This is a genomic window from Streptomyces sp. 3211.6, from assembly GCF_003634815.1.
GTDB lineage: Bacteria > Actinomycetota > Actinomycetes > Streptomycetales > Streptomycetaceae > Streptomyces > Streptomyces katrae_A.
Window position 1 is genome coordinate 1,178,402 of record NZ_RBXC01000001.1, and the last position, 111,018, is coordinate 1,289,419.

Here is a 111,018-nt window from a genome sequence, read left to right on the forward strand (position 1 = left end):
GATGCGGCGCTCGCCGCCGATCCCGTACATGATCTGGAGGTCGGCCGGGTCGCCGGCGACGGCGCGCAGCAGCCAGCCGCGCCAGGCGCGGGCCTCGTCGCGGAATCCGGTGGTCAGGAGCGCGCCGAGGGTGAGGGTGGCGTCGCGCAGCCAGCAGTAACGGTAGTCCCAGTTGCGGACGCCGCCGAGCTCCTCCGGGAGGGAGGTGGTGGCGGCCGCGGCGATCCCGCCGGTGGGGGCGTACGTCAGGGCCTTGAGGGTGATCAGGGAGCGGGTGACGGCCTCCTCGTAGGGGCCCTGGTAGCGGCACTGGGCGGACCAGTCGCGCCAGTCGGCGAGGCTCTGTGCCAGGGCCTCGTACGGGTCGACGCGGGCGGGGCGGGGCTCGTGCGAGGGGTGCCAGGTCAGCACGAAGGCGACCTTCTCGCCGGGGCCGACGGTGAACTCGGAGCGGGTGCTGTTGGCCTCGCCCCAGGTGCGGACGGGTGGCTCGCTGCGGAACCAGACCGAGTCCGGTCCTGCGACGGCGACCCGGTCGCCCTCGCTGCGCCGGACCCAGGGGACGACGTGGCCGTAGTCGAAGCGCAGGCGCAGGGTGCTGCGGACGGTGACCCGGCCGGAGACGCCCTCGACGATGCGCATGACGTCGGGGGCGGTGTCGCGCTGCGGCATGAAGTCGGTGACCTTGACGGTGCCGTCGTCGGTCTCCCAGAGGGATTCGAGGACCAGCGATCCGTCGGCGTAGGCCCGCCGGGAGCACCGCTCGCCGTCGGCGGCGCCGGCCGGGGCGATCGTCCAGTGGCCGTTCTCCTCGTCGCCGAGGAGGGCGGCGAAGCAGGCGGCGGAGTCGAAGCGGGGCAGGCACAGCCAGTCGATGGACCCGTCGCGGCCGACCAGTGCGCTGGTCATGAGGTCGCCGATGAGTGCGTAGTCTTCGATGGGTTGTGTCATTTCTCCGCTGTTCCCCCGATGGCCCCGGGTCAATCAGCCCACCGGAACACGGGGCGGGGCGGGCCGCCCCCGCGGGAGCGGCGGGGACGGCCGGGTGGTCAGCTCCGCACGAGGAGGGTGACCGCGGCGAGGGCCACGCCGAGGGCGAGGGCCGCCGCGCCGAGCGCCGGGCGGGGGGTGCGCAGCGCCGGGAGCGGCAGGAGGCGGTCCAGGGCGAGGCGGCCGGGGCCGGTGAGGGTGAGGGCGGCCGCGGCGGCCGCGAGGAGCAGCTCGTACTCCATGCCCTTGGGGGCGAAGAAGGCGCCGGCGCCGTGGACGGCGAGGGCGTTGATCATCGTGCCGGTGACGGCGGCCCCGGCGAGCGGGGTGAGCAGGCCGGCGGCGAGGCCGAGGCCGCCCAGGGTCTCGGTCAGGCCGGCGACCGCGGCCATGGCCTCGCCGGCCGGGTAGCCGACGGAGGTGAAGAACCCGCCGGTGCCGCTGATGCCGCCGCCGCCGAACCAGCCGAAGAGCTTCTGGGCGCCGTGGGCGGCGACGGCCAGGCCGAGGACCACGCGCAGGAGCAGCAGTCCGGCGTCCAGGCCGGCGGTGGAGGTGGTGGGCGCGGGGGTGGGGGTGGGGGCGGATACGGCCGGTGCCGTGGCCGGGGCCTTCGTCGCGGTGGCGGAGGCGCTGGTCATGGGGGGGGGTTCCTTCCGGTCGGGGCGGTCCGAGGTGTGGTTCGCGAGCAGCTTGTTCAAATTCGAACCGCCGACCCGACACTAGCCACTGATTCAAATTCGAACAACTCGTGTACCCTGGCGCCATGGACGGAACGAGATGGCTGGACGAGCGCGAGATGCGGGCCTGGAGGAGCTTCCTGGCCGCTTCCGCCCTGGTGAACCGGCACCTCGACCAGCAGCTCAAGGACGATTCAGGACTCTCCCACCCCCAGTACGAGATCCTCGTGCGGCTCGCCGCGGCACCCGGCGGCGAGCTGCGCATGACGGAACTCGCCAACGGGCTGATCAACTCCAAGAGCGGGCTGACCTACCAGGTCACCCAGATGGAGAAGGCCGGACTCGTCCGGCGCCGCAGCTGCCCCTCCGACGTGCGCGGTGTCTTCGCCGTCCTCACCGACGCCGGCCGGGCCCGGCTGGAGGCGGCGGCGCCCGGCCATGTGACGGCCGTACGGCAGGTCCTCGTCGACGTGCTCACCCCCGCTCAGCTCGACGCGCTCGCCGACGGCCTCGGCGAGGTCGGCCGGCGGCTGCGCGAGCTGGGCGGCTGACCCGCCGTCCGCTCGGCCGTTCCTCCCCTGATCCGGCGCCCGGCCGTGGTTGACTTCGAAACCCCGGCCGCGAACGGGGCCGGGGCGCCGCGCCATCTGGGAGGCAGCTTTGAGGATGCTCATCAACTCCGCGGACACCGTAGTCGCCGACGCGCTGCACGGGATGGCGGCCGCACATCCCGAACTCGACGTGGACGCGGAGCGGCGGGTGGTGCTGCGGCGCGACGCCAAGACCGGCGGCCGGGTGGGCCTGGTCTCCGGCGGCGGCTCCGGGCACGAGCCGCTGCACGGCGGGTTCGTGGGGTACGGGATGCTCTCCGCGGCCTGCCCCGGCGAGGTGTTCACCTCCCCGGTGCCCAACCAGATGCTGCACGCGGCGGGCAGCGTGGACGCCGGACAGGGCGTCCTGTTCATCGTCAAGAACTACACCGGCGACGTCCTCAACTTCCAGATGGCGGCCGAGCTCGCCGAAGAGGACGGCTTGCAGGTGGAGAGCGTCCTCGTCAACGACGACGTCGCCGTCACGGACAGCCTGTACACGGCCGGGCGCCGCGGTACGGGCGCCACCCTGTTCGTGGAGAAGATCGCCGGCGCGGCCGCCGAGGAGGGGGCGCCCCTGGACCGGGTCGCGGCCCTCGCCCGGCAGGTCAACGAGAGCTCGCGCAGCTTCGGCGTCGCCCTCAGCGCCTGCACCACCCCCGCCAAGGGCAGCCCCACGTTCCAGCTCCCCGAGGGCGAGCTGGAACTGGGCATCGGCATCCACGGCGAGCCCGGCCGGGAACGGCGGGCCATGATGAGCGCGCGGGAGATCGCGGACGTGGCCGTGGGCGCCGTACTGGACGGCCTCGCCGAGACCGGCGGCCCCGCCGACGGCCCCGTGCTGGCCCTGGTCAACGGCATGGGCGCGACCCCGCTGCTGGAGCTGTACGGGTTCCATGCGGAGGTGGCCCGGGTCCTGGGGGCCCGCGGTGTCCCCGTGGCCCGCGCCCTGGTCGGCAACTACGTCACCTCCCTCGACATGGCGGGCTGTTCGGTGACGCTCTGCCGGGCCGACGAGGAGCTGCTGCGGCTCTGGGACGCCCCGGTGCAGACTCCGGCGCTGCGCTGGGGGCGCTGAGGAGGCAGGACGGAATATGGCGGCCGGAGCACGACCGACGGACCATGACGGACGAAAGGATTCCGGTGCGTGACGCAGAGTTCTTCCGGGGCTGGCTGGAGGCCGCCGCCGCGGCGGTGGAACGGGAGGCGGACCGGCTGACCGAGCTCGACTCCCCCATCGGCGACGCCGACCACGGCACCAACCTGCTGCGGGGCTTCACGGCCGTCCGCGCCGCGCTGGCCGACGCGGACCCCTCGACGGCGCCCGGCGCACTCCTCCAACTGGCCGGCCGTACGCTGATCTCCACGGTCGGCGGCGCCTCCGGCCCCCTGTACGGCACGCTGCTGCGCCGCACGGGCAAGGAGCTCGGGGAGGACGCGGAGGTCTCCGACGCCGCACTGCAGCGGGCCCTGGAGGCCGGGGTGGCCGCGGTGGCCCAGCTGGGCGGGGCGGCGCCGGGCGACAAGACGATGCTGGACGCCCTGACCCCGGCGGTCACGGCACTGGGCACGTCCTACCGGGCGGCCCGGGACGCGGCGGAGGCCGGCGCCCTGGCGACGGTGCCGATACTGGCCCGCAAGGGCCGGGCGAGCTACCTCGGCGAACGCAGCGTCGGCCACCAGGACCCGGGCGCCACCTCCTCCGCCCTGCTCCTGACCGCGCTGGCGGACACGGCGGAGGGGGCGCGGTGACCCCGGTCGGCATCGTCCTGGTCTCGCACAGCGCCCGGGTCGCGGAGTCGGTGGCGCAACTGGCCCAGGGCCTGGCGGCGGGCGGCGCGGTCGCTCCGGTGGCCCCGGCGGGCGGCAGCCCCGACGGCGGCCTCGGCACGAGCGCGGAACTGGTCCTCGCGGCGGCGGCAGCGGTGGACCAGGGGGCCGGGGTGGCGCTGCTGGCGGACCTGGGCAGCTCGGTCCTGACGGTGAAGGCCCTCCTGGAGGACGGGGAACTCCCCCCGAACTCCCGCCTGGTGGACGCGCCGTTCCTGGAGGGCGCGGTGGCGGCGGTCGTGGCGGCGTCGGCGGGCGCCCCGCTGGAGGCGGTGGTGGCGGCCGCCACGGAGGCGTACGGCTACCGCAAGACGTGACGGGGCGCGGGGGTGTGCGACCGGAGCCGGCACGGCCGGAGCCCACACCCCCGCCCCGGCCGGCTACCGCCCCCGGAGGCTGTCGAACTCCCGCCGCTCCCGCTTGGTGGGCCGCCCGGCGCCCCGGTCCCGGATGCCCACCACGGCGGCCTCCACCGGCGTCGGCACCGGCGGGCTGTTGTCTACGAAGCACTCGGCCGCCACCGGCGCGCCCACCCTCTTGGTCACGGGCCTGCGCACCACGACCACCCGCTCCCGCCCGGCGTGGAAGAGCCGTACCTCGTCGCCCGCCCGCACCTGCTGCGCCGGCTTGGCCCGTTCTCCGTTGACCTTCACGTGCCCCGCCCGGCAGGCGGTCGCCGCGACGGACCGGGTCTTGGTGAGCCGGACCGACCAGATCCAGGCGTCCACCCGCGCGGTACCCGCCTCCAGCGGACCCGGGCCGGCCGCTGCGGCCGTGCTGCTCTTCGTATCAGCCATGCGCCGAGCCTATCGATCCGTGGGCCCGGAACCGGAACGCATTTTGGCGGATACCACAAGGGTCATCGCATCTGCGATAGAGAACGCGCCAAACGAATTGCACATGCGGCCTCAATGCCCCTACCTTGTCGCGCATGCAGTCCTACACCATCGGACAGGCGGCGCGTCTGCTGGGCGTCAGCCCGGACACCGCGCGGCGCTGGGCCGACGCCGGCCGGGTCGCGACCCATCGCGACGAAGCGGGGCGTCGCCTGATCAACGGCCGTGACCTCGCGGCCTTCTCCGTCGAGGTGGGGCAGGGCGCCCACACCGAGGACGGGGAGCCGTACACCTCGGCGCGCAACGCCTTCCCCGGCATCGTCACGGCCGTCACGCTCGGCGACGTGGCCGCCCAGGTCGAGATCCAGGCAGGTCCCCACCGTCTGGTCTCCCTGCTGACCCGCGAGGCCGTCGAGGAGCTCGGACTGGAGGTCGGCATGCAGGCCACCGCCCGCGTGAAGTCGACCAGCGTGCACATCGACCGCACCTGACCCCGGCGCGGCGCGGCCCGCGGCCGCCCCGCCCCCCCTGATCCGCCCGCCCGCGCGATCCACGCGATCCACGCACCATCGTTCGTCCCCACCCGCTCCGCCCGTCACGGCGCGGGTCATACCGCGCGGCCCGGCACCCGGCCGGCCGCCGACCCGACCGAGGAGCCCCCTCCCATGCACGCGATCCTGAGCGGCCGCCGTGCGGCCGCCGCCGCGCTGACCGCCGCCCTGCTCGTCCCGCTGTCCGCCTGCGGCGGCAACGGCGACAACGGCGACAAGAAGGACGACGCGGCCGCCGGCCCGTCCGCCTCGGCCCCCGCCCCCGCCGCGGCCAAGCCCGCGAACCTCACCGTGCTCGCCGCCTCCTCCCTCACCGACGTCTTCAAAACGGCCGGCGAGGCGTACGAGAAGTCCCACCCGGGCACCAAGGTGACCTTCTCCTTCGCCGGCTCGCAGGAGCTCGCCGCGCAGGTCAAGCAGGGTTCCCCGGCCGACGCGCTGGTGACCGCCGACACCAAGACGATGGACGGCCTCAAGGCCGACACCAACGGCGCCACGATCATCGCGAAGAACCGCCTGGTCATCGCGGCCGGCAAGGGCAACCCCTTCAAGATCGACGAGCTCAAGGACCTCGCCGACTCCAAGATCAAGGTCGTCCTCGCGGCGCCCGAGGTCCCGGTCGGCCGCTACAGCAAGCAGATCCTCGACGCCCAGAAGATCGAGGTGAAGCCGGTCTCCCAGGAGCCCAACGTCCGCGCCGTCCTGAGCAAGGTCGAGCTCGGTGAGGCCGATGCCGGCCTCGTCTACAAGACCGACTCCGCCAAGTCCGGCGACAAGGTCGTCAGCGTCGACATCCCGGACGACCAGAACGCCGTCGCCTCCTACCCGGCCGCCACGCTCAAGCAGTCGAAGAACGCCGAGGCCGCGGCCGCGTTCGTGGCCTGGCTGAGCACCCCGGAGGCGCAGAAGATCCTCCAGGACGCCGGCTTCCAGAAGCCGTAGGGCTCCGGAGGGGCTGCCCGGTCCGGGGGGACGGGCAGCCCCTCCGGCATACCCCCCGCCAGCCAGCCGCAGCGGCCCGGCCGCCCCGACCAGGAACTCCATGAGCAGACTCCGCACCCGCACCCGGCCCCCCGTGACGCTGGCGCTCCCCGCGCTGGTCGCCGTCGCGTTCCTGCTGCTGCCGCTGATCGGCATCCTCACCCGCACCCAGTGGAGCGAGCTCGCCGGCCATCTGACCAGCCCCGGGGTGACCGAGGCGCTGCGGCTCTCCCTGCTGGTCTCCGCCTGGGCGCTCAGCCTGTCCCTGCTGCTCGGGGTGCCGCTGGCCTGGCTGCTGGCCCGGGTCGAGTTCAAGGGCAAGGCCTTCGTGCGCTCGCTGGTGCTGCTGCCGATGGTGCTGCCGCCGACCGTCGGCGGTGTCGCGCTACTGCTGGGCTTCGGGCGCCGCGGTCTGCTGGGGCCCTGGCTGGAGAGCACCTTCGGCATCACCCTGCCCTTCCACACCTCCGGCGCCGTCGTCGCCGCCACCTTCGTCGCCATGCCCTTCCTGGTGATCAGCCTGGAGGGGGCGCTCGGCGGGCTCAAGCACAGCTACGAGGAGACCGCCGCCTCCCTCGGCGCCCGGCCGGTCCGGGTGTTCTTCACCGTGACCCTGCCCATGGTGGCCCCCGGCCTGATCGCGGGCGCGGCCCTGACCTGGGCCCGGGCGCTGGGCGAGTTCGGCGCGACCATCACCTTCGCCGGGAACCTGCCCGGCACCACCCAGACCCTGCCCCTCCAGGTCTACCTGCTGCTCCAGGACCGCCCCGAGGCGGCCACCTCGGTGTCGCTGCTGCTGCTCGCCATCGCCATGGCCGTCCTCATCGCCCTGCGCGGCCGCTGGACCGGCACCCCGGCCGCCCGCAAGACGGCCGCGGCCGCCCCGGCCTCCGAGGAGCCCCCGGCCGGACCGCCGGGCGCCCCGCCGAAGGGCACCGGGCCGGCCGCCGCGGACGGCGGGCGCTGGCCCCTGCACGCCGAGGTCACCGGCTTCAACCGGCTGACCCTGGACGCCGGACCGGGCACGACCATCGCCGTGGTCGGCGAGAACGGCGCGGGCAAGACCACCCTGCTGCGCGCCCTCCTCGGCCTGACCCCGCGCGCCCACGCCGAACTCCGGCTCGGCGACACCGATGTCACCGCCCTGCCCCCGCACCGCCGTCAGGTCGCCTGGGTCCCGCAGGACGGGGCGTTGTTCCCGCACCTGAGCGCCCTCGCGAACACCGCGTACGGGCTGCGGGCCCGCCGGGTGCCGCGCGCCGAGGCCCGCCGGGAGGCGCAGGCCTGGCTGGACCGGCTGGGCGTCGGGCACCTCGCCCAGCGCAAGCCCGCCCAGCTGTCCGGCGGGCAGGCGCAGCGGGTGGCCCTGGCCCGGGCGCTGGCCGCCCGCCCCAGGCTGCTGCTGCTCGACGAACCGCTCGCCGCCCTCGACCAGACCACCCGGGCGCACGTGCGGCACACCCTGCGCACGCACCTGGCCGCCTTCGGCGGAGTGTGCCTGATCGTCACGCACGACCCGGTCGAGGCGGTGTCGCTGGCCGACCGGGTGCTCGTGCTGGCCGACGGGCGGACCCTCCAGGACGCCCCGCCCTCGGAGGTCACCCGGCATCCGCGCTCGCCGTGGGTGGCCCGGATGCTGGGCCGCAACGCCTGGCCGGGCACCGCCTCCGCCGACGGGCTCGCGCTGGCGGGCGGCGGGCGGCTGGTGGTGGCCGAGCCGCTGCCGGAGGGGGCCGAGGCCCTGGCGATCATCGCCCCGGAGGCGGTGTCCGTGCACCGGGCCCGCCCCGACGGCAGCCCGCGCAACGTCTGGCCGGGCACGATCCGGGAGGTCACCGCGGTCGGCAGCCGGCTGCGCGTGCTCGTGGGCTCAGAGGAGGCCCCCGACCTGGTGGCGGAGATCACCCCGGAGGCGGCGGCCGAACTGGGCGTGGCCGACGGCGCCGCGGTCTGGACGAGCGTGAAGGCCACCGAGGTCACGCTCGTCCGGCTCTAGGCCGGCCGACGGCCCGCGGCTCAGGGCTGCGGCGGGGCCACCGACAGCCAGTCCCGGCCGGGCGCTGCGAAGGCGTCGGCGCCGAAGAGGGTCCGGCCGGTGCGGGGTGCCGCGACGGTCAGCACGCCCTCGGCGCGTCCGGCGGTGAAGCGGGGTGCTCCGAGGGTGATGACGGCCGCGTTCTTCCCGGTGGTGCGGCGGAACTCGGCGAGGCGCTGCGCCAGCAGGGCGGCCTCCTTGCGGTCCAGGGTGTCCGGCGCGTACGGCAGCACGACGGCCAGCGCGGCCGTCCCCGGCTCCCGGGCGGCGGCGTCCAGGGCCTGGCGCAGGGCCCGCATCCGGGCGAGTCCGGCGCCCCGGTCGAGGGTGCGGCGGCCGGTGTCGAGCGGGAGGAAGCGCACCCCGCGGTGGAGGAAGGGGGCCCGCTCGGTGCCGGTCAGCACCAGCTCGGTACCGCCCCCGGCCGCGGCCGGGCCGGCCGCGAACCGCCAGGGCCGGGCCGCGGCCTGTGCGGCGGTGCCCACCACGGGGTCGGGCCGGGCGGCGGCGGGGGCGGCGGGGCCGGTGGGCGGGGTGGTGGCGGTGAGGGTGTCCAGCAGCAGCCGGCCGGGGCGGCTGCCGGGGGCGGCCGAGAGGCGGGTGACGCGCAGGGGCTGTTCGGCGCCGGCCGGGACGGGCAGGCGTACCTCGCGCCAGCCGGTCCAGTCGGCGGCGGGCCCGCGCAGGGTCAGGGGCACCCCGTCGGCCCCGGCCAGCTCCACGGCCGGCCGGGCCCCCGAGCCGTCGCCGCCGACCCACAGGGACAGGGCACGGGTCAACTCCGGTACGGGCAGCGGGCGGGGCGGGGTCGCGGCCGCGCCGGAGCGCGCTTCCAGGGCGAGCCCGGCGCCGGGGTGGCCCTCGGCGGGGGCGGCGCCCGGCCCGGTCCAGCCGGCGGCGTCCTCGAAGCCCGCCAGGGGCGCGGCCACCGAGCCGACGCCGAGGGCCAGTTCGGTGGTGGCGCCGGTGGCCTTGACGGTGGCGGTCAGCTTCCCGGCGGCCTGCGGGACGAGGGCCGTGACGGTGAAGCCGCCCCGGCCGTCCTCGGCGACCCGCCAGCGGGTGCGGTCGTAGCTCAGGGTCAGGTCCCGGGGCTCGACGGGTGCGGCGGCGCCCTGGGCGTCGTAGCCGGTCAGGGCGAAGCCGGCGCCCTCCTCCCGCCGCTCGAGCCCGATCCGCCCGGGCACGGCCCGGAGCCCGGCGAGCGGCCCGAGCACGTCGAGCCGCAGGACCCCCTCGGGAGTCCCGCCGGCTCCGGCCGCGGTCTGCGCGGGCGGGCCCCCGAGGGGGGCGGAGGCCGCTCCCGGCACGGTTGCCCCGGCGGGGCCCCTGCCGGTCCCGTCCCCGGCCGCCGGTGCCCCGCGCGAGGCGCCCGCGGTGGTCGCGGTGGCGGCCCCCGGCCCGGCCGAGACCCGGACCGTGGCCGGGCCCGGGCGGGCGGCGCGGTACACGCCGTCCGGGCCGATCCGGCCCCGGTCGGTGCTCCAGCGCGGGGTCGCGGTGGCCGGGGCGAGCGTGGTGTCGTACGCGGTGGCGGTCAGGGTGCGCGTCAGGCCGGGGAAGAGCCGGGTGGCACCGCCGGCGGGCTCGACGCGGAACCCGGCGAGCGGGCCGGGGCCGGCCGGGGCGGTCAGGACGAGGCCGTTGGGCACGGGGCGCTGGTGGCCGTCGGACGGGGAGTTCTCCAGGGTGAGGGCGGCCGCCCCGGGGTGGGCGGCGAGGAGGGTGGTGGAGCCGCCCCCGTCGAGGTTGAGGGCCTCGTGGGCACCGATCCGGTGCATCAGCGCGCCCAGCGCGGTGAGCGTGAGGCCGCCGCTGTCGCGCTGGCGGCCGTCGACGGTGACCAGGCTCAGGCGCCGGCCGTCGCGCGAGAGCCCGACGGCGGTCCGCGGGGCGGACGCGTCGTTGGCCTCGCCGTCGTGGTTCAGCGGGGTCCCGGCGGCGACCAGGGTCCCGCGCCCGCCGAGCGCCGTCACCGGGGGCGGGCCCGGCGCGGGCAGCGGCCGGGCGGTGACGGCCACCTCGTCCCCCGGGCGCAGGGCGGCGAGCGCGGCCGCCTGGGCGGCCCCCCGGGCCGTCAGCACGGTGGTGCCGGGGGCGGGCCGCGCCGCGCGGGCGGGGCCGGTGGAGACCACCTTGCCGTCGCGCAGCTCGACGGCCTGCCCGGACCCCAGGGCCGGGAGCCGTGTGCCGCCCCAGTCGGCGGTGTAGACGGCGTAGCCCTGCGCGGGCGGCTTGGCGGCGTTGTACCCGGCCAGGGGGTACGCCCGCCCGCCGGGCAGGGTCACCGTCCCGTCGAGGCCGAGGCGCAGCAGGCGGCCGGTCCCGTCCGGGCCGAAGCCGACGGCCGCGCCTCCGCCCGGCCCGGGCGAGGCGGAGTGCAGGAGCCGTCCGGAGCCGATGCCAGGGCCGAGGGGGGCTCCGGTGGCCCGGATGTCGAAGAAGTCGCCGTTGACGGCGGCGACCACGCGCCGCCCGGGTCCGGGGCGGTAACGGGCGGCGGCTTCGGCGAGGGTGACGGGCCCGGTGGCGCCGCCGGTGCCCAGGTACTCGGCGCGTACGCCGCCGCGCGGATCGAGGTCGGCGACCAGCTCGTCGATCCGCAGCCAGCGGTCGGTCTCCAGCCGGTCGTAGGACTCCAGGCGGATGCCGGGGGCGAGCTGCCGGGTGGTGCGTGCGGTCTCGATGCCGTCGCCGGGGCCGCCGGCCGCGGCGGCGTACGCGGGGACGGGGGCCAGCAGAGCGGTGCTCAGCAGGGCGGGCAGCAGCGGACGGAGGCTCATCACCCCGGCAGGATCGCCATACTGTATGACCGTCAGAACGGGGGCGCACCGCGTGGCCCGGCGGGTTCACCTGTTCGCACCCCCTTATGCCGCCGTGTGGAACGGCGGATCCGGGGCCGGTACAGGTTCCTGGCGCTCGGCTCCGTCCGCCGGCCGACCGCGCCGCGGCACGCCAGGGCCCTCGGCCGTACGCCACCGGCTGACGGCGGCCCTCAGCCCGCGGCGGGCCCCGCGGCGGAGGCGGCGTGCGGGACGGCGAACTCGCACCACACGCACTTCCCGCTCCCCCGGGGCTCCACCCCCCAGCCGTCCGCGAGCCGGTCCACCAGCATCAGGCCCCGCCCCGAGACCGCCCAGTCGTCGGCCTCCCGGCGGCGCGGCAGGGCGCTGCTGGAATCCTCGACCTCGACCCGGATCCGGCCCTCGGCGGTCAGCCGCATGCCGACCTGGCCGCCGCCGTCGGTGTGCACGAGGGCGTTGGTCATCAGCTCGTCGGCGGCCAGCTCGATCTCGTCGGCCCGCTCCCGGGCGCCCCAGGCGGCCGCGGCCGCCCGGATCAGGTGCCGGGCCAGGGCCGGGCCCTCCGTGTCGCCCGGGGTCAGGCGCTGGCGCAGCGGGCCGCCGCCGCGCGGGGCGGGGGTGCCGCGGCGGCGCAGCACGAGCAGGGCCATGTCGTCCCCGCCGCCGGCGTCCCCGACGAGGTCGCAGAGCACGTCGGCGAGTTCCTCGACGTCGGCCGGGCCCGCGCGGGCCGCGTCCATGAACTCCCGCATACCGGTCTCGGGGTCCCCGCCGGGCCGTTCGACCAGGCCGTCGGTGCAGAGCAGCAGGGTGTCCCCGGGGTGCAGCTCCATGCTGGTGACGGGGTAGCCGCAGCCGGTGCCGGGCGGCTCGCGCGGGGGCAGCCCCAGGGGGAGGCCGCCCGCCACCTGGACGCGGTGGCAGCTGCCGTCGCCGCGCCGGACCACCGGGTCGAGGTGCCCGGCCCGGACCAGGCGGAGCATGCCGGTGTTCAGGTCCGCCTCGGCGTAGGTGCAGGTGGCGAAGCGCTCGGTGGCCAGGTCGCGCAGGAAGGCGGAGGCCCGGGCCATGGCCGTCCCCGGGGTGTGGCCCTCCAGGACGTAGGCGCGGAGGACGATGCGCAGCTGGCCCATGACGGCCGCCGCGTCGGTGTCGTGGCCCTCGACGTCGCCGATCACGACGCCGACCCGGCCCTCGCCGAGGGGGATGACGTCGTACCAGTCGCCGCCGATGTCCCGCCCGATCCGGGCCGCCCGGTACCGTACGGCGATCCGGGCGCCCGCCACCTCCGGGATGTGGCGGGGCAGCATGGCCCGCTGGAGCCCCTCGGCGAGGTCGTGCTCCTGTTCGAAGAGGATCGCCCGCTGGAGGCTCTGGGCGATGCCGCTGGCGAGGGCCACCAGCAGGTTGCGCTCCTCGGCGGTGAAGTCCCCGTCACGGGTGTAGAGCAGCCCGAGGGCCCCGATGGGGCGGCCCTGGGCGATGAGGGGCAGGTAGACGCCGCTGCGCACGGACAGCGGCTCGATGTACGGCCACAGGTCCGGGTAGCGCTGCCGGAACTCCTCCCGGGAGGAGAGGTAGACGGGCTGGAGGGTGCGGACGGCCTCGCTCATCGGGAGGCGGGCGTCGATGCGGGTGTACTCGATCTCGGGCACGTAGGCGCCGAGCTGGCCCTCCGCGACGAGGTGGACCCGGCCGCCGTCGACGACGCCGAGCATGACGCTGACGGCGCCGAGGTGGCCGAGGCCCGCGGGGTCCTTGAGGATGTCGGTGACGTCGTTGACGGTGCGTGCGTGCGCGAGGATCGCGGCGGTCCGCTCGACGACGCCGGTCATCCGGCGCCGGCCCTCGTCGCGCTCCCCCGCCGCGCCGGGCTCTCCCGGGTCCTCGGCTGCGTCGCGGACGATCCCGATGATCCTGTACGGCCGGCCGGCCGGGTCGCGCAGGACGTGGCCCTGGATGTGGGTCCAGGCGGTGCCGCCGTCCTGGCGGAGGGTGCGGAAGTAGGCCCCGTAGTGGCTGCGGCCGTCGTGCAGCGCCTGCCGGACGCGGTGGTCCAGGCGGGCCCCGTCGGCCGGGAGGATCCGGGCGCGCAGCCCGTCGGGGGTGCCGTCGAACTGCTCCGGGGGCAGGTCGAGGACCTCGAGGGCGGTGGCGTCCAGGTGCATGCGGCCGCTGTCGAGGTCCCAGTCGAAGGTGCCCATGCGGTTGAGCGCGAGGCTCAGGTCGGGCCCCGCGGGCCAGTCGACCGCCGGGGCCGGTCCCCGCGGGTCCATGCAGCCAGGGTCTCACTCTTCCCCGTCCCCGGCAGCGCGCCCGTCCGGTCCCGGGCAGGGGCGGGCCGGCGATTTGCCGGGGCGGGGGCCCGGGCAGACGATCGGATCGTCCCCCTGTCTGCGAAGGGAAACTCCCATGAGGCGCCTGAGCTGGAAGTACCGGGCCGCGGTCGGGACGGTGCTGGCCTGCGGACTGGCGGCGGGGCTCGCGACGCCGTCCTCGGCCGCTTCGAAGCTGCTGAGCCTGAAGCTGAACGCCCCGGACGTGACGGTCTCGTTCCTCGACACCGAACCCCATGACAAGAGCAATGTGCTCGTCCTGCGCCCGGAGGGCGGCGGGCAGACCCTGCGGGTGATCCTGTCCGGCGAGGTGCCCGGGGTGGGCAAGACCGTCGTCAAGAAGCTGGACGCCGGCATCCGCCCGGACACCCGCTACTGCGCGGCGGTCGAAGTCGCCGTACTCAACGCGGAGGAACCGACCGGACTGCCCACGGAGTTCCCGACGGCGCTGCCCGAACCGGACGACGTGGGCACCATCTACGAGACGGGCACGGTCTGCGCCGACCCGGCCTGACCCGGGCGCGCCCAGCGCGTCCGGCCGGGGCCGGGCGGCCCCCGGCCCCGCTCCGCGGCGCGGAGGGGGGCCGGGGGCCGTGCCTCTAGTAGGGGTTCACCGGGGGGTTGGCGGGCGGGGGCGTGGGGGCCGGGGGCGTGGGGGCCGGCGGGGTCGTGGCCGGGGGTGTGGCCGACGCGGGCGGGTACGGCTCCTCCGTGGCGGTCGCGGAGGGGGGTTCGGCGGTCTCCGTCGGGGTGCCGTGCGGGGTCTCGGTGGCCGGTGCGGTCTCCGTGGCGGGCGGGGTCTTCGTCGCCGGGCCGGTGGGCTTGGGCGTCGGCGGGCCGGTGGGCTTGGGCGTCGGCGGGGCGGAGGAGGTGGCCGGCGGGGTGGGCGTGGCGGGTGCGGCCGTCGTGCTGACGGTGGGCACCGGGGTGGTCACCGGCGGGGGCGGGACCGGCTTGTCGGGCTTCGGGCTGGCGCCGCGCCCGCGTTCGAGCCAGCGGCGGTCCTGGTGGTCGTAGATGACGAAGGCGTTCACGGTGGTCTCCGACGGCGCGATGACCACCACCTTCGAAGGCTGGTACGCGGCCCACGGCTCCCCGTACCGCTTCGGGTTGGCCTTCAGCGCCACCGGCGGACCCAGCGGGTTCCCGCAGGCGCACCGCACCCTCGGCACCCCGCGGTCGTCGACCAGCACGGGCGTCCCGGCCTGGAGCACGGCCTGGTAGGCGGTGGGGGCGCCGTCGCGGTAGCCGTGGTTGGTGACCCGGGTGTCCAGGCGCAGCTGTACGGGGGTCAGCCCGCGCAGGTAGCCGGGTACGGCCGCCGGTTCGACGCCGAGGGCGGAGGCGAAGGCGCTGTTCTTGGCGGGCTGCCCGGACAGCGCCCCGATCTGCTTCTCCACGTCGCAGCTGGCGACGTCCCTCGTGCCGCCGTAGAGGCCGGGCGCGGAACCGCTGACGCTGCGGGTGGCCGTCGTACCGGAGGCCGTGGCGGCGGCCGTGCCGGCGCTCTGGCTGGGCGCGGGGCTCTGGGGCGGCGGGGTGGCCTGCCGCGCGGCGGTGGACTCGGTGAAGGGGTCCGGCCCGGAGGCGGCGGCCGACTGGAGGAACACCTCGCCCCCGGCCTGTCCGGAGGATCCGCCGCCGGGCCGGGTCAGCACCACGGCCAGGGCGGCGACGGCGGCCACCGCGACGGCCGCCGTGACCAGCCGGGGCACGGACCGCCACCAGGGACGGCCGGGCGGTTCCCCGCCACCGCCGCCGGACGGCTCTCCGGGGGGTGCGGGCGGTGGGGGCGTGGACCCCCGGTCCCCGCCCGAGAGGGGGCCGGAAGGGGGACCCGTGGGACGCTCCGAGGCCGGCGGCTGCGAAGAGGACGGGGGCGGCTGCCCACCGGATGGCTGAGTGGTCACGGGCCCTTCTTCCCGAGCACCGAACGAAAGAATTCCGGACATCTGCCGGATTTCAGGCACTCCTTCCGTCATTGTGTGCGTGGGCCGAGTGGTGGCCGCAAGCCGGGAGTGCCACGGTTGCAGGGTGAGCAGCACCTCCGTGAGGGCAGGACGCGAGGCCCTCGGCGCCGTCGTGGCGGGCTTCGCGGTGATGACCGCGGTGGCCGCCGCCGGGCTCGCCTGCGCGGGAGCGGCCGACCTGCCGGGCGGCGCGTTCCCCCATGTGGTCGCCGCCGTCGTCGTGATGGCGGCGGGCGGCGAGGTCGGCGTGACGGGCGGCGCCGGGGCGCTGGGCGGCGCCGACGCGAGCCTGTCCGTGCTGCCGCTGTCGGTGAGCCTGGCCGGCGCGCTGACCACCGGGTACCTGTTCCTGCGCCCGCTGCGCCACCGTGCGGTGGCCCGGCCGCGCGAACTGCTCGCCCGGGGCGCCCTGCCGGCCGTGCTGTGGCTGGTCCTGCTCACCCTGTTCGCGCTCTTCGCCAACCACACCTTCCGGCTGCTGAACGGCGACTCCCCGCTGGAGGACCTCGGCGAACTCCTCGACTCCACCCCGACGGTGGGCTTCCGGGCGGACCTGCCCGCCACCCTGGGGTTCGGGCTGCTGTGGATCCTGGGCCTGTTGCTGATCGCCCTGCTGGTCTCCCGCCGCGCGCCGCTGCCGGCCGGCCTGCTGCGCTTCCACACGGCGGTGCGCCCGGCCGCGTTCGCCACCGCCGTGCTGCTCGTCGGGTACGTGGCCCTCGCCCTGGTGATCGGCCTGGTGGTGGCCGCCACCCAGGGGCACGTCACACGGACCTTCGCCGTGCTGCTGCTCGGCCTGCCGAACCTGGCCTGGCTCGGCCTGACCCTGGGCTTCGGCGGCGCCTGGCAGGGCCGGGCCGAGGGCCCGTTCGGGCTGCCGGTACCGCAGTTGCTGGACCGGGTGCTGCGCGGGCCGGACCTGTCCACCCTCGACGTGTCCTCCCTCGCCCGGCACGACGGGCGGGCGTGGTGGCTGGTCGCGGTGGCCGCCCTCACGCTGCTCGGCGCCGGCGTGCTGGCCGCCGTACGCTCCCCGGCGGGGGTGCGGGCGTGGCAGCACGCGCTGCACCTGGGGGTGGCGCTCGCGCTGGCCACGCTGACGGTCTGTCTGCTGGGGCGCATCCAGGCCCAGTTCGGGCTGTCCTTGCTGGGCATCGGGGACGACTCGGGGCTCGGCGGCAGGATCGAGCTCGCCCCGTCGCTGTGGCGGACGACCGGCCTCGGCCTGCTCTGGGGCGCGGTGGCCGGCTTCCTGGGCGCCCTCCTGGCCCGCCCGCTGCACCACCCCGGGCGCGTGGACGAGCCCTCGCCCGCCCGCCAGGAGCGGTGAGCCCCCTCTCGGCGAGGCAACAGGCCTGACGCCTCAGGCCCGTCTCCCGGACCTGACGTCCTCTCTCCCCCCGAGGCCTCGGGGGGACGGCCTCAGGCCCGTCCCCGGAACACCGGCAGCGCCCACCGGGGCGGCGGAGGCGGGGGCGGCGGCCCCGCGGCCTGCGCGAGGGCGCCCGCCTCCGAGGCGGCTCCGGCGACGGCACCGGCCACCGGTGGGGCGGCCGGGGCCGAACCCGCCCGGCGCAGGGCCCCGGTGAACTCCAGGCAGCTCGCCCAGCGGTCCTCCGGCGCCTTCGCCAGGGCCTTGGCCAGTACCTCGTCCACCGCCGCCGTGAGCTGCGGCCGCCGCGAGGAGGGCGCGGGCGGCGGGTCGAACTGGTGGGCCCACAGCAGGGCCATGTCGTCGTCCCGCTGGAACGGCGGCCCGCCGGTGAGCATCTCGTAGACCACGCACCCCAGGCTGTACACGTCGCAGCGCCCGTCCACGGGCTTCCCGGCGATCTGCTCCGGAGCCACGTAGTCCAGGGTCCCGACGAACTGCCCGACGCTGGTGAACCCGGTCAGCGACAGGGACTTCTTCGTCAGTCCGAAGTCCGTCAGGTAGACGTGTTCGGGATGTTCGCTGTCCGTGCCGTCCGCGACGAGGATGTTGCCGGGCTTGACGTCCCGGTGGACGAGGTCGTGGTCGTGGGCGGCGTCGAGCGCGGAGGCGACCTGGCCGGCGATCCGGGCGGCCGTCTCCACGGGCAGCGGACCGGTCCGGTCCAGCAGCGCCCGCAGGTCCTGCCCGGCGACGAACCGCATGGCGATGTACAGCAGCCCGTCCGTCTCCCCCGCCTCGAAGACGGGCACGATGTGCGGGTGGTCGATGGCCGCGGCCACCTTCGACTCGTGGGCGAAGCGCTTGCGGAAGGTGTCGTTGCGGGCGAGTTCGGGGGCCAGCAGCTTCAGCGCCACCGTCCGGTCCAGCCTCAGGTCGCGGGCCCGGTAGACGACCGCCATCCCGCCGCGTCCGATCTCGCTCTCCACCAGGTATCCGGCGATCTTCTTGCCCAGCAGGCCGGAGGGCCGGCCGCCCAGCGAGTCGGCGGCGCCCATCAGCGCCCTCCGGCCTCGGGCGTGTCCACGATGCGGGTCGGCTCGTGCCCCGTCTCAGCCGGTGCGGCCGGGGGGGCCTGCGGGGTTGGCGGGACCTGTGGGGCCGGTGTGGCCGGCACAACCGGTACGGGGGCGCCCGCCGCGGTCTCGGCCTCCGGCGGCGCCACCCGCCCGGGCCCGGGCGCCGGCTCCGGCTCGGGGGCCTGGGCGCCCGGCCCCGAGACGACCGCGTAGGTCGCCATGCGGCTGCCGTCGGCGTACATCCACCGCCGCGAGGTCTCGTCGTAGAGCCACGCGGACTCCCCGTCGATCACGATGCCGACCCTCAGTCCCCGTACGGCCCGTCCGAAGTCCTCGCCGCCCGCCGCGCCGTCGGCGTGGTCCCGGACGGCCCGGCGGTAGCGTTCCAGGGCCTCGGCGGCCCGGCCCAGCAGCGGTCCGGGGTCCTCGGTCCGGGCGAGGGGCCGGCCGGAGGTGGGCGGCGGCTGCGGCACCGCCACCAGCAGCCGTCCGTCGACCCACGCGGACCAGCCGTTGGCGCAGAGGATCTCCGTCCACTCCCCGCGCCGGGAGAGCAGCTGCACGGGCAGGAACGGGTCCAGCGGCGCGGTCGGCCGGGCCACGTCCGGCGCCTCCCAGGCGGGCAGCCCCTCCTGCGGCACGACATGGGTGGGGTGGAACTCCGGGATGGGGTCGGGGAAGGTCATCGCCGTGGCTGCTTCCGCATGACGGCCGGCTCCTGCCGGCGCAGCAGCCGGGCCACCGCCAGGCCGAAGAGCACCGACAGCACGAGCAGCGCGGCGATGCACACCAGCCAGCCGCTCGACTCGTGGTGGAAGATCGGGTCCTGGGTGAGCTTCCCGGGGACGATCTTGGCCAGCTCGATGGTGGCGCCCATCGCGCCCATCGCCCACCGGGAGGGCGCCAGCCACGCCACCTGTTCGAGGACGGGGACCCCGTAGAGCTTCAGCAGGGTTCCGCAGAAGACGACCTGGACGATGGCGAGGAGGACCAGCAGCGGCATGGTGACCTCCTCCTTCTTGACCAGGGCGGAGATCATCAGGCCGAGCATCATCGCGGTGAAGGACAGCAGGGCGACGGCGAGGGTGATCTCGATCAGCGGCGGCATGAGGACGCCCTTGCCGCCCGGGGCGTTCAGGTCCACTCCGGCGAGGGCGATGAGGGTCAGGACCACGGCCTGGGCGACGGTGATCGCGCCCAGCACCACCACCTTCGACATCAGGTAGGCGGAGCGCGACAGCCCGACGGCGCGCTCGCGCTGGTAGATCACGCGTTCCTTGACCAGTTCGCGGACGGCGTTGGCGGCGCCCGTGAGCACTCCGCCGATGGTGAGGATGAGCAGGGCGTTGAGTGCCGTCTCGACGTCGAGGGTGCTCCCGGCGAGCGCGCGGGCCATGGCGCCCATCATGAACGGCAGCGCCACCATGATGACGAGGAAGGTCCGGTCGGCGCTGAGCACGGCGGCGTACCGGCGGACCAGGGTGGACAGCTGGGAGCCCCAGCTCTGCGCCTTGGGCGGGGGCGCGGGCGGCGCAGCCGCGGCCGCCTGGGCGGCGAGCGGTGCGGGCACCGGCCCGCGGGCGGTGAGCTCGACGTAGCGCCGGTGGACCGGCGAGCCGCGGAAGGCGCCCGCCCAGTCCCGTTCCCGGTCGTTCTCGAAGGCCTCGAAGGCCTCCGGCCACTCGGCGAAGCCGAAGAAGTCGAGGGCTTCCTGGGGCGGGCCGAAGTAGGCGACGCGCCCTCCGGGGGCGAGGAACAGCAGCCGGTCGCAGACGTCGAGGCTGAGCACGCTGTGCGTGACGACGATGACGGTCCGGCCGTCGTCGGCGAGGCCGCGCAGCATGTTCATCACCGAGCGGTCCATGCCGGGGTCGAGGCCGGAGGTGGGCTCGTCGAGGAAGAGCAGCGAGGGCTTGGTGAGGAGTTCGAGGGCGACCGAGACCCGTTTGCGCTGGCCGCCGGAGAGGCTGTGGATGGGCTGGTCGGCCCGCTGGACGAGGCCGAGCTCGCGGATCACCTCGTCGACCCGGGCCTCGCGTTCGGCCCGGCTGGTGTCCTGCGGGAAGCGCAGCTCGGCCGCGTACACGAGGGCCCGGCGGACGGTGAGCTGGGCGTGCAGGATGTCGTCCTGGGGGACGAGGCCGATGCGGCTGCGCAGTTCGGCGTAGTCGTGGTAGAGGTCGCGGCCGTCGTAGAGGACGGTTCCGGTGTCGGCGGGGCGCAGGCCCGTGAGCGCGCCGAGCAGGGTGGACTTCCCGGCGCCGCTGGGGCCCACGACGGCCAGGAGGCATTTGGCCCCGACGGGGAAGGTGACCCCGTCCATCAGGGTCTTGCGGCCGTGGTCGACGGTCACGGACAGGTTCTGGACGTCGAGGGAGACCTCGCCGGTGTCGGTGTACTCCAGGAGCCGGTCGCCGACGAGGCAGAACGCCGAGTGGCCGATGCCGACGATGTCGCCCTCGGCGATCCTGGCCCGGCTGACGGGGGCGCCGTTGAGGTAGGTGCCGTTGTGGCTGCCGAGGTCGACGATCTCGTGGGTGCCGTCGGCGAGGGCGCGCAGTTCGGCGTGCCGGCGGGAGACGACGAGGTTGTCGATCACGAGGTCGTTGGCGGGGTCCCGGCCGATCCGCAGGGCGGTCAGCGCGGGCAGTGCCCGGACGCTGGTGGGCTGGCGGAAGGTGCTGGTCATGGCCGGGTTGGTGACCGAGGAGGGGCGCGCCGCGGGGGCGGGGGCCGGCGTACGGCCCACGAGGACGGCGCGGGGGCCGTCGACGGCGTTGCCGAAGCGCAGCTCGCTGCCGGGGCCGACGCTCTCCACGCTGATGCGGTGGCCGTCGGCGGCCCAGGTTCCGTTGGTGCTGTTCTCGTCCTCGACGGTCCAGTGGTCTCCGTCGGGACGCAGGACGGCGTGGTGCCACGAGACGCGGGCGTCTTCGAAGCAGATCTCGCAGAGGGGGTCGCGTCCGACGTGGTAAGTCCTGCCGGGGCTCATTTCCGTCGAGCCTCGGGCGGTTTCCAGGACGAGTTCGGGCGCGGTCGGCACTCCGGGGCGCTGGACCATGAACAGATTTTCCCACGATCCGTCCGCCCCGGCATAAGCGCAGGTCAAGCGGGTCTTATGGGTAATGACAACGGTCCCCGTTGCAGCCTTTGCCGTATGCGCCGGGGTGCGCTTCACTTCACGCGTCGGAACCGAACAGACGGACAGACGAGGGACGCGATGACCGGGCACGACAGCCACGACCACGAGCACGGGCCCGCGCACGCCTCGGCACCGGGCCACGACCACAGCCACGGCCACGCGGGGCACAGCCACGGTGTGGACCCCGACGCCGACCGCCGCTGGCTGGCGATCGCGCTCGCCCTGATCGGCGGCTTCATGGCCGTCGAGGTGGTCATCGGCGTGCTGGCCCACTCGCTGGCCCTGATCTCCGACGCGGCGCACATGCTGACCGACGCCGTCTCGATCGTCCTCGCGCTGGTCGCGATGCGGCTGGCGGCGCGGCCGGCCCGCGGCGGGTTCACGTTCGGGCTCAAGCGCGCGGAGATACTCTCCGCCCAGGCCAACGGCCTGACCCTGCTGCTGCTGGCGGTCTGGCTGGCGTACGAGGCGGTGCGCCGGCTGATGGATCCGCCGCCGGTGGAGGGCGGGCTGGTGCTGGTGACGGCGCTGGCCGGGATCGTGGTGAACGTGGCCGCGGCCTGGTGCATCTCGCGGGCGAACCGCTCCTCGCTGGCGGTGGAGGGCGCCTACCAGCACATCCTCAACGACCTGTTCGCCTTCATCGGGACGGCCGTGGCCGGTCTGATCGTGCTCACCACCGGTTTCGTGCAGGCCGACGCGATCGCCTCGCTCGTGGTGGTGGTGCTGATGGTCAAGGCGGGCTACGGGCTGGTGCGGGAGTCGGGACGGATCTTCCTGGAGGCCGCTCCGGCGCACCTGGACCCGGACGCGGTGGGCGACCGGCTGGTCGGGCACCCGCCGGTGACGGAGGTGCACGACCTGCACATCTGGGCGATCACCTCGGGTCAGGCCGCCCTGTCGGCGCACGTGCTGGTGGAGCCGGCGGGCGACTGCCACGCGGTGCGGCGCGATCTGGAGGCGCTGCTGTCGAAGGAGTACGGGATCACCCACACCACCCTCCAGGTGGACCACGTCCAGGACGAGCTGCTGACGGTGGGCCGGGCGGGCGAGGGCCCCGACGTCCCGGACCCGCACTGCGCGGACGCGCACGGTCCGGTCCACCGCGAGGGCCCGCACGAGCACTGAGGCGGCCGCGGCGCTCCCCCGCCCCGGCTCCGGTCACTGACCGGGGCCGGGGCGGGGCATGTATGGGACCGTGACGCAGCCGAAGAGGTACAAACAGAGCGCGGGCCTGCTGCTGTTCCGCCGCCGCGGAGCCGGTGACGGAGCCGGTGACGGCATCGGCGGGATCGAGGTGCTGCTCGGCCATATGGGCGGCCCCCTGTGGGCGGGCCGGGACGCCGGGGGCTGGGCGATCCCCAAGGGGGAGTACGGGCCGGACGAGACCCCGCGCGACGCCGCCCGCCGGGAGTTCACCGAGGAGCTGGGGCTGCCCCCGCCGGAGGGCGCGTACCTGCCGCTGGGCGAGGTGCGGCTGTCCAGCGGGAAGCTGGTGACCGTCTGGGCGGTGGAGGGCGACCTCGACCCGGCGCTGGTGGTGCCGGGGACCTTCACGATGGAGTGGCCGCCGCACTCCGGGACCGAGCGCGAGTTCCCCGAGCTGGACCGGGTGGCCTGGTTCGCTCCCCCACTGGCCAGGAACAAGCTGATCGCCTCTCAAATCCCCTTCCTGGAGCGGTTGTTGGCCCTCCTGGCGGATTGACCTGACCTTTACTTGCCAACAAACCTCACCTGCATGGACATTGCACATATGACGAGCGTCGTGCTGGTGGGAACCCTGGACACCAAGGGTGTCGAGTACGGCTGGCTGCGCGAGAGGCTGCTGCGCGCCGGCGTCGAGGTGGTACTGGTCGACACGGGGATCATGGGAGAACCACGGGTGCCCGCGGACGTGCCCCGCGAAGAGGTGGCGCGGGCCGCGGGCACCGAACTCTCCCGGCTGCGCACCGCGGCCGACCGGGGCGCGGCCGTGACCACGATGGCCCGGGGGGCGGAGGCGGCCCTCTTACGGCTGCACGCCGAGGGCCGGCTGCACGGGGTGCTCGCGATCGGGGGCAGCGGGGGCACCTCCATCGCCACCCGGGCGATGCGGGCCCTGCCGCTGGGCATGCCGAAGGTGATGGTCTCGTCGATGGCCTCGGGGGACGTCTCCCCGTACGTGGGCTCCTCGGACATCACGATGATGTACAGCGTGGTGGACATCGCCGGGATCAACAGCGTCTCGGCTCCGGTGCTGGCCAACGCGGCGGAGGCGGTCGCCGCCATGGCCAAGGGCTTCGCCCGCTCGGCGCTGGACCGCACCCGCCCGGTCCGGCTCGGTTCGGGAGCGCGGCCGCTGGTGGCGGCGAGCATGGCGGGGGTGACCACGCCCGGGGTGGACGCCGCCCGGGAGCGGCTGACCGAGCTCGGCTACGAGGTGCTGGTCTTCCACGCCACCGGGTCGGGCGGGCGCACCCTGGAGAAGCTGGCCGCGCAGCGGATCTTCGCGGGCGTGCTGGACCTGACCCTCAGCGAGCTCGCCGACGACCTGTGCGGCGGCGTCCTCACCGCGGGCCCCGACCGGCTGAGCGCGGCCGGGCGGGCCGGGATCCCTCAGGTGGTGAGCCCGGGGGCGCTGGACATGGTGAAGTTCGGGCCGCTGGAGACCCTGCCGGAACGGGTCCGCTACCGGCGGGTGCGGATCCACAACCCCTCGATCACGGTGATCCGCACGACGGAGTCCGAGTGCGCGGAGCTGGGCCGCCGGGTGGCCGCCAAGCTGCGCGCGGCGACGGGGCCGACGGCGGTCTGCGTGCCGCTGCGCGGGCTGTCCACGCTGGGCGCGCCGGGGGGCCCGTACCACGATCCGGAGGCGGACGGGGCCCTGTTCGCGGCGCTGCGCGAGGGCCTGCGGGGCAGCGCCGCCCGGCTCCACGACTACGACACCCACATCAACGACCCGGCCTTCGGGCGGGCGGCGGCGGACCGGCTGCACGCGATGATCGGCGCGGTGTCGGCCGCGGCGTGACCGCCCCTACCCACCTCCGCCCGGCACTGACCGCCGCTGACCGCCACTGGCCCTTTCCGGCCGTTCCCGACCGTCCGGCCCGTCCGGCCGGTCCGAGGACCGGACGGGCCGGACGGTCGGGAACCAGCCGTGGCTCAATGGTGTCCATGGGTGTGGCCGGTCGGAACCGACCGGTCCGGCTCTGGGAGGAGCCGGTGACGCCACGGAGGGGGGCGGGGATGAACGACGGCTGGACGGTACCCGGGTACACCGGGGTCCGGGAGCTGGGTTCGGGCGGCAGCGGCCGGGTCGTGCTCGCGGTCCACGACGCCACCGGCACGGCGGTCGCCGTGAAGTACCTCAGCGACCGGATGCGCGAGGACCCGGCCTTCGTACGGGAGTTCCGGGCCGAGGCCCGGCTGCTGGGCGGGCTGGTCTCCCCGTACGTGACCGGCTTCTACGAGTACGTGGAGGCCCCGGACGGGGCCGCGATCGTCATGGAGCTCATCGACGGGGTCTCCCTGCGCTCGGTGCTGCGCGAGTCGGGGCGGACGGAACCCGAGGCCGCGCTGGTGGTCCTCAAGGGCTCCCTGCTCGGGCTGGCGGCCGCCCACCGGGCCGGGGTGGTCCACCGTGACTACAAGCCGGAGAACGTGCTGGTCGCGGCCGACGGCTCGTCCAAGCTGGTGGACTTCGGGATCGCCGCGGGCCGCGGCAGCACCCCCGGGGTCGCCGGGACCCCCGCCTACATGGCCCCCGAGCAGTGGCAGGGGCAGCCGGCCTCGCCGACGGCCGACGTCTACGCGGCCACCGCGACCTTCTTCGAGTGCCTGACCGGCCGCAAGCCCTACGACGGCGGGAACTTCGCCGAGCTCGCCGTCCAGCACATCGAGGCTCCCGTACCGGAGACCGAGGCCCCCGAGGCCGTACGACCGCTGATCCGGCGGGGTCTGGCCAAACTGCCCGAGCAGCGGCCGGAGAACGCCGAGGCCTTCGTCGCGGAGCTGGAAGCCCTGGCGGTGGCCGCGTACGGGCCGCAGTGGGAGGAGCGCGGACAGCGCAAGCTGGCCGCGCTGGCGGCCCTGCTGCCGCTGCTGTTCCCCTCGGCGGGCGGCGCGGCCGCGGGGACCACGGCCGTGGCCACCACCTCGATCGGCTCGGGCTGGGCCCCGGGGCGCGGCGGCTGGCTGGCCACGGGCCTGGCGCTGGTGCTGGGCGCGGCACTGGTGTTCACGACCGACGCGGCCGGCACACCGCCGTCGCCGTCGGCGCTCAGCGACTTCGCCACCACCAGCCCCTCCGCGCCCGGGTTCGCTCCGACCGCCGCCCCGCCGGCACCGGGGCCGTCCCCCTCGCCGTCGCCGTCGGCCTCGGGCAGCCCGACGCCCACGCCCTCGGCGTCGCTCCCCTCCCCGACGCCCACCCCGACGTCCTGGCCCTCCGCCGGCACCACCCTGTCCTGGAGCCCGACGCCGACGCCGACGGTCAGCTGGTCGCCCACGCCGACGCCCTCGCCCACCCTGCGGGTGACCAAGCTGGGCGTCACCCTCAAGCCCGGCGCGTACCGGGGTGACGCCTCCGTCTCCCTGACGACGCAGGGCAGCGGTCCGGTCACCGTCCTCGTCCAGTGGTACCTGGGTGACAGCCAGGGCGCCTACTCCGTGCCCGACGGCACCGACACGGTCGTGGTCCAGGCCGGCGCACCGGCCACGGTGGTCCGGTCCCACACCTTCACGCGCGGCCGCGGCTGCTACGCCGGCGTCCGGGTCACCACCCAGCCCGCCGCGGCCAACGCCTCGGTCTCCGACTCCCAGCGACTGCTGCGCTGCACGGACCTGGAGCCCCCGCGATGAGCGATCCGCACCCCCCGCAGGACGACGGCTACAGCGCCACCGTCCTCGGCAGCCACTGGTTCAGCGGCCCCCCGCCGCCGGCCGACGCGGCCCCCGACCGGGTCGAGGGCGCCGTGCTGCGCTTCGGCCCGGGGGTGACGGCGGCCCTGCCCGCACCCTTCCCCGTCACGTCCGCTCCCGCGCCCGCGCCGCCCCGGCGGCGGAGCGGCTGGCGCCGGTACACCCTGGCCGCCGTGGTCCTCGCGGGGGTGCTCGCGTACCTGGGCTGGCAGCGGTTCGGGCCGGCCGTCGAGGTCCGCGAGGTGGCGGTGAGCACCGACCCGCGGGGCCCGGCCTGCGACGCGGCGGCCGACGTGGTGGCCACCGTACGCACCGACGGCCGCCCCGGAACCCTGACGTACCGCTGGGTCCGCAGCGACGGCACCCGCTCGGAGGAACTCACCGAACGCGTCCCCGGCGGCCGCACCGAGGCGACCCTCCACCTGATGTGGACCTTCAGGGGCACGGGCACCTACCCGGCCCGTGCGGAACTCCAGCTGCTCTCCCCCACCGAACGGACCGCGGCGACGGAGTTCACCTACACCTGCCCGCGCTAGGGCCTGTCTGACACGGGATCCGGATCACCGCGTGGCCGGCGCAGCCCGGGGGTGCCGGCGGGGTCGTTCTTGTGGGCGGGGTGGGTATGGCCGTCCGGCCGAGGCGCGGGAGGCGGGGACGGTGGTTGACTCGGGGGTGCCGACCGGGGCGTGCAGGACGCCCCAGGGCACCCTGGCGTGCCGTGTTCCCTCCGGCGACACCCCCTGGGAGCACGGCCGTTTCCGCTCGGATGCCGGGTTCGCGCGGAAGGCCCGCGGCCGCTTTGGGGAGCGGCCGCGGGCCGTTTCGCGTTCCCGTCCCCCGCCGCAACCGGGGGAGGGAGTCTTCAGAACCGCGCGTGGGCGGTGATGTCGGCCTGGAACTCCCCGGTCATCGCGGGGGTCACCGTGGGCCGGCACTGGGCGACGGCCGCCAGGTAGTCGGCCGTGGTCGCGCCGGGCTGGGCCGCCGCGCCGCGGGCGCCGACCGCCTCCAGGTCCCGTTCGAAGGACACCTGCGCCGCGGTCCGCGCCGCGTGCTCGATGTCGGCCGGGGTGAACAGCTCGGTGGCCGCCACCAGGGCGGTCACGTCCACGTCGGCGCGTCCGGCCGTGTAGCGGGACCAGATCGCGGCGCGGGCCCCGGCGTCGGGGGTGCCGATCGGGATCAGGTAGTCGAAGCGGCCGGGACGCAGGAAGGCCGGGTCGAGGGAGCGGATGGAGTTGGTGGCGCAGACCAGCAGCCGCTCGTCGCCCTCCCGGAAGCCGGGTATCAGCTTGAGCAGCTCGTTGGTGACGCCGTGGGCGCCGCCGGGCTGGGCGGGCTCGCTGCGTACGGGGGCGATCTCCTCGACCTCGTCGATGAAGACCAGCACCCGTTCCAGCTCGGCGATCCGGGCGAAGGCCTGGCGCAGGGCGGCGGCCAGGTTGCCGCCGTCGGCGAGGCGGGAGGGCAGCAGTTCCACGAAGGGCCACCCGAGCCGGGAGGCGATGGCCCGGGCGAAGGTGGTCTTGCCGGTGCCCGGCGGCCCGAAGAGGGTGATGGCGCGCGGCGGGCGCACCCCGTGCGCGGCGGCCCGCTCGGGTTCGGCGAGGGGCAGCACCACGCGGCGTTCGATGAGCTCCTTCTCCTTCTCCATGCCGGCGACCTTGGCCCACAGGTCGTTCGGCAGGAACCGGCCGCCGAGGTCGTCGAGGAGGCCCGCGGCCGGTCCGTGCAGCGGTTCGGTCTTCTCGAAGTAGGCGACGGCGGGCTGGCGGGTGTACCCGGCGTTGAGCAGGCCCTCGCCGAGCAGGTCCTCTTCGGGCAGCACGTACGCGATCCGCCCCACGCGGGCGGCGATCAGACGGCGCTCCAGTTCGACGAGCAGGGCGCTGGCGAGGCCGCGGCCGCGCCATCCGGCGGCGATGGCGATACGCATCACCCAGGCCCGTTCGCCGGTCACGCAGGCGAGGGCGGCGCCGATGGGGACGCCCTGGTGGACGGCGACCACGCAGGGCTGCCGGTCGGTCAGCGCGCTGATGCACTCGGCGAGCGAGAAGACCGACTCCTGGCCGAGTTCGGCCGTCGTGTCGATCAGATGGACCACCGCCGCGAGATCGCCCTCGCGGTAGTCGTGGATGAGCCAGTTCACCGGGTACCGCCCCTCGTTCGTGCTCTTGCGGCGAGGCTAGGGGCGGGCGGGCCCGTCGATCACGCACCGCCGTGCACAACAGCGGGCCGGGAAACCGTCCGCCGCGTCCATAGACCGGTGGCTTCCGCCGAAGTCGCGGGCCGGGGAGCGGAGTCCGTTCATGCCTTCCGACAGGATCCGGCGGGATGGCGGCGGGAGTGCGGCGGCCCCGCATTCACAGCTGATTCATACGGAAATCCGTGCCGGGGCCACAGTTTTCCCGGGGAGGCTCGGATGCATGATCCAACGCATCCTCCCCCGCAAGGCCGCCGGCCGTCCCAGCGCCCGTGCCCGGCGGGCGTCACGGATCCTGCTCGCGGTGACCGCCATGGGCGCCCTGCTCAGCCTGGACCTGCCCGAGGCCGGGGCCGCCACCCCGCTGGGGGTGACCGAGGAGGCCCCCGCCGACGCGGAGGGCGGGCGGGTCGGGGCGCTGTTCGCCGGCGGGGTCGACGGGGGGCACTTCTGCACCGCGTCCGTGGTGCGCAGCCTGGGCCACGACGTGATCGCCACCGCCGCGCACTGCCTCGACCACCCCGACACCACCGTGTTCGCCCCCGGCTACCGGGACGGCGAGACCCCGTACGGGCTGTGGCGGCTGACCCGGGTGTGGGTGGCCCCGGGCTGGACGGAAGGCCGGGACCCGGACGCGGACATCGCCTTCGCGACGGTCGCTCCGGCCGCTGCCGGGGAGAGCAGGGCGGTGGAGGACGTGGTCGGGGGCTTCCCGGTGGCCGCCGCGCAGCCCGCTGACGTGACGGTGACCGTGCTCGGCTACCCGAGCGTGCAGGACACCCCGCTGCGCTGCTCCAACGCGACGAGCCTGTTCTCGCCGGCCCAGCGCCGGATCGACTGCCCGGACCTGAGCGGCGGTACCAGCGGCAGCCCCTGGCTGGCGGGCGGTGCGCTGGCCGGGGTCCTCGGCGGGTACCAGGGCGGCGGGGACGTTCCCGAGGTGTCGTACAGCGCGGTGATGGGTGACACGGCGATGGCCCTGTACTGCGAGGCGGCGGGGGTCGCGCGCCCGTAGGCGCCCAGGGGGTGCCTAGTGCTGTGACCGGAAAGGTTCACCGCCTCACGGCGCCCGGCACGGCACCTCGCTGCGTTGTCGGACCGCGCAAGTACGTCCAGTACGAGCCGCGGCCCTCCGCCTTGCGATGCACCGCACCAGACACCGCGAACCGGCAAACCTTTCCGGCCACAGCACTAGGCCGGGTCCGGAACCTCGAACCAGGTCGGCTCCTCGGCGAGGGAACGGTGGATCCGGCGCAGGGCAAAGGGCTCCAGCGGCGGCAGGCCGTCCGGGGCGAACCAGGCCACCTCCAGCAGCTCGCCGTCCGCGGCGCGGGCCTGTCCGCCGGTGGCCCGGCAGCGGAAGGTGATGTCCTGGTACTGGCAGACGTCGCCGTTGGCGTAGGTGACCGGTTCGAGCATCTGGACGAGGACGACCCGCTCGGGAACGCACCGGACGGCCGTCTCCTCGTAGACCTCGCGCACGGCCGTCTCGGCGGGCTGCTCTCCGGGCTCGGCGATCCCGCCGACGACCGACCAGCGGCCGGTGTCGGCCCGGCGCCCGAGCAGCACCCGGCCCTCGTCGTCGAAGACGACGGCGGTGACCCCGGGCAGCAGGAGCAGCCGGCGGCCGGCGCCGGAGGCCCGGATCTCGCGGATGAACTCGGGTGTGCTCATGCGCCGCCCCTACGGGTTCGCGCGGCGGGCGCGGATCCGGCGGGCCAGGACCGTGCCGAGGCCGGCGGCGGCGACCAGGACCAGCGCGTACTCGGGCAGCGGGCCCAGGCGGGTGGCCGGGGTCTCGGTGGAGCGCAGCGGGATCTCGTCGACGAGCGCGTCGGCGGTGAACATCTTCGTCTGCTTGACCACCGTGCCGTCGGGGCGGATGACCGCGCTGACGCCGCTGGTGACGGGGACGAGGACGCTGCGGCTGTGCTCGACCGCGCGGATGCGGTCCATGGCCAGCTGCTGGTAGGTCATCTCGGTCCGGCCGAAGGTGGCGTTGTTGCTGGGGACGGCGATGACCTGGGCGCCGGCCTGGACCGTCGAGCGCACGGCGTCGTCGAAGGCGGCCTCGTAGCAGGTGACCATGCCGACGCCGGTGCCCGCCATGTCGAAGACGCCGGGCTCCTTGCCGGGGCCGAAGTCGCGGCGGACCCGGTCCACGTCGGAGCTGAACAGCCGGACGAAGGAGCGCATCGGGATGCGCTCGCCGAAGGGCTGGATCTTGCGCTTGTCGTAGGTGTCCACGGGGCCCTTGGCCGGGTCCCACAGGATCATCGTGTTGCGCAGCGGGCCGGTCTCGGGGGCGAGGACGGAGCCGATGGCGGTGGGCACGCCGACGGCCCGGACCGCGTTGTCGATGACGGCGTGGGCGTCGGGCTGGGTGAACGGGTCGATGTCGGAGGAGTTCTCCGGCCACAGCACGAAGTCGGGCCTGGGGACCCGGCCGGCCTTGACGTCCTCGGCGAGCTGGATGGTGCGGTTCGCGTGGTTGTCGAGGACCTGGCGGCGCTGGGCGTTGAAGTCGAAGCCCGCGCGGGGCACGTTGCCCTGGATGACGGCGGCGACGGCGGTGCCGTCCTCGGCGGCATCGGAGACCAGCGGGCGGGCGGCGAGGGCCGCGCCGACGGGGGCGGCGACGGTGAGGGCGGCGAGGGCAGCGGCGGTGCGGGTGGGCTGGCGTCGGGCGATGCGGGCGGCCCCGTACAGGCCGAACCCGCAGAGGGCGACGGCGAAGGAGAGCAGCGGGGTCCCGCCGACGGCGGCGAGCGGTACGAAGATCCCGTCGGCCTGCCCGTAGGCGAGGCGGCCCCAGGAGAACCCGCCGAACGGGGCCCGGGCGCGCAGGGCCTCGACGGCGACCCAGACGGCGGCCGACCACACCGGTGCGGCGGGCAGCCGGCTGACCAGGGCGATACCCAGGCCGGCCAGGCCGATGAGGAGGGATTCCAGGGTGACGAGGGCCAGCCACGGCACGGGGCCGACGCCCTCGCTGGTCCAGACGAGCAGCGGCAGCAGGTAGCCGAGCCCGAAGAGGAAGCCGAGCCCGAAGCCGGCCCGGGCCCGGCGGCCGTGCAGGCAGCCGGCCAGCAGGGCCAGGGCGAAGGGGGCGAGCCACCACAGGGGGCGGGGCGGGAAGCTGAGGTAGAGCAGCACGCCGGCGAAGGCGGCCGAGGCGGGGCGCACCAGGGCGGCGGCCCGGCGCTTCCCCGTGCCGGGGGAGGTCGCGGCGGCGGCCGCGCTCGGGCTGTCCGCTACGGCTGGTCCGGCGGGCTGCGAGGGCTCGCTCTCGGCGGCCCGGGTGACACTGCTGCTCATCTGGCGGAGTGTACGTGCCCGTACCCCAAGGACTGGTAAGGCCACGGGCCCCCCTGCGGGGGCCGGGGCCGGGTTCAGCGGGCGAGGGCGCGCAGGTGGGTGCGGATGACGCGGACGGCGTTCTCGGCATCGTCGACGGTGACGGTGAACAGCTTGCCGTCGCCGAGCCGCAGCTCCACGCCCTCCCCGCGCCGGACGATCACCGCGGTGCCCTTCTCCGGCCGCCACCGGTACCCCCAGCCGCCCCACTGCTGCGGGGTGACCCGGGGAAGGAACTCGGCGGCGGTGACCTCCGCGAGGCGGATCTTGCGGCGCGGCAGCCCGATGTGGCCGCAGCGCACCTCCATGGCCTCGGCGTCGACGGTGACGGCCACGTACACGAAGGCGAGGGTGCCGTAGAGGATCAGCAGCCCGGCGGCGAGGCAGCCGATCACGGACATCAGCAGCGGAACGTATCCGGAGGCCCAGGAGTTGTCGACGGCCAGCTCGACGCCGAGCGCGAGGCAGGCCGCCCCGGCGGCGGCCAGCAGCCACTGCGCCCGGTTGGAGGCACGGCCCGTCCAGAGGGGGCCCGGAGGGTGACCCGTCATGAGCAGCAGCGTACCCACGTTCCGCATGTCCGCCACCGCCTCTGCGCCACTCGGCGCATCCCGCTCCCGGAGCCCGGGGTCCCGTCCGGTCCGCGCCTGCCCGCGCTTGACCTCGACCAAACTCGAGGTCCTGCGTTCGCCGTCATGACACAACAGACGCAGACGCAGACGCAGCCCCAGCCCCACGACGAAACGGTCCGGATCGTTCCCGAGCGCTACCGGACGGCGGTGCGGGGCGGGCTACCCGCCCACGGTGGCGTTTTGGTCCTGGCCGGCCAGGAGGCGGCCTTCGGCGTAGGCGAGGGCCGCGTCGGGCAGGGTGGACGGGCGGCCGCTGTGCAGGACCGTCAGGCCGCCGGTCCGCGGCAGCTCGGGCGCGGGCTCGGCGCCGATCCGGCGCAGGGCCTGGACGGCGACGGCCTCGGCGGAGCCGTAGTACCGCAGCCGCGCCCCGCCGGTGCGCGCGGCCAGGGCGGCGCGGATGGACTCCTCGACGAGCTCGTAGTGCGTGCAGCCGAGGACCACGTCCGTGACGTCGGCCGGGGTCAGCTCGGCGGCGGCGGCGACGGTGCGGGCGATGGCCTCCTCGTCGGCGTACTCGACGGCGTCGGCGAGGCCCGGGCAGGGCACCTCGGTGACCTGGACGCCCGCGGCGAAGTCGCGGATCAGCCCGCGCTGGTAGGGGCTGCCGGTGGTGGCGGGGGTGGCCCAGATCGCCACCCGCCCGCCCGCCGCCGCGGCGGGCTTGATGGCGGGGACGGTGCCGATGACGGGGATCCCGGGCTCCAGCTCGGCCCGCAGGGTGGCCAGGGAGTGCACGGAAGCGGTGTTGCAGGCCACGATCAGCGCGTCGGGCCGCAGCTCGGCGGCGGCCCGGGCGACGGCGCGGGCGCGCTCGGTGAGGTCGGCAGGGGTACGCGGCCCCCAGGGCATCCCGTCGGGGTCGGAGGACAGCAGCAGATCGGCGTCGGGCCGCAGCCGACGCGTCGCGGCGGCCGCAGCGAGGAGGCCGATTCCCGAGTCCATGAGCGCGATCTTCACCGGGTCACCTTAGTCGACGCCCCCGCCCACCCCTCGAATCCCGGCCCGTCATACCGCAGCAAACCATCCCATTACTCCTATACATTTACGAGACCCCGCCCGCGGCTGCGGCGATGCCGGAGGTGATCGGCCCGGACGCGGGACACGCCCCGCCCGGTTCGGCGAGACTGCCGCCATGGGCCTCCTCATCGCCGCCTACGCCTCCCTCGCCGCCTGGCTCTGGCTGACCCTCGCCCAGGGCATGTTCTGGCGCACCGACACCCGCCTGCCCCCGCGCACCGCCCCCGCCCGCTGGCCCTCCGTCGTCATCGTCGTCCCGGCCCGGGACGAGGCCGCGGTGCTGCCGCTGAGCCTGCCGTCGCTCCTCGCCCAGGACTATCCCGGCGAGGCGGGCATCGTCCTGGTCGACGACGGCAGCACCGACGGCACCGCGGACCTGGCCCGCCGCCTGGCCGCCGAGCAGCCCGGCCTCCCCCTCACGGTGCTCAGCCCCTCCGACCCCCCGCCCGGCTGGACCGGCAAGCTCTGGGCCCTGCGCCACGGCATCACCCACGCGACCGCGAGCGCACCCGACGCCCCCGAGTACCTGCTGCTCACCGACGCCGACATCGCGCACGAGCCCGACAGCCTCCGGGAACTGGTCGCCGCCGCGACCACCTCCGGACTCGACCTGGTCTCCCAGATGGCCCGGCTGCGCGTCGTCAGCGTCTGGGAGCGGCTCGTCGTGCCCGCCTTCGTGTACTTCTTCGCCCAGCTGTACCCCTTCCGGCGCATCAACCGCCCCGGCGCGCGCACCGCCGCGGCCGCCGGGGGGTGCGTCCTGCTGCGCACGGAGGCGGCCGTCCGCGCCGGGATCCCGGACTCCATCCGCCAGGCCGTCATCGACGACGTCGCCCTCGCGCGGGCGGTCCAGCGCTCGGGCGGGCGGATCTGGCTCGGCCTGGCGGAGCGGGTGGACAGCGTCCGCCCGTACCCGGCCCTGGCCGACCTGTGGCGGATGGTCTCGCGCAGCGCGTACGCCCAACTCCGCCACCAGCCGCTGCTGCTGGCCGGGACGGCGGCCGGGCTGGTGCTGGTCTACCTGGTCCCCCCGGCGGCGCTGTTCGCCGGGCTCGCGGCCGGCCGGCCCGCCGTCGCCGCCGCCGGCGGGCTGGCCTGGCTGCTGATGGCCGGCACCTACCTGCCGATGCTGCGCTACTACCGCCAGCCGGCGGCGCTCGCGCCGCTGCTGCCGTTCACCGCGCTGCTGTACCTGCTCATGACCGTCGACTCGGCCGTGCAGCACTACCGGGGGCGCGGGGCCGCATGGAAGGGCCGTACCTATGCCCGGCCGAGCGATGCCTGAAACCACCCGGGCGGCACCGGCCGGACCTGACGGGAGGTCACCCCGGCATCGCGCCCGCGTCCGGCGATGTCATCCGAGGTCACCGCGTTGTGACCGTGCGTCAGTTCCGGATGCGTGCACGGGCCAACCGGCGAGTACGAGTGCGAACAAGGCGGGGTGCATGTGGCGAATCGTGCACGTGAACGTCAAGTGAAAGCTGTGGCTCTGACCTGGGAATATGCAGGTCAGAGCGGTGTTGCCGCCACCTGGCTATGGACCCGGTGAAGCCGTGGGCTTAACTTGTCTCCCATGACCTCCCCCCGCTCCACTTATGGCGGCGGTTACTACTCCGCGCCCTCTTTCCCGGACACCCCCATCTACGACTCCCTCGTCGCAGAACGCGGGACTCCGCAGATCGCCCCGATCCGCGTTCCGGCCGCCTACGACACCCCTGGTGCCGGTTACTCGAGCGGTGGATACCTTCCGGCCCTCGCCTCCTCCATGCCTGCCCTGCCGCCCGCGTCGCCACAGCCGATGCCGGCCCCCGCGTACGGCTACGGGTACCAGCAGCAGCCGGCCGCGCCGGCCCCGATGCCGGTTCCGCTTCAGCACGCGCCCGCCCCGTACGTCCCGCAGCAGCAGCTCCCGCCCCGGGGCGGGTTCGTGCCGCAGCAGCAGCCGCAGCAGCAGCCCCGGCCGCTCGCGGCGGGCACGGGGTACGAGGCCATGCGCCCGGCGGCCCCGCGCCCGATGGCGGCCCCGGTGCAGATGGTCGCGCCCGTGCCCACGGCCGTGCCGGCCGCCGCGGCGGTCCCCTCGTACCCCTCGTACCAGGACCCCTACGGAGGCCAGTACCAGAGCCGCGGCTACTGACCGGCCGCGCCACGCCCCGGCGCGCCCCGGCCGTGACCGCGCCGGGGTCCGCGGCCGGAACCCGCGCCCTGTGCGAAACGCGGTGGGGCGCAGGCACGGGCGGCTGGCAAAATGCCCCCATGTCGAACTTGTACGTCCAGTCCCTCCATGTCCATCCCGTCAAATCGGTAGCGGGGACCGCTCCCGACGAGATGGCCGTGGAGCCCTGGGGCCCGGCCGGTGACCGCCGGTGGGCCGTCGTCGACGAGACCGGCGCGATCATCACCCAACGCCAGCAGGCGCGGCTGGCCTTGGCCTCGTCCCGTCCGCTGGCCGGCGGGCGGGTCGGCCTGTCGGCGCCCGGCATGCCGGACCTGACCGTGGACGTGCCGGAACCGGGCCCGCTGGAGCCGGTGGTCCTGTTCGGGAAGAAGGTCGACACGGTGGTCGCCTCGGCGGCCGCCGCCGAGTGGTTCAGCGCCTACCTCGGGCAGCCCGCGCGGCTGGTCCACCTCGACGACCCGGCCGTCCGCCGGCCCGTCGACCCCGACCACGCCCTGCCCGGCGAGACGGTCAGCCTCGCCGACGGCTACCCGGTGCTGCTGGCCACCGCCGCCTCGCTGGACGCCCTCAACGCCCTGATCGCCGAGGGGGACCACCCCGAGGAGGGCCCCCTGCCGATGAACCGCTTCCGCCCGAACGTGGTGGTCGGCGGACCCCTCGATGCCTGGGCCGAGGACGGCTGGCGGCGCATCGCGATCGGCGACGCCGTCTTCCGCGGGGTGCGCGAGTGCGGGCGGTGCATCGTCACCACCACCGACCAGGCCACGGCCGAGCGCGGCCGGGAGCCCCTGAAGACCCTGGCCCGCCACCGCCGCATCGGCAAGTCGCTCGCCTTCGGGCGCCAGCTGGTGCCGGTCGTCCCGGGGACGGTGCGCGTCGGTGACGAGGTACGCGTCCTGGAGTGACCCTCCGCCCCCTTCACACCCCGCACTCCGCACCCGGCCCGCCCCTGACCACGGCGGCCGGGCGGACAAGCCGGGGGGCCTCCGGGCGGACACGCCGGGGGACCCCCGGGCGGAGAAGCGGGGGGGGAAGCGGGGGGGAATGACACCTTCGAGGGGCTCCCGGGGCCTGCCGGAACCAACCGGCGGCGCGGGGCCGTTGGAGCATGCGGGACGGCCGGACCCCCGCCGGGGCAGGAGCACCGGATCGGGTGAAGGACGTCCCGCGCGTCCCGGAATGCGCGTCCTGCGGGTATGCGCGAGGCTTGGACGCGCGGACCGACGCGGACCCGCCGACAGACGCGGACCCGCGGACAGACGCAGACTGGCATGGGCAGGGGGAGCCGGACCGTGCGGACAGCAATGGGTGTGTGGCGCTGGCGGCGCAATCCGCTGCGCAGGCCGACCGACCTGGTCGAGGCGTGGGTGGCCTGTGTCGCGCTGGTGTGCGTGCTGCTGGTGGCTCCGGCCGTCGGCTGGGCCGCCGGCCTCCGGGTGGACGGGGTCCTGCAGCGGGCCGCGCGCGAGCAGCGGCAGGAGCGGTACCTGGTCCCGGCCGTGGTGGTGCGGCCCACGGCCGCGGCCGGCGCGGTGGCCGGCGGGCGCGCGGAGCCCTCGGCCCAGCGGACGGCGCCGGCGCGGACCACCATCGTGGCCTCGTGGACCGCGCCCGACGGCAGCAGTCACGAGGGGGCGGTCCCGGCGGCGGAGGAACCGCCGCGTCCGGGCGACCGGTTCCGGATATGGACCGACATCCGGGGCCGGCTCGTGGGGCAGCCGCTCGACCCCGGCGCCGCCTCCTTCCACGCCGCGATGGCCGGGCTGGCCGCCGCGCTCACCGCGGCCGCGCTCGCGGAGACCCTGCGCCGGCTCGTCGTACGAAGGCTCATGCATCGGCGGTACATGCGTCTGGACCGGGCGTGGGCGGCGGCCGGGCCCGACTGGGGCCGGGCGGGTGCGGGCAGCTGACCTGGCAACTCCCGGGCCCCGCGCGCGCTACGGTGGAGCCGCAGGCCCGCCGGCCGCTTCGGCGCCCGGGTGGGGCCGCGGCCGCTTCAGCCGCTCCGGCCGGTCCGGCAGCGCGAGTACGAGGGTGGGGGCACGGCAGCACGATGGCTCAGGGCACGGTCCAGGTGACGCACGGCGGGGCCTCGCGGTGGCGGCGGCGCTCAGGTGAGTATCCGACGCTGGGGGCCGCCCTCGCGGTCGCGGGCGACGGCGACGTACTGTCCGTCTCCCCCGGTACCTACCGGGAGAACCTGGTGCTGCGTCATGCCGTCACCCTGCGCGGGCCCGAGGGTGCAGCGGCGGGTTCGGTGCGGATCGCCCCGCTCGACGGGGTCGCGCTGACCGTGCGCGCCTCCGCGGTGGTCCAGGACCTCTACCTGGAGGGGGCGGACCGGGCGGCGCCCGCGCTGCTCGTCGAGGAGGGTTCCCCCGAGCTCAGCGACCTGCGGGTGCACACCCGTTCGGCTTCCGGCATCGAGGTGCGCGGCGGGGCCCGCCCCCTGGTCCGCCGGTGCACGGTGGAGAACCCGGCCGGGGTGGGGATCGCCGTACTGGACGGTGGCGGCGGGGTGTTCGAGGAGTGCGAGGTGGTCGCGGCCGGGCAGGCCGGGTTCTCGGTGCGCGGCGGGCATCCCCGGCTGGAGCGGTGCCGGATCCACCACGCCATCGGCGCGGGCATCGCCGTCACCGGCGAGGGTTCCGGGCTGGAGGCGCTGGGCTGCGAGGTGTACGAGATCAAGGGCAGCGGGGTGCAGGTGGCGGGGCGGGCCGCCGCCCGGCTCACGGACTGCTCGGTGCACCGCACCTCCGGCGACGGGGTCACCCTCGACACCGACGCGGTCCTGGCGCTCGCCGGGTGCGACATCCACGACATCCCGGAGAACGCCGTCGACCTGCGCTCCCGTTCCGTGCTCACCCTCAGCCGGACCACGGTCCGCCGGTTCGGGCGCAACGGCCTGTCGGTGTGGGACCCGGGGACCAGGGTGGAGGCGGAGTCCTGCGAGATCCACGACAGTACGGGCGACTACCCGGCGGTGTGGATCAGCGACGGGGCCACCGCCTCCCTGAAGTCCTGCCGGCTGCATGACGTGCCGGACGCGCTGTTCGTCCTGGACCGGGGTTCGCGCGCCGACGTGGCCGACAGCGACCTGACGCAGGTGCGCAACACCGCCGTCTCCGTGAGCGACGGCGCGACCGCCCGGCTGGAGGACTGCCGGATCCGCGAGGCGGGCACCGGGGCGTGGTTCCGCGATCACGGCAGCGGCGGCACCCTGACCGACTGCACCGTCGACGGCGTGCAGACGGGGGTGATCGTCACCAAGGGCGCCGACCCCGTCCTGGATCGGGTCACGGTGACCACCGCGGCCGAGGCCGGGTTCTACGTGTCGGCGGCCGGCCGGGGCACCTTCACGGACTGCCGGGTGACGGGCAGTTCCGGCTTCGGGTTCCACGTGATCGACGGCTGCCGCAGTACGCTCACCGGCTGCCACACCGAGCGCTGCGCGCGCGGCGGGTACGAGTTCGCGGAGGACGGCCCGTTCGCCGAGGGGTGCACGGGCGACGAGCCGGGGACCCGGGTCGCCGCGGAGGCGGTCTCCGGCGCCGGGGCGCGGCCGGGGGTGCGTACGGCGACGGCCGTGCAGGACGTCGGGGAGCGGCCGGCCGGGGCGGACGGGCCGGCGCCGCTGCCGGAGCCCCGGGCCGGGGCCCGGGAGGCGGCGGGCACGGCCGGCCGGGGCTCGGGCGAGGTGCTGGGCCAGCTCGACGCGCTGGTGGGGCTGGAGAGCGTCAAGCGCGAGGTACGGGCCCTGACGGACATGATCGAGGTGGGGCGCAAGCGGCAGCAGGCGGGCCTCAAGGCGGCTTCGGTCCGTCGGCACCTGGTCTTCACCGGCTCCCCGGGCACGGGCAAGACCACGGTCGCCCGGCTGTACGGGGAGATCCTCGCCTCCCTGGGGGTTCTGGAGCGCGGCCACCTGGTCGAGGTGTCCCGGGTGGACCTGGTGGGCGAGCACATCGGGTCCACGGCCATCCGTACCCAGGAGGCCTTCGAACGGGCGCGGGGCGGGGTGCTGTTCATCGACGAGGCGTACGCGCTGGCGCCGGAGGATTCGGGCCGGGACTTCGGGCGCGAGGCGATCGACACGCTGGTGAAGCTGATGGAGGACCACCGGGACGCGGTGGTGGTGATCGTCGCCGGGTACACGGAGGAGATGGAACGGTTCCTGACGGTCAACCCGGGCGTGGCGTCCCGGTTCTCACGGACCATCACCTTCGGCGACTACGGGCCGCACGAGCTGCTGCGGATCGTCGAGCAGCAGGCGGAGGAGCACGAGTACCGGCTGGGCGAGGGCACCGCCAAGGCGCTGCTGGAGTATTTCACGGAGCTGCCCAAGGGCCCGGCCTTCGGCAACGGGCGGACCGCGCGGCAGACCTTCGAGTCGATGGTGGAGCGGCACGCGGGCCGGGTGGCGCAGCTGGCCGAGGCGGGCACGGACGAGCTCACCCTGCTGTTCCCGGAGGATCTGCCGGCTCTGCCCACGCCTTGCTGAGCCGCTGGGCGGGCAGGGCCGCGCCGTCCGGTGCACCGGGCCGTACGAGGCCGGCCAGTCGGGCGAGGAGCGCGTCGCGTTCGGCGGTGAAGGCCGGGTCGGCCTGGTAGTCGGCGTGCCGCAGGATCGGCGCGGGCAGCGGGTGCAGGGGGTCGCGGCCGTAGGCCACCGGGTCGGCGAGGGGGCCCCGGTCCACGGATCCTTCCGCGTCGGCACCGGCCCGCCCGGGCCCGCCGGTGCCGGCGGACCCACCGGCGCCGACGGGCCCGCCGATGGGGTCGGTGGCCCGCCACAGGTTGCGCCAGCAGTCCAGGTCGCGGTGGAGGGCGGCGAGCGGGCCGGGGCCGAAGTAGGCGGGGAACCAGCGGCCGTAGAGCCGCGCCAGCGGGGATCCGTACGTGAGGAGGCCGACGCGGCGGCGGGTCTCGGCCGGCAGCTGCCAGACGGCTGCCGCCGCCAGCACGCTGCCCTGGGAGTGTCCGGAGATGACGAGCCGTCCTCCGGTCCGGGCGGTCCAGCCCGTCATCCGCCAGGTCAGGTCGGGCACGGCCCGCTCGGCGTAGCAGGGCGGGGCGAAGGGGTGGGCGGCGCGCGGCCAGAAGGTGCCGACGTCCCACAGGATGCCGATGGTGCGGCGGGAGGCGGGGTCGCGGTAGGCGCGGCGGCCCAGGGCGACGAAGGCGGCCATGCCGAACCCGATCAGCCAGGATCCGCTGTCCTGGGCGGCCCGGGCGGCGGCCGCGAGCAGCGGGTGGGCGTCCCGGGCCGCCTCGGCCGGGACCCGTCCGCTCACCCAGGCCCCGGTGAGGGCACCCGCGCCGAGGAGCAGGGTGACCAGGCAGACGGCGCCGACGAACCAGGGCGCGGTGTCGGTCAGCGCGGCGGCGGCCCGCGCCCCGGCGATGCGCCGGCTGCGGTCGGGGTCGGGCACGGCCCCGGGGTACTCGGCGGCGATGCCGGCGGCGGCCCTGCGCCGGGCGGCGGCGGCCCGGACCCCGGCCGCGGCGGCGACCAGCGCCAGCGCGAGCAGCAGCGGCGGCAGGACGGAGGCCTGCCAGGACAGCAGCACGGGCGGCCCGGGCAGCGGGTCCCCGGGCGTGCCGGGGGTCGCGGCCCCGTCGAGCCAGTCGGCCACGCGCTGGGCGACCCCGCCGGACATGACCCCGCCGAGGGCGCAGCCGAGCAGCGCGGCGGCCGGGCCGCCGAGCCCTGCGAGGGCGGCTCCCGGGGTCGGCGCGCGGCGGTGGAGGCGGCGGGCGACGAGGGCCAGGGCCAGGACGCAGCCGCCCTGGCCGAGCATCAGCACCCCGAAGGCGAAGTCGCCCGGGAGCCGCCCCGAGGAGGTCCAGCCGGGGCGGGACCAGCCGGAGTGGAGGAGGACCGCGGCCAGCAGCGCGAGGGCGCCGGAGGGCAGCAGGGTGACGGCGGCCCGGTCGAGCCGGTGGTCGGGCCGGGCCTCGGTACGGCCGCGCCGGCAGACCACCCACAGCACGGTCGCCGCCCCGGCCGCGAGCAGCGCCTGCACCGCCCAGCCGGCGGCGAGCAGCCCGGCGGGGGTGGTGGCGGAGCGGCGGTCCTCCCGGACGGTGGGGGCTGCGACGGCGACGGCCACGGTGAGGAGACCGGCGGCGGTGTGGGCGGCGCGCAGCCGGGCCACGATCCGGCGCCCGTACCAGAATCCGGGCCGGCCGAGCGGGGCGTCGCCGTGGCCGGCGGGGCCCGGGGTCCCGGCGGAGCCCGGGGTCCCGGCGGGCGGGGGCTGGGACTCGTAGGCGCTCCAGGTGCGGGCCGACAGGAACCAGAGCAGTCCGGTGAGCGCGGCCGGGACGAGGGCGCCGAGCGCGAGGCGCCGCCCCGGCTGCGCCCACCAGCCGCCGGGCCGCAGGAAGGAGAGCGGTCCCCGGGACCCCAGACAGGTGCGGGAGCCCGCGCACTGCCAGGCGAGGAGGTCCAGGGCGACCTCGCAGGCGGCCGCCACGAGCAGCACGGTGAGGGCGAGGGCGAGGAGCCGCACGAGGAGCCCGTACGCACGCACCGCGCGGGGCTGCGGCCCGGCGGGCGCGGTGGCGGGCCGGGCCCAGTGGGCGAGGTTGGCCACCATGAACGGCAGGAGCAGCAGCCACAGGGCGCGGGCGCCGTTGCCGGAGGTGAGCCGGGACCAGCAGTAGGCCTCGGGGACGGGCCGCCCGGCGTAACGCCCGGGGTGGGCCTCGGCGTCGGCGTCCTCGGCGCGGCGGAAGACTGCGGCGGTGGAGTCGCCCGTCACCCGGACGGGGTGCGGATCACGGAGCAGCTCGCCGGGGGCGGCTCCGGCCACTCCGTGCACGAACAGTTCGAGGGCGAGCGGTGACGCCGTCGGCGGCGCGGGCGCCCGGCCGGTCTGCGGCGCCCCTTCGAGCGGGACGGTCTGCGGCGCCGCGTCGGAGGGGACGGTCTGCGGCGCCGCGTCCGGCGGGACGGCGTCGGGGGCGGCGGGCTGCGGCATGAGGGGCCTCCGCGGGGAGGGCGGCGGATCGGGGCCCGGAGCGGCGGGCGGGTTCGGGCCGCTTCCAGCATCCCGCGCCAAGAGGCCGCTGCCCAGGCCCCGTTCGCGTGACGGTATCGAGGACATCTGACGGCCAGCCAGATATCGTGGGCGCCACCGTGCCCGCCGTCGCCACACCACAGGGGGAAACGCCATGACCCGCCGACTCCGCCCCGTGGGGCTGGACTTCCTCGACCGGGCTCCGGCCCGTCTCGTGTTCACGGCCAGGGCGGCGGCCCCGCCGCAGGCCCTGTACCGGGCGCTCGCCGAGGACGTGACCGGCTGGCCGGCCTGGTTCCGGGCGGTGTCGCTGGCCCGGCCCACCGGGGGCGGTGCCGGGCGGGAGGTCAGGCTGGTGGGCGGGGTGCGCTTCCAGGAGACGGTCGTGGCCGCGGAGGCTTCGCGGCGCTACGCCTACCGGGTCGACGAGACCAACGTCCCCGGGCTGCAAGCCCTATTGGAGGAGTGGCTGCTGGCCCCGGCCGCCGGGCCCCGCTCCCCCGGCGACCGCTCCCCCGGCACCCTCGTGCGCTGGACCTTCGCGGCCGACGGCCCGGCCCCCCTGCGCCTCGCGCTGGCGGCCGCCCGCCCGGGGCTCGGCCACTCCTTCCGTACGGCGGTGCGCACCCTCGACGCCCGCCTGACGGCCGCCCCGAGCCGCGGCTGAGCCCCTTGGCGCACCGTGCGCGGCCTCAGGCCCGGGGCTCTGCCCAGGTGCCGGTCTCCAGCAGCGTCTCGATCGTCTTCGCGTACGGGGCGATGTCGAGGCCCTGCGCCGCCAGCCACTCGTCCGAGTAGTACTTGTCGAGGTAGCGGTCGCCCGGGTCGCACAGCAGGGTCACGACGCTGCCCGTGCGCCCCTCCGCCACCATCTCGGAGACGATCTTCAGGGCGCTCCACAGCCCGGTGCCCGTGGAGCCACCGGCCTTGCGCCCTATGGCCTGTTCGAGGGCGCGGCAGGCGGCGACGCTCGCCGCGTCCGGGACCTTCATCATGCGGTCGATGGCGCCGGGCACGAAGCTCGGCTCCATCCGGGGCCGGCCGATGCCCTCGATGCGGGAGCCGCAGTCGCTGCTCGCGTGCGGGTCGTGGTTCGTCCAGCCCTCGAAGAAACAGGAGTTCTCCGGGTCCGGGACGCAGATGCGGGTGTCGTGCTGCATGTAGTGGACGTAGCGGGCGATGGTGGCGGAGGTGCCGCCGGTGCCGGCGGTCGCCACGATCCAGGCGGGCTCGGGGTAGCGCTCCAGGCGCAGCTGCTGGTACATCGACTCGGCGATGTTGTTGTTGCCGCGCCAGTCGGTGGCCCGCTCCGCGTACGTGAACTGGTCCATGTAGTGGCCGCCGGTGCGGGCGGCGAGGTCGGCGGACTCCTCGTACATCTTCATGGAGTCGTCGACGAAGTGGCATTCGCCGCCGTGGAATTCGATGAGGCGGCACTTCTCCGGGCTGGTCGTGCGCGGCATGACGGCGATGAAGGGCACGCCGATCAGCTTGGCGAAGTAGGCCTCGGAAACGGCGGTGGAGCCGCTGGAGGCCTCGATGACCGGGCGGCCGGGGCGGATCCAGCCGTTGCACAGCGCGTACAGGAACAGCGAGCGGGCGAGGCGGTGCTTCAGGGAGCCCGTCGGGTGCGTGGACTCGTCCTTGAGGTAGAGGTCGATGCCCCAGGCCTCGGGCAGCGGGAAGCGCAGCAGGTGCGTGTCGGCGCTGCGGTTGGCGTCCGCCTGGACCTTGCGCACGGCCTCCTTGAGCCAGGCGCGGTATTCGGCGTCGCTGCGGTCGACGTCGACGGTGGTCGTCGTCACCGCGGCCGTGTTCGAGGCCGGCGTAGCGGTGGTGCCGGTGGTGCTCATGCGCCCTGCTCCTTTGTCGGTTCCAGTGCCCCCTCCTTTCGAAATGTACCCCCCTCACCTGCGCAAACGGTCACTTTGGGTTTCTATGCGGATCGCTTTCGGTCGCGTTCGGTTGCACGCGGCGCGACGGTGGGTGACCCTTGAGATTGCGTCACCGAGGGTGCAGCACCCGTAACACTGATGTCGGGGAGTCGCAGCCGTGATCACACATTCCCGCAGGCACTGCGTCGTGGAACTGCAGGCCCTGCCCGCGCGGATCGGCCAGGTCCGCAGGATCGTCTCCGCCCAACTGCGCCACTGGCAGCTCGATCCGCTCATAGACCGGGCTGCGCTCGGCGTGACGGAGCTGCTCAGCAACGTCCACCGCCACGCGCAGCCCGACAAGGTCTGCACGGTCGAGATCGAACTCCGCCTCGGACGGCTGACCGTCTCCGTCCACGACAGCGATCCGCGGCTGCCCGTGCTGCGCGAGGCCGGTGGCCTGGAGACCTGCGGCCGCGGGCTGGCGCTCGTGGAAGCGGTCAGCGAGGCGTGGGGGGCCCGCCACCGGCCGGACGGACCCGGCAAGGTGGTCTGGTTCTCGATGCGGGCCGCCCCCGCCCCGGCGGCGCCGCCGCACACGGTCCGTATCGGCGCGAAGAAGCCCGTACGGGAGCCCGCCCGGGCGGTGATCGGCGCCGTGGACGCACATCCCGTCGTGACGGGCGTGCCGGCGTCGGTGTCGGTCGGTACCCGGCCCGGGTGACGCACCCCCGGCCCGCCCGCCGGCCCGGCCCGCAGCGGCTCAGGCCGCGGTGCCCAGCGTTCCCAGCGGATCGTCGAGCACCGGCTGCCAGGCCAGCTCCGCCGCCCCGACGAGGCTGTTGTGGTCGAGGGTGCACGGCAGGATCGGCACGCCCCCGCTGCGCCCCCACAGGCTCCGGTCCGCTACCACGGCGCGCAGCCGCTCCGGGTCGGCGTACAGCAGCTCGCGGTGGAGCCCGCCGAGGATGATCCGGTCCGGGTTCAGGATGTTCACCAGCCCGGCCAGGCCCAGCCCGAGCCGGTCGATGAGCTCTTCGGCGGCCGCCCGTACCGAGGGCTGCGCGTACTCGGCGCGCAGCAGGTCGCGGGCCTGCTGGAGCAGGGACACCTCGGGACCCGGCGTGCGGCCCGCCGCGGTGAGGAAGGCCAGCGGGTCGGCCTCCACGTCCAGGCAGCCCCGGCTGCCGCAGTGACAGGGCCGGCCCTCGGGGTTGACCGTCAGGTGGCCGACCTCCAGGGCCAGGCCGGAGCTGCCGCTGTGCAGCCGGCCGTCCAGCACCAGCGCGCCGCCGACCCCGCGGTGGCCGGTGGCCACGCAGAGCAGGTGCTGCGCGCTGCGGCCCGCCCCGTGGCGGTGCTCGGCGAGCGCGGCGAGGTTCACGTCGTTGCCGGTCAGGGCCGGTCCGTCGATCCCGGCCGCCTTCACGCACTCGGCGAAGATGGCCCGGACGGGTGACCCGGCCGGCCAGGCCAGGTGCAGCGGGTTGAGGGCCGTGCCGTCGGGCTCGGCGACCGCCGAAGGCACGGCGAGGCCCGCGCCGATGCAGCGCCGGCCCGACGCGGCGAGCAGCTCCGCCCCCGCCCCGACGACGGCGCCGAGCACCTGCGCCGGGTCGGCGGAGACGGTGACCTTGCCGGGGGCGGTGGCCACGATCCGTCCGCCGAGGCCGACGAGCGCGGCCCGGAACCCGTCCGAGTGCACCTGAGCGGCCAGCGCCACGGGCCCGTTCTCGTCGACGGCGAGCCGGTGCGAGGGGCGGCCCTGGGCGCCGCCCGCGCCACCGGGGCGGGAGTCGACGCGGATCAGGCCGAGGGCTTCCAGCTCGGCGGCCACGGCCCCGGCGGTGGCCCGGGTGACGCCCAGCTCGGCCGTCAGCACCGCGCGCGTCGGGGCCCGGCCCGTGTGGACGAGTTCCAGCGCGGGGCCCAGGGCGCTGCGGCCCCGTTCGAGCTTGCTCTTCGTGGAGACCGAGGAGGACGTGGAGGACGGGGAGGCCGGGGAGGCCGTGGGAGCCGTGCTCTCGTCCCCCACCCCCGGCGGGGCGCCGTTGCCGTTCATGCAGCGATCCTCGCATGATCGGGGAGGTGCCCGGCGCCCCGGCCTACGCTCCCGGGCCGCCGACCCGCAGGGTGACGTTCAGCCGCCCGGTCAGCCCCAGTGCGGGCGGGGCGGTGCCGGGCAGGACCTTGGGCACCCCGTGGTAGGCGAGCCGGCTCGGGCCGCCGAAGACGAACAGGTCCCCGCTGCGCAGCTCGACGTCCCGGTAGGGGCGGCCGCGCGAGGCGGTGTTGCCGAAGCGGAAGAGGCAGGCGTCGCCGAGGCTGAGCGAGACGACGGGGGCGGGCGAGCGTTCCTCGGCGTCCCGGTGCATGCCCATGCGGGAGTCGGCGCCGTAGAAGTTGACCAGGGCGATGTCGTACGCCTCGGCGGCCGGCGGAGGCGTGCCGTAGGCGTCGGTGACGGCCCGCCGCCCCAGCTCGGCGAGCCAGGCGGGCATCGGCTTGACGGGGGCGCCGTCGCCGTCCACGGCGGTGGGGGCGTAGCCGTACGGGTACCAGTGCCGCCCGAGGCACACCTGCCGGGCGGTCATCGTCCCGCCGCCGGGGGTGTGGACGGTACGCAGCCCGGCCGGCGGGCGGGCCCAGGCGCGGCAGGCCTCCAGGAGCTCGCGCTGGCGCCGCGGCCCGAGCCAGTCGGGCAGGTGCACGGCGCCGGGTGCGACCTCGGTCCGCTCGCGCGCGAAGAGTTCACCGTCCATCCCTCCATTGTCAGGGGCTGCTGGCACACTCGGGGCATGAAGATCAACGAGTACGTGGAAGCGCTGGCGCGGGAAGGCGAGCTGCTGGCGGACGAGGCCGAACGGGCGGGCACGGACGCCCTGGTGCCCACCTGTCCCGAGTGGCGGGTGACCGACCTGCTGCGGCACACGGGGGCGGTGCACCGCTGGGCGGCGGGGTACGTGACGGACGGGCTGGTGGAACCGGTGCCCTTCCCGGCGGCGCCCGAGCTGGTGGGGGCCGAGCTGCTGGCCTGGTTCCGGGAGGGGCACGCGGGGATAGTGCGGGCCCTGAGCGAGGCGCCGGCGGAGCTGGTGTGCTGGACCTTCCTGCCGACGGCGCCGCCCTCGCCGCTGGCGTTCTGGGCGCGGCGGCAGGCGCACGAGACGGCCGTCCACCGCTTCGACGCCCAGGCGGCGCGGGGCGTGGCCTTCGGCGAGGTCACCCCGGAGTTCGCGGAGGACGGGGTGGACGAGCTGCTGACCGGCTTCCACGCCCGGCCGCGCAGCCGGGTGCGGACCGAGGAGCCGAAGGTGGTGCGGGTCCGGGCGGCGGACACGGGCGCGGTGTGGACGGTCCACCTGTCGAAGGAACCGGCCCGGACGGTCCGGGGGGACACGGGCGAGCCGGCGGACTGCGAGCTGACCGGCCAGGCGTCCTGGCTGTACGCGGCCCTGTGGAACCGCCTCCCCCTGGCGGGGCCGGGGGTGACCGGCGACGTGACGCTGGCCCGGCTGTGGCAGGAGACGGCGGGCATCTGAGGGCGGAGACCGGCGGGAGCACGGCGCCCCGCCGGTCGCCCCGGTCACGCCGGTCGCCCCGGTCCGCCGGTCACGCCGGTCCGCCGGTCCGCCGGTCCGCCGGTCACAGTCTGAACAGCACCCCGCGCCAGGTCCATCCAGCGCCGAGGACGGCCTTCTGCAGCGGGACGCGCATGTCCCGGGTGCCGAAGCGGAACGTCTCGACCTTCTGCCGGCTGCCGTCCGCCGCCTTCCTGACCTCCCACTGCCGGTACACCATGTCCGCGGGCCCGCGCCCGTACTGCCGGTTCGCGCCCTCGGAGGTCGGCGCCCACCGCTCTTCGAGGACCCGGACGGCGTGCGCCCCGGCGTCCAGGCGCATCCGGGTCCTGAGGGTGACGTCCAGCGCCGCGATGACGCACTCCGCGACCAGATCCGCGCCGCCGTCCCCCGGGGTGGCCTCGCGCACGGTGAACCGCGCGTCCGGTCCGGCGGCCGCGAGCAGCGCGGCACGGACCTCCTCGGCGGGCTTGCGTGCGACACCGGCGCGCGGGTGGGCCGTGCCGGTCAGCTTGTCCCTGAGCCGCCCCATCGCTAGGCCTCGTTCCCGGTGCCCGGGCGGACCGAACTCACGAAGTCCTGGAAGTCGCCGAGGACTTCGTCGTGCTGGCCCGCTGTGGCGGTGAGGACCAGCCGGACGACCGCACGCCTGCGCGGCTCCGCGACGTCCGCCATGGACAGGTACACCTGGGACTGGACGAGGGCGCGGCGCACGCCGCCGGCGACCGCCTGGAAGGCCAGCCGCTGGATCAGCGCGGGTGCGGTGTCGCCGTAGCGGGTCGCGGCCTTCTCCAGTTCGGCCGGCATCGCCTCCCACTTCCCGGCGGCCGTCGTCAGCAGGCTCAGGTCCGTGGTCATGACTTCGTGGTAGTTCAGCACCGCGGGCTCCTCACAGGTCGTTCAGCTTCGACTGCGAGGCACGGAACTGGTTGTGGATGCCCGTGTCGTTGCGCGCGAAGAGGCCGGAGGCGCCGCGCAGGGCGCTCTTCTCCGCCGAGAGGCGGCACATCAGGACCTTCACCTGCTTGTCCACAGGTCTCCGCCACGGCCTTCAGGCCCGCCGCCGTCTCCCAGCCGTCGAAGCCCTTCTGGGCCGTGCTGGTGGCGTCGTCCGCGACTTCGGCGGCCTTCTTGGTGTTCGGCTCCAGCTCGGTCTCGATCGTGCCGGCCGCATCCTGCTTCTGCTTCGGCGTCGAGGCGAAGTCCCCGGGCCCGGAGCCGAGTCCGGGCACCGGCCCGGGCGCGGGACCGCCGGAGGGCTCCGCCGGCAGGTGGTCCAACCGCATGCCGGTCTGCTCGTCCGTGCCAGCCGCCTGCCCGTCGGCCGCCTGTGCGTGGCCGGAATCATTCGACATGTTCACGCCTCCCCCGCCGGAAGGCACTGATCATATGCATGGCCGCTGTCCACGGCGCAAAGAGCCTGGCGCCGGGGGGCGGCCGGATCTAGCCGAGGGCGGCGGCGTAGCCGGTCTGGGCCTGGTATCCCCAAGCGGGCGCCGTGTCCCAGGGGTTGGGCATCGCCGCGCTGGTCGCGTAGACGTAGCCGGCGCCGCGCGCGAAGGCGGTGGCGAGGATGGTGCGCATGGCAGCGGGATCCGGGACGTCGTGGACCAGGTGCCAGAACGCCGTTCCGCTCGGGTCGAGTTCGGCTCCCGGGCGGTAGGCCCCTGCCGCGTCGAAGACGTTGCCGCCGGGCCAGTCGCCGGAGGTGTAGTCCGCGTACGCGCCCTCGTAGGTGACGAAGACGTCGGCGGTGCGGTGGCCGGGTTCGAGGTAGCAGTCGGCCGTGGCGGTGCCGGGGTTGTCGACGACCAGCTCGGGGACGTCCGGGGCCACGGAGTGCATGGTGTCCTGGACGTAGCGGCGCAGGGCCGCGTAGTGGTCGCGGGTGGCGTTGCCGGGGCCGCACTCGCGGCTGACGACGTCGAAGAAGATGCCGTCGACGTGGAGCCCGCCGTCGGAGGTCCTGAGGTAGTTGTCCACGGAGGCTCGGACGGCGGCGGGGTCGCGGTCGCCGCGGTCGGTGTGGACGTAGCCGAGGACCTTCGGCCGCTCGCCGGTGGCGGTGGTACCGCTGCGCAGGGCGTCGGCGCGGGCACGCCAGGAGGAGTCGAACGGGGCGTCGCCGTTCCCGGGGTTCAGGACGACGACGGAGGCGGCGGGGGCGGTGGCCGTGAGCTCGGCCAGCACCGGGTCGTCGGCCCACACGTAGGCGGGGACGGCGATCTCCAGGCCGCGCACACCGGGGGTCCGGGGCGGGCGGGCCGCCACGGGCGCGGCCGGCCCGGATCCGGCGGAGGGTCTGGAGGGCGGCGGCGGTTCGGCCGAGGCCGTCACCGCCGGGGCGGGCGCGGCGAGCAATCCGGTCAGCAGGACGGCGCAGAGGGCCTTCAGAGCGCGGGCGGGGGCCAGGGCCATGACTGTTCCTCCGACGGCGGCAGGGGCGACCCGAGGAACAGTAGGCGCGCGGTCTGGCCGTGAGCGCCGAACCGCCGTCATCCGTATGAGGAACAGACAACCGAATCGTCACCTCATCCCGTGAATCCGGCCGTCGGCCGCCGGCGGCCACGCGGGCGCCGCACGGCCGGCGGACACCGCGAGACCACGCGGGCATCGCGAGGGCACGCGGGAATCGCGAGGGCACGCGGGCATCGCGAGGGCACGCGGGCATCGCGAGGGCACGCGGCACGGCACGGCCGGCGGCGGGACGCCGTCAGAGTGCGGGCAGGCCTACCGCGTGCGCCAGTTGGCCGGCGGCGTGCGCGAAGAAGGCCTCGCGCTCTTCGACCACGTTCTCGAACTGGCCGAACAGCTCGAAGGAGACCAGTCCGGCGAGCTGCGCCCAGGCGGCGACGAGGGCGGCCGTGACCTCGGGGGGCAGGCCCTCGGCGAAGTCGGCCGTCATCCGGCCGGCCTCCGCGCGCAGGGCGGCGGGCAGTGGGGGCAGGGCGAGTCCACGGCCCTCGTGGGCGGAGCGGAGGATGGCGACGAGGACGTTGGCGACGCGGGAGGCGGGGACGATCGTGTCCTGGGGGGCGCTGTAGCCGGGGACGGGGGAGCCGTAGATGAGGGCGTACTCGTGCGGGTGCGCGAGCGCCCAGGCGCGGAAAGCCTCACAGACGGCCGTCCAGCGGGCACGGGGCGCGGCGCCGGCGGCGAGGGCTGCCGCTCCGGCCGCCTCGGCAGCGGCGCCCACGCTGTCGTACGCGTCGATGATCAGCGCGGTGAGCAGCTCGTCGCGGCTCGGGAAGTAGCGGTAGAGGGCGGAGGAGACCATGCCCAGCTCGCGGGCGACGGCGCGCAGCGAGAGCTTGGCGGCCCCCTCTTCCGCGAGCCGGCGGCGCGCCTCGTCCTTGATGGCGGCGGTGACCTCGATACGGGCCCGTTCCCTGGCCCCTCGCACGGTGCTCATGCGGATCAGTGTGACATACACGTGGAGCAGTGCACAAAAATCGGAGCACCGCACTCTTGAGAGAGCACTGCTCTTGCTTTGGTGCACCGATCCGTGCACACTGATCTCAAGAGAGAGCAGTGCTCTCGCAATCACAGTCCGACATCGCCCCGGAGGCCACCGTGAACGCGTCCACCCCGCACTACATCAAGGCCGGCCCGCTGGAGACCCGCCTCAACTCGCTCTTCGGCAAGCTCGCCCGTCTCGGCATCAGCCTGGCCGGCACCGCGGAACTGTCGGTGCGCGGCCGTACCTCCGGCAAGATGCAGCGCATCCCGGTCAACCCCCACACGTTCGAGGGCGCCCAGTACCTGGTCTCGGCCCGCGGCCACTCCCAGTGGGTCCGCAACATGCGCGTGGCGGGCGGCGGCGAGCTCCGCCTGGGCCGCAAGGTCCGCCCGTTCACCGTCACCGAGCTCACCGACCCGGTGGAGAAGGCGGCCGTGCTGCGCGCCTACCTGGAGAAGTGGGGCTGGGAGGTCAACCGGTTCTTCCAGGGCGTCACGGCCGAGTCCACGGACGCCGAACTGCAGGCGGCCGCCGGGGACCACCCGGTCTTCCGCATCGCGGTGACCGGCTGATCCCCGCAGCCCTGCCTCGCGGCCCCGCAGCCCTGCCTCGCGGCCCCGCAGCCCTGCCTCGCGGCCCCGCGGCCCGGACTCGCGGCCCCGGCCCCCCGGCCCGGCGGCGCGCTGCTCGCCGTCGCGCCCCCGCCGCCAGCCCCTCCGGCCCCCAGCCCCGCTGGCGTCAGCTCCGGCCGCTCCGCGCCAGACGGGCGTCCAGCAGGTGCAGCGCCTTGCGCGCCATCGGATGCGTGCGGACCAGGTCGGCCAGGTTCGTGGACCCGCGCGTGATCCCGGCGAAGGCCTTCCAGGCGGGCCGCAGCCCCGTCAGCGCACCGTGCATCAGCCCCGGACGGGACTCGAAGACGGTCAGCATCCGCTTGCCGACGCTCATCTCCACGCCCAGCCCGGCCTTGACCGCGAAGGCGTAGTTCAGCGCCTGGCGCCGCGCGTCCACGGCGTCCTGCGCCTCGGCGATCTTCGCGGCCCACTCCCCCGCGAGCCGTCCCGAACGCAGCGCGAAGGAGATCCCCTCGCGGGTCCACGGCTCCAGCAGACCGGCCGCGTCACCCGCCACCAGCACCCGGCCGCGCGACAACGGGGACCCGGGCTTGCGGCAGCGCGTCAGGTGCCCGGAGGAGACGGCCGGCTCGAAACCGGCCAGACCCAGCCGCGCGACGAAGTCGTCCAGGTACCGCTTGGTCGCGGCCCCCTCGCCCTTCGCCGAGATGACGCCGACGGTGAGCGTGTCGCCCTTGGGGAAGACCCACCCGTAACTGCCCGGCAGCGGACCCCAGTCGATCAGGACGCGGCCCTTCCAGTCCTCGGCCACGGTCGCCGGGACCGGGATCTCCGCCTCCAGCCCGAGGTCGACCTGGTCCATCTCCACCCCGACGTGGGCGCCGATGCGGCTCGCGCTGCCGTCCGCGCCGACCACCGCCCGGGCCAGCACGGTCTCCCCGTCCGCGAGAACCACCGCGACCGTGCGCCGGTCGGGCACCGACGCGCCGTGCTGCTCGACCCGGCTCACCGCCGTCCCCGTGCGCAGCACCGCGCCGGCCTTCTCGGCCTCCGCGACCAGCGCCGCGTCGAACTCGGGCCGGTTGATCAGCCCGAACAGCATGCGCTTCGAACGCCGGGTCCGGGTCAGCTTCCCGTCCAGGGAGAAGGTCACCGCATGGATCCGGTCCTTGAACGGCAGGACGAAGCCCGGCGGCAGGGCGTCGCGCGAGGGACCGATGATGCCGCCGCCGCAGGTCTTGTAGCGGGGCAGTACGGCCTTCTCCAGCAGCAGGACGCGCCGCCCCGCGCTCGCCGCCGCGTACGCGGCCATCGCCCCGGCCGGGCCGGCGCCGACCACGACGACGTCCCACACCTCGCCGGTGCCGTCGGCCGGGCCGTCGCCCGCCTGCCCGTCCCGGTCCTGGGCGGCCCCGGCCGCCTGCTCCGCTTCCGTTGCGGATCCGCCGTCAATGCTGTCGTCGCTGGTCACGATGGGCTGCTGCTCCTGATCACACGTTGCTCCGATGCCGGGAAGATCCTACGGCGCGCATCCCGCTCGTCCTGCTGTGCGAGGATCGAGCGGACCCCGCCGTACCCGGCGTACACACCGCACAACGTCGCACCCACGAGGAGCGTGCCCATGTCGCAGAATCCGATCGCCGAGACCGTCGCCTCGCTGATGCCCCGCGCCAAGGCGGAGCTGACCGAGCTGGTGGCGTTCCAGTCGGTCGCGGACTGGGCGCAGTTCCCCAAGAGCGAGAGCGAGGGCGCCGCGAACTGGGTGGCCGACGCCCTGCGCGCCGAGGGCTTCCAGGACGTGGCCCTCCTCGACACCCCCGACGGCACGCAGTCGGTGTACGGCTTCCTGCCCGGCCCCGAGGGCGCCCCGACCGTCCTGCTGTACGCGCACTACGACGTGCAGCCGCCGCTCGACGACGCCGCCTGGATCTCCCCGGCCTTCGAGCTGACCGAGCGCGACGGCCGCTGGTACGGGCGCGGCGCGGCCGACTGCAAGGGCGGCTTCATCATGCACCTGCTGGCCCTGCGCGCGCTGAAGGCGAACGGCGGCGTACCGGTCTCCGTGAAGGTGATCGTGGAGGGCTCGGAGGAGCAGGGCACCGGCGGCCTCCAGCAGTACGCCGAGGCCCACCCCGAGCTGCTGACCGCCGACACGATCGTGATCGGCGACGCGGGCAACTTCCGCCTGGGCCTGCCGACGGTGACGGCCACCCTGCGCGGCATGACGCTGATCAAGGTCAAGATCGACACCCTGGGCGGGAACCTGCACTCCGGGATGTTCGGCGGCGTCGCCCCCGACGCCCTGGCCGCCCTGATCCGCCTGCTGGACTCGCTGCGCTCCGAGGACGGCTCGACGACGGTGGACGGCCTGGCCTCCGACGCGGTGTGGGAGGGCCTGCAGTACCCCGAGGCGGACTTCCGCGCCGACGCGAAGGTGCTGGACGGGGTCGAGCTGATCGGTGAGGGCACCATCGCGGACCGGCTGTGGGCCCGTCCGGCCGTCACCGTGCTCGGCATCGACTGCCCGCCGGTGGTCGGCGCGACCCCCTCGGTCCACGCGAGCGCCGGCGCGCTGATCAGCCTGCGCGTGCCGCCGGGCGTGGACACCGCCGAGGCCATCAAGCTGCTGGAGGCGCACCTGATCGCGCACACCCCGTGGAAGGCGAAGCTGGAGCTGGAGGTCGTCGGCCAGGGCCAGCCGTTCCAGGCGGACACCTCCAGCCCGGCGTACGCGTCGATGGCCGCCGCCCTGCGCGAGGCCTACGACGGCCAGGAGATGCAGATCAGCGGCATGGGCGGATCGATCCCGCTGTGCAACACCCTCACCTCCCTCTACCCGCGGGCCGAGATGCTGCTGATCGGCCTGAGCGAGCCGGAGGCGCAGATCCACGCGGTCAACGAGAGCGTCTCCCCGCAGGAGCTGGAGCGGCTGTCGGTGGCCGAGGCGCTGTTCCTCGTCAACTACGCGGAGTCCAAGCGCGCCTGACGCCAAGCCCGTTGACGGACGCCCGGGGCGCGCTGCGCCCTGGGCGTACTCTGCTACCGGCGAAGTCACGTGCGCAGGACCGGTCATGGCGCATACGTTCGCCCCATGGACAACTTGGATCTTGTCGAAGTACTCCCCGGCCGGCTGCACATGCTGCGTTTCCCCATCGGGCAGGCCTACCTCTGGCAGGACCGGGGCGGGGAGGCCCTGACCCTCATCGACTCCGGCCCGGCCGGGGCGGCCGACGCGATCGAGGGGGCGATACGTTCCCTCGGGCTCGCGCCGGAGCGGCTGGAGCGGATCGTGCTGACCCACTGCCACCGCGATCACGTCGGCTCCGCCGGTGAACTCGCCGCCCGCCGGGGCGCGGAGGTGCTGGCGCACCGGCTGGACGCGCCGGTGGTACGGGGCGAACTGCCGGTGCCGGAGCCGGTGCTGCTGGACTGGGAGATCCCGTTCTACGAGCACGGCATGACGGTCCCGGAGGCCCGGCCGACCCGGGTCGACCGGGAGCTGGAGGACGGCGAGGTACTGCCCTTCGGCGGCGGCGCGGTGGTGGTCCACTCCCCCGGGCACACCCCGGGCAGCATCGGCGTCCACCTCCCGGAACACGGGGTGCTGTTCACCGGGGACTGCGTGGCGGGCGTGGGCCAGGTGATGCTGGGCGTCTTCAACACCGACCGCGCCGAGGCCATCGCCTCCTTCCGCCGCCTGGCCGCCCTGTCCCCGTCGGTGGCCTGCTTCGGGCACGGCGACCCGCGTACGCAGGACACGGCGCGGGAACTGAAGGAGGCGGCGGAGGCCGCCTGACCCCGGCCCCGCCGCCCGCAGCGGCCCCCTGCCCGCCCTCCCCCGTTCCCGGGGGCTCCGCCCCGGCCCCCGGCACCGGACGCTCCGCGCGCGGTGCGCCCGGACTCCCCTGGCTGCCGCCGGGGGCGGAGCGGGGACGGTGCGGGAAGACGGCCCCAGCGGCAGCCGGCCCGGCCCGCCCGGCATGGCCAAGAGCCGCCCCCGCCCGGCCCTCCCGGCAGGCCTACGGCGTGGGCCGCCCCGCCCCGCAGGGCTACAGCGTGGGCCAGCCCGGCCCGCCCCGCAGGACTACGGCGTGGGCCGCCCCGCCCGGCAGGGCTAAGGCCCGGCCCGCCCCGCAGGGCTACGGCGTGGGCCGGCCCGCCTCCAGGTACAGGGCCCGCCCCCGCTCACGTGCCCGCAGCGCCCACCGCAGCCGCTCGTACCGCTGCACCGGCAGCATGTCCGCGGCCTCCGCCTCCGTGACGAACCGCCAGGCCCTCAGCTCCGGCCCCGGCAGCCGCAGCCGCCCGGCCTCCGCCTCCGACAGCCGGCCCCCGTCGAACAGCAGCCGCAGCCCCCCGTAGGCCGGGGACCGGGGCGCCTCCCAGTCGACCACCAGCAGCTCCGGCACCCGGTCCAGCGCCAGGGACAGCTCCTCCGCGACCTCCCGTACGCCCGCCCGCGCCGGCGCCTCCCCCGGCTCGACGACCCCGCCCGGGAACTCCCAGCCCGGCTTGTACGTCGGATCCACCAGGAGCACCCGGTCCCGGTCGTCGAAGAGCAGGACCCCCGCCGCCACCGTCTCCCGCGTCGGCTCCGGGGTCTGCACGATGTCGCAGACCGCCGCCGTGTCCGTGGTCACGGCCTCGGCGATCCGCTGCGCCGTCTCCCGCGCGGTCAGGCGCCCGTTGTCGATGACGTGCGCGTCGGCGGAAAGCCAGCCCAGCGCCTGCCGGTACTCGGGAAGCCGGTCGCAGGCCCCCTGCCGGGCCCGCTCCTGCCCCTCCCCCGCTCCCTTCCCGCGCCGGGCGATCCGCTCACGCAGGATCGTTTCCGCCGGGGCCAGCAGCACGTGCCGCACGGGGATCCGGCGGGCCGCGAGCGCGCCGAAGATCTCGTCCCGGTACTCCTGCCGCAGCAGCGTCATCGGCACGACCAGCACCCCGCCCACCTCCGCCAGCAACGCCGCCGCCGCGTCGACGACGAGCCGCCGCCAGCTCGGCAGGTCCTGGTGGTCGTCGACCTCCGCGAGGCGTTTTCCCGGCAGGAGGCGGCACAGCGCCTCCCCGATGAGCTCCGGGTCGTACAGGGTGCTGTCCGGCAGCAGTGCGACCAGTTCGCGGGCCGTACTGGTCTTCCCGGCGCCGACAGCACCGTTGATCCAGACAATCACGTCTACCCCTCTCCCATTGGCTCGCCTCCGAAGCCCCCAGTGGCTTGCCCTCCTCACCCTGCCACGGAAACCCGCTCTCCGGCCGAGTGCATATCCTCGGGGTCAGAGCGCCCCGCCGCCCCGCCTCCGGAGGTCTTCCCGCCGTGCCGCAGAACCGCCCCCCGTCCGAACCCCGTTACGGCACCCGGCCGACCATGAAGGACGTGGCGGCCCGGGCGGGCGTCGGCCTGAAGACGGTGTCCCGGGTCGTCAACGGCGAGCCGGGGGTGACCCCGGACACCGAACGGCGGGTCCAGGACGCCATCGACGCCCTCGGCTTCCGGCGCAACGACAGCGCCCGCGTCCTGCGCAAGGGCCGGACCGCCACCGTCGGCCTGGTCCTGGAGGACCTGGCCGATCCCTTCTACGGTCCCCTCAACCGGGCCGTCGAGGAGGTGGCGCGCACCCACGGCGCCCTGCTGATCAACGGCTCCAGTGCCGAAGATCCGGACCGGGAACGGGAGTTGGCGCTCGCACTGTGCGCCCGCCGGGTGGACGGCCTGATCGTGATCCCGGCCGGCGACGACCACCGCTACCTGGAGCCGGAGATCCGGGCCGGGGTGGCCACGGTGTTCGTGGACCGCCCGGCGGGCGGGATCGAGGCGGACGTGGTGATGTCGGACAGCTTCGGCGGCGCCCGGGACGGGGTGGCCCACCTGATCGCCGCCGGGCACCGGCGGATCGGCTTCATCGGGGACCACCCCCGCATCCACACCGCCACGGAACGCCTGCGCGGCTACCGCGAGGCGATGGCGGGTGCGGGCCTGCCGGTGTCCGGATCCTGGGTCTCCCTCGGCTCGACGGCCCCGGAACGGGTGGCGGCGGCGGCCGGGGCGATGCTGGCGGGCCCGGAGCCGGTGACGGCCGTCTTCGCCGGCAACAACCGGGTCACCGTCACCGTCGTACGGGTCCTCGCGGCCCTCCCCCGGCCCGTGGCGCTGGTCGGCTTCGACGACTTCGAACTGGCCGACCTGCTGCGCCCCGGGGTCACGGTGATCGCCCAGGACCCGGCGGCCCTGGGCCGGGTGGCCACGGACCGCCTCTTCCAACGCCTGTCGGGCACGGCCCTCCCCCCGACCCGCACCGTCCTGCCGACCCGCCTGATCCCCCGCGGCTCGGGCGAACTCCCCCCGTTCACCGGATGACCCCCCGCAACCCGGGCACGGCCCCGCAGGCGGCGGTGAGCCCGGCGAGAACGGCCAGAGCGGGCGGCATCCCGCCCAGGTAGCTCAGCCCGCCGGTGACGAGCCCGGCGAACAGGGCGCAGAGGAGCACGACGGCGGCGTGCAGGGTCAGGAAGGGCGGATCTGTGTCCGGGGGTGTGGTCATGCCCCGATTCCACCGCCCCGCACGCCGGCACGCCGCCCCCACCGGACGATCCCGGACCGCCTCCGGACACCGCCGGACACCGGTGCTGACCGGCACTGTCCGGGATCGTCCGGCGACGCGCGCAGCCCGGCCGTAACCTGTGCGGTGATGGACAGCGTGCGTGCATTCAGCGAAGAACTGGAGTCGTTCGCGGCGGACTTGCGGCGGCTGCGGCTCGACCGGGGCAACCGGTCGTACCGCGAACTCACCGCCCGTGCGGCGAAGTCCAAGACCGGGATCCGGCTTCCGGTGTCCACCCAGAGCGACGCTTTCCGCGGGGACGGCCTTCCGAGGCTGGACAGCCTGATGGGCCTGGTCCGGATCCTCCTCTCCTACGACGAGTTCGGCCAGGAGCGGCCCGTCCCGCCCCACAACTCCCCCGAGTTGGAGCACTGGCGCCGCCGCTGGCGCGACCTGGCCGCCCTGGCACCGCTGCGGCGCTCACCGGCACCCGCAGCGGTCGTGACGCAGGAGCGCGCACCCGTCCCCGCCTACAGGAGCAGGTTCACGCTGGCGCACGTGCTCACCACGCGGGCGGACAACAACTGGTGCGCGGCCTTCTCTCCCGACGGCCGGCTCCTCGCCGTGTCCGGATCACACGAGGACGAGGCAGTGGTCCAACTGTGGGATCCCGTCCGGGGAGTGGCCGTCGGTGAGCTCGCGGACAGACCCCTTGCCTTCTCGCTGGCGTTCTCCCCCGGCGGCCACCTCCTGGCCGTTGGAGACTGCGAGGGCGCGGTGACCTTGTGGGACACCGCGACCTTCGCACGGGTAGGAGCGCCCCTGCTCGGCCACGGCCGCTCCGTCGACGTGGTCGTCTTCGCGGCGGACGGCCGGACCCTGGTCACTGCCGACGACGAGATCGTCCACCGATGGGACATCACGACCGGAGAGCCTGCCGAATCACCTCTGTTCGGCGAGATCGAGGCGATGTTCTGCCGCCCCGATGGCAGCATCCTGGCCGCGCTCAGGACCAAGCACACACTGCGTCTGTGGGATCTCGCGAGCGCTGCGAGTGCCGGCAGACCTCTCATCGACAACATCGACGGACCCGTCGAGGCCACGTTCTCCCCTGACGGCGCCCTGTTGGCCACGACCTACGACCACGAGACCCTGCTGTGGTCCACCTCGACCAGCACCCTCGCGCGCAGGCTGCCCGAGGCAGCCGACAGTGGGGCCACCATGGCGTTCTCCCGGGACAGCCGCCTACTGGCCACCACGAGCGACCACGGCACCGTACGGCTCTGGGACCCTTCGACCGGGGCGCTCCTGGGCCCGCCCCTGGCGGAGTACAAGGGTCCGTTCGACCGGTTGGCCATGTCCCCCGACGGCCGCATGCTCGCTCTCTGCGGCGAGGCCGACACCCTCGTGGTGTACCGCGCGAAACCGGACGAGGAACCCCCGACTCCCCTGCCGCTGGCGGCACGGGCCCTCGACAGCGCCCTGCGCAAGCACCGGGCCGTGGCCCTGCCTCCCCTGGCGTCGGAAACCGGGGTTGCCCTGCGCCGGCTGGCCTTCTCGCCCGACGGCAGCCGTCTCCGGGTCCGCACCGAGGACGGCCTGATCCTCACCTGGGACCCGGCGGCGCGCGTCCGGCTGCCCGAAACCCTGGCCTCGCCATCGGGGCCGGACCTCTCCGCAGACGGCGTCCCGGCCAGGAGCGGGCTGGCCGCCGCGATCGGCGAGCGGGCGGCGCGGTGGGATCCGGCGGCCCCGGAAAGCGGCGGCCTGGAGCTGGAGGCCCACCTCAGCAGCGCCGGCGCCGTGGCCTTCTCCCCGGACGGCCGGCTGCTGGCGACCGGCGACGCCGGCGGACACATCGTGCTGTGGGACATGAGCACCCCCGAGGGCCCCGGCCGCCACCTATCCGGGCACACCGGAGCAGTGTGCGACCTGGCGTTCTCCCCGCAGGGGCACCGGCTCGCCAGTGCGGGCTCGGACGGCACCGTGCAGCTCTGGGACACCGCCACGGGTGAGGCCGCCACCGACCTGCCGCTGACCGGACACACGGGTGCGGTCCGGGGTGTCGCCTTCGCCCCCGACGCGAGCCTGCTGGCCTCCGCCGGGGACGACGGCACCCTGCGCTGCTGGCTCCTGCCGGCCCCGCACACGCCGACGGCCCGCCCCCGGTGATCCGGGGGCGGGCCGTCGGCACGGGTGGGTCAGGCGGTTGCCGTCAGGGTGGCCGAGCGGCGGGGGATGGCGAAGGCGTCCAGTTCGGAGCGGGTCAGGCCGGTCAGGGCGGTGACCTCCTCGGGGCCCACCGCGCCGCAGTCGAGGCCGCGGACCAGGTAGCCGGCCAGGGCCTTGGCGGTGGCGGGTTCGTCCATCACGTCGCCCTCGATCTTCGCCACGTACGCCTTCAGGCGCGCCGCCGCGGCCTCGAGGCCCTCGCGGTAGAAGGTGAAGACCGCCGCGTAGCGGGTCGGCAGGTGGGCCGGGTGCATGTCCCAGCCCTGGTAGTAGGCGCGGGCCAGGGCGCGGCGGGTCAGGCCGTAGTGGAGCCGCCAGGCCTCGTGGACCTGCTCGGTGGTGCCGACGGGCTTGACGTTCGTCGAGCCGTCGGAGACGCGTACGCCGGTGCCGGCGGCCGCGACCTGCATGATCGCCTTCGCGTGGTCGGCGGCGGGGTGGTCGCTGGCCTGGTAGGCGGCGGAGACGCCGACGCAGGCGCTGTAGTCGAAGGTGCCGTAGTGCAGGCCGGTGGCGCGGCCCTTGGCGGCCTCGATCATCCGGGCGACGGTGGCGGTGCCGTCGGAGGCCAGGATGGACTGGCTGGTCTCGATCTGGATCTCGAAGCCGATCCGGCCGGGGCGCAGGCCGCGGGTGGTCTCGAAGGCCTCCAGCAGCTTGACGAAGGCGCTGACCTGCTCGGCGTAGGTGACCTTGGGCAGGGTCAGGACAAGACCCTCGGGCAGGCCGCCGTGCTCAAGCAGGCCGGAGAGGAAGACGTCGGTGGTGCGGATGCCGCGGTCGCGGACGTTGGACTCCATGCACTTCATGCGGATGCCCATGTAGGGGGCGTTCGTGCCGTTGGCGAAGGCCTCCGAGACGAGGCGGGCGGCGCGGGCCGCGGCCTGGTCCTCCTCCTCGTCGGAGCGGACGCCGAAGCCGTCCTCGAAGTCCACGCGGAGGTCCTCGATGGGCTCGGAGGCGAGCTTGGCGCGGACGCGGTCGTAGACCGGGACGGCCAGTTCGTCGGAGATGCCGAGCACCTTCGCGAAGGTGGCCGCGTCGGGGGCGTGCTCGTCCAGGGCCGCGAGGGCCTGGTCGCCCCAGGAGCGGATGGTGTCGGCGGCGAAGACGTCGCCGGGTACGTAGACCGTGTGGATCGGCTGGCGGGTGCCGGGGTCGCCCGGGTAGTGGCGCGCGAGTTCCGCGTCCACCGGCGCGAGGGAGGCGCTGATGCCCTCGCTGACCGCGCCTGCGAGGCTCGTCGCCACCTTCTCCTGCTGACCCATCGTGCACTCTCCTCTTTTCCGCTTCACGGAAGCCTAGATCCGCATAGCAGAATTTAGTCACGGGGTTCCGCTCAGTCAATGGTCCCTCCGCCGCCTGGGACGAACGACTCGGGGCCGTGCGGTGACAATCACCACACGGCCCCGGAGGCAGCGGAAACGGCAGGTCGGGATTAGCCCTTGCGCGCCTTGATCTCGCCCGTCAGCTGCGGGACGACCTCGAAGAGGTCGCCGACCACGCCGTAGTCGACCAGGTCGAAGATCGGGGCCTCGGCGTCCTTGTTGACGGCCACGATGGTCTTCGACGTCTGCATGCCGGCCCGGTGCTGGATCGCGCCGGAGATGCCGGCGGCGATGTACAGCTGCGGGGAGACCGACTTGCCGGTCTGGCCGACCTGGTTGGTGTGCGGGTACCAGCCGGCGTCGACGGCGGCGCGGGAGGCGCCGACCGCCGCACCGAGGGAGTCCGCCAGCTCCTCGATGAGGTGGAAGTTCTCCGCGCCGTTGACGCCGCGGCCGCCGGAGACGACGATCGCGGCCTCGGTCAGCTCCGGGCGGCCCGTGGACTCGCGCGGGGTGCGGGAGACGACCTTGGTACCGGTGGCCAGGGCGCCGAAGGTGACGGCGAGCGCCTCGACGGCACCGGCGGCCGGGGCGGCCTCGACCGGGGCCGAGTTCGGCTTCACGGTGATGACCGGGGTGCCCTTGGACACGCGGGACTTGGTGGTGAACGACGCGGCGAAGGCGGCCTGCGTCGCGACCGGACCCTCGTCACCGGCCTCCAGGTCGATGGCGTCGGTGATGATGCCGGAGCCGATGCGCACGGCGAGGCGCGCGGCGATCTCCTTGCCCTCGGCGGAGGACGGGACGAGCACGGCGGCCAGGGAGCCCCCGGCGGACGCCGCGTCGTAGGCGGCCTGCAGGGCGTCGACCTTGGGGACGACCAGGTAGTCGGCGAACTCCGGGGCGTCGGCGGTGAGGACCTTGACGGCACCGTGCTCGGCGAGCACGGCGGCGGTGGCCTCGGCACCGGCGCCCAGGGCGACGGCGACGGGCTCGCCGACGCGGCGGGCCAGCGTCAGCAGCTCGAGGGTGGGCTTGCGGACGGCACCGTCCACGTGGTCGACGTAGACGAGAACTTCAGCCATGGGACTGCTCTCCTGCTTTACGAGGTGTCTGGGGGCTACTGGTGAGGCCGGAGCCCCTAGATGAACTTCTGGCCGGCCAGGAACTCGGCCAGCTGCTTGCCGCCCTCGCCCTCGTCCTTGACGACGGTGCCGGCGGTGCGGGCCGGGCGCTGTGCCGCGGACTCGACCACGGTGTAGGCACCCTGGAGGCCCACCTCTTCGGCGTCCAGGTCCAGGTCGGACAGGTCCCAGGACTCCACCGGCTTCTTCTTGGCCGCCATGATGCCCTTGAAGGACGGGTAGCGGGCCTCGCCCGACTGGTCCGTCACGGAGACGAGCGCCGGGAGGGAGGCGACCAGCTGCTCGCTCGCGGAGTCGCCGTCGCGGCGGCCCGTGACGGTGCCGTCCTCGACCTTGACCTCGGAGAGCAGGGTGACCTGCGGGACGCCCAGGCGCTCGGCCAGGATCGCCGGGAGGACGCCCATGGTGCCGTCGGTCGAGGCCATGCCCGTGATGACCAGGTCGTAGCCGGCCTTCTCGACGGCCTTCGCCAGCACCAGCGAGGTGCCGATGACGTCGGTGCCGTGCAGGTCGTCGTCCTCGACGTGGATGGCCTTGTCGGCGCCCATCGACAGCGCCTTGCGCAGCGCGTCCTTGGCGTCCTCCGGGCCCACCGTCAGGACGGTGATCTCGGCGTCGTCGGCCTCGTCGGCGATCTGCAGCGCCTGCTCGACGGCGTACTCGTCGAGCTCCGACAGCAGACCGTCGACGTCGTCGCGGTCGACCGTCAGGTCATCGGCGAAGTGCCGGTCGCCGGTGGCGTCGGGCACGTACTTCACACAGACAACGATCCTCAGGCTCACGCCGGCTCTCCTACCGCATCGTCTTTTACTGATACCGCTACTGATACCGCCTTGTGGAGGCAGCATAGGCGCCTTCCGGCGCGGATCCCGGTCGGGGCGGGCCCCGCTCCGAAGGGAATGTTACTCGTCAGTACACAGTGGGTCTTCCCCGGTTGCAAGGCCACTGAACTGTGATCTGGCCAACGCCGCCCGAACCGGTCCCAGCAGGGACGATTCAGTCGCGCAGCGCGTTGAAGCGGCCCTGGTGGTACAGCAGGGGCCGGCCCTCGCCGGCGGGGTCCCCCGCCACGGCCTCCGCGATGATCACACGATGCTCCCCTGCGGGCACCCTCGCCACCACGCGGCACACCAGCCACGCCAGCACCCCGTCGAGCAGCGGCACGCCGTGCGGACCGGTCACCCAGTCGGTGCCCGGCCCGAAACGGTCCGCCCCGCTGCGCGCGAAGAGCCCGGCGAGCTCGCGCTGGTGCTCCCCGAGTATGTGGACGCCCAGGTGGTCGGTGTCCCGAACGGCCGGCCAGCTGGAGGACCCGGTGCCGATGGTGAACGAGAGCATCGGCGGGTCGGCGGAGACGGAGTTGAGCGAGGTCGCGGTGAAGCCGGCCGGGCGGCCCCCGCTCTGCGCCGTGATCACGGCGACCCCGGCGGCGTGCCGGCGGAAGACGGAGCGCAGCAGTTCGGGCGAACCTGGCAGCGGGTCGCGGCCGGGATCGCCGAAGGGGGCGGCGGTGAGGGGCGCGGGCGGGGCCGTCGGGGCCGTCATGGGGGGGGCCTTCCTTGTGCCGCGGGGGTCGCGGGAGGGCGTTCGGGGATCGGGGGTCGGGGGCGTTCAGCGATCCCAACAGCGCGCGCTCGCGCATCGGCCGAGGTCCACATGGACCCGCCCGTGGAGCAGGAGTTCGTACCGCATGCCGCCAGCCTGGCGATCTCCCGTGTACACAGTCAAGCCGCAGCGGGCAGATGTCAGGCGCGTCACGCTGCGTGCGGGCGCGCGTACCGGCGCGGGCCTCACACCGCCGCCCCCAGGGCGGCGATCACATCCGCCTTGCGCGGCATCCCGACGGCCCGCCGCACGATCCGGCCCGCGCCGTCCAGGACGAACACGGTCGGGGTCTTCTCCACGCCCAGGGCGCGCACGAGCGCGAGGTTGCGTTCGGCGTCGATCTCGATGTGCTCGACCCCGTCCACCATGGCGGCGATCTCGGCGAGGATCCTGCGGGTGGCCCGGCAGGGCTGGCAGAAGGCGGTGGAGAACTGCACCAGGCTGGCCCGCCGCCCCGGCTCCCGGCCCAGCTCGGCGGCGCCGAGGCGGCCCGCTCCGGCCGCCGCCCCGGCGGCCTCCTCGTGTTCGGGCACGCCCGCTCCTGTCTACCCTGTCCCCATGTACGCACCACCCCGGCCGCGGCCGGGAGGCTCTCCCTGTCCGAGCGCCGCCGTCACGCCGCGCATTCCCCGCGTGACGAGGATCTCCCCGTCCGCGGCCGTCCGGACTGGCCAGCGCGCCGCGTTTCGGGCACGATCCCCATGGTCGCGTACCTACGCTTCCGTAACTTCCGGCCGGGAGCACCTCCCCAGGCAGAAAGCGGGGTCTCCCCATGGCTGAGCTCGTCTACCCCCCGGTGATCGGCGCCGCGCACATGCTGTTCCGCGCGCTGGACATCCGTATCGACATGAAGGGCACCGAGAACATCCCGCGCAAGGGCGGGGCGGTCCTGGTGTCGAACCACATCGGCTACCTCGACTTCATCTTCGCCGGTCTGACGGCGCGGCCGCAGAAGCGCCTCGTGCGCTTCATGGCCAAGGAGTCGGTCTTCCGGCACAAGGTGTCGGGTCCGCTGATGCGCGCGATGAAGCACATCCCGGTGGACCGGCAGCAGGGCGAGTCCGCCTACCAGCACGCGCTGGACTCGCTGCGCTCCGGCGAGATCATCGGCGTGTTCCCGGAGGCGACGATCTCCCAGTCGTTCACCCTCAAGAGCTTCAAGTCGGGCGCCGCGCGGATGGCGCAGGAGGCCGGGGTGCCGCTGATCCCGGTGGCGCTGTGGGGCACCCAGCGCCTGTGGACCAAGGGCCGCCCGAAGAACCTCAAGCGCAGCCACATCCCGGTGACCATGCGGGTCGGCGAGCCGATCGAAGCCCCCAAGGACCAGTACGCGGGGGCCATCACCCGCCGGCTGCGCGAGCGCGTGCAGGAGCTGCTGGAGGCGGCGCAGGCCGCCTACCCGGCCAAGCCGCAGGGCACCGAGGACTCCTGGTGGCTGCCGGCCCACCTCGGCGGGACCGCGCCCACGGCCGCACAGGTCAAGGAAGCGGGCTGACAGGTCAAGGAAGCGGGCCGGTCGCGGCCCCGGGCCCCCGCCCCGGCGCGGCCGCTTCGCGTCTGCGCCGCCGGTGGGCGGCGACCCGGGCGCGGGTGGCGCAGGTGGGCGTGCAGTAGCGGCGGGCGCTGCCGGGGCCGGTACCGAGGAAGAGCCGCCCGCAGCCCGGCGCGGCGCAGGCGCCCCAGGCGATGCGGCCGTACTCCGTGAGCAGCTGGGCCAGGGCGAGGGCGCCGGAGGCGAGGAGCCAGTCCCCCCAGCGGGCTCCGTCGCCCCGGTCCACGTGCAGGTGCCAGGGGTGGCCGTCGTGCCGGGTCAGCCGGGGCCGGGTGCCGCACTCCTCCAGCAGCCCGTTGAGGGCTTCGGCCACCCGGTCCTCGTCGGTCTCGGCGATGACGAGCGCCATCCGGCGGGCCGCGGCGCGCAGTTCCGCCGCTTCCGGCTCCCCGAAGGCCTCCGGGGCCAGGTCGGCCGGGTGCTCCCCGTGCCGGGCGAGCAGGGTGGCGAGCTCGTCGCGGGGCAGGGCGGGGTCCGCGCGCACCGCCTCGGCCAGCTCGATCAGGCGGCCTGCCGCCGAGAACCCCGCGGCTGCCGCACCCGTCGTGGGCGGATCCCCCATCGCGGACTCCTTTGCCCTTACATCCGTCTGACGTAACGTCTTGGATGCACAACACGTTACCGAACGGGGAGGGGGTCCGCCGATGGGCGGGTTCGGGCGGTACCTGGCGGCGGCGCTGGCCGGGCGGTTCGCGTCCGAGGGAATGGGGATGGCGGTGGTGCTGCTCGCGCTGGAGCGGACGGGCAGCGCCGCGCACGGGGCGTTCGTGCTGACCGCCTGGATGGCCCCGCACGTACTGGCCGCGCCGCTGGCGGGGGCCGCCGCGGCGCGGGCGCGCAGGCCCCGCCTGTTCTACGCGGGCGCGCTGGCGGGGTTCACGGTCGCGGTGGCCGCGCTGGCGGCGCTGCTCGGGCGGGCCCCGATGGCGGTGGTGCTGGCGGTGGCGGTGCTGGGCGGGTCGTGCGGCCCGGTGGTGACGGGCGGGCTGTCGAGCCTGGTCGCGGGGCTGGTGCCGGAGGGGCCGCGGCGGGACCGGGCGTACGGCTGGGACGCCTCGACGTACAACGCGGCCGCGGTGACGGCCCCCGCGGTGGTCAGCCTGGCGGGGGCGGCGGTCTCGGCGGGGCCCGCGATGGGGGTGCTGGCGCTGTCGGCGGCGCTGGCCGCCGCCCTGGCCGCCTCCCTGCCGTACGGGAACGGAACCCCTCACGGGGCCCCGCACGAGGACCCGGGCGCGGGTACCCGGCCGCAGGCGCCCCGCGCCGGGCTCGGGGCGGGGCTGGCCGCGCTGTGGCGGGTCCGGGACCTGCGGGCGATCACCTCGGCGACGACGCTGGCCTTCGTCGGCGTCGGGGCGCTGACGACCACCTCCGTGCTGCTGGCCCGCGCCCTGGGCAGCCCCGGCGCGGGCGGGGTGCTGATGACGGCCTTCGCCCTCGGCGCGCTGGCCGGGTCGCTCACGCTGGGCCGGATGACCTCGGTGGCGCCGGGCCGGCTGGCCCGCTGGGCGATGGCGGGGACGGGTGCGGCGCTCGCGGTGGCGGCGTTCGCCCCGTCGGTCGCGCCGGCCGCGGCCGCGTTCGCGGCGGCGGGGGTGTGCGACGGGCCGCTGCTGACGGCCACGCTGCGGATCCGCTCGGAGCACGCGCCGGGCGCGGTGCGGGCGCAGGTGTTCACCCTGGGGGCCGGGCTGAAGGTGACGGCGGCTTCCACGGGGGCCGCCCTGGTGGGTCTGGCGGCCGCCGCACCGCCGTGGACGCTGCTGCTCGGGATCGCCGTGCTGCAGCTCGCGGCCGCCGCGCTGCACCTGCTGGTGGCGGGGGGCGGGCGGAGGGCGCCGATGCCGGCTACAGGGACGTCGGAAGGTTCCGCCACAGCGCCGGCCGGTCGGCGGACTCCTGGAGGGCCTTGAGCGCGGCGGGGTGCGGGGTGTCGTACAGCTCGGGGTAGTCGATCTCGCCGAGCTCCGGGCGTACGGGGAAGGCCAGTTGCTCCACGTCGAGGCTGAACCGGGCGTCGACGCCCGGCTTGTTGCCGCGCGGGTCGACCCGGGACCAGTCCTCCCGGCCGGGCAGCCGCAGGGCGACGAGGCCGTGGACGGCCAGGTCGAACCCCCCGGGGCAGGCCCCGGCCGCACTGGAGCAGCTGTCGCCGCACGCATGCGGGTCGCCGAGCAGCTGGTAGCACAGGCCCGCGGGGATGCCCTGGGCGCGCAGCAGGGCGACGAGGGCGTGGGACTTCGCGTAGCAGATGCCGTTGCGGGTGCTCAGGACGTCGGAGGCGCGCCAGGAGACCCGCAGGTCGCCGGAGTCGGCGGAGTGCGGGATGGTGTCGCGGACGAACTCGAAGGCCGCCTCGGCGTATGAATATGCATCGCCAGTGGAGGTCCAGAGGGCGTCCGCGGTCTCCTGTACCAGGGGATGCCAGTGGTCGATGGCCTCACTGGAGGCCAGATAGGCATGAATATCCGGGTTCTGTTGGATCAGTTGCATGATCCGCAGCTTAGGCATGCCACCGACCGCAGATCAATAGATTTGCGGTCGGTGGCATAAATATTCAGCTCTTTGCGGAGTGGCGCCTACCGGGCCAGCTCCTCCTTCAGGGCCTGGAGGAAGCCGTCGACGTCCTCCTCCTGCGTGTCGAAGCTGCACATCCAGCGGACGTCGCCGGCGGCCTCGTCCCAGAAGTAGAAGCGGTACCGCTCCTGGAGCCGGCGCGTGACGTCGTGCGGCAGCCGCGCGAACACCGCGTTCGCCTGCACCGGGTAGAGGATCTCCACCCCGTCGGTCTCGCGCACGCCCGCGGCGAGCCGCTGGGCCATCGCGTTGCCGTGGCGGGCGTTGCGCAGCCACAGGTCCTTGGCGAGGAGCGCTTCGAGCTGCACCGAGACGAAACGCATCTTGGAGGCCAGCTGCATGGACATCTTGCGGATGTGCTTCATCTGCCGGACCGCGTCCGGGTTGAGCACCACCACGGCCTCGCCGAACATCATGCCGTTCTTGGTGCCGCCGTACGACAGCACGTCCACCCCGACCGTGTTGGTGAAGGTGCGCATGGGAACGTCGAGCGAGGCCGCGGCGTTGGCTATCCGGGCGCCGTCGAGGTGCACCTTCATGCCCAGGGAGTGGGCGTGCTCGCAGATGGCCCTGATCTCGTCCGGGGTGTAGACGGTGCCGAGCTCGGTGTTCTGGGTGATCGAGACGACCTGGGGCATCGCCCGGTGCTCGTCCTCGAAGCCCCAAGCCTCCTGGTCGATCAGCTCGGGGGTGAGCTTCCCGTCCGGGGTGGGCACGGCCAGCAGCTTGATGCCGGCCATCCGCTCGGGCGCGCCGCCCTCGTCCACGTTGATGTGGGCCGTCTTGGCGCAGATCACCGCGCCCCACCGGTCGGTCATGGCCTGGAGGGCGACGACGTTGGCGCCCGTGCCGTTGAAGACCGGGAAGGCTTCGGCGTAGGGACCGAAGTGGCTGCGGAACACCTTCTGGAGGTGCTCGGTGTAGTCGTCCTCGCCGTAGGAGACCTGGTGGCCTTCGTTGGCGAGGGCGATGGCCGCGAGCACCTCCGGGTGGACCCCGGCGTAGTTGTCGCTGGCGAAACCGCGCACCGCCGGGTCGTGGTGGCGGCGGGCATCGGTCTTGCCGTTGTCGGTTCTCACGGTTGCGGAGTGAGCCACAGACGCTGTCCGTTCACATCGGAGGCGGGCCGCTCCCAAACGCCGGCGATGGCCTCGGCCAGCTCCTTGACGTCGGTGAAGCCCGCGAACTTCGCATTGGGGCGCTCGGCGCGCATCGCGTCGTGCACCAGTGCCTTGATCACCAGGATCGCAGCCGCGGCGGCCGGACCCTCTTCGCCCCCGACCTTGCGGAAGGAGTCCGCCATGGCCAGGGTCCAGGCCTCGGCGGCCGCCTTGCCCGCGTTGTACGCGGCGTTGTTGGCGACCGGCTTGTGCGCGCCGGACTGGCTGATCAGGACGTAGCGGCCCTGGCCGCTGCGCACGAGGGCGTCGTGGAAGGCGAGCGAAGTGTGCTGGACGGTGCGGATCAGCAGCTTCTCCAGGAGTTCCCAGTCCGCGAGGTCCACGTCGGTGAAGGTCTTGCTGCCGCGCCAGCCGCCGACGAGGTGGACCAGGCCGTCGACGCGGCCGAACTCCTTCTCGGTGCGCTCGGCCCAGGCCTTGGTGGCCTCCAGGTCGAGCAGGTCGACGGTGTCGCCGATGACGGTGGCGCCGCCGTGGGCGTAGCGGGCCGCGTCCACCGACTCGGCCAGGCGCGCGGCGTCGGCGTCGGACGCCACGACGGTGGCGCCCGCCTCGGCAAGGCGGAGCAGGGCGGCGCGGCCGGCGGGGCCGCCGGCCCCGGCCACAGCTACCACCGCTCCCTGGAGCGGGCCGTTCCCGGAGCCGTTCATCTGTGCAGCCTCCTGAGGGCGAGTGCTCACGCGGCGGTCCGCGAGGCGTCGTCGGCGTTCTGGGGAGTGATGCCCTTCGTCGAGGCGATCACGCCCTTGAGCTTCTTGGCGAGGGCCTCGTAGAACATGCTGAGCGGAAACTCGTCCGGAAGCACGTCGTCCACGAGCTTGCGCGGGGGCTGCGTCAGGTCGAGGGCGTCGGGACCCTTGGCCCACTTGGAGCCCGGGTGCGGGGCCAGGTAGGTGGAGACCAGCTCGTAGGCCTTGAACCAGTGGACCAGCTTGGGGCGGTCGATGCCCGCGCGGTACAGGTCCTCGATCTCGGCGCAGAGCTGGTTGGTGACCTGCGGGGCCCGCATCCAGTCGATCTTCAGCTTGTTGTCCGTCCAGCGCACGACGTCGTGCTTGTGGAGGTAGGCGAAGAGCAGCTGGCCGCCGAGGCCGTCGTAGTTGCGGTTGCGGTCGCCGGAGACCGGGAAGCGGAACATCCGGTCGAAGAGGACGGCGTACTGCACGTCGCGGCCGTGCTCGTTGCCCTCGGACTCGAGCTTCACGGCCTCCTTGAAGGCGGTGAGGTCGCAGCGCAGCTCCTCCAGGCCGTACATCCAGAACGGCTGGCGCTGCTTGATCATGAAGGGGTCGAACGGCAGGTCGCCGTGGCTGTGGGTGCGGTCGTGGACCATGTCCCACAGGACGAAGGCCTTCTCGCAGCGCTCCTGGTCCTCGACCATGCGGGCGATGTCCTCGGGCAGCTCGATGCCCAGGATGTCCACGGCCGCGCCGGTGACCTTGCGGTAGCGGGCCGCCTCGCGGTCGCAGAAGATGCCGCCCCAGGTGAAGCGCTCGGGGGCCTCGCGGACGGCGATGGTCTCCGGGAAGAGCACCGCGGAGTGGGTGTCGTAACCCGGGGTGAAGTCCTCGAGGGTGATGCCGAGGAAGAGCGGGTTGTCGTACCGGGTGCGCTCCAGCTCGGAGAGCCATTCGGGCCACACCATCTTCAGGACGACGGCCTCGAAGTTGCGGTCCGGGTTGCCGTTCTGGGTGTACATCGGGAAGACGACGAGGTGCTGGAGGCCGTCCTCGCGCTGCGCGGCCGGGTGAAAGGCCAGCAGGGAGTCGAGGAAGTCCGGCACGCCGAAGCCCTCGGCGACCCACTTGCGCAGGTCGGCGACGAGCGCCTTGTGGTAGTCGGCGGCGTGCGGCAGCAGCGGGGACAGGACCTCGACCGCCGCGACGACGCGCTCGACGGCGGCCTCGACCTCGGCGCGGGCGGGAGCGCCCTCGGCGTCGAAGTCGATCGAACCGTCCTTGGCCTGCCAGGGGCGGATCTCCTCCACGGCGGCCTTGAGCTCGGGCCACGCCGGGTGGTCCACCACCCGCGCCCCGGCGGTTATCACGGCCCCGCCGATGCCCGGCACAAGAGTTTCCGTCATGTCACTTCCTCCACAGGAGAACCTCGCGTTAAGACAGCGTATGCATGCGAGGCTCCCCCACTCAAGAGGAAACTCGGGAAATTTTTCTGCAATACCCCCCACTCCACCGGAAGTCTTCCCGTTACTCACGGTGGAATCCACCACTCCGCCTAGTAACCGGCGTAGCGTTCGGGCTAATCGCCGGACCGGGGGTTCACCCCTGCCCGGAAGTGCGGGATGACCTTCTCGCCCCACTGGCGCAGGGTCTCCAGGCAGGCCTCCTGCGGCACGGTGCCCATCTGGACCAGGCACATCACCTCGTCCGCGCCGGCCTCCCGCAGCCGCTCCACGTACGCGATGGCCTCGTCCGCGCTCCCGTAGGCGTGGTCGGCGTTGAAGGTGGCCGTGGAGGCGGGCCGTACGGGGATGTCCTGCTCGTGGAGGCGGGCCACCACCTGCTCGGCGGCCCGGCGCAGCTCCGCCGCCTCGTCGGCGCCCGCCACCACGGCCTCGTCCGGGACGCCCGCGCCGCCGTACCAGTGCCCGATGGCCTGGGCGAAGAAGCGCTGCCCGCGGATGCCGATCCGGCGGGCCTCCCCCGGGTCGTCCAGCACGATGGTGGGGCAGAGCACGGAAAAGTGGTCGTTGACGACGCCGGACACGAAGCGGCTGCCGTCGCGCTCCGCGCGCGCCGTGTCGTAGACGGCCCGCATCCCCGCGATGGACTCCGGCCCGGCGAAGCCCATGACCAGGGCCCCGACGCCCAGCTCGGCGGCCTTCACCAGGGTCTCGGCGCGGCTGCACGCCAGGAACAGCGGCGGGTGCGGGGCCTGCGCGGGGCGCGGCAGGACCGGGTGGGGGCCGATGTCGATCAGCTCGCCGTGGTACTCCAGTTCCTCCTCCCGCCAGGCGCTGCCGATGATCCGCAGCGCCTCCTCCACCTCGGCCTCGGTCCGGTCGCGGTCGACCCCGCACAGGGAGGTCTCCTGGAGAGTGCCGCCGCGTCCGGCGCCGAGGTCCACCCGGCCGCCGGAGAGCAGGTCGAGCATGGCGGCGCGTTCCGCCACGCGCACCGGGTGGTTGAAGCCGAAGGGCATGCACACGACGCCGTGCCCGATGCGTATGGTGTTCGTCCTGGCCGCGACCCAGCTCAGGAAGACCTCGGGGGCGCTCATGTGGGCGTACCACTTCAGCGAGTGGTGCTCGACGGCCCAGATCCGGTCGAATCCCATGCGTTCGGCGAACACCGCCTGCTCGACGCAGTCGCGGATGACCTGGTGCTCCCGCTCCACGGTGGGGTCGGCCAGCTGAGCCTCGAAGATCACGGAGAATTTCACGATGCCTCCAGAGATGCGTCCCGTGCCCGGTCTTGCTTCGATTAGGAATATGACTAGTAGTCATATTGCGAAGAAGCAAGACCTTCCGCCGACCGCATGGGCGGTTCTCGGCCTGCTGTCCTTCCCCGGCGAACGCACCGGGTACGAGCTGAAGAAGTGGGCGGACTCCTCGCTGCGCTTCTTCTACTGGTCGCCCGCCATCAGCCAGATCTACGCCGAACTGCGGCGGCTGGAGGAACTCGGGTACGCCTCCTCCGCGCGCTCGGGGCCGGAAGAGGTCCGCGCCAAGCGCCGCTACGCCATCACGGACGCGGGCCGCGCGGCCCTGGCGGGCTGGGCCGCGGACACCGCCGAGGCGGGGCCTCCGGTGCTCAAGCACGGGCTGCTGCTGCGGATCTGGCTCGGGCACCTGTCGGAGCCGGAGCGGCTGCGCGCCATGGTGGCGGACCACCTGGAGCGCACCCGGGCCGAACTGGCGGCGGTGCGGGAGGCGATGGGGCACGCGGCGGACGTGCCGGAGTGGGCCTTCCCCGCCCTCACCCTGCGCTGGGCCGAACGCCGGCACCTGGCCGAACTCGAGCTGGGCGAGGCCCTGCTGGCGGACCTGGCGCAGGCGCGGCGGCGGGCCGGATCCCGCCCCGCGCAGGCGGAGCGTCAAGCCGGCGGGGACGCGCCCACCCCCGGGTGACGCGACGGGGCGGCCCGGGCCCGCCGCCGGTCCCACACCCCTGACGGGAAGCGGCCGGAAGGCTTCCGCACGCCCCTGCACGCCCGGTCCCAACGCGCGCGGTGCGCACTAGCATGCGTCCTCACCGGGCGCGGCCGGTCGGGACACCGCGACCGCGCCGGGAGCCGCCGTCGACGGAAGCGAGAGAACCTTGACTTTCCTCACCATCGGTCACCGCGGGGTCATGGGTGTGGAACCGGAGAACACCCTTCGGTCGTTCATCCGGGCGGAACGCTGCGGGATGGACGCCATCGCGCTGGACGTACGCCTCAGCAAGGACGGCGTCCTCGTCGTCCTGCACGACGCCGAGGTGGACCGCACCACGGACGGCGCGGGCGCCGTCGCCGACCTGACCCTCGCCGAGCTGCGCGAACTGGACGCCGGCCAGGGAGAACGGGTGCCGGTCCTGGAGGAGGTCCTGGACGCCGTCCGGGTCCCGCTCCAGGTGTCGGTGCAGGATCCGGCCGCCGCCGGGGCGCTCGTGGAACTGCTCCTGCGGGACGACCTGGCCGCCCGGGTGGAGGTGGCCTCGGGCGACGCGCAGGTGCTGGCCGAGGTCGCCCGGCGGGTCCCGGGGGTGCGGACGGCGCTGCGCGTGGAGCGGCCCGGGACCGACCCCGGCGAACTGGTGGGGCTCGCCCGGGCGGCGGGTGCGGCGGCCGTCGCGGTCGACGTCCGCCGGCTGAGCCTGGAGGCGGTGGAGGCGGCGCACGGGGCGGGGCTGCGGGTGACGGGCTGGACGGTCAACAGCCTGGACCTGCTGCGGCTCGCGCGGGCCCTCCAACTGGACGGCGCCGCCACGGACTTCCCGGAGGTCCGCAGCACGGGCCGGTTCACGGCCTGAGGTCCCCCCGGCGCCCCTTGAAGGCCGCGGCCGCTCTCGCGGGCGCGGCCTTCAGAGCGCCTTGACCAGCAGCTCGAAGGCCAGGTCGTCGCGGAGCGGGATGCCGAAGCGCTCGTCGCCGTACGGGAAGGGGCTCAGCTCGCCGGTGCGCCGGTAGCCGCGGCGCACGTAGTAGGCGATGAGCTCCTCCCGTACGCTCACCACGGTCATCCGCATCTCCGCGACCTTCCAGTCCTCGCGGGCCCGGCGCTCGGCCTCGGCCATGACCTCCTTGCCGAGGCCGGCTCCCTGGAGCCCGGGCCGTACGGCGAACATGCCGAAGTAGGCGTGGTCCCCCCGGTGTTCGAGCTGGCAGCAGGCGACGAGCTCGCCGGCGCGCTCGACGACGAGGAGCGTGCTGTCCGGGTCCGCGATGATCGCGCCGACCCCGCTCGGGTCGGTGCGCTGCCCGTCCAGGAAGTCGGCCTCGGTCGTCCAGCCGGCCCGGCTGGCGTCCCCGCGGTAGGCGGACTCGACGAGGGCCACCAGGGCCGGCACGTCCTCCTCCACGGCGCTGCGGAAGCTCAGGGCGGCGGGCTGGGCGGTGGACATCGGGCGCTCCGTTCGGTGCGGCGGCAGCTCATGGGCATATGACATGACGCGGGGGTCGCAGAGAGCGTAACCCGGTCCCGCGTGAAGGGGGTGTGAGCAGGGCATCCCTTCCGGTGACGCCGACGAACCGGGAGGTTCCGCCGTGCACGGATCCGCGACGCCCCTCTCCGCCTCCGCCGCCTCCGCCTGGCTGCTGGTCCTGCTCTGCGCCGTGAGCGGTGCGTACTGCCTGCTGCGGGCCCGCAGAGCGGACCGGCGGGCGCGGGGCATGGCCGCCGGCGAGGCGGTGATGGGCCTGGGGATGGCGGCGATGGCCGTGCCCTCGGGCACCGGTCCGTGGGGTCCGCAGGTCCTCCTGGCCGTCTGCTGCGGGGCCGCGGTGCACGCACTGTGGCTGCTGCGGGGCGGGGTGCACCACGCGCACCACCTGGTCGGCACGCTGGCGATGGCGTACATGGCGCTCTCGACGACCGCCGGGGGCGGACACGTGCACGGCCGGGCCGGGCTGCCGGTGGTGACCGGGGTACTGCTCCTGTATTACGCCGGCTACGTACTGCTGGGCGGGGCCCGGCTGGTGACGTCCGGCGGCGTGCTGTCCGTGACGGCGGGCGACGGCGGGGCGGGGGCCGGCGCGGCGGGGGCCGGCGGGGCGGGGGAACTCGTCCGGGCCTGCCGACTGGCCATGGGGACGGGGATGTTGGCGATGCTGCTGACCATGTGACGGGCCGCCGGAGGGGGCCCGGCGGGCTCCCGGCGGGCGCCGGAACGTGTCCTGCGTCACCAATGCTCCCGCCCCTACCCGTAGGTAGCCCGGCGCTCATAGGCTGGCGGACATGATGGTCCCCGCCGCCCTTCTGCTGCTCGGCGCACTGACCGCGTTCCTCGCGCCCCGGCTGCTGGCCCGCGCCCAGTGGCCCGAGCGGGAACCCGTGGTGGCCTTGTGGGTGTGGCAGTGCGTGGTGGGCGCGACGTTGCTGTGCCTGGGGCTGTCGATGCTGCTGAGCGCGGCCGCCGCCTGGCAGGAGGTGCGGGGGCGCCTGTTCGCCGCGGCCCCGCACGGGGTGGTGGACGCGTACGGGCTGGGCCCGGAGGGCGGGCCCTGGGCCGCCGGGACCGCCCTGGTCCTGGCCTGCGGGGGGCTGTGGACCGCGGCGATGCTGACCCGGGAGGTGCTGCGGGCGCGCGCCCGGCGGCGCGCCCGGGGGGCCGAACTGCGGCTGCGCGCCCCGCTGCTGCCCGGCGAGGACCCGGCGGCGGCGCGCCTGGTGGTGCTGGAGGGCCCGCGTCCGGAGGCCTGGTGGCAGCCGGGGCCGGCGCCGCGGCTGGTGGTGACGACGGCGGCGCTCGGGCGGCTCAAGGGAAGCCAGCTGGACGCGGTGCTGGCGCACGAGCAGGGGCACGTGGCGGCCCGGCACGACTGGCTGCTGCACTGTTCGCGGGCGCTGTCGCGGGGGTTCCCGCAGGTGCCGGTGTTCGCGGCGTTCGAGGCGGAGATGGACCGGCTGGTGGAGCTGGCCGCCGACGACGTGGCCTCGCGCCGCTACGGCCGGCTGACGATCGCCCTCGCGCTGGTCGGTCTGAACGAGGACCGGGGCGTCTTCGGCCCCGCCTCCGCACAGGCGCACGTGCCGGAGCGGGTGAGGCGTCTGTTGTCGGCCACCCCGCGGCTGTCGGCGGGACGGCGGCTGCGGCTCGCCGCGCTGGCCACCCTGCTGCCCGCGGTACCGCTGGCGGTGGCGTTCGTACCGGGACTCAGCGCGCTGGCCTGATCCGGTCCGCCGCGCGCGCCCGCCCGAGGCGATCCCCCGCGTCGCCTCGGGCCGACGGCTTCGCGCTGAGTATATTGGCTCGAAGCCAGTCAACGCAGGAGTAAGCATGTCCCCGCGCAGCGCCTCGGTCAATGAAGAATTGCGCAGACGTTCCCGGGAGCGGCTGCTGCAGGCCACGGTCGAACTGGTTGCCGAGCGCGGCTACGAGGCCACCACGCTCGGCGACATCGCCGACCGGGCGGGCGCCGCCCGCGGCCTGGTGTCGTACTACTTCCCCGGCAAGCGGCAGCTGCTCCAGTCGGCCGTGCACCGGCTGATGCACCTGACGCTGGAAGAGGCCCTGGAGCGGGAGCCGCGCACGGACGACGGCCGGGAGCGGCTGGCCCGGGCGGTCGACGCGATCCTGGGACTGGCCCGGGACCAGCCCCGGCTGATGCGCACGCACATGGCGGGGATCCTCCAGGCGGAGGGCTTCATCCAGTGCCCGGAGCAGCAGCGGCTCGCGCAGCTGCTCCGGGAGACCGTCACCCGGTACGGCTCGGCGGACGTGGACACCGACTACCCGATGCTGCGCGCGCTGCTGATGGGGGCGGTGGTGGCGGTCCTGCTGCCGGGCGCGCCGATGCCGGCGGCGCGGCTGCGGGCCGAGCTGTTCCAGCGGTACGGACTGGAGTGGGAACGGGGGTTCCCGCCGGACGGCGGACCGCCCGGCGGAACGATTCCTCCGTGAGCCTCCCGACTGCGGTCAGTGGTACTCGGGCTGGCTCTGGACGTTGAGCCGGTCCATCCGCACCCGCTTGGCGCTGTCGGTCCGCCGGTCGTCGAGCCGGAGCACGTCGAGGCCCTTGACGATGTCGTTCGAGTAGATGTGCCCGTTGTAGTAGTACGCCGACCAGGAGCCGCCCAGGCCCAGCCGGTCGGTGGTCAGCGGGCCGCGCTCGAAGTAGCCGATCTCCTTGGGCCGGGCCGAGTCGGTGAAGTCCCAGACCGAGACCCCGCCCTGGTACCAGGCCTGGACCATGATGTCGCGGCCGCCTCCGACCGGGACCAGCGAGCCGTTGTGGGCCACGCAGTTCTCGGTGTCGGCCTGGTGGCGCGGGATCTTGAAGTAGCCCCGGAAGACCAGTTTGCGCTGGTCGCCGCGGCCGGTGATGTCGTAGATCCCGTCGGCGCCCCGGTTGGGCCCGGTGGCCTCGTTGCAGGTGGCGGCGCCGCCGCCGCCGAGCTCGTCGGTGAACACCACCTTGTCCGCGCTCTCGTTGAAGGTCGCCGAGTGCCAGAACGCGAAGTTCACGTTGTCCTGGACCCGGTCGATGACCCTCGGGTGCTCGGGCTCGCTGATGTCGAAGAGGATGCCGTCGCCCATGCAGGCGCCCGCGGCCAGGTCCTCGGACGGCAGCACGGTGATGTCGTGGCAGCCGGTGGTCTTGGAGACCCCGGGGTTGGTGGGCGCACCCGGGTTGCCGCCGTCGGGGAAGAGCACCGGGAAGCCGACCACGGCGGCCTTGGTCGGGTCCTTCTTCGGGACCTTGACCACGGAGATGCCGTCGTGCGGGGGCTGGCAGTCCGGGAAGGCCTCGCTGGGCGAGTACGAGGAGACGTAGAGGTAGATGTCGCGGCCGCCCGGCACCAGAGTGTGGGTGTGCGATCCGCAGGCCGTCTCCACGGACTTGATGTACTTGGGGTTCTTCTTGTCCTTGATGTCGAAGATCTTGATGCCCTCCCAGGAGGACTTCTCCGTGGCCGGCTGCGAGACGCTGTTGCAGGAGTCGTCGCTGCGCGAGGAGTCGGTGGACAGGAAGAGCAGGTCGCCGGAGACCGAGACGTCGTTCTGGCCGCCGGGGCAGAGCACCTGGGTGACGGTCTTCGGGGCGCCGGGGTCGGCGATGTCGTAGATCGTGAAGCCGTCGTAGTTCCCGGCGTAGGCGTAGTCGCCCTGGAACGCCAGGTCGGAGTTGATGCCCTTGAGATTGGCGTCGGGGATGTTGGCCAGGGGTTTGACGTTGGCGCTGTGCACGATCTCGTCCTGGCCGGGGATCTCCCCGGGGGCGAGTTCGCGGCCCGGCGCGAGGTCCGCGCCCTGCCGGGAGCCGGCGCCCGGGGACGCGTCGCCGGGGTCGGGGCTGGCGGCCGCCGGTCCGGCGGCGGCGAGGAGCGTAGTGAGGAGTCCGGCGGCCGCCAGGGCCGCCCCCAGACTCCGGTGGCGCACTCTGACGGTGTGCAGCAAGGTCACTGTGCCTCCCGTGGGGGCCCTGCGCTCCGTTCCCGGTGGGGAAGCGGAACCTGGACCCCGGCAGTATCGTCCTTTCCATGGACATGGCAAACGCGTTACTCGGCCGATTCCTGGGGGCGGCGCTGGCCGCCTCATTCCTCCTCCCCCTCACCGGCTGCACCGCGGGTGACGGCGCCCCGCACGGCGCCGGCGACGGCTCGCCCGTGGTGGTCGCCCCGGGCAGACCGGGCGAGGACGCCCGGACCCTCTCCCCCGAGCAGGCGGCGAAGCAGCGGCCCGACGACAGCCCCAACGCCGCCGACCGGTCCTACGTCCGGCGCATGATCGAGCACCACCGGCAGGCCCTGACCATGAGCGCGCTGGCCCCCGAACGCGCCTCGGCGGACGGGGTCAAACGGCTCGCCGAGCGGATCGCGGCCGCGCAGGGGCCCGAGATCGGGGCCATGGAGCGGTGGCAGGCCCGCTACCCGGCCCCGGCCGGCGACCCCGGCGGACACGACCACGGCGCGATGCCGGGCATGGCCACCGAACAGCAGCTGCGGGAGCTGACGGACGCCCGCGGCGCCGACTTCGACCGGCTCTTCCTCAGGCTGATGACCGCCCACCACGAGGGGGCGCTGACGATGGCGGGCCAGGCCCTGGCCCAGGGGAACAACGGCGCCGTCGAGGAGATGGCGAACGAGGTGGTGGCCGTCCAGAGCGCGGAGATACACCGGATGCGCGCGTTGGGCTGACGGCTGCGGGGGCCGGTGGCATGCTGGGGAGCACCTGCGGGAGGGAGTTCCGCCGTGCTTCGTGTCGCCGTCGTCGGCTCGGGCCCCAGCGGGGTCTACGCCGCCCAGACACTGGTCGGGCAACGTGAGGTCCCGGGCGTACGGGTCGACGTGCTGGACCGGCTGCCGGCCCCGTACGGCCTCGTCCGGTACGGAGTGGCCCCCGACCACGAGAAGATCAAGTCGCTGACCGGAAACCTGCGCTCGGTACTGGAGGACGAACGGATCCGCTTCCTCGGCAACGTGGAGGTCGGCGGCGCACCGCTGACCACCGCCCGGATGCTCGAGCTGTACCACGCGGTGGTGTACTGCGTCGGCGCGGCGCGGGACCGGCTGCTGGGGATCCCCGGCGAGGAGCTGGCCGGGGTGCACTCCGCGACGGCCTTCGTGTCCTGGTACAGCGGGCACCCGGACGCCGGCTCCTTCGACCTGGGCGGGGTCCGCTCCGCGGTGGTCGTGGGGGCGGGCAACGTCGCGGTGGACGTGACCCGGATCCTGGCCCGGGGCGCACCCGAGCTGGAGCCCACCGACATGCCCCAGCCGGCGCTGGGGGCGCTGGCCGACAGCGGGGTGCGGACGGTGGCGATGGTGGCCCGGCGCGGACCCTCGCAGGCCAAGTTCACCACCAAGGAGCTCCGCGAACTGGGCACCCTGCCCGGGGTGGACGTCCGCACGGACCCCGCCGAACTGGCCCTGGACCCGGCGTACGCCGACCCGGCCGCGGCACAGGCCCTGCCGGCGGTGGCCCGGCGCAACCTGGAGGCGCTGCGCGGCTGGGCCGCGGCGGCGCAGCCGGGCGGGGAGGCCGGGCGGGACATCGCGCTGCGCTTCTACCTGCGCCCGGTGGAGGTGCTGGGCGGCCCGGACGGCCGGGTCCGCGGGATGCGCTTCGAACGGACCGCGCCGGACGGCAGGGGCGGGGTGAGCGGTACGGGCGCCTACGAGGACGTGGAGGCCCAGCTGGTGCTGCGCTCGGTGGGCTACCGGGGCGTCGCCCTCCCCGGCCTGCCCTTCGACCCGGCCACCGGCACCGTCCCGCACGCGGCGGGCCGGGTGGTCCGCGCGGGCCGGGCCTCGGTCGGCGAGTACGTGGCGGGCTGGATCAAGCGCGGCCCGACCGGGGTGATCGGCACCAACCGCCCCTGCGCCAAGGAAACGGTCTCCTCCCTGCTCCAGGACGCGGGCGCCCTGGCCCGCCGCGAGCTGCCCGGCGACCCCCTGGACGCCCTGCGGGCGGCGGGCCTGCGCCCGGTGGAATGGCACGGCTGGCTGGCCATCGAGGCGGCGGAGGAGGCGCTGGGCCGCTCCCTGGGCCGCCGCTCGGTGAAGATCCCAGACTGGGCGGGCCTGCAGGCCGCGGCGGGCCTACGGGACGGCGGCTCTTAGGCCCGCGGCTGCCCCAGTCGCGACTCCTGGGCGGCCGCGGCCGCCAGGAGGGTGTCGAGGAGGCCGGGGAAGAGGGACTGGAGCTCCTCGCGGCGGAGGCCGTTCATCTTGGCGGTGCCGCGGTAGGTCTGGCGCACGACGCCGCTCTCGCGCAGGACGCGGAAGTGGTGGGTGGTCGTGGACTTGGTGACCGGCAGGACGAAGTCCGAGCAGGCCAGCTCGACCTCCCGGTCGGCCAGCTCGCGCACGATGGAGAACCGGAGCGGGTCGGAGAGGGCGTGCAGCACCCCCTCCAGGCGGATCTCCTCCGGTCCCGGGTGGGCGAGGGCACGGGGCGCGTCACGTTCCGTCATGTCCTGCTCCGCTCCTCGGGGTTCCGGCCGGGTCTTCGGGCCGGGGTTCCATGGTACGAGAACCTTCGTACGACCGGCTCCCGTGTGCGGCGCGGGGCCCGGGTGCGCCCCGCGCCGCACACGGGTCACCAGGAGCGCCGGTACTGGCCGGGCACCGGGATCTCCGCGCCCAGCTCGGCGGCCGCGCGGCGGGCCCAGTAGGGGTCGCGCAGCAGTTCCCGGCCGAGGAGGACGGCGTCGGCCTCGCCGTTGGCCAGGATCTTCTCGGCCTGCTCCGGCTCGGTGATCAGCCCGACCGCCGCGACGGGCAGGGCGGTCTCGTTCTTGACGCGGGCGGCGAAGGGCACCTGGTAGCCGGGGCCCGTCGGGATCTTCACGTGCGGGGCGAGGCCGCCGGTGGAGACGTCGAGGAGGTCCACGCCGTGCTCCCGCAGCAGGGCGGCCAGCCGGACCGTGTCGTCGGCGGTCCAGCCGTTCTCCTCCAGCCAGTCGGTGGCGGAGATGCGGAAGAACAGCGGGAGTTCCTCGGGCCACACCGCCCGGACGGCGTCGACGACCTCGACGGCGAAGCGGGTGCGGTTCTCGAAGGAGCCGCCGTAGGAGTCGGTGCGGCGGTTGCTGTGCGGGGAGAGGAACTCGCCGATGAGGTAGCCGTGGGCGCCGTGGATCTCCAGCACCTCGTAGCCCGCGGCGAGGGCGCGCCCGGCGGCGGCCGCGAACAGGCCGGTGATCTCGTGGATCTCCTCGGTGGTGAGCGCGTGCGGCACGGGGTGGCCCTCGTCGAACGCCACGGCGCTGGGGGCGCTGGGCCGCCAGCCGTGGGCCTCGGGGCCGACCGGGCCGCCGCCGTTCCAGGGCTGGTCGGTGGAGGCCTTGCGGCCGGCGTGCCCGATCTGGATGCCGGGGACCGCTCCCTGGGACTTGACGAAGGCGGTGATCCGGCGGAGGGCCGCCACCTGGGTGTCGTTCCAGATGCCGAGGTCGTAGGGGCTGATCCGGCCCTCCGGGGAGACGGCGGTGGCCTCCTGGATGATCAGGCCGGTGCCGCCGGTGGCGCGGGCCGCGTAGTGGGCGAAGTGCCATTCGAGGGCCACGCCCGCGTTCGGGCCGAAGGCCTCGGCGCTGTACTGGCACATCGGCGCCATCCAGATCCGGTTCGGGATGGTCACCGAGCGGAGGGTGTAGGGCTGGAAGAGGGCGGCGAAGGCAGCGGGTGCGGCACTCATGGGGTTCTCCAGATGTCACCGGACGCGCACCGGTCGGTGCGGCGCTAAGTACGAGAAACACCGTACTACGAAATCTCTCGTAGTACGAGACCTTACGTACAAAGGGTGTCCGGCTCCGTCTCAGGGGTCCCGGCCCCGCCTCGCCGGGCAATGTCGGTGGGCGGGTGCAGACTGGCGGGAAAGCACCCGCAACAGGACAAGGACGTCCGGAGGTGTCGGCCATGACCGACGTGATGCTGCTCGCCGGGACCCGCAAGGGGCTGTTCATCGGCCGCCGCCGGGGCGCCGGCCCCTGGAGCTGGGAGGGGCCGCAGTTCAACGCCCAGGCCGTCTCGGCGGTGGCCATCGACGCGCGGGGCCCGGTCCCCCGGCTGCTGGCGGCCGGGGACAGCGCGCACTGGGGGCCGTCGGTGTTCCGCTCCGACGACCTGGGGGCGAGCTGGCAGGAGCCGGCCGCGCCCGCCGTGAAGTTCCCCAAGGACACCGGCGCCTCCCTGGAGCGGATCTGGCAGCTGCACCCGGCCGGCCCGGAGGCCCCCGGGGTGGTCTACGCGGGCACGGAACCGGCCGCGCTGTTCCGCTCGTCCGACCGGGGCGAGTCCTTCGAGCTGGTCCGGCCCCTGTGGGAGCATCCGACCCGCTCCGCGTGGGTGCCGGGCGGCGGCGGGGAGGGCCTGCACACGGTGATCACCTACCCGGCGGACCCGGCGGCGGTGACGGTGGCGGTCTCCACGGCCGGCGTGTTCCGCACCCGGGACGGCGGCGCGAGCTGGACCCCGGCCAACCACGGGGTCTCGGCGGTTTTCCTGCCCGATCCGCACCCGGAGTTCGGCCAGTGCGTCCACAAGATCGCCCAGGACGCCGGGGACCCGGCCCGGCTCTACCTCCAGAACCACTGGGGCGTCTACCGCAGCGACGACGCGGGCACCGAGTGGACCGACATCGGCTCCGGCCTGCCCTCCGACTTCGGCTTCGCCGTCGCCGCGCACCCCCACCGGGCGGACACGGCCTACCTGTTCCCGCTCAACGCCGACTCCGACCGGGTCCCGGCCGGACACCGCTGCCGCGTCTTCCGCACCCGCGACGCCGGCGCCACCTGGGAACCCCTGGCCAAGGGCCTGCCCGACGGGGACCACTACGGCACGGTGCTGCGGGACGCCCTGTGCACGGACGACGCCGACCCGGCCGGCATCTACTTCGGCAACCGCAACGGCGAGCTGTACGCCAGCGACGACGACGGCGACAGCTGGCGGCTGCTGGCCGAACACCTCCCGGACGTGCTCTGCGTCCGGGCCGCCGTGCTGCCCTGACCTCCCGCCCCGGGGCCGGGCATCTGGGAGGCTGACGGGCATGCACGCGTACACGCCCCTGGAACTGCGCCAGTTGACCCGGCCCGAGGAGGTCACCCCGGAGCTCCGCAAGGAGCTCGCCGGCTGCTGGGAGGAGGTGGTCAACTCCGGCGGCGCCGTCATCGCCGCCGGGTTCCCGCTGCCTCCCGTGGACCGCTCCCACGTCGCCCCCGTGGTCGACGGGCTCGTCCGCGCCCTCGACCCCGCTCTCGCCAGGATGCTCGTCGCCGTCTCCGGCGGAGCGCTCGCCGGCTGGCTGGTCGTCCGCCGCGAACGCCACCCGCTCATCGCCCACCGGGGCACCGTCAACCACGTCCAGACCCTCCCCCGGCTGCGCGGGCAGGGGATCGCCACCGCCCTGATGCACCGGGTCGCGGAGGTCGCCCGCGCCGAAATGGGCCTGGAACGCCTGGAGATCGCCGTCCGGGGCGGCCTCGGGCTGGAGGGGTTCTACCGGGGGCTGGGCTGGGCGGAGGTGGGCCGCTGGCCGGGCGCGCTGCGGGTCGCGCCCGGCGACGACCGGGACGAGATCCTGATGACCCTCGTCCTCTGACAAAAAAGCCCAGCGGGGGTTACGGTCTTATGACCGTTTGCCGACACCGGTACGCATTCCTCGGCGGAGAGGAACAGCTGGGATGAGCAACGACCCCATGAACGGCGGCCCTTCGCACAGCGGCTCCTTGTCCCCTCCCTTGTACCTGGAACCGAGGCTCGCACCGCGCACGGCGGCCCTGCTGGAGTCGCCGGCGTTCCTGCACGGCCTCGTCGACGCCCTCGGATCGCCCCTCAACGTGATCCTGCCCGACCAGATCGCCGACAACGTCCGGGGCTTTCACGAGGTGTTCGCCCGCCACCGGCTCAGCGGGCGGATCTTCTTCGCGCACAAGGCTAACCGCTCCAGCGCCCTCGTCCGCCGGCTGACCACCACCGGCGCGGCCCTCGACGCCGCCTCCCTCGGGGAGTTGCGGCACGCCCTGGGCTCCGGGTTCGCCGGAGCCGAGGTCATGGCCACCGGCCCCAAGGACCCCGACTTCCTCTGGCTCGCCGCCCGCAGCGGGGCCCTGGTCAACGCCGACGGCGCGGACGAGCTGGAGCGGGCGGCGGCCCTGGTGCGGGCACACGGGCTGCCCCGCCTGCGCGTGCTCGTACGGCTGTCCGGGTTCGAGGCGCCCGGGGCCCGGCGGCTCTCGCGCCGCAGCCGCTTCGGCACCCCCGTGAAGTCCCTGCACCGGCTGCTCGACGTCCTCGACCGCCACCGCGGCGAGCTGGAGCCCGTCGGGGTCGGCTACCACCTCGACACCACCAGCGTGGAGGAGAAGGCCGCGGCGCTGGAGGGCTGCCTGCACGCCATGGAGGAGTTGCGCCTCCGCCGCTTCCAGCCGCGGGCCATCGACGTCGGCGGCGGCTTCGGCGTCGGCTACCTGGCCCACGCCGCCCAGTGGGAGCGCTACACCACCGAGCTGACCCGCGCCGTGCTGGGCGCCCGTCCGCCCCTGACCTGGGGCGGGCACGGCTACGGCCTGCGCGCCGAGAACGGCACCCTCCGCGGCGCCCTCGGCCTCTACCCGGCCCATCGCACCACCGCGGGCCCCGGCTACCTCGACGAACTCCTCTCCCTCCCGGCCCCGGGCCTGGGCCGCCCCCTGGGCACCCTGCTCCTGGAGGGCCTTTACGAGCTCTACGCAGAACCGGGCCGCGCCCTGGCCGACCAGTGCGGGCTCACCCTGGGCAGGGTCCTGGAGGTGCGGTCCTCCGGCGGCGGGGAGAGCCTGGTCCGGCTGGCGATGAACGCCGGCGACGTCAGCCTGGAGGACCACGGCGTCCTCGTGGACCCGGTGCTCCTGCCCCGCGCGCCCTCCCCGCCCGGCGGTCCGGTCCCGGTCGCGGTGCACCTCATGGGCAACCTCTGCCTGGAGTCGGACCTGATCACCCGCCGGACCGTGTTCCTGCCCCGGCAGCCGCACCCCGGCGACCTCCTCGCCTTCGCCAACACCGCCGGGTACTGCATGGACTTCGGCGCGACCCGCGCCCAGGGGCAGGCCCTCGCGCGCAAGGTCGCCGTCCACCGGGAGGGGGCGGACGGCGACTGGCAGTGGTGCCTGGACGAGCAGTACTGGCCTTTCACACGTACGGGGGAAGCGCAGGGATGAGGTACGACAGCATCACCGAAGCCATCGGCGGGACACCGCTGGTCCGCATCGACCCGGCCGTACACGGCCTGCGCCACATCGACCTCTACGCCAAGCTGGAGATGCTCAACCCCTTCGGCTCGCTCAAGGACCGGGCCGCCTGGAACATGACCCGTGACGAGCTCGCCGGCGCCGCGGAGCGCGGCGAGACGGTCGTGGAACTGTCCAGCGGGAACACCGCCAAGGCCCTGGCCCTGATCGCCGGACTGCACGGGCTGGCGTTCAAGAGCGTCACCAACCGGATGCGGATCCCCGAGGTCAAGGACCTGCTCCTGCTGCTCGGCGCCGAGATCGAGGAGCTGCCCGGGCGCAGCGAATGCCTCGACCCGACCGACGAGGACGATCCGCTGACCCTCTTCCACCGGCAGCTGAACCTCCCTGGCAGCGCGCACCTGCACACCGACCAGTACTTCAACGTCCTCAACACCGAGGCCCACGCCTCCGGGACCGGCCCGGAGATCATCGCCGATCTGGACGGCCGGGCCCCCGACTGGTTCGTGGCCTGCGTGGGCACGGCCGGTTCCTCCACCGGGGTGGCGCGGGCGCTGCGCGCTCACGATCCGGCGGTGCGCGTCGTGGGCCTGGTCGGGGAGAAGTCGGACTTCATCCCGGGCATCCGCACCATCGACGAGGTGCAGGAGGTCGGGATCTTCGACCCGGCGACGTACGACACCCTGGAGCCGGTGGGCTCCGACGAGGCCATCGAGGGGATGCTGACGCTGCTGCGCCGCTGCGGGCTGCTCTCCGGGCCGACCGGCGGCGCCGCGTACTTCGGCGCGGTCCGCCATCTGCGGGAGGTGGACGCCGGGCTGACGGAGCGCAGGACGGCGGTGTTCATCGTCTGCGACCGGGTGGAGAGCTACGTCGGCTATGTACGGCGGCGCCGCCCGGACCTGATGGGGCTGCCTCCCGTGCGGAACTCGGTGGCCACGCTGACCGAGGCGGAGGTGGCCTCGGCCGCCGTGATCGGGGTGGACGAGGCCCGCAAGTGGATCGCGGAGCGCCAGCCGCTGGTCGTGGACCTGCGCGGGCCCTTCGCGTACGCCGCGCTGCACATCGAGGGGTCGGTGAACATCGTGGACGGGCTCTTCGAGGAACTCCTGCGGGGCGGGCTGCCGTTCGGCCGGAGCCGGCCGGTCCTGCTGGCCTGCCCGGTGGGTGAGAAGTCGGCCCGGTACGCGGCCCTGCTGACCCGGATGGGACATCCCGACGTCCGCAGCCTGGCCGGCGGGATCATCGCCTGGCGGGACGCCGGCGCTCCCCTGGTGCGTGACTGACGTGGCCGCCCCCGCCGCCGAGCTGGCGGCCCTCGCCGACTGGCAGCGGCCGCTGCGCGCCCAGTTCCCGATCCTCGCGGGGCAACCGGACCTGGTCTACCTGGACAGCGCCGCGACCTCCCAGAAGCCCCAGCCCGTCCTGGACGCCGTGCAGAGGTACCTGACCACCTCCAACGCCAACGCGGCACGCGGCTCCTACCCGTGGGCCAACACCACGACGGCGCTGGTGGAGGGCGCCCGGGAGCGGGTCAAGCGCTTCCTGGGCGATCCGGATCCGCAGCGTTCCTCGGTCCACTTCACCAGCGGGACCACGGAGGGGCTGAGGGTCGTCGCCCGGGACTGGCTGCCGTCCCTGCTCGTCGACGGGGACGAGATCGTCGTCCCGTTCGCCGACCACCAGGCGAACCTGTCGCCCTGGCTGGAGGCCCGGGACCTGCTGGCCCGCCAGGGGGTGCGGGTCCGGGTCCGGGAGCTGCCGTACCAGGCGGCTTCCGGGGACTACGACCCTCGGGCGCTGGCGGCGGTCACCGGGCCCCGGACCCGTTTCGTGGCCGTCACCCACGTCCACCACGTCTACGGCGCCGACATGAACGTGCACCGGATCCGGCAGGTGGTCGGGCCGCAGGTGCCGATCTGTCTGGACGCGGCGCAGAGCATCGGGCACCTGCCGGTCTCGGTGGCCGGTCTGGACGTGGACTTCGTGGTGTTCTCCGGGCACAAGGCGATGGCCCTGCCGGGGACGGGGGCGGTCTGGGCCCGGGGACTGCGCGGCCCGCGGCTGAGGCCCGGCGGCTGGAGCGGGACCCCCAACACGGCCGGGATCGCGAGCCTGACCGCTGCCCTGGACTGGCTGGACGCCGCCGGTCTCGGGCGGATCGAGCGCTGGACGGTCGCCCTGACGGCGCTGCTGACCGACGGGCTGGCCCGGATGGACGCCTACGAGGTGCTCGGCTGCCGGACCAGTCTGGCGGCGGGGTCCCGGGTCCAGCGGCGCCGCAGCCTGGTCACCTTCCGGCACCGGGGGATCGACTCCCGCGACCTCGGGTTCATCCTCTTCAGCCGCGGGTTCATGGTGCGCACCGACGGCCACTGCCAGGCGGGGCGGGGCGCGGAGGAGGGCTCCGTGCGCGTCAGCCTGCACGTGCACAACACCCCCGGGGAGGTGGAGGAGCTCCTCGCCACCCTCGCCAGTCTGCAATGATTTCCATGAGCGGATCGGCTTCGGTGGCGGAGGCAGTGCGAACGGCATGGGCGCGGGCATGGGTGCGGGCACGGATGCGGGCACGGGCGGCGTGAGTACGGGGACGGCGGCGCGCTGGGTGGAGCGCTGGGAGCGCCAGCAGCAGCGGTACGCGGTGGACCGCGAGGAGAGGTTCGCGGTCATCGCCGACCTGGTCGAGCACGTGGCGGGCGGCCGGCCCGCGCCGCTGGTGCTCGACCTGGGCAGCGGGCCCGGCTGCCTGGCCGCCCGGCTGGCCGCCCGGCTGCCGGGCGCGGAGGTGCTGGCGGTCGACGCGGACCCGCTGCTGCTGGAGCTCGGCAGCGCCCATTACGGCCGCTCCCTGCGCTACGTCAACACGCTGATCGGCGAGCCGGGCTGGGTGGGCCGGCTGGGCCTGGACCGCCCCGCGGACGCGGTGGTGTCGACGACCGCCCTGCACTACCTCGGCGAGCGGACCCTGCGTCAGGTGTACGGGGAACTCGCCGGGCTGCTGCGGCCCGGCGGGATCCTGGTCAACGGCGACCACATCAGCCCGGACTCGGTCCGGATGTCCGAACTCGCGCGGGACGTCGGGCGCCGCCACGCCGAACGCAACGCGGCCTGCGGCCACGAGGAGGACTGGGAGTCCTGGTGGGCGGGCGCGGCCGGCGATCCGGAGCTGGCCCCGCTGCTCCACCGCGGGGGCGAGGGCGGCCGGGCCCCGTGCGAGGGCAACGACCTCACCGTCTCCGGCCATGTCGCGCTGCTGCGCGAGGCGGGGTTCGCGGACGTGGGGGTCGTCTGGCAGGTCGGCCCGAGCCATGTGCTGGCCGCCGTCCGCTGACCGGCGGCGGGCCGGCCGGCCGGCGCGGGGTCAGACGCGGCTGCACACGTGGATCGACATGGTGCCGTTGCGGGGCAGGTGCCGGATGCGCAGTTCCTTGCCGTTGTAGGCGGCCTCCAGCTGTCCGGTCGTGTCGTTGGCGCCCAGGGGGTACCAAGGCAGCATGGCCGAACCGGGGCCGTCCATCCCGTCGGGGACCGGCTGGGCGAAGGACACGTCGGTGCCCTCGCCGTCCCCCTTGGGGCCGGCGACGACCTGGATCTCCAGGCGGCCGGCCTGGTGGCTCCAGCGGCCGTTCCAGGTGGCCTTGGTGTCACCGGTCCAGACGATGGTCCAGGTGCCGTCCGCCCCGATGGTGGCCCTGCCGTCGCTCTTGCGGCCGCCGTCCGTGCCGGGGAGGGTCGAGCGGATCGCCCAGGTGCCCGTGACGAACGCGGCGAACGCCCGGCCCGCGACCCCGGTGGCGGCCGGGGAGGCGGAGACGGAGGGGGACGGAGAGACCGGAGCCGGGGCTGAGGGCGACGCCGGGGCCGAGGCCGGGGCCGAGGGAGTTCCCGGCGGCGAGGACGACGGGGCCGGGCTCTGCGCGGCCGGCTTCTCCTTGCCGGTGCAGGCCGCGAGCAGGGCGGACCCCGCTCCCACCGCCAGGTAGCGCAGCGCGTTGCGCCGGCCGATGATCTTCGCCGCCGTGCGGATGTCTCTCACCGTCATCGGGTCCCCCGTGGTCCGTCTTCCGATCTTGTGGATCTTGGAACGGAGTCTAAGGGGCGCCGGGAGGTGCTACGGAAGGCGCCATTCGACGGGCTGGGCGCCGGCGCCGACGAGCAGGTCGTTGGCCCGGCTGAAGGGGCGGGAGCCGAAGAAGCCCCGGTCCGCCGACATGGGCGAGGGGTGCGCCGATTCGATCGCCGGGAGGCTGCCGAGCAGCGGCCGGCAGTTGCGGGCGTCGCGGCCCCAGAGGATGGACACCAGCGGCTTGCCGCGGGCGGCGAGCGCCCGGATGGCCTGCTCGGTGACCTCCTCCCAGCCCTTGCCCCGGTGCGAGCCGGGCTTGCGCGGCGCGGTGGTCAGGGCCCTGTTGAGCAGCAGCACGCCCTGCCTCGTCCACGGCGTCAGGTCACCGTTGGAGGGCCTGGGCAGCCCCAGGTCGGTGTGCATCTCCCGGAAGATGTTCTCCAGGCTGCCCGGCACCGGGCTGACCTCGGGGGCGACCGCGAAGCTCAGGCCGATGGCGTGCCCCGGCGTCGGATAGGGGTCCTGTCCGACGATCAGGACGCGGACGTCGTCGAAGGGCTGCTGGAACGCGCGCAGGACGTTCGCCCCGGACGGCAGGTAGGTCCGGCCGGCCGCTATCTCGGTGCGGAGGAAGTTCCCCATGCCGGCGATGCGGTCCGCGACGGGTTCCAGGGCCTTCGCCCAGCCCGCCTCGACAAGTTCGTTCAAGGGTCGTGGTGCCACGCTGCGTCACTCTACTGGGTCACACTGACAGACCGTTACCGGCACGTTCCGTCGACTGGTGCTCGCCGTCCGTCAGTTGATCCGGCGGAACGGTGTATCACCTTCAACGGATAAAAGAGGACAGATGCCACCTGGACGGGCCCTGCCCGAACACCTGGTTCCGATAAGCCAGTAGCATGCGGCGCCATGAGCTCCCCCACTGGGCCCGCCAACGGCCTGCCCGTACGAATGCCGCGACCCCGCCAGACCGGACGGCACCGCCGGCCCGAGCCCGCGGTGGCGCCCGAGGGCGCGCCCGCGCTGGTGCTCGCCGTGCCCGGTGTCCCCTCGGCCGCCTCCCGGGGGCTCGCCGAGGAGATCATCAGCATCGGCCGCTCCGAGCTGCCCGGCCTGGAGGCCCGGATCGGTTACCTAGAGGGCGAGGACGGCGAGGGGAGCGAGTTCCCGTCGCTGTCCGGTGTGCTGACCGCCGTGGCCGACGAGCGGAACGTGCGCGCGGAGTTCGCCCGCGCCGCCGGTCACGAGGTGCCCGCGCCGACCGGTCCGGACGCCGTGGTCGTGCCGCTGCTGGCCGGCCCGGACGCCGACCTGCTGCGCCGGGTGCGCCAGGCGCTGATGGACTCCTCGGCCGCCGCCGAGCTGGCCGACGTCCTCGGCCCCCACCCGCTGCTGGCCGAGGGTCTGCACGTGCGCCTCTCGGAGGCCGGCCTGGCCCGCGCCGACCGGGCCCGGCTGTTCACCGTGGCCACCGCCGCCGACGGCATCATCCTGGCCACCACCGGCGGCGAGGAGGCGGTCCAGGCCGCCGGGATCACCGGCATGCTGCTGGCCGCCCGCCTCGCGGTGCCCGTGATGGCCGCCGCCCTGGACCAGGAGGGCTCGGTGGCCGCCGTCGCCGCCGAGCTGCGCGGCGCGGGTGCGGTCCAGCTGGCGCTGGCGCCCTACCTGATCGGCCCGGAGGCGGCCGAGGGGCTGCTGGACACGGCCTGCAAGGAGGCCGACTGCGCCACCGCCGAGGTGCTCGGCGCCTACCCGGCGCTCGGCAAGCTGGCCGTCGCCCAGTACAGCGCGGCCCTGGGCCTCCAGCTGGGCGCACCGGCCCAGTAGGACGCACGGGAAGGGCCCGCCCGGGACGGTTCCCGGGCGGGCCCTCTCCCCTTTTCGGGCCCCGGTCCGCCGCCGGGAGCGCCGCCGCCGGCTCCGGGCGGGCGTCAGCCGAAGACCACGCAGGAGGCCGCGGGGACGGGCAGGGAGCCGGTGCGGACCGGGTGGCCCGTGCGGGGGTCCACGTCGAACCAGGTGACGTCCCCGGAGCGTTCGTTGGCCGCGTAGAGGCGGCGGCCCGAGGGGTCCGCCGTGAGGTCGCGCGGCCAGTGGCCCCCGCAGCCGACGGCGCTCGTGGGCCTCGGGCTCTCGGGGCCGGCGGCGAGCGAGAACGTGACCAGGGTGTCGGTGCCGCGCACCGCCGCCCAGAGGAAGCGGCCGTCGGGCGAGGCGGTGATCGCCGAAGGGTAGGCCCGTACGCCCTCCTGGGCGCCCGCGGCGGCGACGGGGACCTCCCGGAACGGTCCGAGCCGCCCCGCGTCCGCGTTCCAGCGGCAGACGGTCAGCAGCGGCTCCAGCTCGTGCAGTACGTAGACCAGCTCGCCGGCCGGGTGGAAGGCGAGGTGGCGCGGGCCGCTCCCGGGGCGCAGGGCGGCCTGCGCGTGGACGCGGAGTCCGCCGGTGGCCGGGTCGGGCGCGCAGACCCGTACCGCGTCGGTGCCGAGGTCCACGCCGAGGACCCAGCGGCCGGTGGGGTCGGGCAGGACCTGGTGGGCGTGCGGGCCCGCCTGGCGGTCGGGGTCGGGGCCGGAGCCCTCGTACTCCAGGACGGCGGGGGGTCCCGTGGGGCTGCCGTCGGCGGCGAGCGGCAGGCTGCTGACGCTGCCGGAGGTGTAGTTGGCGGTCAGCAGCCGCCGCCCGGCCAGGGCGAGGTGGGTGGGGCCCGAGCCGCCGACCGGGGCGGGGGCGCCGAGCGGCGCGAGCCCTGCGGCGGTGGGGCGGAAGGCGCCCGCCGCACCCCGCTCGGTCTCGCTGACCGCGTAGAGCACGCCGGCGGCCGGGTCGAGCACGAGGTACGAGGGGTCCGGCAGGGAGCCTTCCGCCGAGAGCGGGGTCAGCGCTCCGGTGGCCGGATCCACGGCCGCGGTGAGGACACCGCGGCCGCCCCCCGAGGTGAACGAGCCGATGTAGGCCCGGTGTCCGCCGCCGTGGTCCGTGCTGCGCACGCCGTCCACCGGTGCCCCTCTCCGCCGTCCCGGATCCATTCCGAGCCGACCGTAACAGAAGGTCTAGACCAAGTCCCGTCCCCAGGCCCGTTCCTGCGCGCCGTCGTGGTGGACGTAGGCGGTCGCGCTCGGCCGGTCCTCATAAGTCCGGTGGAAGACGGGGGTGGCGGCGCCGGAGATCGGCGGGACGATCCAGGACCAGTCGGCCCCCACCTCACGGCCCTTGCGCTCCTCGCGCTCCAGGTGCGAGAGGAACCGCCGGGACTCGGTGTGGTGGTCGGCGATGGTGACCCCGGCCCGGTCGAAGGAGTCCAGCACGGCCCGGTTGAGCTCGACCAGGGCACGGTCCTTCCACAGCGAGCGGTCGCTGGAGACGTCGAGGCCGAGCCGGCGGGCGACGGCTGGGAGGAGGTTGTAGCGGTCGGTGTCGGCGAGGTTGCGGGCGCCGATCTCGGTGCCCATGTACCAGCCGTTGAACGGGGCGGCCGGGTAGTGGATGCCGCCGATCTCCAGGCACATGTTCGAGATGGCCGGTACCGCGTGCCAGCGCAGTCCCCAGTCCGACCAGTCGTCCTGCCCGTCGGGGTGGCGGATCGGCACTTCCAGCACGGCGTCGGCGGGGGTGTCGAACCAGCGGGGCTTGTCGTCGACGCCCTGGACCACCAGCGGGAGGAGGTCGAACGGGGTTCCCGCGCCGCCTGCCCAGCCGAGCCTCAGCAGGGCTTCGGTGAGGGGTCTGTTGCGGGCGTCCCCGACGGTTATCGACGGGTGGTCCCCGTAACCGGCGTAACGCACCAGCTGCTCGCTCCAGATGAGCGGGCCGGGCCGGTCAGGGGCGTCCGGGGCGAAGACGGTGATCGTGGGCCGGACCCGGCCGCCGTTGGTGGCCTCGCGCAGGTGCTCGAAGCACTCGGCGGCGATGTCCTCGGCGGCGGTCAGCCCGCGGCGGTCGCGGACCCGCAGCGAGTTCCAGTAGAGCCGGCCTATGCAGCGGTTGCTGTTGCGCCAGGCGACCCGGGCCCCGTGGACCAGTTCCTCGGGAGTATGGCGGTAGGTGCCGGTGTCCGCGAGCTCGGCCCGGACGGCGGCCAGCCGGGCGCGCGGATCACCGGTGTGCGGATTCTCCCGGTGGAAGAGCCGGATGAACTCCTCGGCTTCCTCCCACACCTGAGCGTCGCTCGAGTGCTTCTGCAGAATTTCCATTCCGGGCGGTTACCCCCTGTCCGGACAGATCCACCCTGCGCATGCCGGATGAATGTGCAATGAACAACCACCCGTTGTACATGCCGCAGGTCAGCGCCGGGCTCCCGGAGCCGACGGAACACTCCTCCGAGTGATCTTCGAGCGTTGGCCTGCGGTTGGGGTGCGTGCACGCGTACCATCCCCGGCATTCCGGGAGTTGGGCCGTCAGGCCCCGACCGTACTCCGGTCCGTCCGCGTGCGGGGGCGGTTCGCCGTCAGGCGGTGACGACCAGGGGGGCGCGGGGGTCGGTGCGCAGCGGGGTGGCCAGGGCGGCCAGGGCCGTCTCCAGGCCGTGCAGGTGCGCCAGGGCCGGTTCGGCCCCGGCGGGGCCGGCCGGGGTGGCGGGGGCGCCGGCAGCCGCCGGGGCGTCCGGGGCGGTGAGCGCCTCCACCGCGGCCTCGACCCGCCAGCAGGCGGCGGCGAGCCGGGCGTCGTGGGAGGCCTGGGGGTCGGCGGCGACGGCGACGAGCCCGCGCACCTCGCGGGCGCAGTCGTCGAGCAGGCCCAGGACCTGGCGCGCACGGGCCTTGCGGGCGCGCAGCGGGCTGAGCGGGTGGACCAGGGGCGCGAGCGCCATCCGGACCCGGGCCAGGAGCAGTTCCAGTTCGGCGGCGTGCGGGGCCGGATCGGCGTCGGGGTCGCCGGCGAGGCGGTCGAGGGAGGCCGCGGTGGAAGCCCGTACGCAGTGCAGGGCGCGCTGGATCCAGGCGTCGTTGGCGGCGTGCGTGGTGACCGGCAGGATCAGGGTGACGCCGAGGGCCGCGCCGAGTGCCCCGACGGCGGTCTCCTCGAAGCGCAGGAGCAGCAGCCCGGGGTGGAGCACGCCGAGGAGCCCGTAGAGCAGCCCGGCCATGACGGTGACGAAGAACATCATCCAGGAGTAGGAGGGGGCGGCCGTGTAGAAGATGCCGAAGACGCAGACGGCGACCAGGGCGGCGGTGGGCGCGGGGGCGCCGTGCAGCGGTACGGCGATCAGCAGGCCGGCGGCGATGCCGGTGACGGTGCCCAGGACCCGGCGGAAGCCGCGGACCAGGGTCTCGCCCCGCGAGGCGGTGTTGACGAAGATCCACCAGGCGGTGCCGACGGCCCAGTACCAGCGGTCCTGGGACAGCACCTGGCCGACGGCGAGGGCGAAGGCGCAGGCGGCGGTGGCCTGGAAGGCCTGGCGGGTGGTGGGCCGGGCGAGGCCGGTGCCCGGCAGCGGCGGCGGGGCGGCGGCCGGGGGCGTCCGGCGCTCCAGGGGCCACAGCACGAACCGCACGGCCCCGGCCGACACGAGGGCCAGGGCGACGGCCGCGAACAGCTCGGGCAGCTGCGCGGGCCGGGCGTGCAGGAACTGGGTGACGAAGAACATCATGAAGGCGAAGATGCCGAGGGCGTGCCCGCGCGGCCCCCAGCGGCGGGCGTAGACCCCGGCGAAGACGACGGCGAGCCAGGCCGCGTCGCGCACGGGCGCCATGCCGTGCAGGGAGGTGGCCAGGACCAGGACCGGGAAACCGGCGACGGGCAGCAGGGCGGTGGTCACCCGCTGGGCGCGGACGTCCGCGTCGAGGACGGTGAAGAGCGCGAGCAGGGCCGCGAGCCCGCCGGTGATGGACGCGGTGAGCGAGAGCCCCGCCAGCTCGGCCACGGCGACCGCCAGTCCGGTGCCGATGACCGCGCGCGTGGAGTTCCTGAGTCTGGCGCGCCCCGGATCCGGAGCCGTGAACATCCTCTTCATGGCGGTGTGCCGCCCCCCTCGGTGTGCTGCCCGCCGGGCCGGTGTCCGCCCGGGGGTGGTGGGCGGCTTACGGGCACGGCGAAGGCGCCGCGCTCCGGTCCGGCGTCGTTGCCGGCCGGCGCTGCGCGGCGCCGAAAGTACATGGATACGACACAGATAAGCATCCGCAGGGGCATTGGCTCAAGGCGACCTCGCCGCGCTGGGCCATTGGCACCCCCGAACGGGGATGTTTCCGGCCACGGGCGGGCCAACGGATCGGCTGCGCACCCAGGTGCCCGCGCCGCTCCCCGCGACACGCCCGGTGGCGGGGGCGCGGGGCCGGTGGACACGATGGACGCATGCGACGCGGAGCGGTGGACGTGCTGGTCGTGGGCGCGGGCCCGGTGGGGCTGACGGCGGCGGTGGAACTGAGACGGCGCGGGGTGTCCTGCCGGATCGTGGACCGGCTGCCGGCCCGGCTGCCGTACGCGAAGGCCGTCGGGATCCAGCCACGCACACTGGAGCTGTGGGACCGGGCGGGGATGATCGGGGACGTCCTGGACGCGGCGGTCCCGCTGCGCGGCCAGCTGGTCCACGTCGACGGGGAGGAGCGGGAGCCGCTGCGGCTGGCACTGCCGCCCGAGGTGCCGTACGGGTTCGCCGCGCTGCCGCAGTACGAGACGGAGCGGATCCTGGAGGCCCGCCTGGCCCGGTTCGGCACCGGCATCGAGCGGGAGACCGAACTGGTGTCCTTCACCCAGGACGCGGACGGGGTGAGCGTCCTGCTGACGGGACGGGGCGGCGGCGAGGAGCTGCGGACCCGGTATCTGGTGGGGTGTGACGGGGCTCACAGCACGGTCCGCAAGCAGCTGGGGCTGGGCTTCGAGGGCGGGGCCTTCCCCGAGGAGTACATGCTGGCCGACGTGGAGGCCGACTGGGACCTCCCGTACGGGTACACCCTGCGGGCCGTGCACCACGGCACCGACGGGAAGGTCGACGACCTGCTGGTCGCCATCCCGCTGCCCGGCCCCGGCCGGTACCGGATGTCCATGCTGGTGCCGCCGGAGCTCTCCGTTTCCGCCGCGCCGGCGGCCGGCGACGGGGTGGCGCACGGGCTGGAGGGCTCCCGGGCCCCCGCCCTCGCCGACATCCAGGCGGTCCTGGACCGGATGGCGCCCCGCCCGGTGACGGTGTCGGCCATGCGCTGGTCCTCGGTGTTCCGGATCAGCCACCGGATCGTGGACCGGTACGCGGCGGGCCGGGTCTTCGTCGCCGGGGACGCGGCGCACATCCATCCGCCGACCGGCGCGCAGGGGATGAACACCGGTATCCAGGACGCCTGGAACCTGGCCTGGAAGCTCGCGCTCGCCGTCGGCGGCTCCGCGCACCCCGGGCTGCCGGCCAGCTACGACGCCGAGCGGCGCCCGGTCGGCGAGGAGGTCGTCGGCCGGACGGTGCGCCACGCCCGGCAGGACGTCGGGGCCGGCGACCGGCAGACCACGGCGCTGCTGCGCGAGGCCCAGCTGCTGGTGGGCTATCCCGACAGCCCGGTCGTCGTGCGGCCGTCCCCCGGGGAGGCCGACGGCACCGGGCCGGGGCCCGGGGAACGGGCCCCCGACTGCGGCGGTCTGGCCGGGGAGGTCCCCGCCTATCCGCTGCGGCTCTTCGACCTGCTGAGGGACCGCGAGCACGTGCTGCTGGTGTACACCGACGGCGCGTGGGACGCGTACGTTCCCGGACTCGCCGCACTGACGGGCGGGTCGCCGGCGGGGCGGCTCACGGCGTACGCGGTCCTCACCGAGGGCGGGACCGCGCCCGCCGGGGCCACGCCGATGCCGGTGTACCGCGACGCGCGCGGGGAGTTCGCCCTGCGCTACGGGGTGCGGGCGCCGACGGCCTTCGTGGTGCGCCCGGACGGATACCTGGGCGCGCGGCTGTGCCCGCCGGCCGTCGAGGGGCTGGCCGGGTACCTCGCGGGGGTCTTCGCCTGACGGCTACGGCTCGGTCGGGACGCAGAGCACCGGGACCGGGGAGAGGTGCAGGAGCTTGTGCGGGGTCGAGCCGAGCAGGGCGCCCCGGATCGGGCTGTCGCCCCAGGTGCCGACGATGATGACCCGGGCGTCGTGGAGTTCGGCGGCCGCGAGCAGGGCCTGGGCCGGCTTGTCGTCCATGACCTCGACCGTCGAGGGGACCCCGGCCTCGTCGGCGGCCTCCACGGCCCGCGCGAGGGCGCTGCGGCCGGCCTGGAGGACGGCCTCGCGGTGGGCCCGGTACTCCTCCCCCGCGGAACCGGGCGCGGCGGCCCCGTAGACGAGGACCAGGGGCTCCCCGAAGGCGGTGGCCACCTCCAGGGCGACGCGCAGGGCGCGTTCGGCGCCGGGGGACTCGTCGTAACCGAGGACTACGGACATCGGGCCTCCTCAGGTCCTGCGGCCGTGGACGAGGGCCGGGTCGACCACGCCCCGGCGCTCCTGCCAGAACCTTCCGTCGCGGATCCGCCAGAAGCACATGAGGAGCACGCCGACGACCGCGATGCCGATCCCGATGACCAGCGGCGGGCCGAGGCCGAACCAGGAGACCCCGCTGGCCGAGTTCTGCGGGTTGGACATGTCCTCGATCGACTCGACCAGCAGCCAGGCCAGCAGTCCGGCGCCGACCAGCGGGCCTACGCCGATGAGGAGGAGGTTGTGGGCGTTCTCCAGCAGGTGGCGGCGGTAGTAGACGGCGCAGGCCAGGCCCGTGAGCGCGTAGTAGAAGGCGATGAGCAGCGAGAGCGCGGTGAGGGAGTCGAGGAGGGCGTTCTCGCTGATCTGGTTGACGGCGAGGTACCAGGCGATGGCGATGGCGGCCACCCACCAGGTGCTGACGTCCGGGGTGTGGAAGCGGTGGTGGATGTGCGCGAGGTGCGGGGGCAGGGCGTGCCGTCGGGCCATGGACAGGGCGGTGCGGGAGGCCGGGATGATCGTGGTCTGGGTGGAGGCGAGGGCGGAGGTGCAGACGGCGAGGAGCACCACCCAGTCCCAGCCGCCCATCACCTCGTGGGCGAGGACGGCGAAGATGGCCTCCTCCTGCCCGGCGTTCTCGGCGAGGAACTTGGTCCCGGCGTAGGCGACGATGGCGAAGCCGACGGACAGGTAGGTGACGAGCAGCACCAGCGTGGACCAGATGCCGGCCTTGCCGGGCGCCGTGGCGGAGTCCTCGACCTCCTCGGTGAGGTTCACGGCCGACTCCCAGCCCCAGTAGATGAACACGCCGAGCAGCAGACCGCCGGTGAGGGCGCCGCCTCCCGCGCCGAAGGGGTTGAGCCAGGCGACGGAGGGGTGGACGGCGTCGAGGGTGCTCGTGCCGGCGTAGACCCGGTAGATGGCGACGACGGCGAAGACCAGGAGGAAGAGGACCTGGGCGAGGATGAGGATGTCCTGGAAGTGCGCGGACAGCTCGGTGCCGATGACGCAGATCGCGGTCATCGCGAGGATCACCACGACGGTGAGGGTCTGACGGAGCACGGCGTTGGCGGCCAGGCCGTCGAGGCCGGCGGCGAGCAGCCCGAAGTGGACGGCGACGTCGGCGAGGGAGCCGATGACGAGGACGCCGGTCATGGTGATGGCCCAGCCGCCGAGCCAGCCCGCCCAGGGGCCCATGGCGCGGGTCACCCAGGAGAAGGTGGTTCCGCAGTCCTGGTCGACCTTGTTGAGGTAGTAAAACGCCGCGGCGATGAGCAGCATCGGCACGAACGAGGCCAGCATCACGCCCGGTGCGTAGATCCCGGCGATGGCGACGATCGGACCGATGACGGCGGCCAGGGAGTAGGCGGGCGAGGTCGAGTTCAGGCCGATGACCAGCGCGTCCAGGAAGCCGATCGCGCCGGCCTGGAGGGTGTCCTCGTCGGAGTCGGCGCCGGGGAGGGTGTCCTCCGGTCGGCCGCGGTCGCCCTGGTCCATGTACGCATCGTCACGTGCGCGGCGGGGGCGCGCGAGGCGGCGCGGGTCGTCCGGGTGGCGGAGGGCCCGCGCCGCGGGCCGGGCGGGCCGGGCGGGTCGAGGGGGTCGGGCGGGTCGAGGGGGTCGGGCGGGTCAGGGGCGGGTGTTCCAGCCCGCGATCACCGGGAGGCCGTGTTCGGTGGAGAGTTCGCTGACGGTGCCGGTGCGCAGCAGGAAGAGCCGGCCCGCCTCGGGGGGCAGGCCGAGGTAGCGGGCGGTCAGGACGCGCAGGAAGTGGCCGTGGGCGACGAGGACGACGTCCCCCTTGCCGGCGCGCAGCACCTCCGCGGCCCGGGCCAGGACCCGGTCCGCGCGGGCGCCGACCTGGGCGGCGCTCTCGCCGGGGTGCGCGGCGTCGCCCGGCGGGACGCCGTCGGTCCACAGCGACCAGTCGGGGCGGGTCCGCCGGATCTCGGCGGTGGTGATGCCCTCGTAGCCTCCGTAGTCCCACTCGTGGAGGTCGGGGTCGGGGACCCCGTCGGTCAGTCCGGCCAGTTCGGCCGTGGCGACGGCGCGGCTCAGGGGGCTGGTCAGGACCAGGGCGGGGTGCCGGTCGCGGAAGTAGGGGGCCAGCGAGAGGGCTTCGTCGGCCCCGCGGGCGGTCAGTGGGACGTCGGTGAGTCCGGTGTGCCGGCCGTTGGCGCTCCACGCCGTCTCCCCGTGCCTCACCAGCAGCAGTTCACTCATACCCCCGGACCCTATGGGGCGGCGCTCGCGCCCGGCATGTCGGGGCAGTGGAGCGGGGCGGACATGTCACTGTCGGGCGTCATGGACGTGCGTGCGTGCCGGCGGCTGACCGTGCTGCTGCTGGCGCTGACCTGGGTGACGGGGCTGATCGAGGCGGTCAGTCTGCTGGCGCTGGGACCGGTGTTCACCGCGATGCAGACCGGCAATGTGCTGTTCCTGTCCTTCGGACCGGCGCATCAGGGGCACTTGCCGGCCCTGGCGCCCGGGGTGTCCCTGCTGTCGTTCGCCGTCGGGGCGGTGTGTGCGGCCCGGCTGGAGGGGGCTGCGGAGTCCCGGGGGCGGCACTGGTTCGTGCTGGGGCTGTCGGTCGAGGCGGCGCTGATCACGGTGGCCGCGGGGATCGGCTGGGAGCTGGCGCCCCGTTACGGCTCCCCGGCCGCCCGGCACCTGCTGACGGCTTCCGCCCTCGCGGTGGCGATGGGGTTCCGCAACGTCACGAGCATGCGGGTCAACCTGCCGGGGGTGCCCACCACCCTGGTCACCCGGTCGATGACGGCCCTGCTCGGCGGATCGCCGCTGGGGCACGACAGCGCGTTCGGGTACGGGACGGGGGTGTGGGGGCGGCGGGCGCATGCCGTGGCGGCCATGTTCACGGGCGGGCTGACCGGCGGGCTGCTGGTGCGGGCCGGGTGCCCGGTGAACTGGCTGCTGCTGCCGGCGGCCGTGGTGGTGCTGGCGGTGGCCGTGGCGTACGTGAAACAGCCGGCCCTGCACCGGGTCTGACGCGGGGCCGGGTGCGCCGTGCGGTCAGTCCCGCTGCCGGGCTTCGCGGAAGCGGGCCTGGGCCTCGGCGAGGTCCACCAGCGGCCCGGGGTAGTCGAGGCGGGCCCGTTCGGCGGCGGGCAGCTTCCAGGGCTCGTGGACGCGGGGCGCGGGCAGGCCGGCGAGTTCGGGCACCCAGCGGTGGACGTAGCGGCCGTCGGGGTCGTGGCGCAGGCCCTGGCGGACGGGGTTGAGGACCCGGTTGGGGCGCGTGTCGGTGCCGGTGCCGGCCACCCACTGCCAGTTGAGCTGGTTGTTGGCCACGTCCCCGTCCACGAGGAGGTCGAGGAAGTGGCGGGCTCCGGTGCGCCAGTCCGCGTAGAGGGTCTTGGCGAGGAAGCCGGCCGCCAGCAGCCGGCCCCGGTTGTGCATCCAGCCCTCGTGGCGCAGCTGGCGCATGGCCGCGTCGACGACCGGGTAGCCGGTGCGGCCGTCCTTCCAGGCCTGGACCTCCTCCTCGGCGTCGCGGCCGGTGCGCCAGCGGTCGTGGCGGGTGCGGTAGTCCTGGGCGGCGGCCTCGGGGCGGGCGGCGAGGACCTGGTGGTGGAAGTCGCGCCAGCACAGCTGCCGGACGAAGGCCTCGGCGCCGGGCCCGCCTGCGGTGCGGGCGCGCACGGCGGCCTCGACGGGCGAGAGGGTGCCGAAGTGCAGGTGCGGGGAGAGCCGGGAGGTGGCGTCGGCGGCGAGGTCGTCGTGGGTGTCCTCGTACCGGGCGATGCCCGAGCGCAGCCAGCGGGTCAGCAGCCGGCGGGCCTCGCCCTCGCCGCCGCGCGCCAGGCCCGGGGAGGTCCCGGTGACGGCGGACCGGTGCGGGAGCTCCTCGGACCCGATGTCCTCGGGAACGCGGACGGCGCGCGGTGCGGCGGCCACCGGGCGCGGCGGCAGTTCGCTCCAGCGGCGCAGGTACGGGGTGAAGACGGCGAAGTGGTCGGAGCCCTTGCCGCTGGGGAGCACCGCGCCGGGGGCGACCGCCGTGATCACCGCGTCGTGCGCGTGCAGGGCGCAGCCCTGGGACCGCAGGGCCTCGCGCAGCCGCCGTTCGCGGGTCTGGGCGTAGCCGCTGGCCCCGGCGGCGAGGTGCACCTGGTCGGCGCCGGCCTCCCGGACGAGGGCGCAGACCTCTTCCACCACGTCCCCGGAGCGCAGGACGAGGCGGCCGCCGCGGTCGCGCAGTGCGGCGTCGAGGTCGGCGAGGCAGTCGGCGAGGAAGGCCAGCCGGTTGGGCGCGGCGAAGCCGGCGCGCTCGACGGCCCGGTCGCGGACGAAGAGCGGGACCACCTGCTCGCAGGCGGCCAGGGCGGCGCGCAACGGCGGGTGGTCGTGCAGGCGCAGGTCGCCGGTGTACAGGACCACGGCGGTCTTCACGGTGCTGTCTCCCCCGTCCGATTCAGGGCGATCCGGGCTTGACGGACCATTGGTACAGTCCTGTCATGGCGGTGGACGAGCTCGACACCCGGATCCTGCGTCTGCTGATCGAGCAGCCGCGTACCAGTGTCCGCGAGTACGCCCGGATCCTCGGCGTGGCACGCGGGACCCTCCAGGCCCGGCTGGACCGGCTGGAACGCACGGGGGTGATCACCGGCACCGGTCCGGTGCTCTCCCCCGCCGCCCTCGGGCACCCGGTGCTGGCCTTCGTGCACATCGAGGTGACCCAGGGCCACCTGGACGACGTGGGCGACGCCCTGGCCGCCGTGCCGGAGATCATCGAGGCCTTCTCGATCACCGGCGGCGGGGACCTGCTGACGCGGGTGGCCGCCCGGGACAACGCCCACCTGGAGGACGTGATCCAGCGGCTGATCCGGCTGCCGGGGGTGGTCCGCACCCGGACCGAGGTGGCACTGCGGGAGCGGGTCGCGCACCGGCTGCTGCCGCTGGTCGAAGCCGTGGGACGGGCGGCGGGCAAACCCTGACAGGATGGATCACACAGCAATACGGGCGGCAGAACGGGCACAACGGATGATCTCCGTCATATTCGATCTCGACGGCACCCTCGTGGACAGCGAGCCGAACTACTACGGGTCCGGGCGCCGCACGCTCGCGCGTCACGGCGTCCCCGGCTTCACCTGGGAGGAGCACTCCCGGTTCATCGGCATCGGGACCCTGGAGACGCTGGAGCTCCTCAGGGAGCGGTACGGGCTCCGGGCGCCGGTGGAGCAGCTGCTGGCCGAGCAGAACGCCGCCTACCTGGAGCTGGCCCGCACCCGTACGGAGGCCTTCCCCGAGATGCGGGGGCTCGTGGAGCGGCTGCACGCGCGGGGCGTGCCGATGGCGGTGGCGTCCGGGTCCTCCCGGGAGGCGATCGACGCCGTGCTGGAGGGGACGGGGCTGGCCTCGCTGCTGACCACGGTGGTCTCCGCCGAGGAGGTCGAACGGGGCAAGCCCGCCCCGGACGTGTTCCTGGAGGCCGCGCGCCGGCTGGGCGCCGCCCCGGCCTCCTGCGTGGTGGTCGAGGACGCGGCGCCGGGGGCCCTGGCGGCCCGCGCCGCCGGGATGCACTGCCTGGCGGTCCCCTATGTGCCACGGAGCGCCGGTGAGCCCGCCTTCGCCGGGGCGGGGCTGCTCTTCGCGGGCGGCCAGGCGGAGTTCAGCGCGGCGCGGGCCGAGGAGTGGCTGAGCTCGCTCGGGGGCGGGTGGGCCGGGGGCCGATGACCGGGCGGCCGTCCGGCGGTGGCCCGGAGACGTTGCTCAGCCCATGACGCGCGGCAGGCGGAGGCTGAGCAGCGCGGTCAGGGCGATCAGCCCGAGCTGGACCAGCAGGGTCGTGGCGAGGGCGTCCCGCAGGCCGGCCGAGGCGGCCAGTGCGAGGAAGAGGCTGCCGACGGTCGCCACGCCCAGGGCGAGCGAGGACTGCTGGGTGGTGACCATGACCCCGCTGCCCACTCCGGCCCGGTCCGCCGGGACGTCCGAGAGCATCAGCCGCATCAGCACCGGCAGCTGGAGGCCCTGGCCCACGCCGGCGACGGCCATCCCGGGGGCGAGGGCCGCGAGCCCGAGGCCGGGCCAGCCGCGCCAGACGGTCACCAGCAGCAGGCCGATCCCGGCGGCCTGGATCAGCGCCCCGGCGGTGACGACCCGGCTGCCGAAGCGCCCGACCAGCCGGGGGCCGGCGAGCGAGGCCGCGAAGAAGCCGAGGGCCAGCGGCACCAGGGCGAGCCCGGCCGACACCGGGCCCAGGCGCAGTCCCTGCTGGAGCGCGACGGCGAAGGCGAACATGAACCCGCTGAAGCCGATCGAGAACGGCAGCAGCATCACCAGTCCGCGCCGCAGCGACACCAGGCGCAGCAGGCTCGGCGGCACGAGCGGGGTCCGCCCGAGGCGGTCGGCGCGGCGCTCGGTCAGGTAGAAGGCCACGGCGGCCAGCGGGGAGACGCCCAGCGACACCCAGGTCCACAGCGGCCATCCGGCCGCGCGGCCCTCCGTCAGCGGGAGCAGCACGGACACGAGCGTCAGGCCCAGCAGCAGCGTTCCGGGCACGTCCACCGAGGCCGGGCGGTCGGAACGGGTCTCCGGTACGGCCCGGACGGTGAGGACCAGCCCGACCAGCACGACCGGCACGTTGACCAGGAACACCGAACGCCACCCGGAGCCGGCGACGTCCGCGGCGACCAGGATCCCGCCGAGGATCTGCCCGGCGACCATCGACAGTCCGGCGGTGGCCCCGTACAGGCTCATCGCCCGGGCCCGGCGCGGGCCCTGGGTGGTGGCCTGGATGGTGGCGAGCACCTGCGGCAGCATCAGTGCGGCCGCGGCGCCCTGGGCCACCCGGGCGCCGACCAGCGTCCAGGCGGTGGGGGCCAGGCCGCAGGCGAGGGAGGTGACGCCGAAGGCGGCCATGCCGGCGAGGAACAGCCGGCGCCGGCCGGCCGTGTCGCCGAGGCGGCCGCCCAGTACCAGCAGCACGGAGTAGGCGACGCCGTAGCCGCCGACGACCAGCTCCAGCATGGCCGGACCGGCGGCGAGGTCGGAGTCGATGGCGGGCAGCGCCACGTTGACGATGAAGAAGTCGATCAGCGGCAGGGCCGCGCCGAGCAGCACGGTGAACAGCCCGAGCGGCGAGATCCCCCCGGACTCGCGGGCCGGGGCGGAGGCGGAGGTCGTCAGGGACGGACGGTGCGGCGTTCGTATGGTCGTTTCGGTCACGGAAGAGACGATCCTCCACCGCTCAGCCTGGTACCAGAGTCTGCTTATCCTGGTACTCGCAGTACCTGGAAGCCGGCTGCGCGATGCGGCACGCTGGACCCATGACCACTGTGGCCCCCCAGAGCGACCTGCGCCGGCACGAGCTGGCCGACTTCCTGCGCAGCCGCCGCGAGCGGATCACCCCCGAGCAGGTGGGGCTGGTCCGCGGCCGCCGCAGGCGCACGCCCGGGCTGCGCCGCGAGGAGGTCGCCCAGCTCTCCGCCGTGGGCGTCACCTGGTACACCTGGCTGGAGCAGGCCCGCGAGATCCAGGTGTCCCCGCAGGTCCTGGACGCTCTGGCGCGCGCCCTGCTGCTGGACTCCACCGAGCGGGCACACCTGTTCGCCCTGGCGGACAGCACCGACCCGGCGCCGGACACCCGGTGCCCGAGCGTGACCCCGGCGCTGCGGGCCATGCTCGACCAGCTGGACCCGATCCCGGCGTGCGTGCAGAACAGCCGCTACGACATCCTCGCCTACAACGCCACCTACGCCCGGCTCCTGTGCGACCTGGACCGGCTCCCGCGCGAGGACCGCAACTGCCTGTGGCTGGCCTTCACCAACCCCGAGTGGCGTGCCTCGCTGGCCGACATGCCGGACGTGAACCGGATGCTGGCCGCCAAGTTCCGCGCCTCGATGGCCGGCCACCTGGCCGAACCGGCCTGGAAGGCCCTGCTGGCCCGGCTGGAGGCGGCCTCGCCGGAGTTCCGGGAGATCTGGGCGCGCCACGAGGTGGTCGGACTGGGCAGCAACAAGAAGTACGTCCGCAACGCCCATGTGGGCCTGCTCCGGCTGGAACACACCAGCCTCTGGCTGGGCCCGGCGGCCGGCCCCCGCCTGACGACCTTCGTCCCGCTGGACGAGGAGACCCGGCTCCGGCTGGCGCAGCTGCGCTCCCTGTCGTCGCCGGCCGCGGCCTGAGCTCCCTGGGGGGAAGATCCCGCACGCCCCGCGAGTTGGTAGAACCGTGAACGAAATGGTGCGGGACGCGGTGGACGTGGACGTGGTGGTCGTCGGGGCCGGGCAGGCCGGGCTGTCCAGTGCCCACCACCTGGCCCGGGCCGGGATCGGGCACGTGGTGCTCGACCACTCCCCGCGGCCGGGCGGGGCCTGGCAGTTCCGGTGGCCCTCGCTCACCTACGGCAAGGTACACGGGATGCACGCGCTGCCCGGCATGGAGCTCACGGGTGCCGATCCGCTGCGCCCCTCCTCCGAGGTGATCGGGGAGTACTTCGCGGCCTACGAGGAGCGGTTCGGGCTGCGCGTGCGGCGACCCGTGGACGTGAAGGCCGTACGCGAGGGCGGCGGCGGGCGGCTGCTGGTGGAGTCGGCGTCCGGGAACTGGTCGGCGCGGGCGCTGGTCAACGCCACCGGGACCTGGGACCGGCCGTTCTGGCCGCGCTACCCGGGCCAGGAGCTGTTCCGGGGGCGGCAGCTGCACACCGCGAACTACCCGGGGCCGCAGGAGTTCGCCGGGGCCCGGGTGATCGTGGTCGGCGGGGGCACGTCGGCGGTGCAGCACCTGCTGGAGGTCTCCGAGGTGGCGGCGGAGACCACCTGGGTGACCCGCAGGCCCCCGGTGTTCCGCGACGGCGGGTTCGGGGAGGCCGAGGGCCGGGCGGCGGTGGCGCTGGTGGAGCAGCGGGTGCGCCGGGGACTGCCGCCGCAGAGCGTGGTCAGCGTGACCGGGCTGCCTCTGAACGAGGCCGTACGGGCCGGGCTGGACTCCGGGGTCCTGGACCGGCTGCCCGTCTTCGACCGCATCACCGCGTCCGGGGCCCTCTGGGCGGACGGGCGGCGGGTGGAGGCGGACGTGATCCTGTGGGCCACCGGCTTCCGGCCCGCCGTGGACCACCTGGCCCCGCTGGGGCTGCGCGAGCGGGGCGGCGGGATACGGCTCGACGGGACGAGGGCGGTGCGCGACGAGCGCGTCCACCTGGTCGGCTACGGCCCCTCGGCGTCGACCATCGGCGCCAACCGGGCGGGCGGGGCCGCCGTCCGGGAGATCCGCCGTCTGCTGGCCCGGGGGCCGGCGGTGCCGGCCGTGCTGTGACCACCCGGCGGCGGGCGCCGTCAGGCCCGGCGCGTCCCCCGGCTCGGGGCCGGGGCGCCTCCTATTTCACGGGGGCGGCCGGGGAGGCGGCCTTGGGCGGGGGGCCGGCCTGGGCGCGGGCCTGCTTCCCGGGTGCCGGGGCGGTGGGGGTGGCGGCCGCCGCCGCCCGGAGACGGTTGAACTCCGCCACGTGCTTGCGGTGTTCCTCGTAGGTGGCCGAGAAGCGGGTGTCGCCGGGCTTCACGGTGACGAAGAACAGCCAGTCCCCGGGGGTCGGCGCGACCGCCGCCGCCATCGCCTGGAGGCCGGGGCTGTCGATGGGCGTGGGCGGCAGGCCCTGGCGCTCGTAGGTGTTGAAGGGGTGGTCGATCCGGGTGTCGCCGGCCTTGGTGTCCACGGTGTTGCGGTTCAGGGCGTAGTTGAGGGTGGAGTCCATCTGGAGCGGCATCGACTTCGCGAGCCGGTTGTGGACCACCCGGGCGACCTTGCCCATGTCCGCCGGATTGTCGGCCTCGGCCTCGATGATGCTGGCGAGGGTGGCCGTCTGGTACGGGGTCATGCCGTGGGCCCGGCCGCCGTCGGCGACCGCCTTGGTGGCGAGCTTCTGGTTCGCCGTCTGCACCATGGTCGCGAGCAGGGCGCCCGGGGTGGACTTCGAGGTCACCGGGTACGTGGCCGGGAACAGGTAGCCCTCCGGGTTGCCGTGGGCCTCGGGGGGCAGGGGCAGTCCGGCCGTGGCGACGGAGGACGCGGTGGTCCCCGCGGGGAGGCGGAGCTCCTTGTCGATGGCCGCGTAGACCTGCGGGGCACGCCAGCCCTCGGGGATCAGCAGGTGGCGCGGCTTCTCGGGGGTTTCCGTACGGGACAGCAGGGGGCCGAGGAACGTCACCCCGAGCCCGATTCCGAGCAGGGCGGTGAACAGGAGCAGCAGGCGGCCTCGGCGGGTGAGCCGGGAGCGGCGCTGCGGCGGCTGGTACGCATGAGGCATACCGGCACGCTAGCGCTCATCTCATGAGGTTCCCGGCATTCCACCCCGTTCCGGTCATACGATCACACGTTCACAGGAGTCGGTGCGGCGTCCGCGTCCCGGTCCTGGTCCCGTCCGGAGGCCTGCGCCCGCTGGGGGCCATGGGCGGCGGCGTCCCGGTCCCGGCGAACCAGTGCGGCGTAGCGGCCGCCCGCCCCCAGGAGTTCGTCGTGCGTACCGCGCTCGGCTATGCGGCCACCGTCCAGGACCACGATCTGGTCGGCGTCCCGGATGGTGGAGAGGCGGTGCGCGATGGTGATGGTGGTGCGGCCCCGGGAGAGGTTGTCGATGGCCCGCTGTACGGCGTGCTCGGTGCGGGTGTCGAGGGCGCTGGTGGCCTCGTCGAGGATGAGCACCGGCGGGTCGCGCAGGATGGTGCGCGCGATGGCCAGGCGCTGCTTCTCGCCTCCGGAGAAGCGGTAGCCGCGCTCGCCGACGAGGGTGTCGTACCCGTCGGGGAGGGAGGCGATGTGGTCGTGGATCTGCGCCGCGCGGGCCGCCTCGGTGATCTCCTCGTCCGTGGCGTCCGGCTTGGCGAAGCGCAGGTTGTCGGCGACCGAGGCGTGGAAGAGGTAGGTCTCCTGGGAGACCACGCCTATGGAGCGGGCCAGCGAGTCGAAGTCCAGGTCGCGTACGTCCACCCCGTCGAGGGCGACCCGGCCGCCGGTCACGTCGTAGAGCCGGGGCACCAGGTAGCTGAGGGTGCTCTTGCCGGAGCCGGTCGGACCGACCACGGCCAGGGAGCCGCCTGCCGGGACGGTGATGTCGATGCCGGTGAGGGTGGGTCCGCTCTTGGCCTCGTAGGCGAAGTGCACGTCCTCCAGGCGGACCTCGCCCTTGGCCCGGCCCAGCCGGACCGGGTCCTCCCGCTCGGTGATGTCCACCGGCAGGTCGAGGTACTCGAAGATCCGGGCGAAGAGGGCGAGCGAGGTCTGGATCTGCACGCCGGTCGACAGCAGGCTCACGGCGGGCCGGAACAGCCCCTGCTGGAGGGTGACGAAGGCGACGAGGGTACCGACGGAGAGCGAGGGGGCGCCGGTCTGGAGGGCGATGCCCGCGGCCCAGTAGATGAGCGCGGGCATGGCCGCCATCACGATGCCGATGGTGGACATGCGCCAGCGCCCGGCCATGCTGGCGCGGACCTCGAGGCCGACCAGCTTCTCCGACTCCTCGGCGAAGGCGGCGGTGAGGGATTCGGAGCGGCCCATGGTGCGGCCGAGCAGGATGCCGCTGACGGACAGCGACTCGGTGACCGTGGCGGCCATGGCGGCCATCTG

Annotated in this window: 103 protein-coding genes (2 of these 103 only partly in view); 50 read left to right on the forward strand and 53 right to left on the reverse strand. The window is 74.7% G+C overall.

Translation table 11 applies throughout. The annotated features are described in order from the left end of the window. Both BX286_RS05570 and BX286_RS05575 read right to left on the reverse strand, forming a co-directional pair. Positions 1–951 carry the 5' portion of a glycoside hydrolase family 15 protein gene (locus tag BX286_RS05570; RefSeq protein ID WP_079424295.1) on the reverse strand. Its footprint begins 837 nt before the window's first position, so 951 of the gene's 1,788 nt are visible here — the first part of the coding sequence; it begins with the start codon at positions 949–951; its stop codon lies off the left edge, out of view. 98 nt (positions 952–1,049) lie between these two features. Then, positions 1,050–1,631: a DoxX family protein gene (locus BX286_RS05575; protein WP_079424297.1), complete on the reverse strand. Its 582-nt coding sequence runs from the start codon at positions 1,629–1,631 to the stop codon at positions 1,050–1,052. Between the two features lie 125 nt (positions 1,632–1,756). Between BX286_RS05575 and BX286_RS05580 the strand changes: the two genes are divergently transcribed. From BX286_RS05580 to BX286_RS05595, 4 genes are all read left to right on the forward strand, one after another. Then, the gene (locus BX286_RS05580; protein ID WP_079424299.1) at positions 1,757–2,221 is read left to right on the forward strand and encodes a MarR family winged helix-turn-helix transcriptional regulator; all 465 of its coding nucleotides are present in this window, start codon (positions 1,757–1,759) and stop codon (positions 2,219–2,221) included. 109 nt (positions 2,222–2,330) lie between these two features. Next, positions 2,331–3,338 (forward strand): dihydroxyacetone kinase subunit DhaK, encoded by a 1,008-nt coding sequence (dhaK, locus tag BX286_RS05585; RefSeq protein WP_079424301.1) that lies wholly within the window; start codon positions 2,331–2,333, stop codon positions 3,336–3,338. A 65-nt stretch (positions 3,339–3,403) separates the two neighbouring features. Then, positions 3,404–4,012: a dihydroxyacetone kinase subunit DhaL gene (gene dhaL / locus BX286_RS05590; RefSeq protein WP_185117334.1), complete on the forward strand. Its 609-nt coding sequence runs from the start codon at positions 3,404–3,406 to the stop codon at positions 4,010–4,012. Then, on the forward strand, positions 4,009–4,407 hold the full coding sequence (locus tag BX286_RS05595) for a PTS-dependent dihydroxyacetone kinase phosphotransferase subunit DhaM (RefSeq protein ID WP_079424305.1): 399 nt from the start codon (positions 4,009–4,011) through the stop codon (positions 4,405–4,407). The genes dhaL and BX286_RS05595 overlap by 4 nt, the downstream gene beginning before the upstream one ends. Before the next feature lie 63 nt (positions 4,408–4,470). On the opposite strand, the gene BX286_RS05600 is transcribed toward BX286_RS05595, so the two are convergent. Beyond that, positions 4,471–4,887, reverse strand: a complete 417-nt coding sequence (locus BX286_RS05600) for an RNA-binding S4 domain-containing protein (protein WP_079424307.1) — start codon at positions 4,885–4,887, stop codon at positions 4,471–4,473. Between the two features lie 134 nt (positions 4,888–5,021). On the opposite strand from BX286_RS05600, the gene BX286_RS05605 reads away from it, so the two are divergent. The 3 genes from BX286_RS05605 (at position 5,022) to BX286_RS05615 (ending at position 8,454) form a co-directional block, all read left to right on the forward strand. After that, positions 5,022–5,417, forward strand: a complete 396-nt coding sequence (locus tag BX286_RS05605; protein WP_042809951.1) for a molybdopterin-binding protein — start codon at positions 5,022–5,024, stop codon at positions 5,415–5,417. 174 nt (positions 5,418–5,591) lie between these two features. Then, positions 5,592–6,419, forward strand: a complete 828-nt coding sequence (gene modA / locus BX286_RS05610; protein WP_079424309.1) for a molybdate ABC transporter substrate-binding protein — start codon at positions 5,592–5,594, stop codon at positions 6,417–6,419. Positions 6,420–6,519: 100 nt separating this feature from the next. Beyond that, on the forward strand, positions 6,520–8,454 hold the full coding sequence (locus tag BX286_RS05615) for an ABC transporter permease (protein WP_121014662.1): 1,935 nt from the start codon (positions 6,520–6,522) through the stop codon (positions 8,452–8,454). A gap of 20 nt (positions 8,455–8,474) precedes the next feature. Here BX286_RS05615 and BX286_RS05620 read toward each other — a convergent pair whose 3' ends face one another. Together BX286_RS05620 and BX286_RS05625 are read right to left on the reverse strand one after the other, a co-directional pair. Continuing rightward, positions 8,475–11,276, reverse strand: a complete 2,802-nt coding sequence (locus BX286_RS05620; protein WP_121014663.1) for a phosphodiester glycosidase family protein — start codon at positions 11,274–11,276, stop codon at positions 8,475–8,477. 212 nt (positions 11,277–11,488) lie between these two features. Continuing rightward, entirely contained in the window at positions 11,489–13,573 is a 2,085-nt protein-coding gene (locus BX286_RS05625; RefSeq protein ID WP_079424314.1) for a SpoIIE family protein phosphatase, read from the reverse strand. Positions 13,574–13,709: 136 nt separating this feature from the next. On the opposite strand from BX286_RS05625, the gene BX286_RS05630 reads away from it, so the two are divergent. Continuing rightward, positions 13,710–14,147, forward strand: a complete 438-nt coding sequence (locus BX286_RS05630) for a hypothetical protein (protein WP_079424315.1) — start codon at positions 13,710–13,712, stop codon at positions 14,145–14,147. Between the two features lie 85 nt (positions 14,148–14,232). Here BX286_RS05630 and BX286_RS36415 read toward each other — a convergent pair whose 3' ends face one another. Continuing rightward, positions 14,233–15,348, reverse strand: a complete 1,116-nt coding sequence (locus BX286_RS36415; protein WP_261993366.1) for a DUF6777 domain-containing protein — start codon at positions 15,346–15,348, stop codon at positions 14,233–14,235. 319 nt (positions 15,349–15,667) lie between these two features. Between BX286_RS36415 and BX286_RS05640 the strand changes: the two genes are divergently transcribed. Beyond that, positions 15,668–16,933 (forward strand): streptophobe family protein, encoded by a 1,266-nt coding sequence (locus BX286_RS05640; RefSeq protein ID WP_187344097.1) that lies wholly within the window; start codon positions 15,668–15,670, stop codon positions 16,931–16,933. Positions 16,934–17,025: 92 nt separating this feature from the next. On the opposite strand, the gene BX286_RS05645 is transcribed toward BX286_RS05640, so the two are convergent. The 3 genes from BX286_RS05645 to BX286_RS05655 are packed head-to-tail and all read right to left on the reverse strand — an operon-like array spanning position 17,026 to position 21,115. Further along, the gene (locus BX286_RS05645) at positions 17,026–18,033 is read right to left on the reverse strand and encodes a serine/threonine-protein kinase (protein WP_079424319.1); all 1,008 of its coding nucleotides are present in this window, start codon (positions 18,031–18,033) and stop codon (positions 17,026–17,028) included. Beyond that, positions 18,033–18,740, reverse strand: coding sequence for a hypothetical protein (locus tag BX286_RS05650; protein WP_100864791.1), 708 nt, complete (start codon positions 18,738–18,740; stop codon positions 18,033–18,035). Before BX286_RS05650 ends, BX286_RS05645 begins: the two co-directional genes overlap by 1 nt. Continuing rightward, a complete protein-coding gene (locus BX286_RS05655; RefSeq protein ID WP_079424321.1) occupies positions 18,737–21,115 on the reverse strand; it encodes an FHA domain-containing protein in 2,379 nt (792 codons plus the stop codon). The genes BX286_RS05650 and BX286_RS05655 overlap by 4 nt, the downstream gene beginning before the upstream one ends. A 159-nt stretch (positions 21,116–21,274) precedes the next feature. On the opposite strand from BX286_RS05655, the gene BX286_RS05660 reads away from it, so the two are divergent. The 5 genes from BX286_RS05660 (at position 21,275) to BX286_RS05680 (ending at position 26,634) form a co-directional block, all read left to right on the forward strand. Then, positions 21,275–22,324 carry a cation diffusion facilitator family transporter gene (locus tag BX286_RS05660; RefSeq protein ID WP_100864792.1) on the forward strand — a complete coding sequence of 350 codons (1,050 nt, stop codon included), beginning with the start codon at positions 21,275–21,277 and terminating at the stop codon, positions 22,322–22,324. A gap of 58 nt (positions 22,325–22,382) precedes the next feature. Then, positions 22,383–22,901, forward strand: coding sequence for an NUDIX domain-containing protein (locus BX286_RS05665; RefSeq protein WP_079424325.1), 519 nt, complete (start codon positions 22,383–22,385; stop codon positions 22,899–22,901). A gap of 48 nt (positions 22,902–22,949) precedes the next feature. Beyond that, the gene (locus BX286_RS05670; protein WP_121014665.1) at positions 22,950–24,206 is read left to right on the forward strand and encodes a Tm-1-like ATP-binding domain-containing protein; all 1,257 of its coding nucleotides are present in this window, start codon (positions 22,950–22,952) and stop codon (positions 24,204–24,206) included. A 218-nt stretch (positions 24,207–24,424) separates the two neighbouring features. Continuing rightward, on the forward strand, positions 24,425–26,038 hold the full coding sequence (locus tag BX286_RS05675; RefSeq protein ID WP_121014666.1) for a serine/threonine-protein kinase: 1,614 nt from the start codon (positions 24,425–24,427) through the stop codon (positions 26,036–26,038). Continuing rightward, entirely contained in the window at positions 26,035–26,634 is a 600-nt protein-coding gene (locus BX286_RS05680) for a hypothetical protein (protein ID WP_079424330.1), read from the forward strand. Before BX286_RS05675 ends, BX286_RS05680 begins: the two co-directional genes overlap by 4 nt. A 326-nt stretch (positions 26,635–26,960) precedes the next feature. On the opposite strand, the gene BX286_RS05685 is transcribed toward BX286_RS05680, so the two are convergent. Then, the gene (locus BX286_RS05685; RefSeq protein WP_079424332.1) at positions 26,961–28,247 is read right to left on the reverse strand and encodes an ATP-binding protein; all 1,287 of its coding nucleotides are present in this window, start codon (positions 28,245–28,247) and stop codon (positions 26,961–26,963) included. A 277-nt stretch (positions 28,248–28,524) separates the two neighbouring features. Between BX286_RS05685 and BX286_RS05690 the strand changes: the two genes are divergently transcribed. Then, positions 28,525–29,316: a serine protease gene (locus tag BX286_RS05690; RefSeq protein WP_100864795.1), complete on the forward strand. Its 792-nt coding sequence runs from the start codon at positions 28,525–28,527 to the stop codon at positions 29,314–29,316. Positions 29,317–29,492: 176 nt separating this feature from the next. Here the strand turns inward: BX286_RS05690 and BX286_RS05695 are convergent, their stop codons facing one another. The 4 genes from BX286_RS05695 to BX286_RS05710 form a co-directional block, all read right to left on the reverse strand. Next, positions 29,493–29,975 (reverse strand): NUDIX domain-containing protein, encoded by a 483-nt coding sequence (locus BX286_RS05695; RefSeq protein ID WP_079424334.1) that lies wholly within the window; start codon positions 29,973–29,975, stop codon positions 29,493–29,495. Between the two features lie 9 nt (positions 29,976–29,984). After that, positions 29,985–31,619 carry an apolipoprotein N-acyltransferase gene (gene lnt, locus BX286_RS05700; RefSeq protein ID WP_100864796.1) on the reverse strand — a complete coding sequence of 545 codons (1,635 nt, stop codon included), beginning with the start codon at positions 31,617–31,619 and terminating at the stop codon, positions 29,985–29,987. A 74-nt stretch (positions 31,620–31,693) separates the two neighbouring features. Further along, positions 31,694–32,209, reverse strand: a complete 516-nt coding sequence (locus tag BX286_RS05705; RefSeq protein WP_237292631.1) for a hypothetical protein — start codon at positions 32,207–32,209, stop codon at positions 31,694–31,696. A 240-nt stretch (positions 32,210–32,449) separates the two neighbouring features. After that, the gene (locus tag BX286_RS05710; protein ID WP_079424338.1) at positions 32,450–33,250 is read right to left on the reverse strand and encodes a glutamate racemase; all 801 of its coding nucleotides are present in this window, start codon (positions 33,248–33,250) and stop codon (positions 32,450–32,452) included. Positions 33,251–33,425: 175 nt separating this feature from the next. On the opposite strand from BX286_RS05710, the gene BX286_RS05715 reads away from it, so the two are divergent. The 5 genes from BX286_RS05715 to BX286_RS05735 all read left to right on the forward strand — a co-directional run bounded on the left by BX286_RS05715 (position 33,426) and on the right by BX286_RS05735 (position 39,990). After that, positions 33,426–34,595 (forward strand): glycosyltransferase, encoded by a 1,170-nt coding sequence (locus BX286_RS05715; protein WP_121014667.1) that lies wholly within the window; start codon positions 33,426–33,428, stop codon positions 34,593–34,595. Between the two features lie 288 nt (positions 34,596–34,883). After that, positions 34,884–35,447, forward strand: coding sequence for a DUF6643 family protein (locus tag BX286_RS05720; protein ID WP_079424340.1), 564 nt, complete (start codon positions 34,884–34,886; stop codon positions 35,445–35,447). Between the two features lie 119 nt (positions 35,448–35,566). Then, positions 35,567–36,394 carry an MOSC domain-containing protein gene (locus BX286_RS05725; protein ID WP_079424342.1) on the forward strand — a complete coding sequence of 276 codons (828 nt, stop codon included), beginning with the start codon at positions 35,567–35,569 and terminating at the stop codon, positions 36,392–36,394. A 387-nt stretch (positions 36,395–36,781) separates the two neighbouring features. Beyond that, positions 36,782–37,399 carry a hypothetical protein gene (locus tag BX286_RS05730; protein WP_079424344.1) on the forward strand — a complete coding sequence of 206 codons (618 nt, stop codon included), beginning with the start codon at positions 36,782–36,784 and terminating at the stop codon, positions 37,397–37,399. A 143-nt stretch (positions 37,400–37,542) separates the two neighbouring features. Then, positions 37,543–39,990 (forward strand): right-handed parallel beta-helix repeat-containing protein, encoded by a 2,448-nt coding sequence (locus tag BX286_RS05735; protein ID WP_121014668.1) that lies wholly within the window; start codon positions 37,543–37,545, stop codon positions 39,988–39,990. Here the strand turns inward: BX286_RS05735 and BX286_RS05740 are convergent. Continuing rightward, positions 39,941–42,475, reverse strand: coding sequence for a hypothetical protein (locus BX286_RS05740; RefSeq protein WP_121014669.1), 2,535 nt, complete (start codon positions 42,473–42,475; stop codon positions 39,941–39,943). The genes BX286_RS05735 and BX286_RS05740 overlap by 50 nt on opposite strands. Before the next feature lie 193 nt (positions 42,476–42,668). On the opposite strand from BX286_RS05740, the gene BX286_RS05745 reads away from it, so the two are divergent. After that, positions 42,669–43,181: an SRPBCC family protein gene (locus BX286_RS05745; RefSeq protein ID WP_079424348.1), complete on the forward strand. Its 513-nt coding sequence runs from the start codon at positions 42,669–42,671 to the stop codon at positions 43,179–43,181. Positions 43,182–43,206: 25 nt separating this feature from the next. Here BX286_RS05745 and BX286_RS05750 read toward each other — a convergent pair whose 3' ends face one another. After that, a complete protein-coding gene (locus BX286_RS05750) occupies positions 43,207–44,367 on the reverse strand; it encodes a PLP-dependent cysteine synthase family protein (protein WP_079424350.1) in 1,161 nt (386 codons plus the stop codon). Positions 44,368–44,566: 199 nt separating this feature from the next. On the opposite strand from BX286_RS05750, the gene BX286_RS05755 reads away from it, so the two are divergent. Continuing rightward, on the forward strand, positions 44,567–45,112 hold the full coding sequence (locus BX286_RS05755) for an ATP-binding protein (protein WP_079424352.1): 546 nt from the start codon (positions 44,567–44,569) through the stop codon (positions 45,110–45,112). Positions 45,113–45,151: 39 nt separating this feature from the next. On the opposite strand, the gene BX286_RS05760 is transcribed toward BX286_RS05755, so the two are convergent. Both BX286_RS05760 and BX286_RS05765 read right to left on the reverse strand, forming a co-directional pair. After that, a complete protein-coding gene (locus BX286_RS05760) occupies positions 45,152–46,450 on the reverse strand; it encodes an ROK family protein (protein ID WP_261993367.1) in 1,299 nt (432 codons plus the stop codon). 43 nt (positions 46,451–46,493) lie between these two features. Further along, positions 46,494–47,150 carry an alpha-ketoglutarate-dependent dioxygenase AlkB gene (locus BX286_RS05765; protein ID WP_121014670.1) on the reverse strand — a complete coding sequence of 219 codons (657 nt, stop codon included), beginning with the start codon at positions 47,148–47,150 and terminating at the stop codon, positions 46,494–46,496. A 36-nt stretch (positions 47,151–47,186) separates the two neighbouring features. Between BX286_RS05765 and BX286_RS05770 the strand changes: the two genes are divergently transcribed. Then, positions 47,187–47,930: a maleylpyruvate isomerase family mycothiol-dependent enzyme gene (locus BX286_RS05770; protein WP_121014671.1), complete on the forward strand. Its 744-nt coding sequence runs from the start codon at positions 47,187–47,189 to the stop codon at positions 47,928–47,930. A 103-nt stretch (positions 47,931–48,033) separates the two neighbouring features. Here the strand turns inward: BX286_RS05770 and BX286_RS05775 are convergent, their stop codons facing one another. The 5 genes from BX286_RS05775 to BX286_RS05795 all read right to left on the reverse strand — a co-directional run bounded on the left by BX286_RS05775 (position 48,034) and on the right by BX286_RS05795 (position 51,381). Next, a complete protein-coding gene (locus tag BX286_RS05775) occupies positions 48,034–48,501 on the reverse strand; it encodes a hypothetical protein (RefSeq protein ID WP_079424361.1) in 468 nt (155 codons plus the stop codon). Between the two features lie 2 nt (positions 48,502–48,503). Further along, on the reverse strand, positions 48,504–48,848 hold the full coding sequence (locus BX286_RS05780; RefSeq protein WP_079424363.1) for a hypothetical protein: 345 nt from the start codon (positions 48,846–48,848) through the stop codon (positions 48,504–48,506). A gap of 10 nt (positions 48,849–48,858) precedes the next feature. Then, positions 48,859–49,002 (reverse strand): hypothetical protein, encoded by a 144-nt coding sequence (locus BX286_RS37380; RefSeq protein WP_237292634.1) that lies wholly within the window; start codon positions 49,000–49,002, stop codon positions 48,859–48,861. A 410-nt stretch (positions 49,003–49,412) separates the two neighbouring features. Continuing rightward, complete coding sequence (locus tag BX286_RS05790; RefSeq protein WP_121014672.1) at positions 49,413–50,387, reverse strand: spherulation-specific family 4 protein; 975 nt, start codon at positions 50,385–50,387, stop codon at positions 49,413–49,415. Positions 50,388–50,682: 295 nt separating this feature from the next. Next, the gene (locus BX286_RS05795) at positions 50,683–51,381 is read right to left on the reverse strand and encodes a TetR/AcrR family transcriptional regulator (RefSeq protein WP_079424367.1); all 699 of its coding nucleotides are present in this window, start codon (positions 51,379–51,381) and stop codon (positions 50,683–50,685) included. A gap of 161 nt (positions 51,382–51,542) precedes the next feature. Here BX286_RS05795 and BX286_RS05800 point away from each other — a divergent pair, with 161 nt between their 5' ends. Next, on the forward strand, positions 51,543–52,001 hold the full coding sequence (locus BX286_RS05800; protein WP_121017582.1) for a nitroreductase/quinone reductase family protein: 459 nt from the start codon (positions 51,543–51,545) through the stop codon (positions 51,999–52,001). Positions 52,002–52,167: 166 nt separating this feature from the next. Here the strand turns inward: BX286_RS05800 and BX286_RS05805 are convergent, their stop codons facing one another. Continuing rightward, positions 52,168–53,358 carry a geranylgeranyl reductase family protein gene (locus tag BX286_RS05805; RefSeq protein WP_079431569.1) on the reverse strand — a complete coding sequence of 397 codons (1,191 nt, stop codon included), beginning with the start codon at positions 53,356–53,358 and terminating at the stop codon, positions 52,168–52,170. A gap of 267 nt (positions 53,359–53,625) precedes the next feature. On the opposite strand from BX286_RS05805, the gene BX286_RS05810 reads away from it, so the two are divergent. Beyond that, on the forward strand, positions 53,626–54,990 hold the full coding sequence (locus BX286_RS05810; protein ID WP_079424369.1) for a dipeptidase: 1,365 nt from the start codon (positions 53,626–53,628) through the stop codon (positions 54,988–54,990). Between the two features lie 114 nt (positions 54,991–55,104). Beyond that, a complete protein-coding gene (locus tag BX286_RS05815) occupies positions 55,105–55,800 on the forward strand; it encodes an MBL fold metallo-hydrolase (protein ID WP_121017583.1) in 696 nt (231 codons plus the stop codon). A 343-nt stretch (positions 55,801–56,143) separates the two neighbouring features. On the opposite strand, the gene BX286_RS05820 is transcribed toward BX286_RS05815, so the two are convergent. Further along, on the reverse strand, positions 56,144–57,175 hold the full coding sequence (locus BX286_RS05820; protein WP_100865293.1) for an NUDIX hydrolase: 1,032 nt from the start codon (positions 57,173–57,175) through the stop codon (positions 56,144–56,146). 194 nt (positions 57,176–57,369) lie between these two features. On the opposite strand from BX286_RS05820, the gene BX286_RS05825 reads away from it, so the two are divergent. Then, a complete protein-coding gene (locus tag BX286_RS05825) occupies positions 57,370–58,359 on the forward strand; it encodes a LacI family DNA-binding transcriptional regulator (protein WP_261993617.1) in 990 nt (329 codons plus the stop codon). Here the strand turns inward: BX286_RS05825 and BX286_RS05830 are convergent. Beyond that, positions 58,349–58,543 carry a hypothetical protein gene (locus tag BX286_RS05830; protein ID WP_079424375.1) on the reverse strand — a complete coding sequence of 65 codons (195 nt, stop codon included), beginning with the start codon at positions 58,541–58,543 and terminating at the stop codon, positions 58,349–58,351. The two genes, BX286_RS05825 and BX286_RS05830, sit on opposite strands and share 11 nt — an antisense overlap. Before the next feature lie 147 nt (positions 58,544–58,690). On the opposite strand from BX286_RS05830, the gene BX286_RS05835 reads away from it, so the two are divergent. Then, entirely contained in the window at positions 58,691–60,715 is a 2,025-nt protein-coding gene (locus BX286_RS05835; RefSeq protein WP_079424377.1) for a WD40 repeat domain-containing protein, read from the forward strand. Positions 60,716–60,744: 29 nt separating this feature from the next. Here BX286_RS05835 and BX286_RS05840 read toward each other — a convergent pair whose 3' ends face one another. The 5 genes from BX286_RS05840 to BX286_RS05860 form a co-directional block, all read right to left on the reverse strand. Then, the gene (locus BX286_RS05840; protein ID WP_121014673.1) at positions 60,745–62,043 is read right to left on the reverse strand and encodes a DUF6986 family protein; all 1,299 of its coding nucleotides are present in this window, start codon (positions 62,041–62,043) and stop codon (positions 60,745–60,747) included. Between the two features lie 170 nt (positions 62,044–62,213). Continuing rightward, on the reverse strand, positions 62,214–63,188 hold the full coding sequence (locus BX286_RS05845; protein ID WP_079424380.1) for an electron transfer flavoprotein subunit alpha/FixB family protein: 975 nt from the start codon (positions 63,186–63,188) through the stop codon (positions 62,214–62,216). A 56-nt stretch (positions 63,189–63,244) separates the two neighbouring features. Then, complete coding sequence (locus BX286_RS05850) at positions 63,245–64,030, reverse strand: electron transfer flavoprotein subunit beta/FixA family protein (RefSeq protein ID WP_079424382.1); 786 nt, start codon at positions 64,028–64,030, stop codon at positions 63,245–63,247. Positions 64,031–64,244: 214 nt separating this feature from the next. Further along, a complete protein-coding gene (locus BX286_RS05855) occupies positions 64,245–64,793 on the reverse strand; it encodes a flavin reductase family protein (protein ID WP_237292636.1) in 549 nt (182 codons plus the stop codon). A 245-nt stretch (positions 64,794–65,038) separates the two neighbouring features. After that, positions 65,039–65,386 carry a thioredoxin family protein gene (locus tag BX286_RS05860; RefSeq protein WP_121014674.1) on the reverse strand — a complete coding sequence of 116 codons (348 nt, stop codon included), beginning with the start codon at positions 65,384–65,386 and terminating at the stop codon, positions 65,039–65,041. 239 nt (positions 65,387–65,625) lie between these two features. On the opposite strand from BX286_RS05860, the gene BX286_RS05865 reads away from it, so the two are divergent. Then, complete coding sequence (locus tag BX286_RS05865) at positions 65,626–66,348, forward strand: 1-acyl-sn-glycerol-3-phosphate acyltransferase (protein WP_100865288.1); 723 nt, start codon at positions 65,626–65,628, stop codon at positions 66,346–66,348. Positions 66,349–66,352: 4 nt separating this feature from the next. Here BX286_RS05865 and BX286_RS05870 read toward each other — a convergent pair whose 3' ends face one another. Beyond that, positions 66,353–66,967, reverse strand: a complete 615-nt coding sequence (locus BX286_RS05870) for a CGNR zinc finger domain-containing protein (RefSeq protein WP_121014675.1) — start codon at positions 66,965–66,967, stop codon at positions 66,353–66,355. A gap of 82 nt (positions 66,968–67,049) precedes the next feature. Between BX286_RS05870 and BX286_RS05875 the strand changes: the two genes are divergently transcribed. Next, positions 67,050–68,318 (forward strand): MFS transporter, encoded by a 1,269-nt coding sequence (locus tag BX286_RS05875; RefSeq protein WP_121014676.1) that lies wholly within the window; start codon positions 67,050–67,052, stop codon positions 68,316–68,318. Here the strand turns inward: BX286_RS05875 and BX286_RS05880 are convergent. From BX286_RS05880 to BX286_RS05900, 5 genes are all read right to left on the reverse strand, one after another. Further along, positions 68,254–68,898 (reverse strand): transglutaminase family protein, encoded by a 645-nt coding sequence (locus BX286_RS05880; RefSeq protein ID WP_079424391.1) that lies wholly within the window; start codon positions 68,896–68,898, stop codon positions 68,254–68,256. The genes BX286_RS05875 and BX286_RS05880 overlap by 65 nt on opposite strands. A gap of 86 nt (positions 68,899–68,984) precedes the next feature. Then, the gene (locus BX286_RS05885; protein WP_398898238.1) at positions 68,985–70,079 is read right to left on the reverse strand and encodes a threonine aldolase family protein; all 1,095 of its coding nucleotides are present in this window, start codon (positions 70,077–70,079) and stop codon (positions 68,985–68,987) included. Next, positions 70,058–70,813, reverse strand: coding sequence for an SDR family oxidoreductase (locus tag BX286_RS05890; RefSeq protein ID WP_079424394.1), 756 nt, complete (start codon positions 70,811–70,813; stop codon positions 70,058–70,060). Before BX286_RS05890 ends, BX286_RS05885 begins: the two co-directional genes overlap by 22 nt. Positions 70,814–70,839: 26 nt before the next feature. After that, positions 70,840–72,246, reverse strand: coding sequence for a DUF6421 family protein (locus BX286_RS05895; protein WP_079424396.1), 1,407 nt, complete (start codon positions 72,244–72,246; stop codon positions 70,840–70,842). A gap of 173 nt (positions 72,247–72,419) precedes the next feature. Then, positions 72,420–73,562: an LLM class flavin-dependent oxidoreductase gene (locus tag BX286_RS05900; RefSeq protein WP_121014678.1), complete on the reverse strand. Its 1,143-nt coding sequence runs from the start codon at positions 73,560–73,562 to the stop codon at positions 72,420–72,422. A 49-nt stretch (positions 73,563–73,611) separates the two neighbouring features. On the opposite strand from BX286_RS05900, the gene BX286_RS05905 reads away from it, so the two are divergent. Together BX286_RS05905 and BX286_RS05910 are read left to right on the forward strand one after the other, a co-directional pair. Further along, the gene (locus BX286_RS05905) at positions 73,612–74,250 is read left to right on the forward strand and encodes a PadR family transcriptional regulator (protein WP_237292638.1); all 639 of its coding nucleotides are present in this window, start codon (positions 73,612–73,614) and stop codon (positions 74,248–74,250) included. Between the two features lie 190 nt (positions 74,251–74,440). Further along, entirely contained in the window at positions 74,441–75,133 is a 693-nt protein-coding gene (locus tag BX286_RS05910) for a glycerophosphodiester phosphodiesterase family protein (RefSeq protein ID WP_079424401.1), read from the forward strand. Positions 75,134–75,184: 51 nt separating this feature from the next. Here BX286_RS05910 and BX286_RS05915 read toward each other — a convergent pair whose 3' ends face one another. Further along, positions 75,185–75,724 carry a GNAT family N-acetyltransferase gene (locus BX286_RS05915; RefSeq protein WP_079424403.1) on the reverse strand — a complete coding sequence of 180 codons (540 nt, stop codon included), beginning with the start codon at positions 75,722–75,724 and terminating at the stop codon, positions 75,185–75,187. Between the two features lie 142 nt (positions 75,725–75,866). Between BX286_RS05915 and BX286_RS05920 the strand changes: the two genes are divergently transcribed. From BX286_RS05920 to BX286_RS05930, 3 genes are all read left to right on the forward strand, one after another. Next, positions 75,867–76,445: a DUF5134 domain-containing protein gene (locus BX286_RS05920; RefSeq protein ID WP_121014679.1), complete on the forward strand. Its 579-nt coding sequence runs from the start codon at positions 75,867–75,869 to the stop codon at positions 76,443–76,445. Positions 76,446–76,557: 112 nt separating this feature from the next. Next, positions 76,558–77,493, forward strand: coding sequence for a M56 family metallopeptidase (locus BX286_RS05925; protein WP_121014680.1), 936 nt, complete (start codon positions 76,558–76,560; stop codon positions 77,491–77,493). Positions 77,494–77,599: 106 nt separating this feature from the next. Next, positions 77,600–78,223, forward strand: coding sequence for a TetR/AcrR family transcriptional regulator (locus BX286_RS05930; protein WP_079424409.1), 624 nt, complete (start codon positions 77,600–77,602; stop codon positions 78,221–78,223). A gap of 15 nt (positions 78,224–78,238) precedes the next feature. Here BX286_RS05930 and BX286_RS05935 read toward each other — a convergent pair whose 3' ends face one another. Further along, positions 78,239–79,726: an LVIVD repeat-containing protein gene (locus tag BX286_RS05935; RefSeq protein ID WP_079424411.1), complete on the reverse strand. Its 1,488-nt coding sequence runs from the start codon at positions 79,724–79,726 to the stop codon at positions 78,239–78,241. A gap of 77 nt (positions 79,727–79,803) precedes the next feature. Here BX286_RS05935 and BX286_RS05940 point away from each other — a divergent pair, with 77 nt between their 5' ends. Next, complete coding sequence (locus tag BX286_RS05940; RefSeq protein ID WP_100865279.1) at positions 79,804–80,460, forward strand: DUF305 domain-containing protein; 657 nt, start codon at positions 79,804–79,806, stop codon at positions 80,458–80,460. A 54-nt stretch (positions 80,461–80,514) separates the two neighbouring features. After that, positions 80,515–81,885, forward strand: a complete 1,371-nt coding sequence (locus BX286_RS05945) for an FAD-dependent oxidoreductase (protein ID WP_079424414.1) — start codon at positions 80,515–80,517, stop codon at positions 81,883–81,885. Here BX286_RS05945 and BX286_RS05950 read toward each other — a convergent pair. After that, entirely contained in the window at positions 81,882–82,238 is a 357-nt protein-coding gene (locus BX286_RS05950) for a helix-turn-helix transcriptional regulator (RefSeq protein WP_079424418.1), read from the reverse strand. The two genes, BX286_RS05945 and BX286_RS05950, sit on opposite strands and share 4 nt — an antisense overlap. Before the next feature lie 125 nt (positions 82,239–82,363). After that, positions 82,364–83,464, reverse strand: a complete 1,101-nt coding sequence (locus BX286_RS05955) for an NADH:flavin oxidoreductase/NADH oxidase (protein WP_079424420.1) — start codon at positions 83,462–83,464, stop codon at positions 82,364–82,366. 221 nt (positions 83,465–83,685) lie between these two features. Here BX286_RS05955 and BX286_RS05960 point away from each other — a divergent pair, with 221 nt between their 5' ends. From BX286_RS05960 to BX286_RS05985, 6 genes are all read left to right on the forward strand, one after another. Continuing rightward, entirely contained in the window at positions 83,686–84,774 is a 1,089-nt protein-coding gene (locus BX286_RS05960; protein WP_100865304.1) for a glycosyl hydrolase, read from the forward strand. A 40-nt stretch (positions 84,775–84,814) separates the two neighbouring features. Beyond that, the gene (locus BX286_RS05965) at positions 84,815–85,366 is read left to right on the forward strand and encodes a GNAT family N-acetyltransferase (RefSeq protein WP_079424422.1); all 552 of its coding nucleotides are present in this window, start codon (positions 84,815–84,817) and stop codon (positions 85,364–85,366) included. Between the two features lie 82 nt (positions 85,367–85,448). Beyond that, positions 85,449–86,963 (forward strand): Y4yA family PLP-dependent enzyme, encoded by a 1,515-nt coding sequence (locus BX286_RS05970; RefSeq protein ID WP_261993368.1) that lies wholly within the window; start codon positions 85,449–85,451, stop codon positions 86,961–86,963. Next, on the forward strand, positions 86,960–88,279 hold the full coding sequence (locus BX286_RS05975; RefSeq protein WP_079424424.1) for a pyridoxal-phosphate dependent enzyme: 1,320 nt from the start codon (positions 86,960–86,962) through the stop codon (positions 88,277–88,279). The genes BX286_RS05970 and BX286_RS05975 overlap by 4 nt, the downstream gene beginning before the upstream one ends. Then, positions 88,272–89,480 carry an aminotransferase class V-fold PLP-dependent enzyme gene (locus BX286_RS05980; protein ID WP_237292643.1) on the forward strand — a complete coding sequence of 403 codons (1,209 nt, stop codon included), beginning with the start codon at positions 88,272–88,274 and terminating at the stop codon, positions 89,478–89,480. Before BX286_RS05975 ends, BX286_RS05980 begins: the two co-directional genes overlap by 8 nt. A gap of 58 nt (positions 89,481–89,538) precedes the next feature. Beyond that, the gene (locus BX286_RS05985) at positions 89,539–90,324 is read left to right on the forward strand and encodes a trans-aconitate 2-methyltransferase (protein ID WP_079431574.1); all 786 of its coding nucleotides are present in this window, start codon (positions 89,539–89,541) and stop codon (positions 90,322–90,324) included. 30 nt (positions 90,325–90,354) lie between these two features. On the opposite strand, the gene BX286_RS05990 is transcribed toward BX286_RS05985, so the two are convergent. Beyond that, entirely contained in the window at positions 90,355–91,035 is a 681-nt protein-coding gene (locus tag BX286_RS05990; protein WP_121014681.1) for a hypothetical protein, read from the reverse strand. A gap of 69 nt (positions 91,036–91,104) precedes the next feature. Continuing rightward, a complete protein-coding gene (locus BX286_RS05995; protein WP_079424429.1) occupies positions 91,105–91,782 on the reverse strand; it encodes a uracil-DNA glycosylase in 678 nt (225 codons plus the stop codon). Positions 91,783–91,968: 186 nt separating this feature from the next. Between BX286_RS05995 and BX286_RS06000 the strand changes: the two genes are divergently transcribed. Next, positions 91,969–92,889: a sirohydrochlorin chelatase gene (locus tag BX286_RS06000; RefSeq protein WP_079424431.1), complete on the forward strand. Its 921-nt coding sequence runs from the start codon at positions 91,969–91,971 to the stop codon at positions 92,887–92,889. Positions 92,890–92,993: 104 nt separating this feature from the next. Here BX286_RS06000 and BX286_RS06005 read toward each other — a convergent pair whose 3' ends face one another. From BX286_RS06005 to BX286_RS06015, 3 genes are all read right to left on the reverse strand, one after another. Then, on the reverse strand, positions 92,994–94,091 hold the full coding sequence (locus BX286_RS06005) for a lactonase family protein (RefSeq protein WP_121014682.1): 1,098 nt from the start codon (positions 94,089–94,091) through the stop codon (positions 92,994–92,996). Between the two features lie 24 nt (positions 94,092–94,115). Beyond that, positions 94,116–95,255, reverse strand: coding sequence for a nitric oxide synthase oxygenase (locus tag BX286_RS06010; RefSeq protein ID WP_079424434.1), 1,140 nt, complete (start codon positions 95,253–95,255; stop codon positions 94,116–94,118). 254 nt (positions 95,256–95,509) lie between these two features. Then, entirely contained in the window at positions 95,510–97,015 is a 1,506-nt protein-coding gene (locus tag BX286_RS06015; RefSeq protein WP_121014683.1) for an FUSC family protein, read from the reverse strand. Positions 97,016–97,353: 338 nt separating this feature from the next. On the opposite strand from BX286_RS06015, the gene BX286_RS06020 reads away from it, so the two are divergent. After that, positions 97,354–98,985 carry an FAD-dependent monooxygenase gene (locus BX286_RS06020; protein WP_121014684.1) on the forward strand — a complete coding sequence of 544 codons (1,632 nt, stop codon included), beginning with the start codon at positions 97,354–97,356 and terminating at the stop codon, positions 98,983–98,985. A 3-nt stretch (positions 98,986–98,988) separates the two neighbouring features. On the opposite strand, the gene BX286_RS06025 is transcribed toward BX286_RS06020, so the two are convergent. From BX286_RS06025 to BX286_RS06035, 3 genes are all read right to left on the reverse strand, one after another. After that, entirely contained in the window at positions 98,989–99,405 is a 417-nt protein-coding gene (locus BX286_RS06025) for a universal stress protein (protein WP_079424440.1), read from the reverse strand. A 9-nt stretch (positions 99,406–99,414) separates the two neighbouring features. Beyond that, the gene (locus tag BX286_RS06030; protein ID WP_121014685.1) at positions 99,415–100,935 is read right to left on the reverse strand and encodes an APC family permease; all 1,521 of its coding nucleotides are present in this window, start codon (positions 100,933–100,935) and stop codon (positions 99,415–99,417) included. Positions 100,936–101,067: 132 nt separating this feature from the next. Then, positions 101,068–101,661 (reverse strand): histidine phosphatase family protein, encoded by a 594-nt coding sequence (locus BX286_RS06035; protein WP_100865270.1) that lies wholly within the window; start codon positions 101,659–101,661, stop codon positions 101,068–101,070. Between the two features lie 63 nt (positions 101,662–101,724). On the opposite strand from BX286_RS06035, the gene BX286_RS06040 reads away from it, so the two are divergent. Then, positions 101,725–102,444: a YoaK family protein gene (locus BX286_RS06040; RefSeq protein WP_261993370.1), complete on the forward strand. Its 720-nt coding sequence runs from the start codon at positions 101,725–101,727 to the stop codon at positions 102,442–102,444. A 24-nt stretch (positions 102,445–102,468) separates the two neighbouring features. On the opposite strand, the gene BX286_RS06045 is transcribed toward BX286_RS06040, so the two are convergent. Further along, positions 102,469–103,848 (reverse strand): deoxyribodipyrimidine photo-lyase, encoded by a 1,380-nt coding sequence (locus tag BX286_RS06045; RefSeq protein ID WP_121014686.1) that lies wholly within the window; start codon positions 103,846–103,848, stop codon positions 102,469–102,471. A gap of 65 nt (positions 103,849–103,913) precedes the next feature. Here BX286_RS06045 and BX286_RS06050 point away from each other — a divergent pair, with 65 nt between their 5' ends. Continuing rightward, entirely contained in the window at positions 103,914–104,393 is a 480-nt protein-coding gene (locus BX286_RS06050) for an Lrp/AsnC family transcriptional regulator (protein ID WP_121014687.1), read from the forward strand. A 46-nt stretch (positions 104,394–104,439) separates the two neighbouring features. Continuing rightward, the gene (locus BX286_RS06055) at positions 104,440–105,132 is read left to right on the forward strand and encodes an HAD family phosphatase (protein ID WP_121014688.1); all 693 of its coding nucleotides are present in this window, start codon (positions 104,440–104,442) and stop codon (positions 105,130–105,132) included. 36 nt (positions 105,133–105,168) lie between these two features. Here BX286_RS06055 and BX286_RS06060 read toward each other — a convergent pair whose 3' ends face one another. Next, positions 105,169–106,623, reverse strand: coding sequence for an MFS transporter (locus BX286_RS06060; protein WP_121014689.1), 1,455 nt, complete (start codon positions 106,621–106,623; stop codon positions 105,169–105,171). A 101-nt stretch (positions 106,624–106,724) separates the two neighbouring features. Here BX286_RS06060 and BX286_RS06065 point away from each other — a divergent pair, with 101 nt between their 5' ends. Continuing rightward, on the forward strand, positions 106,725–107,582 hold the full coding sequence (locus BX286_RS06065; protein ID WP_100865265.1) for a helix-turn-helix domain-containing protein: 858 nt from the start codon (positions 106,725–106,727) through the stop codon (positions 107,580–107,582). A 55-nt stretch (positions 107,583–107,637) separates the two neighbouring features. Continuing rightward, complete coding sequence (locus BX286_RS06070; RefSeq protein WP_079424455.1) at positions 107,638–108,714, forward strand: FAD-dependent oxidoreductase; 1,077 nt, start codon at positions 107,638–107,640, stop codon at positions 108,712–108,714. A gap of 61 nt (positions 108,715–108,775) precedes the next feature. On the opposite strand, the gene mltG is transcribed toward BX286_RS06070, so the two are convergent. Further along, positions 108,776–109,702 carry an endolytic transglycosylase MltG gene (mltG, locus tag BX286_RS06075; RefSeq protein ID WP_079424457.1) on the reverse strand — a complete coding sequence of 309 codons (927 nt, stop codon included), beginning with the start codon at positions 109,700–109,702 and terminating at the stop codon, positions 108,776–108,778. A 62-nt stretch (positions 109,703–109,764) separates the two neighbouring features. After that, positions 109,765–111,018, reverse strand: the 3' portion of a protein-coding gene (locus tag BX286_RS06080) for an ABC transporter ATP-binding protein (protein ID WP_261993371.1). 642 nt of this gene lie beyond the right edge of the window; the window shows 1,254 of its 1,896 coding nt (coding positions 643–1,896); the start codon falls outside the window, past its right edge; its stop codon occupies positions 109,765–109,767.

What these genes read in the sequence shown, in the direction of transcription:
- BX286_RS05630 (WP_079424315.1), top strand. Translation starts at nt 13,710, where the DNA reads ATGAGGCGCCTGAGCTGGAAGTACCGGGCCGCGGTCGGGACGGTGCTG.
- BX286_RS05680 (WP_079424330.1), top strand. Translation starts at nt 26,035, where the DNA reads ATGAGCGATCCGCACCCCCCGCAGGACGACGGCTACAGCGCCACCGTC.
- BX286_RS06020 (WP_121014684.1), top strand. Translation starts at nt 97,354, where the DNA reads ATGCGACGCGGAGCGGTGGACGTGCTGGTCGTGGGCGCGGGCCCGGTG.
- BX286_RS06070 (WP_079424455.1), top strand. Translation starts at nt 107,638, where the DNA reads ATGGTGCGGGACGCGGTGGACGTGGACGTGGTGGTCGTCGGGGCCGGG.
- BX286_RS05650 (WP_100864791.1), bottom strand. Translation starts at nt 18,740, where the DNA reads ATGACCTTCCCCGACCCCATCCCGGAGTTCCACCCCACCCATGTCGTG.
- BX286_RS06000 (WP_079424431.1), top strand. Translation starts at nt 91,969, where the DNA reads ATGAGCTCCCCCACTGGGCCCGCCAACGGCCTGCCCGTACGAATGCCG.
- BX286_RS05830 (WP_079424375.1), bottom strand. Translation starts at nt 58,543, where the DNA reads ATGACCACACCCCCGGACACAGATCCGCCCTTCCTGACCCTGCACGCC.
- BX286_RS05985 (WP_079431574.1), top strand. Translation starts at nt 89,539, where the DNA reads ATGGGTGCGGGCACGGATGCGGGCACGGGCGGCGTGAGTACGGGGACG.
- BX286_RS05890 (WP_079424394.1), bottom strand. Translation starts at nt 70,813, where the DNA reads ATGAACGGCTCCGGGAACGGCCCGCTCCAGGGAGCGGTGGTAGCTGTG.
- BX286_RS06040 (WP_261993370.1), top strand. Translation starts at nt 101,725, where the DNA reads ATGTCACTGTCGGGCGTCATGGACGTGCGTGCGTGCCGGCGGCTGACC.
- BX286_RS05905 (WP_237292638.1), top strand. Translation starts at nt 73,612, where the DNA reads ATGACTAGTAGTCATATTGCGAAGAAGCAAGACCTTCCGCCGACCGCA.
- BX286_RS05915 (WP_079424403.1), bottom strand. Translation starts at nt 75,724, where the DNA reads ATGTCCACCGCCCAGCCCGCCGCCCTGAGCTTCCGCAGCGCCGTGGAG.
- BX286_RS05810 (WP_079424369.1), top strand. Translation starts at nt 53,626, where the DNA reads ATGTCGCAGAATCCGATCGCCGAGACCGTCGCCTCGCTGATGCCCCGC.
- BX286_RS05600 (WP_079424307.1), bottom strand. Translation starts at nt 4,887, where the DNA reads ATGGCTGATACGAAGAGCAGCACGGCCGCAGCGGCCGGCCCGGGTCCG.
- BX286_RS06015 (WP_121014683.1), bottom strand. Translation starts at nt 97,015, where the DNA reads ATGAAGAGGATGTTCACGGCTCCGGATCCGGGGCGCGCCAGACTCAGG.
- BX286_RS05690 (WP_100864795.1), top strand. Translation starts at nt 28,525, where the DNA reads ATGATCCAACGCATCCTCCCCCGCAAGGCCGCCGGCCGTCCCAGCGCC.
- BX286_RS05975 (WP_079424424.1), top strand. Translation starts at nt 86,960, where the DNA reads ATGAGGTACGACAGCATCACCGAAGCCATCGGCGGGACACCGCTGGTC.
- BX286_RS05825 (WP_261993617.1), top strand. Translation starts at nt 57,370, where the DNA reads ATGAAGGACGTGGCGGCCCGGGCGGGCGTCGGCCTGAAGACGGTGTCC.
- BX286_RS05720 (WP_079424340.1), top strand. Translation starts at nt 34,884, where the DNA reads ATGACCTCCCCCCGCTCCACTTATGGCGGCGGTTACTACTCCGCGCCC.
- BX286_RS06025 (WP_079424440.1), bottom strand. Translation starts at nt 99,405, where the DNA reads ATGTCCGTAGTCCTCGGTTACGACGAGTCCCCCGGCGCCGAACGCGCC.
- BX286_RS05770 (WP_121014671.1), top strand. Translation starts at nt 47,187, where the DNA reads ATGAAGATCAACGAGTACGTGGAAGCGCTGGCGCGGGAAGGCGAGCTG.
- BX286_RS05855 (WP_237292636.1), bottom strand. Translation starts at nt 64,793, where the DNA reads ATGACGGCCCCGACGGCCCCGCCCGCGCCCCTCACCGCCGCCCCCTTC.
- BX286_RS05950 (WP_079424418.1), bottom strand. Translation starts at nt 82,238, where the DNA reads ATGACGGAACGTGACGCGCCCCGTGCCCTCGCCCACCCGGGACCGGAG.
- BX286_RS06035 (WP_100865270.1), bottom strand. Translation starts at nt 101,661, where the DNA reads ATGAGTGAACTGCTGCTGGTGAGGCACGGGGAGACGGCGTGGAGCGCC.
- mltG (WP_079424457.1), bottom strand. Translation starts at nt 109,702, where the DNA reads ATGCCTCATGCGTACCAGCCGCCGCAGCGCCGCTCCCGGCTCACCCGC.
- BX286_RS05725 (WP_079424342.1), top strand. Translation starts at nt 35,567, where the DNA reads ATGTCGAACTTGTACGTCCAGTCCCTCCATGTCCATCCCGTCAAATCG.
- BX286_RS05760 (WP_261993367.1), bottom strand. Translation starts at nt 46,450, where the DNA reads ATGAACGGCAACGGCGCCCCGCCGGGGGTGGGGGACGAGAGCACGGCT.
- modA (WP_079424309.1), top strand. Translation starts at nt 5,592, where the DNA reads ATGCACGCGATCCTGAGCGGCCGCCGTGCGGCCGCCGCCGCGCTGACC.
- BX286_RS05840 (WP_121014673.1), bottom strand. Translation starts at nt 62,043, where the DNA reads ATGGGTCAGCAGGAGAAGGTGGCGACGAGCCTCGCAGGCGCGGTCAGC.
- BX286_RS05645 (WP_079424319.1), bottom strand. Translation starts at nt 18,033, where the DNA reads ATGGGCGCCGCCGACTCGCTGGGCGGCCGGCCCTCCGGCCTGCTGGGC.
- BX286_RS06010 (WP_079424434.1), bottom strand. Translation starts at nt 95,255, where the DNA reads ATGGAAATTCTGCAGAAGCACTCGAGCGACGCTCAGGTGTGGGAGGAA.
- BX286_RS05930 (WP_079424409.1), top strand. Translation starts at nt 77,600, where the DNA reads ATGTCCCCGCGCAGCGCCTCGGTCAATGAAGAATTGCGCAGACGTTCC.
- BX286_RS06005 (WP_121014682.1), bottom strand. Translation starts at nt 94,091, where the DNA reads ATGGATCCGGGACGGCGGAGAGGGGCACCGGTGGACGGCGTGCGCAGC.
- BX286_RS05880 (WP_079424391.1), bottom strand. Translation starts at nt 68,898, where the DNA reads ATGCAACTGATCCAACAGAACCCGGATATTCATGCCTATCTGGCCTCC.
- BX286_RS05655 (WP_079424321.1), bottom strand. Translation starts at nt 21,115, where the DNA reads ATGGTCCAGCGCCCCGGAGTGCCGACCGCGCCCGAACTCGTCCTGGAA.
- BX286_RS05615 (WP_121014662.1), top strand. Translation starts at nt 6,520, where the DNA reads ATGAGCAGACTCCGCACCCGCACCCGGCCCCCCGTGACGCTGGCGCTC.
- BX286_RS05735 (WP_121014668.1), top strand. Translation starts at nt 37,543, where the DNA reads ATGGCTCAGGGCACGGTCCAGGTGACGCACGGCGGGGCCTCGCGGTGG.
- BX286_RS05670 (WP_121014665.1), top strand. Translation starts at nt 22,950, where the DNA reads ATGACGAGCGTCGTGCTGGTGGGAACCCTGGACACCAAGGGTGTCGAG.
- BX286_RS06065 (WP_100865265.1), top strand. Translation starts at nt 106,725, where the DNA reads ATGACCACTGTGGCCCCCCAGAGCGACCTGCGCCGGCACGAGCTGGCC.
- BX286_RS06030 (WP_121014685.1), bottom strand. Translation starts at nt 100,935, where the DNA reads ATGGACCAGGGCGACCGCGGCCGACCGGAGGACACCCTCCCCGGCGCC.
- BX286_RS05715 (WP_121014667.1), top strand. Translation starts at nt 33,426, where the DNA reads ATGGGCCTCCTCATCGCCGCCTACGCCTCCCTCGCCGCCTGGCTCTGG.
- BX286_RS05965 (WP_079424422.1), top strand. Translation starts at nt 84,815, where the DNA reads ATGCACGCGTACACGCCCCTGGAACTGCGCCAGTTGACCCGGCCCGAG.
- BX286_RS05620 (WP_121014663.1), bottom strand. Translation starts at nt 11,276, where the DNA reads ATGAGCCTCCGTCCGCTGCTGCCCGCCCTGCTGAGCACCGCTCTGCTG.
- BX286_RS05870 (WP_121014675.1), bottom strand. Translation starts at nt 66,967, where the DNA reads ATGGGGGATCCGCCCACGACGGGTGCGGCAGCCGCGGGGTTCTCGGCG.
- BX286_RS05970 (WP_261993368.1), top strand. Translation starts at nt 85,449, where the DNA reads ATGAGCAACGACCCCATGAACGGCGGCCCTTCGCACAGCGGCTCCTTG.
- BX286_RS05665 (WP_079424325.1), top strand. Translation starts at nt 22,383, where the DNA reads ATGTATGGGACCGTGACGCAGCCGAAGAGGTACAAACAGAGCGCGGGC.
- BX286_RS06055 (WP_121014688.1), top strand. Translation starts at nt 104,440, where the DNA reads ATGATCTCCGTCATATTCGATCTCGACGGCACCCTCGTGGACAGCGAG.
- BX286_RS06050 (WP_121014687.1), top strand. Translation starts at nt 103,914, where the DNA reads ATGGCGGTGGACGAGCTCGACACCCGGATCCTGCGTCTGCTGATCGAG.
- BX286_RS05795 (WP_079424367.1), bottom strand. Translation starts at nt 51,381, where the DNA reads ATGAGCACCGTGCGAGGGGCCAGGGAACGGGCCCGTATCGAGGTCACC.
- BX286_RS05745 (WP_079424348.1), top strand. Translation starts at nt 42,669, where the DNA reads ATGACCCGCCGACTCCGCCCCGTGGGGCTGGACTTCCTCGACCGGGCT.
- BX286_RS05625 (WP_079424314.1), bottom strand. Translation starts at nt 13,573, where the DNA reads ATGGACCCGCGGGGACCGGCCCCGGCGGTCGACTGGCCCGCGGGGCCC.
- BX286_RS05960 (WP_100865304.1), top strand. Translation starts at nt 83,686, where the DNA reads ATGACCGACGTGATGCTGCTCGCCGGGACCCGCAAGGGGCTGTTCATC.
- BX286_RS05695 (WP_079424334.1), bottom strand. Translation starts at nt 29,975, where the DNA reads ATGAGCACACCCGAGTTCATCCGCGAGATCCGGGCCTCCGGCGCCGGC.
- BX286_RS05775 (WP_079424361.1), bottom strand. Translation starts at nt 48,501, where the DNA reads ATGGGGCGGCTCAGGGACAAGCTGACCGGCACGGCCCACCCGCGCGCC.
- BX286_RS05790 (WP_121014672.1), bottom strand. Translation starts at nt 50,387, where the DNA reads ATGGCCCTGGCCCCCGCCCGCGCTCTGAAGGCCCTCTGCGCCGTCCTG.
- BX286_RS05835 (WP_079424377.1), top strand. Translation starts at nt 58,691, where the DNA reads ATGGACAGCGTGCGTGCATTCAGCGAAGAACTGGAGTCGTTCGCGGCG.
- BX286_RS05940 (WP_100865279.1), top strand. Translation starts at nt 79,804, where the DNA reads ATGGACATGGCAAACGCGTTACTCGGCCGATTCCTGGGGGCGGCGCTG.
- lnt (WP_100864796.1), bottom strand. Translation starts at nt 31,619, where the DNA reads ATGAGCAGCAGTGTCACCCGGGCCGCCGAGAGCGAGCCCTCGCAGCCC.
- BX286_RS05675 (WP_121014666.1), top strand. Translation starts at nt 24,425, where the DNA reads ATGAACGACGGCTGGACGGTACCCGGGTACACCGGGGTCCGGGAGCTG.
- BX286_RS05660 (WP_100864792.1), top strand. Translation starts at nt 21,275, where the DNA reads ATGACCGGGCACGACAGCCACGACCACGAGCACGGGCCCGCGCACGCC.
- BX286_RS05875 (WP_121014676.1), top strand. Translation starts at nt 67,050, where the DNA reads ATGGGCGGGTTCGGGCGGTACCTGGCGGCGGCGCTGGCCGGGCGGTTC.
- BX286_RS05575 (WP_079424297.1), bottom strand. Translation starts at nt 1,631, where the DNA reads ATGACCAGCGCCTCCGCCACCGCGACGAAGGCCCCGGCCACGGCACCG.
- BX286_RS05750 (WP_079424350.1), bottom strand. Translation starts at nt 44,367, where the DNA reads ATGAGCACCACCGGCACCACCGCTACGCCGGCCTCGAACACGGCCGCG.
- BX286_RS05580 (WP_079424299.1), top strand. Translation starts at nt 1,757, where the DNA reads ATGGACGGAACGAGATGGCTGGACGAGCGCGAGATGCGGGCCTGGAGG.
- BX286_RS05605 (WP_042809951.1), top strand. Translation starts at nt 5,022, where the DNA reads ATGCAGTCCTACACCATCGGACAGGCGGCGCGTCTGCTGGGCGTCAGC.
- BX286_RS05955 (WP_079424420.1), bottom strand. Translation starts at nt 83,464, where the DNA reads ATGAGTGCCGCACCCGCTGCCTTCGCCGCCCTCTTCCAGCCCTACACC.
- BX286_RS05925 (WP_121014680.1), top strand. Translation starts at nt 76,558, where the DNA reads ATGATGGTCCCCGCCGCCCTTCTGCTGCTCGGCGCACTGACCGCGTTC.
- BX286_RS05845 (WP_079424380.1), bottom strand. Translation starts at nt 63,188, where the DNA reads ATGGCTGAAGTTCTCGTCTACGTCGACCACGTGGACGGTGCCGTCCGC.
- BX286_RS05895 (WP_079424396.1), bottom strand. Translation starts at nt 72,246, where the DNA reads ATGACGGAAACTCTTGTGCCGGGCATCGGCGGGGCCGTGATAACCGCC.
- BX286_RS05705 (WP_237292631.1), bottom strand. Translation starts at nt 32,209, where the DNA reads ATGACGGGTCACCCTCCGGGCCCCCTCTGGACGGGCCGTGCCTCCAAC.
- BX286_RS05740 (WP_121014669.1), bottom strand. Translation starts at nt 42,475, where the DNA reads ATGCCGCAGCCCGCCGCCCCCGACGCCGTCCCGCCGGACGCGGCGCCG.
- BX286_RS05765 (WP_121014670.1), bottom strand. Translation starts at nt 47,150, where the DNA reads ATGGACGGTGAACTCTTCGCGCGCGAGCGGACCGAGGTCGCACCCGGC.
- BX286_RS05990 (WP_121014681.1), bottom strand. Translation starts at nt 91,035, where the DNA reads ATGACGGTGAGAGACATCCGCACGGCGGCGAAGATCATCGGCCGGCGC.
- BX286_RS05865 (WP_100865288.1), top strand. Translation starts at nt 65,626, where the DNA reads ATGGCTGAGCTCGTCTACCCCCCGGTGATCGGCGCCGCGCACATGCTG.